A 115,343-nucleotide genomic window follows, 5' to 3' on the forward strand; every position below is an offset into this window, starting at 1 on the left:
ACTGACGTTCATTCTGCAGGCCATCCCGTGGCCCGACCTCGACGACTTTGACGTGTGTTGGAAAGCCGGCAGGGATGCGTGGGGAAGTGGAGCGTTGCATGGATACGCTACGTTATGGAAGCAGAGAGTTGCCCGGCGGAGTTCGTGCTCGCCGCCGAGGGGCTGATTTAAGCGGCCGCGAACCAGGACGGCTTGCGTTTTTCGAGGAAGGCGCTCACACCTTCGCGACCCTCTGTGCTGGAACGGACCGCTGCGATCAATTCCGCGGTTTCGTTGATGAGATTGAGGCTCATGGGCCGGCCAGCGATATTCTGGACCAGACGCTTGCTTTCGCGCACCGCGGCGGGGCTGTTTGCGGCCAGCGTCTTCGCGATCTCGGCAACCTTCGCATCCAGCGCATCAGGTGCGACCATCTCGTGCACGAATCCGAGTCGGAGCGCCTGCGACGCATCGAACCGCTCGGCAGTGACGAAGTATCGGCGCGCCGCCTGCTCGCCCATTGCACGGACCACATATGGCCCGATGGTGGCGGGTATCAGGCCGATTCGCGCTTCGGAAAGGCAGAAATTTGCATGATTCGCCGCAATCGCGATGTCGCAGGCGGCGACCAGCCCCATTCCGCCCGCATAGGTGTCACCCTGGACCGCCGCGATGACTGGCTTCTGGAAAGTCCAGATCGTATGGAGCATGCTGGCAAGTTTCTTGGCATCGTCGAAGTTCTCTTCGCGAGAGTAGCCTGCCATCTTCTTCATCCAGTTCAGGTCGGCGCCTGCGCAAAAGGCAGTGCCACTGGCAGCAAGCACAACGGCACGAATGTCCTCGGCTTCCGACAGGGCGTTGAACACGCTGGTCAGTTCGGAAATCAGGATGTCGTTGAAAGCATTGCGAACGTCGGGTCGATTTAACGTTACCCGTGCAATGTGCTCATCGCGGGCCAGGGAAAGGGTTGTATAGCTCATCGTTCTTTCAAGCCGAATGCCGCCATGCAGCTACGCCATCCATCGATGGATCGAATTAAAGAGGATCGCGTCGCGGGAGGTGCTGCGCCGAAGGTGTATGAGGATCGGAGATAGAGGGGGTAAGTCTTGCGCGCCATTTGGCAGGCGGGCGTTGCATCAGGTTGGAACGATCAAGGCTGAGCTCCGTGCGAGACAGAACCCAGCGCGCAGACGCTTCAGGCAAGACTTGAGGTCAGCTTACTTGCAGGCCCACTCAATTCACCCGGATCTTGGCTTGCTCCACCAGCTTGCCGAAGCGCACGTATTCGCTGCGCATCTTCTGCATGGTGGCATCACCATCCAGATAGCTGGCCTGCACGCCCAGGTTGGCGAACTGGCGCTTCACCTCCGGATCGTCCATCAGCTTGCGCACCGCGTTGCTCAGCACAGTGCGCGCGGCGGGCGGCGTGGCTGCCGGCGCGAACAGGCCTACCCAGGCCATCACGTCGGCCGACGGATAGCCCGCTTCGGTGATGCCGGGCACCTGTGGCAGGTCGGGCAGGCGGCTCGACGACGTGACCGCCAGCGCGCGCAGTTGGCCAGACTTCACGCGCTGCACCGAGCCGATGGCCGTGTCGAAGGCAAACGTGACTTCGCCGGACAGCAACGCCTGTACGCACTGAGCGCCGCTCTTGTAGGGCACTTCGACAATGTCAGTGCCGGCGGCGACCTTGATCGCCTCGCCGGACAGCTGTGCGGTGCTGCCCACCCCGAACGATGCGTAGCTGATCTTGCCCGGCGACTTGCGCGCGGCCTGCACCACATCGGCCACCGTCTTGTACGGCGACTGCGGGGCGACCAGGATCAGGTTCGGAAACGACGCCAGCGTGCCGATTGCCGCGAAGCTGCGCAGCGGGTCGTACTGCACGTTCGACATCACCTGCGGGCTAATGGTGAAGGCCGCATTAGAGCCGAGGAACAGCGTGTAGCCGTCGGCTTCGGCCCGCGCCACGGCAGTGGCGCCGATCGTGGTGCCGCCGCCGGGGCGGTTTTCCACCACCACCGGCTGGCCCAGTGCGGCGTGCAGCTTCGGTCCCAGCATGCGCGCCATCAGGTCGATGGTGCCGCCGGCGGCGTAGGGCACTACCAGCCGGATCGGCCGGCTCGGGTAGTCCGCGGCAAGGGCGGAGCCGGCGGCGCCGGCGAAAGATGCTGCAACAAGGACAGTGGCGAGCGTCTTAGTGGGTTGCATGGTTGTCTCCTTTCAATGTTCTAGTGAGGTCAGAACTGTTCGCCGCGGGCTGCCTTGTCCTTCAGCAGTCGTGGCGGCGCGAAGCGCTCGCCATAGTGTTCGGCCAGGTACGTGGCGCGTGCCACGGCCTTGTCCAGCCCGTACTGGTTGAGGAACTGGAACACGCCACCCGTCCAGCGCGGAAAGCCGATGCCAAGCACCGAGCCGATGTCGCCGTCGCCCGCACTGTCGAGCACGCCTTCCTCCAGGATGCGCACCGATTCCAGCGCCATGGAGAACAGAAGCCGGTCCTGCTTGTCATGCGGCGGGAACTGCTCGTCGGGGTGCAGGAAATGGCGCGCCAGTCCGCTCCAGAACACCTTGCCGCCCTCAACCGGGTAGTCGTAGAAGCCGCCGCCGGCCACGCGACCCTTGCGGCCGAATTCGTCGAGCATGCGCTCCATCACTGCGTCTGCCGGGTGCGCAGGAAGGGGCCGGCCTTCGGCTGCATGCGCTGCGAGCGTCTCAAGCCTGTTGTTGTAGGAGAGGCTCAGACTGACTTCGTCCAGCACCGCGAGCGGTCCCACGGGAAAACCGGCAAACGCGGCCGCTGCCTCGATTGCGGCCGGGTCCTGGCCTTCACCCAGCATTGCCACGCCCTCGCGCGTGAAGGTGCTGAACACACGGCTGGTGAAGAAGCCCCGGCTGTCGTTGACGACGATCGGGGTCTTGCCGAGCTGCATGACGAAGTCCAGCGCGTGGGCCAGCGTCTCCTTTGACGTGCGCTCGCCCTTGATCACCTCCACCAGCTGCATGCGGTGCACCGGCGAAAAGAAATGCAGGCCGATGAAGCGGTCCGGGCGCCCGGACGCCTCGGCCAGGCCCGTGATCGGCAGCGTGGACGTGTTCGATGCCCAGAACGCCTGGTCGGCCAACAGCGGCTCCGCAGACCGCGTGATCTCGGCCTTCAGCGCAGGGTTCTCGGGCACGGCTTCAATGACCAGGTCGACGTGGGACAGGTCTTCAAAGCGCTCCACCGGGCGGATGCGCTCCACGATCTCGCGGCGGCGGGCGGCATCGATCTCGCCCTTCTCTTCGCGCTTGGCGAGCAGCTTGTCGGCGGCATCGCGCGCGCCGGCGGCCTGCGCCAGGGTCGCGTCCTTGACCCACACGTCGATGCCGCGTGTTGCGGCCACGTAGGCAATGCCCTTACCCATCATGCCCGCGCCCAGCACGGCCAGCGTGCCAATCTTGCCCTTGGGGACGCCCTGCGGGCGCTGCGCGCCCGACTTGATCTCGTTGGCGCGGAACCAGAAGGTGCGCAGGATGTTCTTCGATACCTTTCCGGTAACGAGTTGGATGAAGTAGCGCGTCTCGATGCGGCTGGCGGTATCGAAGTCCACTTGCATGCCTTCGACCGAGGCGCACAGGATGGCTTCAGGCGCGGGGTAACAGCCCTTGGTCTTGGCTCGCACGGTGGCGGCGGCGGTAGAGATCCAGCGCTTCGTGCCGTCCGCATCCGTCCAGCCGCCCGGCGGCACATAACCCTTGGCGTCCCAGGGCTGGGCGCTCGCAGGATGGCCGATGATCCAGGCGCTCGCTGCGTCAAGCAGCGCTTGCCGCGAATCGGCCAGCGCGTGGACCAGGCCGGCCTTGACGGCCTCGGCGGGCGACATCAGCTTGCAGTCCTGGAGGTACGGCTGGCTCGCGGCCAGGCCGAGCAGGCGGGTGAGGCGCACCACGCCGCCGGCGCCCGGCATCAGGCCGAGCGTGGCTTCGGGCAGGCCGAACTGGACCTTGGGCTTGTTCAGCGCGATGCGATGGTGGCAGGCCAGCGCGATCTCGAAGCCACCGCCCAGCGCGGTGCCGTTGAGCGCGGCCACCACCGGCTTGCCTAGCGTTTCGAGCCGGCGCAGGGTGTTCTTGCCGCGCTCAGTCGCATCGAACAGCCCCTGCGCGTCGGCGGGCTGCATCTTGTAGAGGCGGTTCAGGTCGCCGCCGGCGAAGAAGGTTTCCTTGGCGGACGTCAGGATGACGCCGGCGATATCGTCTTTCTCCGCTTCCAGGCGGGTCACCATGTCGGCAAAGCATTGCCGCATGGCGTCGGACATGGTGTTGACGCTTTGTTCCGGCGCGTCGAAGGTTAGGGTGACGATGCCGTCGGCGGACTTGTGGTACTGGATTGGGGCTTGCATCTTGGGGTCTCCGGCAGGGCGGGCTGATAGCGCCGCGTGTGTGGTTCTGGATCTCTCAGGGGGGCTCAGAGGCGTTCAATGACCGTGGCCACGCCCATGCCACCGGCCACGCACAGCGTGGCCACGCCGTAGCGCTGCTGCCGGCGTTCCAGTTCATCGAGCAGGGTGCCGACGATGATCGCGCCGGTAGCGCCGATCGGATGGCCCATGGCGATGGAACCGCCATTGACGTTGATCTTCTGCAGCGGCACCCCGAGTGTCTTGACAAAATGCAGCGGCACCGCGGCAAAGGCTTCATTGACCTCGAACAGGTCGATCTGGTCGGCATGCAGGCCGGCCTTGGCCAGCGCCTTCTGCGTGGCCGGCACCGGGCCGGTCAGCATCAGCGTGGCTTCCACCGACGCCAGGCCCGTGCCCAGGATGCGCGCGCGCGGGCGCAGGCCAAGCTCCTGCCCGATGCGCTCGCTGCCGATCAGCACCAGGCCGGCACCATCGACGATCCCCGAGGAATTGCCGGCGGTGTGCACGGCATCGATATGGTCGAGTTCCGGATAGCGCTGGCGGGCCACCAGGGCGTTGGCTGCGCCAGCTGGGCCGCCAAAGGCCGGCTTGAGCGACGCCAGCGAGGCCGAGGTGGTTTCTTCGCGAATGTATTCGTCGTGGTCCAGCACCAACAGCCCGCTGGCATCGCGCATCGGTACCAGCGAGCGCGCAAAATGCCCCTCGCGCCGGGCCGCGGCGGCGAGCGCCTGCGAGCGCAGCGCGTACTCGTCCAGCTGTTTGCGGCAAAAGCCATGCAGCGCGGCGACCATGTCGGCGCTGAACCCCTGCGGCACATAGGCGATCCTCAGGCTGGTGGCCGGGTCGTAGATCCAGGCCCCGCCGGAGGCGCCGAGGCCCAGGCGCGACATCGACTCCACGCCGCCGGCGGCGATCAGGTCATGCCAGCCAGAGCGAATCTTCTCCGCGGCGATATTGATGGCTTCCAGGCCGGCGCCGCAGAAGCGCTGCAGTGCCATGCCGGGCACCTGGGTCCAGCCGCGCGGCGCGCTCAGGGCAGCGATGCGGGGCAGGCAGGAGCCCTGGTCGCCGACGGCCGAGCTGATGCCCATGATGAGATCATCCACGCGCGCTGGATCCAGATCGTGGCGCTGGCGCAGCGCCTCCAGCAATGTGACGACAAGATCAATCGGCTTAACCTCATACAGCGCGCCAGCGCCGGGCTTACCTTTCCCGCGCGGGGTGCGCACTGCGTCAAAGATGAATGCGTCGGTCATCATGTCTCCTAAAAAAGTGAGATGAGTGTCTCGAAAATAGTTGCGTAAGTCAAATCGTTTGCCCATAATTTATGTAACGGAGGTTAATAATGAAACGTGAATCTCAATTTCAAGAGCTCCAGTCCGAGTTGCAGGCCGAAAGTGGCGCAACTGCCGCAGGCAGTGCGCTGGCGCGCGGCATTCAGATCCTCCAGGCCTTCACCACCGCAACGCCGGAGCTGAACGCCCGCGACCTGATGGCTGCCACCGGCCTGCCGAGGCCGACGCTGTTCCGCCTGGCCTCTACGCTGTGCGAGGCCGGACTGCTGCGCTACGACGAACTGACCGGCCGTTTTCAGCCGGCGCCGGGGCTGGCGCGCCTGGCATCGCCGCTGCTGGCGCGGGTGCGTATCCGCCAGTTGGCTTTCGGCCCCATGCAGGCACTGGCCGACCGTGTGCGGGGCCAGGTCTCGCTGGGGCTGGGCGCGGGCCTGGACCTGGTCTTTATCGAACTGGCCCAGGCCAAGGAATGCGAGACCGTGCGGCCGGCGATGGGCAGCCATATCTCGCTGTCGCGCACGGCAAAGGGGCGTGCTTACCTTGCGGCACTGCCGCCGGAGCAACGGGAGCGCTATGTCGAGGCGATGCGCGCCAGCGATCCCGAGCACGGCGCTTGGCTGGCCGATCGCATGTCGGAAGCGCGCCAGAACCTGGCCGAACGCGGCTTCTGCATCAGCCACGGCGACCTGCATCACCAGCTCGATGCCGTCGCCGTGCCGGTGCGGTCCAACGTGCCGGACGAGATCTACGTGTTCGCCTGCACCGTGCCGAGCTTTGAATTGCGGCCGGGCCAGCTGGAGGAGGAGGTAGGTCCGCGCCTGGCCACGATGGTGCGCAGCATTGAGGCCGCGCTTGGCATTCCCGCCGCCAGCTATGGCTGAGCTGGCTGTGGCGGGTTGACGTAACGGAGATCCGGGCCCGCGCAGACGAGCAGGGCCGGACCAGAGGAGAGAGGAGACAATGGAGACACTACAGACCGTGGACCGGCTTGCCCATTGGGCGCAGGTCCAACCCGACCAGGCCGCCGTACGGCTGACCGACGGGCAGGCGACATTGACCCTGACCTACGGTGAACTCGATGCGCGCGCCAACCTGGTCGCGCAATGGCTGATCGGTGCTGGCTTGAAGGAGGGCGAGGGGATCGCGCTGCTGATGGAGAACCACCCGGCCATGTTCGCCCTGGCCTGGGGCGCACGGCGCGCGGGACTCTACTACACGCCAGTGAGCGTGCACCTGAACCCTTCGGAGGTGGAATACATCCTGCGCGACTGCGGTGCCAGGCTGCTGGTCGCCACGCGCAAGACGGCGGATCTGGCTGCCGCCACCGGCGAGGGCTGGACCGGCGACAAGTACCTGCTCGACGGCGAAGCGCCCGGCTTCCTGTCCTTTGCTCAAGCCCTTGCCGGCTATGACACCGGCACGCCCCTGCCCGAGCGTGCGGTGGGACGCGACTTCCTTTACTCCTCCGGCACCACCGGCAAGCCCAAGGGCATCCGGCGCCCGCTGGTGCCGTTCGCCGACCGCTTCGGCGACGCCTATGACGCCGTGGTCTGGCGCGAATTCTTCCAGTTTGGCCGTGACACCGTCTACCTGACCATGGCACCGCTCTATCACGCGGCGCCCATGCGCAGCGTGATGCGCAATATCGACTGGGGTGGCGAGAATATCGTGTCAAGCCGCTTCGACGCCGAACAGGCGTTGCGGCTGATCGTGCAGTACCGCGTCACGCACAGCCAGTGGGTGCCGACCATGATGATCCGCCTGCTGGCGCTGCCCGACGCAGTGAGGGAGCAGGCCGACCTGTCGAGCATGCGGGTGGCGATCCATGCCGCCGCGCCGTGCCCGCCCGACGTCAAGCAGCGCATGATCGACTGGTGGGGCAAGGTCTGGTACGAGTACTACGGCGGCTCCGAGGGCATCGGCCTGACCGGCGTCGACAGCGAGCAGTGGCTGCGCAGGCCGGGCACGGTCGGGCCCGCGCTGCTGGGCAATATCCACATCAAGGACGAAGCGGGCCAGCAGGTTCCGGTGGGGCAGCAGGGCCGCATCTGGTTCTCGGGCGCGCCGCGCTTTGCCTACCACAACGATCCGCAGAAAACCGCCGACGCCTACGATGCACAGGGCTGCGCGACCTTCGGCGATATCGGCCACGTCGATGAAGACGGCTATCTCTATCTCTCCGGGCGCCGCACTGACCTGATCCTGTCCGGCGGCGTCAACATCTACCCGCAGGAAATCGAAAACCTGCTTGCCACCTATCCCGGCGTGGCGGATGTCGCGGTCATCGGCGTGCCGCATCCGGAGTTCGGCGAAGCAGTCAAGGCGGTGGTCGAACTGCAGCCAGCACAGCAGCCCACGCCGGAGCTGGCCGCGGCGATCCTTGACTTCTGCCGCCAGCACATCTCGCACGTGAAATGCCCGCGCAGCGTGGATTTCGTCACGGCGCTGCCGCGGCTTGAGAACGGAAAGCTCTACAAGCGGCTGCTCATCAACCAGTACGCAGCTGCTGCCGCAAGCTCGGCAGCGGCAGCCAGCTGAGCCGCACGCCTGCCTATCTCGACAAGCACCATCCAAAGGAGACATCCCCATGCGAACAGCCCTCCGTGAAGATCACGAACAGTTCCGCGACCAGGTTCGCAAATTCGTCCAGCGCGAAATCGCACCCCACCACCACGAATGGGAAAAGGTCGGCTGCGTGCCCCGCGAGACCTGGCTCAAGGCTGGCCGCGAAGGCCTGCTGCTGTGCGCCATCCCGGAGCAGTACGGTGGCGGTGGCGGCGACTTCGGGCATTCCATTGTCGTTATCGAAGAACTGATGCGCGTGCTGGCCACCGGCCCGGGCTTTCCGCTGCACTCCGACATTGTGGCGCCGTACATCCTCGCTTACGGCACTGAGGCGCAGAAGGAGAGCTGGCTGCCGCCGATGGCCCGCGGCGAGAAGATCGGCGCGATCGCCATGACCGAGCCCGGCATCGGCAGCGACCTGAAATCGCTGCGCACCACCGCGCGGCGCGACGGCGACAGCTACGTCATCAACGGACAGAAGACCTTTATCACCAACGGCGCCAATTCGGACCTGGTGATCGTGGCGTGCAAGACTGATCCCGCCGCCGGCACGCGCGGCATCAGCCTTATCGTGGTGGAAGCCGGCACGCCCGGCTTCACCAAGGGCCCGCTGCTGGAGAAGATCGGCCTGAAGGCGCAGGACACGGCCGAGTTGTTCTTTGACGAGGTCCGCGTACCTGCCGCCAACCTGCTGGGCGAGGAAGGCAAGGGCTTCGGCTACCTGATGCATCAACTCGCGCAGGAGCGGTTGATGGTCTCGGTGCGCAGCCCGGTGGTAATGGAAACCATGCTGGACGAGACCATTGCCTACACCAAGAGCCGCAAGGCCTTCGGCCAGCCGGTGTTCGACCTGCAGAACACGCGCTTCAAGCTGGCAGAAATCAAGGCGAAGACCGTCGCCTGCCGCGTCTTCATCGATCACTGCATCGCGCTGCATTTCGAGAAGAAGCTCACCAGCGAAATGGCGGCCATGGCCAAGCTCTATTCCACGGAAGCGCAGGGGCAGGCAGTCGACGAACTGCTGCAGCTGCATGGCGGCTACGGTTTCATGCGCGAGTATGGCATCGCACGGGCATTCGTGGACAGCCGCGTGCAGCGGATCTATGGCGGCACGTCGGAGATCATGAAGGAGATCATCGGCCGCAGCCTGTGAACCGGCACAACCCAGTCGCCGGTCAGCTGGGATCGGCGGCGGCCGGCTCTGCGGATGGCAGAAGGCGGACCGCGCCGTAGCTTGTTGGGGAGGAGAAGGAATGCTGTCGGGATTGAGAATTGTGGAAATCTGCGGGATCGGGCCAGGACCGTTCTGTGCCATGCACCTTGCCGATCTGGGCGCAGATGTCATTGCGGTGGAGCGTCCGACGAGTACGGCGCCGGGCCTATCGGCAGCTGATCGCCATGTGTTGAACCGGGGCAAGCGCTCGATCGTTGCAGACCTGAAGACCCCGGAGGGCCGCGAACTAGTCTTGCGCCTGATCGAGGACGCCGATGCGCTGATCGAGGGAATGCGGCCCGGCGTCATGGAGCGCCTGGGCCTTGGCCCGGATGTGTGCATGGCGCGCAATCCGCGCCTGGTCTTCGGCCGCATGACCGGCTGGGGCCAGACCGGGCCCCTGGCCCAGGCTGCGGGGCATGACAACAACTACATCTCGCTGTCCGGGGCGCTGTACTACGCCGGCAGCGCAGCAGAGCCGCCGTCGTCACCCATCACCGTCATTGGCGATGTCGGCGGTGGCGCGCTCTATCTCGCGGTGGGAATTCTGTCGGGCGTGCTGAATGCACGCAGCACTGGCAAGGGCACCGTAGTCGACGCAGCCATCGTCGACGGCTCCGCTCATATGCTCCAGTTGCTCCTGGGCACGCGTCGCAAGGGCTTCATTGGCGGTGAGCGAGGCGCCAGCATGCATGACAGCTCGCACTTCTATTCGACCTATCGTTGCGCCGATGGTGCCTACATCACGGTTGGCGCGCTCGAGCCCCAGTTCTACGCATTGCTGCTGGAGCATCTCGGCCTCACCGCCGATCCGCGCTACAGCTCGCAGTGGGACCGCCAGCATTGGCCCGAATTGCACAGCCACCTGACCGGGATCTTTGCCAGCAAGACCCGTGCCGAATGGTGTGCGTTGCTGGAAAGTACCGATGTCTGCTTCGCCCCCGTGCTCAGTCCGGATGAGGCAGCCAGACATCCGCACAACGTCGCACGCGGCATTTACTTTGAGGAGGATGGCGAGCTCCAGGCAAGGCCGGCACCGCGGTTCGATGGAAAAGCTGTGGCACCCGGTCCGATTCCAACGCGCGGGCAGCATACCGTGGAGATAGAGCGTGCACTCGATGACCCGGCACAAGCTCGGCTCTGGCGCTCCTGAAACTGGCCCATTTTCCATTCCGGCACGAGCGCCTGTGGCAAACGACTCGGATTCCGGGTCGGAACACCTTTGATCGACATCCCGAACCAGCGGTGCAGCCATCCTGATCGAATCCCAGGGGCGGGCACGGCGTCGTTCACGATCTCAAACCTCAATCTGAGCAAGGATCAGAAATGAACTTCCAATTTTCCGAAGAGCAGAAGTCCATCGTGGAGGCAGTCCAGGCGGTCTGCTCGCAGTTCGACATGGAGTACTGGGACCGGCTCGACAAGTCCGGCACCTATCCGCATGAGTTCTACAAGGCGCTGTGCGAAGGCGGCTGGCTGGGCGTGGCGATGCCGGAAGCGTTTGGCGGCGCCGGCCTTGGCATTCTGGAGGCCGCGCTGGTGACGCAGACCATTTCGCAGTCGGGCGCGGGCATGACCGGCGCCTCGGCAGTGCACATGAACGTGTTCGGCCTGAATCCGGTGGTGGTATTCGCTACCGACGAACAGAAGCGCCGTTACCTGCCGCCCCTGATCGCCGGCCAGGAAAAAGCTTGTTTCGGCGTGACCGAGCCCGATGCGGGGCTCGACACCTCCAAGCTCAAGACCTTCGCCCGGAAGGTGCCGGGCGGCTATTCGGTGAGCGGCCGCAAGATCTGGATCTCGACCGCACAGGTGGCGGACCGCATGCTGCTGCTGGCGCGCACGCAGACGCTGGAATCGGTGAAGAAGCCCACCGACGGGCTGTCGCTGTTCTACACCAGGATTGACCGCAGCAAGATTGAGATCCGCGAGATCGACAAGATGGGCCGCGCCGCCGTCGACACCAACATGCTGTTCATCGACGACCTGTTCATTCCCGAGGAAGACCGCATTGGGGAGGAAGGACGCGGCTTTGAGTACATCCTGCATGGGCTTAACCCGGAGCGCATCCTGATCGCATCCGAGGCCGTCGGCCTGGGCCGCGCGGCGCTGGCCATCGCCACGCAATATGCCAAGGAGCGCGTCGTGTTCGGCCGTCCGATCGGCATGAACCAGGGGGTGCAGCATCCGCTGGCGCAGGCATGGATGCAGCTCGAGGCGGCCAATCTCATGATGCTCAAGGCTGCCGCGCTGTACGACGCCGGCGAGCCTTGCGGCGCCGAGGCCAACACCGCCAAATACCTGGCCGCGGAAGCGGGGCACAACGCTTGCCAGACCGCCATCCTGACGCTGGGCGGCATGGGCTACTCGCGCGAGTACCGGGTCGAGCGATTGTTGCGCGAGTCGTATATCCCGCGTATCGCGCCGGTCAGCCCGCAGCTGATCATGTGCTTTATCGCTGAGCGCGTGCTGGGCCTGCCGAAATCGTACTGAATCGACGCGCAAACGCTTCCCGCTGGCCGCCGCTGCTGGCGTCCGCTACGCGCCTGGGCGCATGACCAACGCCGCAATCGTTACGCGGCGTTGACCCGGATCGCGAAAGTCGATCCAGGGTGGATTACACCAAGAAGGATAGGAGAACCAAGATGAAGCTTGAAAACATGTCTGCCGTGGTTACCGGGGGCGCCTCTGGTCTGGGACTGGCCACCGCCCGCCGCTTGCTCGAACGAGGCGTCGCCGTGGTCATCGCCGACCTGTCGGCAGAGCGGGGTGCCGCCGCCATGCAGGTACTTGGCGACAAGGCGCGATTCGTGCAGGCGGACGTCTGCGATACGGAGCAGATGGGCCGCGTCTACGACACGGCCGAATCGCTTGGCCCGCTGCGCGCGCTGGTCCACTGCGCGGGACTGGGCGGTACCGTGCGGCTGGTCGAGAAGGACGGCACACCGGGATCGATCGAGAAATACGAATCGATCGTACGGATCAACCTGATCGGCACCTTCAACTCGCTGCGGCTGGCGGCGGCACGCATGGCAAAGAACGAGCCCGTCGACGGTGAGCGCGGTGCCTGCGTGCTCACCGCCTCGGTGGCTGCCTACGAGGGTCAGATTGGCCAGATCCCCTACGCTTCGGCCAAGGCCGGCGTGGTCGGCATGACGCTGGTGGCCGCGCGCGACCTGGCCCAGCGCCTGATCCGCGTCAGCACCATCGCGCCGGGCGTGTTCGATACCCCCATCCTGGATCGCTTGCCGGAGACTGTACGAGCCGCGCTCAGCGCTTCCGTTCCGCATCCGGCACGCCTGGGCAAGCCGGACGAGTTTGCTTCGACGGCGCTGCACATCCTTGAAAATCCGATGATCAACGGCGAAACCATTCGCCTTGACGGTGCCATCCGGATGGCCGCGCGCTAAAGACCGCGCTGGACGCACACAGATTCGCTCAGTGGGGCTGCAAGAGCCGGAATGATCCGGCCGGCCCACTGGCGACAACACCACTACATGGAGGAGAAGAACTATGCGTTTCAAGCTATTGATCAAGGCGGCGCTTGGGTTGTCGCTGGTGGCCACTGCCGCCGTCACGACGCCGGCGGCAGCGGCCTGGCCGGAGCGGGCGATCACCATCATCGTTCCGGGCGCGCCGGGGGGCACTATCGACATTCCAGCCCGCCTCATGGCACAGAAGCTCGCTGGCCTGCTGGGCCAGCCTGTCATCATCGACAACCGCCCCGGAAGCGGCGGCATCATCGGCGTGCAGGCACTGCTTCGGGCGCCGGCAGACGGCTACACCCTGGTGGCGGGCAATACCGGTTCCCACGCTATCAACTACAGCGCCTACAAGCAACTGCCCTATCGCCCCGCAGATTTTGTTCCACTAACCGATCTGATCGTGTTCCCGAATGTACTGGTGGTCAACGCGCAGTCCTCGATCAGGACGGTCGCGGACCTGATCGCGGAACTGAAGAGTCGGCCGGGGCAGCTTAGCTTCCCCTCCGCCGGCATCGGGCAAACCACGCACCTGAGCGGTGAAATGTTTGGGATGCGCACCGGCACCAAGGCCATTCATGTGCCTTACCGCGGCTCGGTTCCGGCGACCACCTCGCTGGTCTCCGGTGAAACCACCTTCATGTTCGACAACCTCACGCAAGCGCTGCCGCAGATACGCGCGGGGAAACTGCGTGCCCTGGCAGTTACCAGCGCCGAACGCGTTGCCAGCCTGCCGGAGGTGCCAACCATGGCGCAAGCAGGCGTCAATGACTTCGTGGTGACGGGCTGGGCCGGATTCTTCGTCTCGGCCAAGACCTCGCCGGCCATTGTCGCCAAGCTGCAGGACAGCCTGATCAAGGCCATGCACGATCCGGAAGTCGTGGCCAAGATCAGGGAGATGGGAAGCCTCCCGGGAGGGCAGCCGCAGGCAAAGTTCGCTGTCTTCGTCGACAGCGAGCAGCGACTGTGGGGCCAGATCGTCCGCCATTCGAATCTGAGTCTTGACTAGGCTGATCGAAGCGGCGCGCCGTGCAGCGCTGGGCAAGTCACTCGCTGGTTGCAAGGTGCCGCGAGTAGTCTGGCGCGGTTCGCGCTTCTATGGATGAAACCATGACTGCAATCGAGATTTCTATGACCGAAGCTTCTTGCGCTGATACGCCGGAAACTCATGCCGGCGTGCCGGAAGGCTTTGTCGCCTTTCGCAAGCGAGGCGGTTACATGGCAAACTTTGGCGAGCTCTACGTTCACGAGGAGCGTCGAACGCTTGCGGTGCGTATCGACGAAAGCCACTTGAACCCCCTTGGTATGCCCCATGGCGGAATGCTGGCGACTCTCGCAGATACAGCGATTGGCGCAATGATGTTGTTGGAATTGGGGCGGTCAGCGACCGCCGTCACAGTGAACCTGAGCCTGGACTATCTGGACTCGGCGCGCCTTGGCGACTGGGTGGAAGCACGGGTGGAGTTCGACAAGCTCGGCTCGCGCCTGCGTTACGGGACGTGCCGACTGGTTGCGGGCGACCGCTGCCTGGTGCGGGCCACCGCGATCTTTGCGGCGCTGGCGCCGCGGGTATAGCCCAAAAATCAGCAATGCGGTAAACCCGCAGCGCGTGATCGGAGTCCGCGCCAAAGCGGGGGCAATCGACCTTACCGCTTCTGAGAGGCCAATGAGCCACCTAGAATGGGCCCATGGCATCCGATCCTCAGCCGGCGATTGCCGTCCTGCAACTCCGAATGGCTCGGCGCGGCTTGAGCCCACCGGTGTGGCGACGTGTGCTCATTCCTGAGTACATCACGCTGGTGGCACAACTCAGTGACGGTGGTGGATGACTGGCATGGGCTTGGTCTTGCCAGCCGACTGTTGAGCGTATTGATCGACATTGCTCGCCGTCGCGGATATCGATGCATGGAAGGTAATGTTCTGTCATCGAATACCGCGATGCGGCGATTAGCCAGACGGCTGGGATTTGCCGACGTACCGTGTCCCGACGATGCCACGCTGCGCGTGGTAACCCTTGCGCTGTAAGGACGGATGTCAGTTCGGAAGCGAACAGAAGCGACGTTGAGGCTAATGCAGGCTGATTCACCCACTAGACCCTTGGGGACTTCTAATGCGCACCCAATTCTCCTTCCTTTTTGCATTCGCTGCGCTAATGCTTGCCGGGTGTAATACAGCACCGATCCCGCCTGGCAAGCCAGTTGATATCCCCACCGCCTTGCAGCAAGTCTCCGCCGGACTGTGCGCATTCAAGAAGGACGCGGAGGCAAGAGGACAGGGGTCCTTTGACTCGGTCAATGTGGAGCTCGACCTGACCATCGATGGCGCAAAGAATCCGCCGGTAGCTGTGGCACCCGACATTCAATTCATGCCCACTGTCAGCTACGGACAGACCATATCCGTCACCAAGGGAAGCAAGCTGACGCTGACGTTCAAGATGCCAGCGACATGCCCAGGTAGTTAGCCAATCCGGACTGGCCAGGCTCCCCGTGGCGCTACGGCGTTGGCGCCACTTCCGCGTGCTGGGTGGTGGTAGCTCCGCACAATGCAGCAAAGCGACTTGCTTCAGAGAGGGTTCATATTCGACTTGGCATGTAATGCAAAGTCGTTGGCATCCTTTGCATGGCGGGCACTGTGTTCCATGTTGCATCCTTCCGGGATGGGAAATTGCATAGTGTGCCCGCCTGCGTTTCCCGATTGGCCAGGATGGCGGGCCTGATATCGAGATGGCTGGCGACCTTCATCGATGCATTGGAGAGACATGGATGTCGGTAAGCTTCCTCAACCCGAGCTTGTTAAGTACCTTCCGGGCATATCTGCCCGGTTTGGTCATCAGCGCGATCGTGACAGTTGCCGCGATGTCGCTCGCCGCGCATTACCAGGCACCGGTGATGCTGTTCGCCTTGCTGTTGGGAATGGCGCTGAACTTTCTGTCACGGGAATCCTCCAGTGCTGCCGGCATCGACTTCAGCGCCAAGCAGGTGCTTCGCCTGGGTGTCGCCTTGCTGGGATTACGCATTACGGCCTCGCAGGTGGCGGCGCTGGGCTGGCACTCCGTTGCCATGGTCGTGCTGGCGGTCGCGCTGACCATCCTGTGCGGCATCGTGCTGGCTCGGATGATGGGGTTCCAGACGTTCTTCGGCTTGCTCACCGGGGGCGCCGTGGCCATCTGCGGGGCTTCCGCGGCGCTGGCCCTGTCCGCGGCCATGCCACAGCATCCGCTAAAGGAGCGCGCGACGCTGTTCACGGTGATCTCCGTCAGCACGCTATCCACGGTGGCGATGGTGCTATACCCGATGCTCACGCAGCTGCTGGCGCTGCCTTCATCACAGGCCGGAGCCTTTATCGGCGGGACCATCCATGACGTGGCCCAGGTAGTGGGGGCTGGCTACAGCATTTCGCACGAAGCGGGGGATGCGGCGACGCTGATCAAGCTGATGCGGGTGGCCATGCTGCTGCCGGTGATCGCGCTGGCTGCATGGTTGTCGCAGCGTCATCAGCGGGCACAAGGGGAAGCTGGACAGGGGCCGCGCCCGCCGCTGCTGCCGTGGTTTGCCGTGGCGTTTGCGGTGCTGGTGGCGATCAACAGCACCGGCTGGTTGCCCTTGGAACTGGTCAAGGCGGGGCAGTTCGCTTCGCAGTGGTGTCTGGTCATGGCGATGGTGGCTATCGGCATGAAGACTCACCTCAAGGATATCCTGTCCGTAGGCTGGAAGCCGGTGGCGCTGATGGTTCTGGAGACGCTTTTCCTCGCTGGGTTGTTCTACGGCATGCTGGTGCTGATGCGATTCTGACGATCGCTAAAATTTAGGGGAGCCTGCGGCTGCCGTAAGGTGCAATGAACCGGGCCCTATAAGTCGCGCTGGCTTGCGATGCAAGCCAGTGCTCCTACTCGGGCCGGAGTCCCGCGCGCCTGACGACAGCGGGCCATTTCTTCTGTTCGGCCTCGATCAGGCTGGCGAATGCCTCTGGCGTACTGCCGACCGGCTCGAAGCCCTGGCTTGTCAGGCGCTGGTGGACGGCCTCGACAAGAGGCGCTGGAACGCGAAGCACAATCGAAATGCGCGCCGGCATATACGGCGTTGCACGCCCAAACTTCTTCGCTTGCCTTATAGAACGTGACCCATTTGCCGTCGCTGACGCAGTGGGCGCCAGGAAAGACTTCGTCATGGCCGTTCGGACCCTCCAGCGGAGAGGGGGCGTGGGGTGTGGCCCAGTATTGGCCGCGCGGTAGGGGCGCGATCGTCTTTGGCATGCTCATCCGGCCCAGTGCGGTGTTACTGAAGGCCCCGGCCTCACCACGGCGAAACGGAGGCGGTGTCAATCGTGCAATGGCGTAGCCCCCCGACTCGTGGCAGCTTCGTGTAGTCTCGCTACCCCCCCTGCTATCCGGTAGGATTTCCATGGCACGATACCTTCCGACTTTGGCCCGGGCCTTCGGCGTCGGCGCCTTCATCGTGATCGCCGCCATCGTCTCCCGGCAAGTATATCTGCGCAGCGCCGCGGAGGCTGCCGACGCCGGCGCAGACGAGGCGCCGGCGACAATGATGTTGATACGCTGCGAGACGATGCACGAACGTCTACAGAATAGGGACAGGTCGACTGCGGAGGCTGACGAGCGGCCACGCGCTCGATGTAGAGAGTCCTGACTTTCCGAGAACGTCTGACTAGTACCGCTGCACAGAGGTTATGACAGTTTGGCTGGGTTGTAAGACAGGCAAGCAGTTGTGGTCAACGAGCAGTTCGATGGTGCGAGCGATGCCTGCTTGGCGGCGGATCAATCCATTGCGTTCGAGGTTGAGCACCATTTGATGGACGGAAGGAGCCGTGACGGCGAAAAAGCGCTGCATGTCGCGCTCGGCCGGAGAGCGGCCGTTTATCAAGCTGTAGGCCCATATGAAGGCGAGATACTGACCTTGCTTGTCGGTGAAGCTCGGACAGGCTGAGCGCTCGCCAGACAATGGAAGCGATTTCTGATTCATTCGGAACCCCCGCAGTCGAAGGAGGCCCCCCAGAAGGAGGCCATCCGAATGAATTTACGCTATCGAGTCGAGCTCGACCAATCCGAGCGTGAGGCGCTTGCTGCCATGCTAAGCGGCGGCAAGCATGCGGCACGCAAGCTCAAGCGAGCGCAAATCCTCCTTGCAGCGCATGCAGGCCAGGATGACGCGAGCATTGCAGCCACCGTGGCGGTTGGCGAATCCACGGTGTACCGCACCAAGCGCCGCTTCGTGGAGATGGGTCTGGAAGCGGCGCTGAACGAACAGCCTCGACCCGGGGCGCAGCGCAAGCTCAGCGGCAAGGAGGAGGCCCTGCTGATTGCCACCGCCTGCACCAACCCGCCACCGGGACGTGCGCGCTGGACGCTGGAATTGCTCGCCGACACGCTCGTCAAACTGACCGAGCACGAAGAGCTATCGCGCGAGACGGTACGCCGGCGCCTGGCCGAGAACGATCTGAAGCCCTGGCGCAAGGACATGTGGTGCATTCCCAAGATCGACGCGGAGTACGTTGCACGCATGGAAGACGTGCTCGACCTGTATGCCGAAACCCCGGACCCGCAACACCCGGTGGTGTGCTTCGATGAAAGCCCGACCCAGCTCATCGGCGAGGTACGCCAACCGATTCCGGCCGAGCCGGGTAAACCTTTGCGCTACGACTGCGAATACAAGCGCAACGGCACCGCTAATCTGTTCGTCTTCCTCGATGCGCACCGTAGCTGGCGCAAGGTCAAAGTCACTGAACGGAGAACGGCAGATGACTTCGCCCAGTGCATGCGCGACCTGGTCGATATCCACTACCCCCAGGCACCGCGCATCCGGGTCGTGCTGGACAATCTGTCGACCCACACGCCGGCTGCGCTCTACCAAGCCCTGCCACCAGCAGAGGCACGCCGCATCCTGCAGCGGATCGAATTCCACTACACCCCCAAGCACGCCAGTTGGCTCAACATGGTCGAGATCGAAATCGGCGTGCTGCGAAGCCAGTGCCTGGATCGCCGCATCGACTGCCGCGATCGGCTGATCACCGAGGTCGCGGCTTGGGAGCAACTGCGAAACGTCAGCGGCGCTCGCATCAACTGGATGTTCTCTACCGAAACGGCACGGGAGAAATTGGCCAAAGCCTACCCAGTACCGACCTCTGACAAACCGTCATAACCTCTGTGCAGTGGTACTAGTCGATCGGGAGCACAGGCAAAAGAATGCCCGCTGCTCGGGCGGGCATGAATCCCTTTCAGAGAAAGAGAGGAGACGAGGGTAAGTATAAACCCTTGAGAAGACTCTCGCAGAGCGCTTCACAGAGGCCCGGAGATCTAGGCTGCACGCCTGGCCGGCGACAGTTCGAAGCAGTGCCCAATCAATAATTTCATGATCACGAAATTATTGGGCTGTGACGAGGGACCCCGCGGACGGTCATGCTCGTCGTCTCTAGCCGACCCCTATGCGACATCCGATTGCTTCGAGGCGAACGCCCGGTTCTTGTATGACTTCGGTCAACCAAGATCGGTGCGTCGGACCAATCTTCCCGACCCTTTAAGGAAGAGGACCCTGGCCTTTGAGTCCGGAAGCGTTTAGAGCCTCGATCCTCACGCGCGGTGTCCGGGATGCAGTCCAGCCAACTACTGGTTCCGCTCTCAGACTCGACCGGCAAGGACCTGAATAGCTGATAAGCAATTGATAAGCAGGGCGGTGCAATCCAGTCATGTTGCTTTGTCACACGAAGCCTGGATGGCCGCTTATGTTGTGAGTTGGGTCGCCCATATTCAGTCGCGGCTTTGACCGCAACTGGCTACGGCCGTTGCGCCTCCGCCATCCCTGGCGAATCACGGTTTGCCGCAGCGCGCCGGGCAGGGATGGGACGTGACGCGCTGGCATTGCGGGATGCAGCGATAAGTCACGATAACGAGGCCTTGCCGCGCATCTCAGCAAGTTGGCCGACTGGGTCTCTACACGCCGGACACTGGGTCGTGACCCGATCCTCGACAACGTCTCGCTCTAATGGCTGACGAACACCGACGAGTCCAGCGCCCGGATCTACAGGGAGACCAGCGTGGCACCAGCAAAGACCAGCCGCGTTACCGTTCCGGCGGCATTGACCGTCTTTCCAGGCGAGGTTTACTGGCCACCGAAGGCTTGGCTGGCGCGGGCATATCCCAACCGGGTCTATTACAACCAGGTTGGCAAGGTCGGACACTTTGCCGCTTGCAAAGAGCTGGAGTTGCTTAGATCATCGATGCGATGAGGCCGTTGCGCCGCCTCGGGTTTTGGAATGCCGCGATAAGGTTGCGGTATGCGACCATGTCAACGTTCTCTACACCTTCCCAAATCTTGATGCGATCGAACATGTTGCTGCTAATATCGAATGCCGCTTCTTCGATCAGGAGAGATGCCCGTCCATCATTCTTGCAATTTGAGCCAGAAACATCTTCATGCACAATGACCCGGATTTGGTTGGACAAATTTTCTGCAAGTTTTCGGATTTCCCCTTCGTTCTTTTCGCCAAAGGGCAAATCGTAGATGATCGCAGGCTGCTTCTTGAACAATCCAAACATGATTAAGACTTCGTTTAGGTAAATTACAAACTCAAGGGCTACAAGCCGCTCCACCTGGCCGATGAGGAGATCCGACTCATTACCAGAGTAGGTGTTGCGGCAAGCCCCAACTTTGCATGGACTGCCGCAGACTTTGCATTTGATGCCATGTGGCGATAAGTGCGCCTTGGTATCCGCATTGGCTGAGTGCCGTGTAGTCACGAAGGGGCGGGCGCGCGTTGCGCCTGCGTCCCGCAGGTCATGCTGACTGCGCGGGAGGCGCGCGGGTGATGAGAAGGCAACTGCCCGTATAGGCAAGGGTGGCAGGCAATCAACGCGACCAGATGGGTGGCCGTAGGATCACGCCCAACCGTTTCACCCGCTCGGAATAAAAGACGCAGTAGAGTCGGGACTCGGCGGCGCGGTGGCTGCAATCACAAATGCGGTCGCGGGCGCGGTGGTGGAATACGTTCCGGCGCCAACTGCGCGTGTCATCGGCGCATTGAACGGACGTCGCGCATGATCCAGCCAGCTATTCAAGTTCCACCGACAGGCGGGGTAGCGCTAGGTTGTCCAGGACTCACCTTCGCCACCACCTTAGCCGTCGGCCGTTTGCTATTGCAACGCCGAGGTTAGCTGGGAGGACAGCCAAGATCGCCCGTCTGGCTTCGTCGAGCGGCCAACCCTCACCTACGCCTTCGCATCCCCGAGTGCTCCGAGGTGGAGCTCTCGGGCGCACTTGCAGAAAATGTGGTGCGTAGCGCAGGAAGGGGTTCCTTCTTCTCAGGGGGGGCCGAGACCAATGAGGCCGTGCCATCGTCCTCGCTGCTTACATTGAGTGAGACATAAAACGTGGAATTTGCGACGAGCAATTTGCCAAGTTGCGTGATGGTCTTCTCGAGGACCAGATCCGTCAAAGCTGCGCGCTCACCAGAAGCCAAGCACCTTCCACCAGACGCTCCCGACCACGGCAAAAATCAGCAACTCCACCACGCACATCACGAAACCGACGCGCCACCAGGTTCCCATCGTGACATAGCCGCTGCCGAAGATGATCGGCGAGGTGCCCGTCGCATAGTGGGTCAGCGTCATCATGATCGCCGAGCCGGCCGCCATCAGCAGCATGAACGGCACCACATACGCTGGCGGTATCAGATGGACTCCGACCGTCAGGAAGGCGAGCATCATCGCACTGATGTGCGCCGTCGTGCTGGCGAACAGGTAGTGCGAGAAAACGAAGACCGCCACGAGGATCGCGGCCGTGCCGCCCCAGCCAATGCCGCTGGCCACGATCGCGTCGCTCATGCCCTTCGAGAACCACCCGATCACACCTTGCTTGTTCAGTTGCTCAGCCAGCATGATCAGCGCACCGAACCATATCAGCGTGTCCCAGGCGCTTTTTTCGGACAGCACGTCGTCCCAGTCGATGGTGCCAGTAATGATCAGCACGAACAGGCCGACCAAGGCGACCACCGTCGGGTCCAGCGTTAGCGACGGACCGAACACCATCGCCGGAACGTTGGCCCACAGTAGCAGCAGCAGCGCAAAGGTGAAAATCATGACCATTTCCTTTGGCGACACAGGACCCATCTTCGCCATTTCGGCGTGCGCATATTCCACCGCATTGGGTGTGGCCTTGAGCTGCGGCGGCGACAACACATAGATCACGAGCGGCATCAGCAGCATGCATAGCAGGCCGGGCACCAACATGCAAAGCGCCCAGTCCGTCCAGCTCAGATGCAGATTCTGATTGGTCGCCTTGGCGATGTAGTCCACCACCAGCGGGTTCGGGGCGGTGGCGGTCACGAACATCGCCGAGGAGAGAGGGTTGGCGTGATAGTTGACCAACGCCAGGTAGGTGCCGACCTTGCCCTCAGTGCCCTTGGCCGGGTCCGAGTCGAATGCGTTGGCGATCGACTTCATGATCGGATGCACGATGCCGCCACCGCGCGCGGTATTGCTCGGTGTGAAGGGCGCCAGCACCAGTTCACAGGTGACCAGACCATAGCCGATGCCTATCGTTCGTTTCCCCATCAGGGAGATGAACATCAGGCCGATACGGGTGCCCAAGCCGGTCTTCTTCACGCCGCGGGAGATCAGGATGGCCACCACGATCAACCAGATTAGCGGACTGTCGAAGGCGGTCAGCGCATCGGCGATCGCCCCCTTGGACGAGGTCGAGGTCACCTGCGACAGCGAGAGGACCACGATCGCCATCATTGCCATCACCCCGATCGGCATGACCTTCAGGATGATCGCAACGATTGTTGTCAGAAAGATGGCAACCAGGCCCCAAGCCTTGGGCGTGAGCCCCTCTGGCACAGGCAGCAGCAGCAGGGTGACCAGCACGGCCGTCGTGATCAGGGCGGGGCCGAGTCGAAACGGGACCACGCTGTTGAAGTAGAGGAACGCCGCTTTCAGTCTTGTGAGCATTTTGCGATCCTTCTCAGAAGAGTTGGTGGAATTCTCGATAAACCCGTGGCTGCGCTCCGCCGCAATTGACCACCATCGGCAGCGACAGACATATCTCTGCCTTCGACTTCAGCATCACGATGCAGACTGTGAGAATGAGGTCGGTGTTGTGGACGATGGCCTGGAAATTTCGCGCGATGCACTGGCGATCCCACAGTGGATGGCACCCTTGCAGAGTCTGCCCAGACTTCACACCGACGCTGACGGGGATCACGATGATGTCCGCGTCCTGCGCGTTCTCGTAATCACCGGCATAGAGGGGCAGTGTCCCCAGAATTCAAACAGGACCGCCCACCCACCGACCACTGGAACGCGACCTACACCACTCCAAACGGGCATTGGTTCCCTAACGTCGTCCACCGCCACCTCGTCCGCCACCAAAGCCGCCCGCGCGTGCGCCACCGCCAAAGCCGCCGGCCCGGCCGGACCCTGAATGCAGGCTCTGGTTGCCGCGACTGACGTCGCGCTGCACGGCGCTGCCGCCACGGCCCACGCCCTGGAAGCCATTGTCCCGGCCGCCGGTTGCATGGCGCCCGCGGAATCCGGCGCGGCCCGACGCATCGGCCGTGCTCCTGCCGAATTTCTCGCGCGTGGCGTTGTCCCGATAGGCAACACCCTGCCGGTGCCGCGCATCATGCTGCCATCGGCCTTTTTCCAGCTTGCTGGCGTCAAAGTTGCGGTCGATATTGCGGGCCTTGTGGTGCTCCACATGGACGCCGCCGTTGTTCCAGTCGCAGTCGCCGAAGACGGCGATCGCCGCAGCCAGGCCGATGCCCCATGCGATGCCGCCGAGGAAGGCGTCGCCGGGATAGTAAGGCCCGTAGGGCGGCCAGTAGTAGTATGGATATCCGGCATAGCCCCAGCCGCCGTAGACAATGGCGGGGTCATACACCGGAACGTAGATCACCTCGGGATTCGCCGGTTCGATGCGCACGATCGTTTGCTGCGTGGCTTCGGTGGCCGTCGCGGGTTCCACGATCACGGTCTGCTGTGCGCCTGACTTGAGGTGACCGGCTTGCTGGGCGCGCACGCGCAGGCGTTGCACGGCAGCCAGCACATCCTTCTGCTGCGCCAGGAAGGCGTCTCCCAGCTTCTGGGTCCAGTCGAGCTTGTCACCCATTGGCCCAAGTATCTGCGGAAAGGCCACCAGCGATTTCACGCTGACGTCCCAGGACTCGTTCTGCACCGCCTTGACTGCGGCGTCGCCCTTCAGGTCCGGGTGTCCCTTGAGCCAGCGCGCGGCGAGGGCGACCTCCAGCGGATAGGTGGAAGCCATCAGCACCTGAGACAGCAGCGGATCGGGATAGAGCGCGATCGGGGCGACCAGCGCCTCGATTTCTTCCGCCTTGTAGGGAGCGGGTTCGCTCTGGGCCTGTGTCGTGCCGCCGCCAGGCAGCTCGGATGCCGGCTTCGCAGCTGGTGGGCTGGCGCTCTGGCATCCGCCCAGCGCCAGCACGCTGCAGCAAGCCATGGTCAGAATGCGATGCCTCATGGCGATACCCTCCGCCAGCCGGGCGCCGGGTCAAATGACTTCGTTGCCGCTGCCTTGGCCGCGCTGTTGGGTCCAAGGTCGCGTTCATACACTTGCCCTTTGTGGCTGACGATGAAGCTCATCACGCCGGTTTCGCCGTACCGCACCGGCCAGGCCATGACCGCAAAGCCGCCGAACAGCTTGCCGTCGACGACATAGTTCAGCGCACCGCCGTCGCCATGCGGCCCTTGCGCGGTCAGCAGCTTGTAGTGGTAGCCGTGGTAACCGTCCTTGCTTGCATTGCGCGTGCCGGCGTCACGGAAAGCCGGGCCCAGCGGGCTCGGTGAGTCATTCGAGGCGGTCGGCCAATAGAGCCCGTCGTGCTTGCCCGGGGAACTGGACAGCCTGTTTGCGTAGACCAGTCGCTTCTCGCCATCGTGCATCGTCTGGGCATACTCGGTTTGCGCATCGCAGATGGCCTGCATGGTCTGGATCACGGCAAGCTCGTTGCGGCCGATGCGGCGCACGCGCATTTCCTCGACGCCCGCCCGCGTGTCGAATTGCCAGCCGCTCGCCGATTTGACCAGCGGCACCGGCAGGGTCCAGCCATCGTCGCCGACAGCGATGAAGGCGTGCTTGTCCGTCTGCTGCAAGCGGTGCGACTGCGCCCAGGCACCGTTGAACCGGTTCCGCACTTCGGCACCGGCTGACGGAATGATGTCGCGGAAATTGGCGCCCAGCATGCGGCGCATGGCCGCTTCGTCGTCATTGCGCACCGCCTGCCCAAAGGCCGCCATCGCCGCATCGGGCGAGTCGAAGACCTGCCGCGCCAAGGCAAGCGCCGGGGTTAGCGCGAACAGGCAAAGGCAGGCCACCGCAGCGGCCGCGCCCGAGGAAACACCTCGAGGTCGCGCAATCGCCCGGTTCCGGGAAGAGGGGATCGTGTAGTGCAACATGGTCGAAGCTCCGTTTCAAAGCAGGAGCGGCACGCCGATCGCCAGGAACACGGCGATGTAGATCACGCCAAAAATGGCGCCAAGCCTCCAGTAGTCGCTGGCAGGGAGATGGCCGCTGCCGAAATAGACCGGGCTCGGACCGGTGCCGTAGGGTGTCAGGATGCCCATGAGGCCCAGCGTCAGGGCCAGCATCAGCGCAAAGGATTCCATCGGCATGCCGGGGATGGTCGAGCCGACGCTAAGCATGACCGGAAGCATCGCCGTCGTATGGGCGGTGACGCTGGCGAACAGGTAGTGCGTGAAATAGAAGACCAGCACCAGCGTCACCGCCGCCGTCATCGGCGAATGGCCGCTCATATGGCTTGCCATGGTGTCGGCAAACCATTTGACGAAGCCGGTCCGGCTCAGGCCGTCCGCCAGCGCGATCAGCGTCGCAAACCAGGCCAGGGTGTTCCAGGCCTGCTTGTTGGCGAGCATGTCGTCCCAGGTCACGACACCGGTCACCAGCATGAGGGCAATGACCATCAAAGCCGCAGTAGTCGCATTGACGTGCTTGTCCCCGAATATCCACAGCGCCAGCGCAATCAGCACCAGGACCGCGAGCAGCAGTTCGTGCCGGGTTGGCGGGCCCATCTTCTGGAGTTCCTGCGCCGCCCAGGCCGGCACCTCGCTGCCTTGCTTCACTTCCGGCGGATACAGCAAGTAAGCGAGGAGCGGTACGGCTAGCAACAGCAGGATCCCTACCGGCGCGAAGGCCATGAACCACTGCATCCAGCTCAAGTCGACCTGGACCGTCGTCCTGATCAGCTCGGCGGCGAGGAGGTTGGGCGCCAGTGCGGTGAGGAACATCGAACTCGTCACGCAGGTGGTGGCTATGGCGGTCCACATGATGTACGAGCCGATCCGCCGCGCCGACGGATCGTTTGGCTTCGAATCATAGAGCGGCGGCAGATTGCGGATGACGGGAAAGATCGTGCCGCCGCTGCGCGCCGTATTGGAGGGGGTGAACGGCGCCAGCAATGCATCGGCCATCATCACCGCATAGCCCAGCGTGAGCGTCCTGCGCCCGATCGCGCGGACGAGCAACAGTGCGATGCGCCTGCCCAGGCCCGTCTTCTCATATCCGAGGGCGAACATGAAGGCGCCAAAGATCAGCCACACCGTGCTGTTGGCGAACCCGGAAAGCGCCCAGGCGAGGGCCGCGTTCGCCGGGTTGAAGCCCGGTTTCGCGAGCTGCTCGGGGCTGTAGAACACCAATTCGCAGAACACGGTCACCAGCGTCACGGCGATCAGGCCGATCGCCGCGCCCGGAATGGGCTCAAGCATGAGCCCGACAATCACGCCGACAAAGATCGCGAAGTAATACCAAGTGTGCTGTGCCAGGCCCTCGGGGGCGGGAATGAGGGCGATCGCGATCACCGCAAGCAGCGGCGCGAGAGGTCTCCAGTAAGCCTGCATGCGACGCCCCCTTTGCAATGACCTCCCCTGTGCTAAGGTTTATATGACCTTTTCTGTGGAAACGCCAGTGTGGCGCTGACGACGCCGGGCGAAAGAGGCGACGCGATGGGACTGGTAGGCTTGAGTATCGAAGGACGCACGGTCGAAGCACCGGCAAACTGCTCCATCCTGCAGGCCTTCCTGCACGCGGGGGAAACGCTTGTCGAAGGCGTTGGCTGCATGGGCCAGGGGGTATGCGGTTCATGCCGCGTCATGGTGCGGCGCAGCGGCGAGCAGGATGTCAAGACCGCGCTCGCCTGCGAAACGCTGGTCGAAGAAGGCATGCAGGTGGCGTTCCTGGATTACTTCACGGCGTCGGAGCGGCACGTCTATCGCATCGAGGAGATCGGCGACAGCTGGGACGCCTTGGGGGCGATCGCTGAAGTATTCCCGGAGGCCGCCCATTGCCGTCACTGTAGCGGATGCGATCGGGCCTGTCCGAAGGGACTTGATGTTCAGGAGGGCGTGAAGTTCGCGGTGGAGGGCAAGCTGACAGCCTCGGGCCAGGTGTTCGACGAATGCGTCATGTGCAACCTCTGCACGCTGGCCTGCCCCGAGCATATCCGGCCCAACCATCTCGGCCTGTTCGTGCGGCGGATGATCGCGGCGCAGACGCTGCGGCCGGCCAATCTCATGCTGCGCCTGCAGCAGATCGAGAGCGGCGCGATGAAGATCGACTTCGACGCACCCGGCGCGCGGCCGCCGCGCTGACGGGACGAACAATCATGCCGGCTGGTATCCCCTACGAAGACGCGCGAAAGCGCTACCGTCCCGGCGTGGCGCCGGCGGTGCGCGGCGATGACATCTCCGCCGAAGAACTGCTCAAGGCCTATCACCCCGACCACGGGCCCAATGCGCGCGTGGCGCTGACCGTCGGCGTCAACCGCGGCGAGCCTTGTCAGCCGGATCTCGCCCGCTATCTGCAAGCCAACGCGCTGATCGACGACGTCGACATTGCCGGGGCGCAACTCGTCTCCACCGATGTGCTGATCATCGGCGGGGGCGGTGGTGGCTGCGCGGCGGCGCTGACCGCGGCCAGGCAAGGCGCGCAGGTGATTCTCGCCACCAAGCTGCGCCTCGGTGACAGCAACACCGTGATGGCCGAAGGCGGGATCCAGGCGGCCATTGGCGAGGACGACAGTCCCCAATTGCACTTTGAGGACACCTTGCGCGCCGGGCACTTCTGCGGCGAGCCCGAGTTGGTCGCGCAGATGGTGATGGATGGACCCGACGTGATCCGCTGGCTGATCCGGCTGGGCATGATGTTCGACCAGGAGGAAGACCGGCCCCTCGGCGGCAATCTTCTGCGCAAGAAGCCAGGGGGAGCATCGGCCGCGCGCATTCTCTCCTATCGGGACTACACTGGCCTGGAAATGATGCGCGTGTTGCGCGAGGCGGTGGACTTGGAACCCGGCATCGCGGTGTGGAACCGCTGCCCCGCAGTCGAGCTGCTGTCCGACGAGCGTGGCCAATGCGCTGGGGCGGTGATCTACAACCTCGAATGGCGCACCTTCGTGCTGGTACGCGCGCGCGCCGTGGTTCTCGCCACCGGCGGAGCGGGGCGCCTGCACCTGAATGCCTTCCCGACATCCAACCATTACGGGGCTACTGCAGATGGCCTGGTGCTGGCCTATCGGATCGGGGCGCGCCTGCGCGAGCTGGACTCGTTCCAGTACCATCCCACCGGCATCGCCTACCCGCCGCATCTGGCGGGCGGCCTGATCTCGGAAGCTGCCCGCTCGGCCGGCGCGAAGCTGATCAACGGCGAGGGCGAGCGTTTTGTCGATGAACTCAAGCCTCGGGACATCGTGGCCTCGGCAATCCTGCGCGAATGTGCGCAGGGGCGCGGCATCGAGCGGGGTGGCCAGGTCGGTGTCTTCCTCGACACGCCGACGCTGGAAATGGAGAACCCCGGCATCCTGGCCAAGCGGCTCGTGACGCTGCGCCATCTCGCCCACAAGTGCGGCCAGGATCCGTCCCAGGAGCCGTTCCTTGTCTACCCGACCTTGCACTACCAGAACGGCGGCGTGACCATCGACAAGGAGGGTGCGACCAGCGTGCCAGGGCTGTACTGCGTTGGCGAGGTCACGGGCGGCATTCATGGGCGCAACCGGCTGATGGGTAACGCGCTGCTCGATATCCTGAGCATGGGCCGGCGCGCCGGCGCCAGCGCGGCGCAAGCCGGGCGCAGCGTCATGGCCGCGCGCGCCGGAATCGGCCACGTGCACGCCTGGCAGCGGGAATTGACGCTTGCCGGGCTGCCCCTGCATGTCAAGGCACCGCAGCTCTTCCCTGGCTACGCGAATTTCGATCTGCGCGTCGACGCAGGGTTGCGCACCGGCGCGTGGGGCCGGGCGGTCGGCGGCACCCGGTAAGCGGGGCACGGAGCGCGCTGATGGAACAGCTCAATCAGGTTCTGCTCAACGAGGACATCCGGGTCGGCGCCGACCTGGATGCCTGGCTGGCCCGCGGCGGCGGCGAGGGGCTGGCACGGGCGCTGCGTGAGCCGACCGCGGTCATTGCCGAAATCGAGCAGGCGGACCTGCGCGGGATGGGTGGCGCCGGCTTCGCGACGCATCGCAAATGGGGACCGGTGGCCGCCGCAGCGGCTGGCGACAAGTACATCATCTGCAATGGCAACGAAGACGAGCCGGGGACGTTCAAGGACCGCTTCCTGCTTGAGCACACGCCGCACCAGGTGATCGAGGGCGCGCTGATCGCCGCGGCCGCCACCTGCGCCAACCATGTGGTGCTGTACGTCAATCCCCATCAGCCGCTGTCGCTGGCGAGGACGCGCGAGGCGGTGCAGCAATGGCAGGCACACCCGCAATTCGCCGAGCTGGCCGGGCTGGTCGGCGGACCGGTATCGCTTCGCGTACTACCCAGCTCAGGCTTGTATATCGGCGGCGAGGAAACCGCGGTCATCGCGAGCGTCGAGGGCGGGTTCCCGTTTCCGCGCCGCAAGCCGCCTTTTCCCGCCGAACACGGCGTGCATGGTGCACCGACCGTCGTCAACAATACCGAGACGCTGGCTCACGTACCAGGCATCTTGCGCAACGGTGCCCAGTGGTATCGCGGCCTCGGCATCGGCCATGCCGCGGGAACCAAGCTGTATTCGCTCTCGGGCGATGTCTTGCGGCCTGGCCTGTATGAGCTGCCGATGGGTACGAGCCTGGAGACGCTTGTGTTCGGGCATGGCGGCGGCATGCTCCAGGGCAAGGAATTCAAGGCCGTCTTTACCGGCGGGCCCTCCAATACCTTACTGACCAAGCGCGATCTCGACGTGGCGCTGGATTTCGATTCCGTACGGCAACGGCGTTCGCGGCTCGGGACCGGTGCGATGATCGTAGTCTCGGAAGGGACCAGCATCGTCCGCAAGGTCGCCGAGTACGTGAGCTTCTTCGCCCAGGGTTCGTGCGGTCAGTGCCCGCCGTGCAAGGGCGGAACCTTCCAACTGATGCGCCTGCTCAATCGGATCGATACGGGCCGCGGCGTGCGCGCGGACCTGGAATCGTTGGAAAACCTGTGCCGCATCCTTCCCGGTAGCGGTCGCTGCGGCCTGATCGATGGCGCCGTGACGGTGGTGGACAGTTCCCTCCATCAGTTCCGGGAAGAATACGAGGCGCTCCTGATGGCATAGGTCCAGCATCGAACGTCCGGTTTGCGAGGCGTCGCGCCATGCGAGCGCGCTGCCGTGCGCAGCGATGTCTTAGCGTCTTGTGGGTTCCCCGAACGACGGCCAAGCGGGTTTCCAATGGATGCGATGGGCGAGATCACGGAGCCAACCATGCACTACATTGCACCTTATTTGTTGTGCTTGTCGATGGCTTTAGTCGGGGCATGCGGCAACCCCGAGCAGCCGCCAGCCCCGGCAAGCGGTAAAGCACCCGTCGCCGCTGGCAGTGAAGCGGTTGCCATACCGCCGCCCCAGCGAGCCGATGACATGCCGCAGCAGGCTGGACCTGGCCGCTATCAGATCGTGAGTCATCCCCAGGTCCGCGCAGGCCCCTTCTTGCTCGACACGCAGACGGGTCGCATCTGGCAGTTGAGGGAATTCCCCGGACTCGAAGGCGCGCCGAGCGCGTGGCGCGAGATGACGATCATCGATGACAGGGGCGCAATGGGGATCACGACGGCACAGTTCCAGAAACTCTATCCGCCGCGGCATGCTGCGCCGCGGCGGCGGTAACGGGCGTGCCCTAATGCCAATGTCGCCGACGGCAGTCCTTTGAAGCATCGCGATGATCGTACGGCCGGCTCGTCCTTTGCCGCCGGCTTTGACCGGAGGAGGGTGTCACCATGATGCGCGTTCGCAATGCCCTTGGCTTCGCTGCCATGGTTGCGCTGGCGGGCTGCACCTACTATGGATATCCGGCCTTCGACCGCTCGTTCTACGCGGCTGCGGATGCCATGCGGGACCAGGGCCTGGCGATCACCACCCAGGAACCCGGCGCCGGCACGGTCGTTGGCACGAAAGACGGCGATGCCGTCACGGCCAGTGTCCGCCAGCAGGCCGACGGCAGCGTGCGGGTGGAATTCAATGCCGCCAGCCCGCGAGATCCCGGTCTGCTTGACCGTATTTCGCGCAGCTATGACCGTCGAATGGGCGCTGAAGCAGGCCGCGGCAGCTCTCGAGGCTTGCAGGGCACGGCAGGACTCTCGCGAAGCAGGTAAGGTTGCTTCGCGAGCTAGCGCGGCAGGAAGAAGAACGTGAGGGCGAGGGCAAAATAGACGACCAGGAGCTGCGTGCCCTTGAACCAGTCGGCGTGTCCGTCGCTCGCCATTTGCGCCGTGACCAGCACGGACAGGACCACCATCAGGACCAGGGCGGGACGAAAGGCCAGGTCCATCGGGGCCGGACCGAGAAAATGGCTCGTCAGTACCAGCACTGGCGCGACAAAAAGTGCCACCTGGACGCTCGAGCCGACCGCAATGGAAAACGACAGGTCCATGCGATTTCTCATGGCTGCGCTAATGGCCGATGCATGCTCGGCTGCATTTCCGAGGATCGCCACCACAAAGGCACCGACGAATATGTCGCTGAGGGCGTAGTCGCGCATCATGGGGCCGAGCGCACCCACCATGATCTCGCTCATCCACGCCGTCCCTACGGTGGCTGCTGCCAGTATTGCTATCGCCCGCGCTACGGATGAGGAGGGCTGGTTCTCCACGCCTTCCAGGGCAACGGGCTCTGCTTCGTATGCACTGCGGAACAGCGCAGGGTGAGTGACCAGCGAGAACACCAGGTACAGCGCATAGACGACCAGAAGCGCGACGGAAATCCAGGCGCTGAGCCGGTACAGCACCGCTGTCGTGCCCTCTACCGCTTCGAAGCTGGCCGGCAGGATCAGCGCGATCGCCGACAATATGAGCATGGTCGCCTGGGAACGCGCGCCGCGCGGGTTGAAGCTTTGCTCGGGATAGCGAATGCCGCCTGCGAGCATCGCGGCGCCAAACACCAGCAGCATATTTCCGACAATGGAACCGACGATGGAGGCTTCCACCACCTGATGGAGGCCGGCACGCAAGGCGACAAGTGCGATGATAAGTTCAGCCGCATTGCCGAATGTCGCATTGAGCAGTCCCCCGACCGCCTCGCCCATGCGCTCTGCGAGTTGCTCGGTGGCATGGCTCATCCGTCCCGCGAGCGGCAGGATGGCCAGGGAGGAAGCGATAAAGATCAGGAGGTGGTGATCGGAAGCAAGGAATTCCAGGGCGATTGCGATCGGAACAAAGATGAGAAGCAAATTCATCCACATGGCTTGCCTCCTTCGTCCAGTGATGACAGCTCGTCCTCAAAAGGTCTTCTTATCGCCTACTGGGGTTACAGGTAAGAGACAAAACAGCTTTGCAGAGCCGCGCCCAGTTTACACCGCGTCCGGCCAACGGCCAACGAAGTAGCGTGTCTGCGATCGTGAGATCAAGGACTGCCGACCTAGCTGCACCCCACGCCACGCATGATGCAGGGCACAGAAAGCGGGACGCAATGTTTCACTGCTAGCTTTGCTGTGTACCCAAATCTCGATGGGAAGTCTAGTCGGCTAGCCAGCCGCTCCATGGGACCGGCCATGGGTTGACAGCCCGCCAATGCAGCCATTACGACTTGTTTTCTGGGCCACGTTGGCAGACCGAAGTCTTCCCACGCATTCATGATTTGATTCGGCGCTACGCCTAATTTCGCCGTCGGCCCCCGCCCATAGGCAAGAATTCACGGTTCTCGAAAGCGTGTGCCCGAGCATGGGCACACCAGCAGAGATGCTCGAGAAGCGCCCCTCGTGGCGGTTCTCGTATTTTTGATTAATTCCGCGACCACTACCCGTCTTACGTGACTTCCCGCCCCCGGGGCGGATAAGTTCTGGGAGAACCTCTTGGCTGGACTAATCTTGTGTTATCCCGTCGATGGTGCCCGCCGGCGAGCGGACAGACCCGGCTTCGACGCCATGGGGCCGAGCCATGAATATTCAATCTAATGGGGTGAGCGATGACCGAGCACGTGAGAATGGAGCGCGACACATTCGGCGAGATCGCCGTGCCGGCCAGCCAGCTGTGGGGCGCGCAGACGCAGCGCTCGCTCCAGAATTTCCGCATCTCTTCAGAGAAGCAGGCGCCCGAGCTGATCAAGGCGCTTGCATGGATCAAGCGCGCGGCGGCCGAGGTCAACCTCGAACTCGGCGTGCTCGACGAGCAGAAGGCGCGGGCCATCATGGCGGCCGCAGACGAAATCGTCGCCGGACAACATCCGGATGAGTTTCCGCTCGCGGTCTGGCAGACCGGTTCCGGCACGCAGACCAACATGAACCTGAACGAGGTGATCGCGAACCGGGCAAGCGAACTGATCGGCGGCGAGCGCGGCGAGGCGCGCAAAACTCATCCTAACGACGACGTCAATCGCGGCCAGTCATCCAACGACGTGTTTCCGACCGCGATGCACGTCGCCGCAGGGCGCGCGGATGGGGTACTGGCCGCGGCGAAGGCGGTTGCCGCCGAGGCCCGGCAGCGCGCCGCCCAAGCCGTGAATTCCGAGCGCTACACACGGCTGATCCTGACACTGAGCCATTGGTTGGGCAGCGCGGACTGGCGTCATGGCCTTGACGAGGCGCAGCGCGCGGCACTCACCGAACCTGTCCGCGAGTTTCCCCTGACGACGTTACGCGAGCGGCAACGCAGGCTGCTCAAGCGGGGGCGAGGCATGGCAAAGATTGACGAGCAGCGGCGCCATCGTGCGCGTATCGCTGCAACGAAGCTGCGTTACGCGACCGAGTTTTTCGAATCTTTGTTGCCCGCGAACAAAGTGAGCCGCTATCGTCGGCAACTGTCGCGCCTGCAGGATGACCTGGGATGGCGCAATGATATGGCTGTTGCTGAGGGCTTGTTGCTCCGCCTGGGAGCGGAGCGCCAGCAACTGGCCATTGGCCTGGCTATGCGCGCGGCTATATCGCAAGATGTCTCAGCGCTGACGGGGAGCCGCTGCGCCGCCTCTGGAAACGATTCAAGGCGGCTAGCCTACCTGTTTAGCGCAGCAGATCGCCCGAACTCCGTCACGGGCGTTGTGGACATCTTGAGTTCGCGCGCCGCGACGGCTCCGACTTGGGGTGATCGTACTTTCCGTGTAAAAAGTGGCGGTAGCAGGGCTCGCAGCCGCCTGTGGCAAGGCTTCTCGCCGCAATGAGTCTCGCGCGATCTGTGTATGTGTAAGTCCTTGATGGATCGGCACTTTCCGGGACAAACTGCCAGAAAATGCACGGAAAGTACGATCACCCCATGTAGGGCTACGTGCACTCGGCAAGGTCTCATTTCCGAACAACTCGCGGGCACATAGATAGCCTTCCTTCCCATTGAAATGGACAAGGCGTTCGGCTTCTGACATTCCGAGGAGAAGCGTATGCGCAGCACTCAGCACCCAACAGCCAAGGACGCGGCGGCGCAAGGCTTCATCCAACGGTTGTTTTCTTGGCTCTGTTTCACTGTGCTTATGTTTCCCGGTGTTGCGCTAGGGATGGACTTCAAGATCTACTACCAACCCCAACTTAAGCTGAAAATGCTTATCGGGGATGGGAGGATTCAGGAAGGTGATGCAGAGAAGTTTCTGGCGTTCGCCAAAATGGCTAACCGTGATGACGAAGGACTCGTTACCCTTGTTTTAAATAGTCCAGGAGGAAATGTTGAGGCTGCTTTCCGAGTCGTCGATGCAATGGATAAAGTTCGCGTCTATACAACAGTTCCAGATAATGCCAGGTGCGCGTCCGCTTGCGCTTCCATCTTGTTCGCTTCAGGGGAACGCCGAAGTGTTGTTGGTACTGGGATGCTCGGTTTTCACAGTTGCTACCGGCGCGATGGGCGAACCTACGCCGAGGACTCGCTTTGCAACGAAATAATCGCGGCAAACGCAATGCAAAGAGGGGTCAGCCACGCGGGCATCAATCGTTTCGTTAAGCAATATGGTGCGCGAGACATGGCATGGGTCGGGCGCCACGTCGCTTGTAAGTCGCTGCAAGGTCTCTGTAAGCCAGGGCTACTGGAAACTCAATACGAGACGAAGACTGCGTTGATTCAAAGTTTTGATTGCAGCAAGCTCATATCTGTTCAAGCGCAGCTTATTTGTGGGGATGCGGAACTTGCCCGTGTCGATAAAACATTGGCAGAAATCTACAATCAAATGATAAAAACATCGACAAACAAGACACGGTTACGAGCGGATCAACGAGCATGGCTTCGCGATTCTCGCAACGCCTGTGGCGATAAAGCTTGTCTACTACGAAGCTATCATCTCCGCATCGATGAACTAAAGCGGATGCGGTCGTAATGACGTGTCGATTGACGTTTGCCATGCTTAACCGCCAGAGCGGGAGCGTCACCCGGCGCCGCAGCAAAACCGCGTTCCTGAGAGGCGCGCGCGACATGAGGTGATTCCGCCTGCTCACCGTACCCTCGCACCACGCCTCGCTGACACGCGTCTAGATGCGCTGGCGGTCGACCAGAATCGCCAGAAACCGTGCAGTGCCGTCAATCGCGGTCCAGGCATGGTTGGTACCGCGCTGATTTACCACATCTCCCGGCACGAGCTCCGTCTCCGCGATTTCGAGGATCGCCCGGCCTTTGAGCCGAGGACGATCTTGGGTTCCCGCATGGCATACCTCCGTCGTGCCTGGATAATCGAATACCTCAACCAGGCGCCGGTCCGTGCGCGGCCAACTTATAGGTGGGGCGAAACCCCTGTGGGCAGGCGGATAACCTTCCGTATGCTATGGCTTATATGACCTTTTCGGCAGAAACGCCAGTGTGGCGTCGGCGCCGCGACACGGCAGAGTGCGACGATGGTACTGGTACGCTTGAGCATCGAAGGACGCCAAGTCGAGGCGCCGGCCAACTGTTCTCCTGCAGGCCTTCGTGCATGCGGGCGAAACGCTTGTCGAGGTGAAGACTGCACTGGCTTGCGAGACGCTGATCGAAGATGGTATGGAGGTCGCCTTCCTCGATTACTTCACCGCCCCGGCACGCCACGTCTATCGCATCGGCCAGAGATTGATCATGGCCCGTCGCCCGTCTGCCTGGCTAATCGACACAGTGGCAATCCTGGGACGCAATGCCTCCGGACGCGCGGCGCGGGCGGGGGACGCGACAGCGGATTCCAGGGCGTAGGCAGCGGTGGCAGCGAATTGCAGTGCGACATCAGTTGCGGCAAAACGAGCCTCGGCTCAGGGTCGCGCGCGGCGAGCGGTGGCGCCCGGGGCGGCTTTGGCGGCCGAATCGGTGGAGGCTTTTGCGGCGGGCGCGGCGGTGGTGGCCGACGCTAGCGAATGAATACCTGACTCCGGAGGGAATCGATGGACTTGGCGACAAGGCGACATACCAAAGACCTGCATCCGGCTCCACACTCCCCGGCCCGGCACTTTCTCCTTCTACGCGGCCCGGCCCCTCCGTACAGGCAGGCTATCGCCGGCACGATCCTCGCGCTTGCCGCCCACGGCTCGCAGGCGCTGCCGGTGGACCTGCCGGGTGCTATCCCCAACTTTTTCGGCATCGGCATCGGGTCGACCACGCAGTACGCCGGCGGCAACGAACGGATGATCGGCGCAGTCCCGGGCCTGCGCTATACGACCGACGGCGGCAAGCTGCTCGAATGGTATGGCCCGTATGCGCAGTTCAACTTCGGCAGCCTGACGGGCTGGCAGTACGGGCCTGCCGTCGCGCTGCGTCTCGGGCGCAACAACGTCGACGACCCGGTGGTGGCGAAAATTCACGAGATCGACACCACCGTCGAGGCCGGCGGCTACTTCGGCTACGAGTACATCCACGCCGGGGGCATCCCCTTCCGTCTGCGCGGCAGCATCAACGTCATGACCAATGCCGGCATCGTCTACGGCGGCCCGCGTGTGATGACGAATGGCAGCCTCTGGGTGCCAGTACACCACCGCGTGCTGCTGGGCCTCGGGCTCGGACTGACGTGGACAAGCGGCAGCTTCAACCGGACCTACTACGGCGTGACGCCCGAGGACAGCGCGGCCAGCGGACTCCCCGTCTACACTCCGGGCGGCGGACTGCAGCAAGGCACCGGGTGGCTGGCAGCCGTCTACCAGATCGACAGGCACTGGTATGCCGGCGCAATGGTCTACATGCAGCGCATTGCCGGGAGCGCCGCTGACAGCCCGATCGTCAGCCAGCGCGGCACCCGCAATCAGATCACCTATGGCGCAGGTCTGGCTTATGCGTGGCAATAGATCAAGCGTCGGCATTGAACTTCGGCAAAGGCTGATATCCATCCCCGGATCGCCCCCGGACCGGGTCTGGGCGATCCGATACCGAGGCAGTCCCTAAGCCAAGCGAGCCGGGCGAGGCACATCAACGGCGCGCGTGCTGAGTGAGGCCGACCTGACCGGGCTTGCGGTTCGGCGCAAAGCCATTCTCCGCCAATGTCTCATCAGCGCTGTCGTAGAACGTGCCGATCTTGTAGATCTCACGCGCTTCCTTCGCGCTGGCGACGTCCCGGCCAAATTCACGCGAGATGCGCACGAGCTGCTCGATCTGTTCGACCGTGCCCATCTTGCGGTCCCGTCGCTGCGTCCAGATGTTGTCCTCGATACCACAACGCACGTGCAGGCCCATGGCGATCGCCATCATGTTGAGGGGCAGCACGTTGAGCATCGAGGTTTCCAGGGTCAGCACCGAGCCGTTCGGGCAGGCCCGCACGAAGTTTGCCAGGTTGTAGAGGTTAGGCGCCTCGAAGCCGCCGCCGATCGCCACCCAGGTCAGGATCAGGGGCACATTGCAGGTGCCCCGGCGTATCATCCGCTCCACCGTCTCCAATTGCGCGATGCTGGCGAGCTGGAAGTGCGTCTGGATGCCATTGCTGCTGAGCCGGCGGATATGTTCTTCCACCCATTCCGGTCCGGCGGGGATGGTCATCTCGCGATAGGCGCGGTAGTTCGCCGGCTCAGCGAGGGAGGTGCCGGCAACGTCGGCTGCGCACATCTGTTCGACCACGTTCATCTGGTTGGTGTTGATCGCGATCGTCACCTGGTCCGGCGTCGGCTTCAGTTCCGCCAGCATGTGGCGGGTATCGTCCGACAGCCACTTGGCCACATCCCCTTCGTTCTCCGGCGCGAACGAGATCGACCCGCCAACCTGCAGGATCATGTCCGGCACCCGGGCGCGGATGCCGGCAAGCAGTTCATTGAACTTGGACAGGCGCTTCGAGCCCTTTCCATCCGCTTCGCGCACGTGAACGTGCAGCACGGTAGCGCCGGCGTTGTAGCAGTCCACAGCCTTCTGGATCTGTTCCTCCATCGTCACCGGGATGTCGTCCGGAAAATCGGAGGGCTGCCATTCCGGACCATAAGGGGCTGCGGTAATGACAAGCTTCTGCTGATTTTCAGGAAACAGCGAACCGTCGATGAAATCCATGTCTCTCTCCTTGGGATGAATCTTTCAGGCCATGACCGGCTGGGCCATATGCGCCTTGACTTCGCCTTCGCCTTCGCCAATGCCGAAGGGCTTGTCGCCGATGATGCCGGCGCGCTCCATCTTGCGATGGCAGGGCGCGTAGTCCATCACTGCGTAATGCTGGGTGCTGCGGTTGTCCCAGATCGCCATACTGTTGGCCTTCCAGCGCCAGCGCACCTGGTATTCGGGAATGAAGGCCTGGGTCACCAGGTAACGCAGCAGGTCGGCCGCACCCGGGTTGTAATCCTGGCCGTAACGCACGTATGCGGGCGTATGGAAGTTGGTGAAGTGCGTGGTGAACGCGTTGACGAAGAGGATGTTCTCGCCGGTTTCCGGGTGAACCCGTACGACCGGATGCTCGGCATCCGGGTACTGTGCCTTCAGCGCCAGGCGCTTCTCGATCGGCATAGCTGCGCCAAAGCTCGCCTCGATGCTGTGCCGTGCCCGCAGGCCGGCAATGTCCGCCTTGACGTGCGCGGGCAGGTTCTCGTAAGCGAGAACCATGTTCGCCCACATCGTGTCGCCCCCGACCGCGGGCGTTTCCACACAGCGCAGGACACAACCCATCGGAGGTGCCTCACGCCAGGTCGCATCGGTGTGCCAGGCGTTCTCGTAACGGTCGATCGGCTGGTCCGGCCGCTTGTAGATCTGCACGAGCCCCGGGTGCTCCGGATGGCTGCCGGCTACCGGGTGATCTTCCAGCTTGCCAAAGCGCTCGGCAAATGCGACATGCTCGGCGCGGGAAATGTCCTGGTCCCGCAGGAAGAGGACCTTGTGCCGTAGCAAGGCGGCGCGGATCTCGTTGAACAGGCCGTCGTCATGAATAGCATCAGCGAGCTTCATGCCTACGAGTTCGGCGCCGATGCTGGCGGTCAGTTGTTCTACGCGCATCATTCAGCCTCCGAACGCACCAAGACTGAATCGGAACGTGCGATATTCGCAAGCCAGACCGCGACACCATGGTCCGTAATAAAGACTGGATGTATCCATTCTATGTCTCCTCTTGATATGGACTTCCAACGCACATCGCGTTGCCATCAATGTAGGAGTTGCGGGTCAATCCGGACTTTGCTTTCCGTGCCAGGAGCCTTGCATTTGGTGCCAGGGAACGGCGCCGGATCGCTCGGACTTGATCATGGTCAAACTCGACTCGTCAGCCGGCCAGTGGTCGGCGATGATGTGACTTAAATTCTTGGCCAGCGAAAGTCCGTTAGCTTGGCTGAAACCGACGTTCGAACGGCCGAGTGATCGTGCGGGCCAACGACGCTTCATGGCCGGTCTCGGCCGGCTGCCCACCGCCAGGCCACGGCTGTCTCTGTGCCCCCCTTCTGCCGTTCGGCACCGCGCGGCCCCAACGACTGCTTCCAAGGTAGTAGCGCCGTTCGCTCAAGTGGGTAGTCCAGTTCGTCGTCGCCCGTTGCGGAAGATCCGGATGATGGACCGCACGGCCGAGCGGCGATCGCACCAGAGCTGTGCGTAAGTAGAAGAATCTCTTATGCGCGTCCAACCTCGTCTGTAGTTGTGCCCGCCTGGCCAAGAATCCATCATTCGATCAAGGAATCGGACTCGCCGGACTGAGCGCGCTGCGCTCTTCGGTGAAGGTTCATTTCGATATTTCGCCCAGCGCAATATGCTTGAGCGCGCCTGGAGAACCCCTGTCTGATTTGATTGTTGCCGGGTAGAAAAGCACCACCACACAAACCGGATGCTGATCGCCCCCACTTACCGACATGACTTCCGCGACATCCCAAGAAACGACACTTGCCGAGGCTCGACTCAAATCGCCCCCCGCTTCTCGGCTGACGAAGCACTACGCCCTGCCGGGCCTCGAGCGCGAACGCAGGCAGTTTCATGAGTTCGTTGCCGTTGATCTCGCCCATACCACCATGCTCGTAGAAGAGGGCATCCTTTCGGTGGACACCGGTCGCGCCATCCTGGAGCAGTTGCTGACCATTCGGAACATGCAGCCTTCGGAGTTTCCAATTGATGCGCGCAAAGGTAGCTTCCTGTTGCAGATCGAGTCGTATCTCTTCGGCACCATTGGAGAGGATGTGGGCGGCCAGATGCACACCGGCCGCAGTCGGATTGATCAAGGCGCTACGGTACGCCGACTTTATAAGCGCAACCGCATTCTGGATGTGATGGACCGGCTGAACGAATTCCAAGGGGCGATCGCTGAGCAGGCGCGCCACCATGCTCATACGATCATGCCCGGCTATACGCATATGCAGCAAGCCCAGCCTTGGGTCTTTGGTCATTATCTCCTCAGCTTCAGCTCTCGTCTGCATGACAGCTTTGAGCGTCTGGCTCAAGCCTACGGGCGCGTCAACCGCAATCCACTGGGAACGGTTGGCCTTGCCGGCACGTCCTGGCCGCTAAACCGCGCGCGAACCACGGAACTGCTCGGGTTCGATGGTCAAGTTGAGAACTCCAAGCTTGGTCGTGAAGCTTTTGACTCTGCAGATGCCATTTGTGCTCTGTCTTTCATCATGGCCGATCTGAACGACCTGGCTACCGATCTGCACATCTGGTCCAGCACCGAATTCGGGTTCGTGGAATGCGATGACAGCTACTGTGGTACGAGCAGCATCTTCCCGCAAAAGAAGAACCCGGTAGCTCTGGAGACCATTAGGAAGGCGGCCGGTCCCGCAGTAATGTGGCTGAGCACCGCCTTGGCTACGTTCCGGGCGGAAGGAACGGGCGACCAGGCTATGCGCACCGTCTCTCATATCGATGAAGCCATGGCAACGACTGAGGGCATGCTCGATCTGTTCACCGGCGTCATCGAAACCCTAATCGTGCACCAAGACCGTATGGCCGATTCGCTCAAGGGTAGTTGGTGGACCGCGAGCAACCTTGCGGACGTTATTGTGCGCGAACGAGGCCTGTCCTTCCGCCAGGTGCACCACATCGTCGCCCGTGCCGTGCGAAACTGCGTGGGGCAAGAACTGCGCCCTGATCAACTGACTAGTGCTCGTCTCGACGAGGCTGCGCTCGAAACGGCTGGCATCGCACTGCACCTGGGCGACGCCGCCGTACGGGAAGCGCTCGATCCGCTTCGCTTTGTCGAGACCCGGATTACTGACGGAAGCGTCGGGCCCCACCAGGTCGCACGCCTGCTCGAGCGTGCAGCGCAGGAGCGCGCTGCAGATCAGCAATGGGCAAGCGAGGCACGCAGCCGATTGAAGCGTTCGCAACTGGCACTCGACGAGGCTGTTGGCAAGCTGGTCGCTTAAGGCGAGATGCTCAAGGAGAAGTTGATTATGTGGAAGTCTATTGCAGTGTTCATATCCATCGCCGCGCTCTCGCCGGGTGTTGGCGCGGAGACTTATCCCTCGAAGCCAATCATGCTGGTGGTGCCCTTTGCTGCTGGCGGCACGGTCAACATGATGGGTCGCCTGGTTGCCGAGCAAATGGGGGAAAAGCTCGGTCAGCCAGTTGTCGTCGACAACAAGGCCGGCGCGGGTGGTGCAATTGGTGCCGGATTCGTTGCCAAGGCCGCCCCGGATGGATATACCCTGTTGCTGGGCTCGATGGGACAGGCAGTTCAGCCTCTCCTTACCAAGAGGCTATCGTACGATCCCAAGAAGCTCATTCCGGTCGCGATGTTCTCGACAGTGTCGAATGTGCTGGCCGTATCCAACAATACTCCCGCGAAGAGCGTCTCGGAGCTGATTAGCTATTCGAAGGCGAATCCCGGCAGGCTGAATATGGCTTCGGCCGGCATGGGCTCGATCAATCACCTCATCGGTGAACTGTTCATGTCCAGGACAGGAGCCAACTTCGTACACGTGCCGTACAAGGGCGCTGCGCCTGCAAGTGTCGACTTGCTCTCGGGGCAGGTGCAAGTGATCTTCGCGAATCTGCCGAACGTGCTTCCCTATGCGAAGGCAGGTAAGGTCCGCTTGCTGGCTGTCGCTAGCGAAAAGCGCGACCCCGCTATCCCCAACGTACCTACCTTCGCTGAAGCAGGTGTCAAGGATGCGGTTGTCGAATCGTGGTATGGCCTGATGGCGCCTGCCGGTACCAAGCCGGAGATAGTGAAGAAGCTGCAGGATACTTTGCTTGTTGTGGCCAATGACAAGCGCTTCATTTCCCAACTGGCGGAGCAAGGCGCACGACCGTACTCTGGCTCCAGTGCAGACATGACTCAGCTCCAGGAAAAGGAAGGGAAACGTTGGGGTGAGGTGATTGACCATTCCAGGATTTCGCTGGACTGAATTGACACACTGCTGAGGCCGGTGCTGGCTGCGGAGCACCGAGCAGTACTGGCTCCTCCCATGCGGAGGGCCTTTTTGGTTCATCGCCGATTCCAGGCAGGCCGCTTCCGGTGAGGAAGAAGTAATGGTCATCACGGGAGCCGTAGGCCATGCGCTTGATCACCTTGATCCGATTGTTGATGCCTTCGACCAGATTGGTGCCCAATGGCCGGCGAGTGTGAGCCAGAATGCCTGGTAGATAGGGCTTGAGCCGCCTATGGCAAAGGCACGTTGGCTTTGAAGAGTTCCTTGACCACTTTGATGAAATCCTCAACAACCTTTGATCGAGGTTGATGGGTAGGCAGAACCATCGAAAAGTGAAACTTCACGGCGGGCAACAAAGGGCGCCAAACTACGCCGGAATCACGCACTCTGCGAGCGGTGAAGGGATCGACTACAGTTAGGCCAAGTCCGCCTGCCACCAGACTGCATGCCACGTGACCGAGCGACGTGACCACCGAGCGTTTGCATGTCACTCCGGCAGCTTCGAGTTCCATCTCCAATCGCATACGCACAGGGCTATTGCGGCTCAAGGAGATAAGCGGCTGATCTTGCAGGTCAGTAATTTTCAATGACTTCTTGCGGGCCAAGGCATGGCCGCGAGGGAGGACGCAGACTGCCGCGACGCTTGGTAGCGGGAAAACATCCACCCCTGGATACTCAGTGCCCGACATCTGAACAAAGCCGATATCGATTTGGTGCGCAGCGGCGAGCTCCAGCACGCCTAGAGAGTTTCGAACGTCCAGCGAGATCGCCAAATCGGGGCGAGAGAGCGAAAATTGCCTGACTCCTTCGGTGAGCAAGCTCAAACCCAAAGTATGCATTGACGCAACACGCAAGGTGCCGATGCGCGCTGACTTGAGGTCCAGCGCCACTCGCTCGATCTGCTCCATACCCTGGTAGAACTTGTCCACCTCACGGAACAGCCGCTGGGCTTCGGCTCCGGGAATGAGGCGATTTCCCTCACGCCTGAATAGACGAATTTCCAGTCTTTTCTCGAGATCCCTTATGAGCGCGCTCACTGCGGGCTGACTGATCTTCAGCAGTTCGGCCGCGACAGTCATGCTGCCGGACACCATGACACTACGGAAGGCTTCGAGTTGGCGGGGGTTCAATGGCATAGGTAGCTAGGCGAAGACATTCTGGCAAGCGTAATCAACGTCACAAGCTGATGCAAGCATGAGATCCCGAGTCACCTGTGGCCGCGCTCGCCATGGCAGCCTACTGGAGGTTCACTACTAGTCTACCCCTCGGGCCGCCTCGTACTATTCAAAGGAAATACCACATGCAAGACCGCGAAGTCATCGTTCCTCCCGCAATGCAATCAATCATGGACCGTGCTGGCTATGCACCGGCGGTCAGGGTTGGTGCGACTGTCTTCTGTGCCGGACAGGTTGGCCGGACGGCAGGCCTTCACGTAATTGCTGACCCTGAAGCGCAATTCTTCGCTTGCTGGGAAAACCTGCGAGTATTGCTGCAAACAGCCGGCTGCACGTTTGAGGACGTCCTTGACATGACGACATACCATGTTCATATGAGTCAGCATATGCCGACTTTCAGAGAGGTAAAGAATCGCGTGTTTCCGCGCGGTACGTGCGCATGGACTGCTATCGGCGTATCAGAGCTTGCTCATCCCGGCCTGCTAGTCGAGATTAAATGTATAGCAGTAAGACGGGATGCGGCAGTGGCATGAATCTCCCGTCGGAATTTCACCCGTGCTGCCAAAATTTGTACTTGACGCGCCAGTCGCCCCCTTAGACCATTTCCTTATACAGAAGTCATGACTCTTCCCGCAGTGCTTGAATGGTGAGCGCGGCGTCCATGGTTCGCTGCATGCCGATCCAGATCGTCTTAGCGCCGGGCTCGCCATCGCTCTTGCGCCCGAGGAACCCACCCAGGGAAGCAACCAACCGAATCATCTGATTGAGTGTGACTGGTGTCTTCGGGCGGGCCTTCTTGGCGAGCACATATGCCCCCCGAATCTCGTCGGCATCGAAGAACAGGGACGCATCCAGATCCGGGCAGGTTCTGCCCAACCGCATCAAGCGGGCAATGCGCCACGCCACCACCATGTACAACGCCAAGGCCCGCTCTACACGGTCCATGTGCGAGAGCTGTAGCGCTTCGACCTTGCAGCCGGTCTTCAGGACATGGAAGAACATCTCCACTTCCCATCGGGCTCGGTACCAGTCGACGAGCTCGATGACAGCATCGGCGTCCTGCGCTTCTCGGTTCGTCAACAGCCGCCAAACCACTGGCTTGACGCCTGCGGGCGCTCCGATCTCCCTGGCCTCTACACAGGTGAGCGCAGGGCCATCCAGACCGGGCAGCCTCATGCGTTTTGCGCGTAGCTCCTGTTTGACCTCGCGCGCCTTCTGGCCTGCACGCCCCGGCAAGATAAAGGTGATTTCCCCGAGTACCGGGCTGGCGTCGACGCTATCCCACAACTTGCCGCCCTCGGCAAGGTTGCGGTTGTGTTGGCTGCGGATCAGCCAGTCGGCCGGTTGGTCAAGTTCCTGGGCGCGCGCCATCAACTCGGCAATATCACCCTCGCGGTCCGTCACATACACCAGCCGTGTCTGGGGCAATAGCGCGGCTTGCTCCGCAACGCGTTCATACCCTTCAGTCCAGCGTACGCTTTCCTTGATCCCGCCGCGGTTGCCGTCGGCGTCCTTTGGTTCCCGAGCCCACATCCAGGCATCGATCACCCCCAGCGGTTCACGGTCAGGCGTCACCGCGTAGGTCGGATGCAAAAACATGCCCCGCTGGGCTTCGTAGCTCAGCGGCCCCAGCCCCTCCATTTCCTGGCCATTGAAGTTCAGCTCGGTCGTATCAGCGATGCACAGCACCACCGGAAACTGCGCGACTCTTTCCGCCGTGCGCTCCCAATGCGGCTGCATCACGTCCCGCCAATCGATCTGCTCATTGCCGAGAAACCGATACGCCGCAATGGTTTGCGACCAGTCATCGCACGCACCGGGAATGCTCGCCGTAGGCAGGGCCGCAAACCGCTTGAGCAATTCCTTGGCCCGCCGATCCCGCCGCGGATCGCCAAGATCCAGACTCTCAAATTCCTCGTCCACCCATGCCCCCGACTCGTTGCCCATTGCTGCCCAAAATCCGAGAGTAAACGCGAGTCTGGCGAAGTTAACAACCCCTTACCTCGAAATTTCCGCGGCCTCAGGCTCCATGCCCCGCTGCCGAGACGGTCCTACTTCTGTATAAGGGGATGCCCTTAGACCGCCGAGGGGAGCGCAACCCTAGATTGGGTGATCCTAACCCTCTCCGGGGAAGTCGGGCTCTCTGTGAATGTGAAACCAATCTCAGGGCTCGAGGCCCCAGTCGCCTCCACTTATCCAAGTGTCGATTTTTGCGAGGCAAACTGTCCCAATTAGGGCTGGCCGGACAACGACCGTTCCCAAGGCGAACCGGCCGATCCAATGTCTGGTTGTAGTGGTCTAATTTCCTCGGACAGGTCGATAGGAGGACAATCCGGAATCGACGAGGAAAGAGCTAGATGACAAGAAGGCGCCGACAATTTGACGCCAGCTTCAAGCTGGAAGTGGTACGGATGGTACGAGACCAGGGATTATCGGTCAGCGAAGTCTGCCGGTCGATGGAACTTGGTGAGACGGCCGTTCGCCGCTGGGTGGCGCAATACGACGCCGAGCGCGCCGGCGGCCCGGGCGAGGGCAAACCGCTGACGGCCGAACAGCAGCGCATTCGGCAGCTCGAAGCGGAGAACCGACAACTGCGCGAGGACAATGCGCTGTTAAAAAAAGCGTCGGCCTTCTTTGCACGAGAACTGAAGTGAGTTATCGCGTGGTAACTCACTTGCAACAGGAGGCCGTATCGGTCAGTAATGCCTGCCGGGTTTTGCAGGTGAGCCGCTCTGGCTACTATGCGCACCGGCGTGCCAAGCCGAGCGCAAAGAGCCTGCAGGAACAGACCCACGTCAAGGCAGCGTTTGCTGCCAGTGGTGCGAACTATGGCAGCCGGCGCGTGATGCATGCGCTGAGGGCACAAGGACTACGTATTGGCCGCTATCGGGTCCGCACGCTGATGCGCGAAACGGGATTGCGCGCGAGATGGAAGCGCAAGTTCGTCTCGACGACCGACAGCAGGCATACGCTACCTGTGGCAGAGAACGTGCTCGACCGGCAGTTTGACGTGGCCGAGCCCAATCGCGCGTGGGTTTCGGACATCACGTATATCCGCACGGCGCAGGGCTGGTTGTATCTGGCGGTCGTGCTGGACCTGTACTCGCGTCGTGTGGTTGGCTGGTCGATGGCTCCCACCATGCCGGCCGGACTGGTCATGTCGGCACTGACCATGGCGTTGCAGCAGCGCCGGCCAGAGCCGGGACTGGTCCTGCATTCCGACCGGGGCAGCCAGTACGCGAGCGATGAATACCAGGCGTTGCTCAAGCAGCATCACGTGGTTTGCAGCATGAGCCGCAAGGGAAATTGCTGGGACAATTCGGTGATGGAACGGTTCTTCCTGAACCTCAAGATGGAACGCGTGTGGCAGCGGCAGTACGCCAACCACGATGAGGCACGGCGCGACATCAACCAGTACATCATCGCTTTCTACAATCCGGTGCGCTTGCACTCCACTTTGGGCTATCTGTCGCCCGCCGCCTACGAGACGGAAACGACAGTGAAAGAACCTATCTGCCTGTCCGAAATAACTTGACCACTACAGGTTGCTGCGACGGGCGAGTGACGCTTCATGGCCGGCTACCGCCGTTGCGAATCCGCCAGCTTGAGGCAGTAAGCGACTCGTTGAAGCGAACGGAGCAGGGGAGGGCGTGCCAGGCCGCGGCGATAAGGCACGATAACGTTGTGCTTATCGCGTGGTCCCCACGCGAAGGGGGGCAGGCTTGGTGATCTTGTATCCGAGACAGCCACGTGCGGAAGGCAAGGAAGCGTAGCCGGAACCCGGAACTGCAGCCCTTGAAAGCGCAGTGAGCCGCGGTGGGCTAAAGTGCAATGAATTGGGCCGCAAAGGACGACTTGCGTCTACGATGCAAGCCATCGGTCGGTCGATGCCAAGGCTGCTAAGCTCCTCTGCTGAAGTCACAAGGTCTTTGGGGGCCAAAATTACGTCTTGCGGCCCAATTTGTTGCACCCTCAGGTCATTCCTGCGTAGCTGGCTTGTCTAGCCGCAAGATAGGAGACCAATATTCGTCTCTCCAACGCCTGGCTTGTGGCCAGGTTCCGGCTCAGTTCTGCGATCCCAGAGCGCTAGAGCGAGTCACAGAGCTTATACGAGCATGTCCTCGCCTTATGCCAAGATGACTGAAGTGCGGAGATGGCGAAACAAGTCCCGCCGGCGACCCCGAGGCTGCGCTAACGGACCTGTCCGGCGAGCGAGGGGAGAGGCCATGCGGGGACGTCGTCGGGCGGCCGCACGACGGTCTCAGCGTCCGTGTCGAGCACCGAATACGAGCCAATATGTGAACTCTTCTTGCTGGGGAACCTAGCGCTCCCCAACTTGCCTGGGGCGTTTGCAATCCAATACCCGCCCCAATTGTTCACGCGGCCTTGCCGAGAGCATCACACTGACTCTCATAGCGCTGGCGCCATTCCGCTTTGCGCTCACCGCGCTAATCGATAATGTGCTCGGAGTACGGCTTGATTCAGGTGGCATTACATCGATGTTTTTCCATTGGATTGTGCGCCCATAAGGATAGGGTGAAAAGAATTTTGCGTCTAAGCTTGATTAGCTTTAAACTATCTTCTCTCATCCCTCGCCTGGAAAGGAAACGCGCATGGCATCCTATAAGGAACTCATGTCCCAGAAGCAGGCCCTCGAAGCCCAACTGGAAGAGGTACGCGCTAATGAAGTAGCGGGCGTCATCGAGAAGATTCAGACCCTGATGGCGGAGTATGGCTTGACGGTCGAAGACATTGCCAAGCGCCGTCGCGGCCGTCCAGCGGGCAGCGGTGCAAGCAAGCCGAAGTCGGAACTGCCCCCTAAGTACCGTGACCCCAAGACCGGGAAGACTTGGTCCGGCCGTGGTCGCCAACCGGCCTGGCTCGGTAAGAACCCCAAGAGATTCCTGATTGCAGAAGACGCCTAAACCTCAGCTTCTGCCCCCCAGAATAGAATTCGCCCCTGCCCGCAATGCAGGGGTTTCGTTTTTTTGAGAGCAGCACCATGTCCTTTGAAGCGATTCACGCCGAGATCATGCTTGCCCGGCCATACCTGATTCCTCACGAACGCACAGAGAAAGGGATAAGGAATGGGTATTCTTATTGGCTGCGGGTTCCGCCCAGCAAGGAACTGCGAGTCATCCGTTTTTCGCAAGAAGGTGGTAGCTACGAGCTCGTGCGTTCAGCCAGCGAGCGCAAAACACGAGAGAAGGTACGACAGCATTTCTCCGGCTCAGTATCCGAGCTCTTGGCCATTATCGATGAGCAGGTTGAAATCATCCGAAAACAGTCGCGCTAGTCACATTTGCCGGCGGGGACCGACGCAGCGGTTCGGCCATGGGGCCATCCCTCAATCCACCCAAGATAAGCCGTCAAATAGAATCGCAATTTGCCACGCGCACGCTTGACAGATGACGAGGTTCGAGCGGCCGCCGCCCTGCTTGCGCTGGCTGTTTAGCGCAAGCAGGGCGGCGGCCAATAGAGGATCGTTTCTCGATCTTCGCTTGGCTCTCATGCCCCTGTCCGATCTGTTCGCTACGCTTACCCAATATCTGCACACCAAGGTCTTTCACGATCTTGCCCGTCATCCCGAATATCCAGCCGCATTCACCCGTCAGCGCAAGCTCACCCTGCCCACACTGATCGCGTTCATGCTTGGCAACTTGCGCATGGGCGTTCAAGCCGAACTCGATCAATTCTTCGCCGCGCTCGCCCGCCAAAACACCTTGTGCCGGCGAGTCAGTGAACAAGCCTTCGCCCAGGCTCGCAGCAAACTCAGCGGCGATGTCTTTGCTCACCTCAATGACTGGCTGCTTCAGCAGGTGTCCAACCATTTGCCGCGCTGGCATGGCTTTCGGCTGGTCGCAGCCGACGCCTCGCACCTGCGTTTTGCCATCCGCCACAGCCATCTGCCTCGAGCCGCCACCCGTGATCAACTCGCTTTCGGCCTGTACCTCCCCGGGGCCGAGATGATGCTCGCCGCCTCACTGCACAGCGTGCTCGAGAACGAACGCCAGATCCTGTTCGAGCATCTGGACCGCCTGCAATCCGACGACTTGCTGTTGCTCGACCGCGGCTACCCGGCCCGCTGGCTGGTAGCCGTACTCAACCAACGAAACATCCCTTTCTGCATGCGCGCCGACGGTAGCGGCTTTGCTGCCCTGCGGGACTTCGTCCGCTCCGGCCGCGCCGAGACCGTCGTCACGCTCCCGGCTCCAGCCCGCAATGACGCGCGCGACTATGAATGTGCGTCCGTCCCGCAGACCGTCCGGCTCATCCGGCAGATCTCGCCAGCCGCCAAGGTTCGCGTGCTCATCACCAATCTGCTCGACAGGCACCGCCATCCGGCTGCCACCTTCCGCGATCTCTATCACCAGCGCTGGCGTCTCGAGGAGGCCTTCAAACGCCTCAAACACCGCATGGCACTCGAACACCTGTCCGGCCTCTCACAGTTGGCCGCCAGGCAGGACTTCGGAGCCAAAGTCCTGTGCGATAACCTGCACGCCCTGTGCTGTCTTGCGGCCGCGCAGGAACATGACATTGACTCGGATCATCGGATCAACCGTGCCTACGCCATCACCGCCCTTAAACGTGTCCTGCCTGCACTGCTGCTCGGCCTGCGCTGGGCCAAGGCTGCCCTGAACGAGACCTTGACCTTGATCGCAACACGTCTCCAGCGCGTGCGACCAGATCGCGCCAAGCCCCGTCCACCACGCCACAAGCCTCATCGACATGCCGCTTATAAGGCTTGTTGATGCTGCTTATCTTGGGTGGATTGGGCCATCCCTCCGCATGTTCAGCCATTGCCGCATCGAGGTCCAGCGCCATGAGCGGCACGCTGATCGTGTACTGGCCGCTCCCGGCGGCGCAGCAATGCTGCCCAACTGCTCGGGGACTGGATGCGATGATTCGCATTGGCGTGCTGCGGCTGGCTGTCGAGCCCATCGACGTGCTTGCCGATACCGAGCGGCTGCTGGCGCGCGTGGTGCAGGTCTTCGGCACAGCCCAATCTCATCACGCTTACCTGTTTGCGAACGCCCGCCACACCCCCATCAAGCTATTGATACTTGACGGCCTCGGCGTCTGGTGCGCCGCTCTCCGCCTCAACGAAATCATAAACTGGTGCAGATGATCGTCCGTCCAGCCCATGGACGCCTGGATGATCTCGTGAAGCTGAGCCGACGTGATGTGCTCATGAATGAGCACGCACAGGTCGCCAAATCGGCGACTCGAGCCATACAGCGTAAATCGGAGGGACGAGCGTTCCTACATCGACGATGATCGCCGCGACCAAGGAATCAGTTTTTCCACCGATCTTTGGCACTGCAGCAATAGTTGCCCCGCCTATAGTGAAACTCTGGTACAGCCCCTGCACCCGCATAGGTATGGGGGCCGCAGACGAGATCCAGCGGTACGTCTGCCTCGACATCGCCCTCATCAAAGCGATCTGGACCGATGAGGTCTGGAGCTTGGATCGTGGCCGCCGGCCAGCCCGGTGTACTTTCTTGGAGGCCTCCATGCTCTACCGGTTCATGGAGTATCAGCGCGCAATGTTCGCGCCATTCGCTGTGTGGGCAGCGAACGCGGCAAGCGCGTTTTCCGATCATGAGAACCCGCTGTCGCAGATACCGGGCGCTCCCGCCTTTGCCACTGGTTACGAAATGCTGTCCCGTCTGGGACAAACCTACGACAAGCCGGGGTTCGGTATCGCAGCTGTTGAGCACAACGGCTGCGTCATCCCTGTGGTCGAGCAAGTCGTCCTGGAAAGGGCATTTTGCCGCCTTTTGCGCTTCGCACCTGATCCGGTCACACTTGGCGCCGCCGCTTCGCATACAAGACCTGCTGTGCTGGTCTGTGCGCCGCTGGCTGGGCATCACGCCGTCATGCTTCGCGAGGTCGTCGAAACCTTATTGCCCGAGCATATTGTCTATGTGACGGACTGGATTGATGCGCGCTGTGTTCCACTGGTGGACGGGCCGTTTCACCTGGATGACTACGTCACCGAACTGCAGGCGTTTATCCGTCAGATTGGCGCGGCGGAACCACTGCACGTGATTGCCATCTGCCAGGCCACCGTACCGGCCCTGGCGGCTGTTTCCCTGTTGGCCAGCGCGGACGAGCCGACTCCCAGGAGTCTGATCCTAATGGGCGGGCCGATCGATGCGCGTCGCAGCCCCACCGCAGTGGGAAGATTCGCCGCAGACCACTCCCTTATGTGGTTTCAACGGAATTTGATCTATACAGTGCCCGGTCGCTATGCCGGTGCCGGTCGCAAGGTGTACCCGAACTTCCTGCAGCTTGCCGGCTTGATGGCGGCACAGCCAGGTCTTTTGGCGACGTCGCACTGGGACTACTATTTGGAACGCGTGGTGGGTGACTACGAGCGTGCCGAAGCCCTCCGGCGCGTTTGCGATGCCTACCACGCGGTGCTCGACATGGCGGCCGAGTTCTACCTGGATACCATCCAGATCGTGTTCCAGGAATTCCGTCTGGCGCGCGGCAATTGGTTCGTGCAAGGGCAGCCCGTGCGTCCGCAAGACATCCGCGCCACTACGCTACTGACCATAGAAGGCGACCACGACGCCATTTCTGGCTGCGGGCAGACCCACGCAGCGCACGGTCTGTGCCGCGGCATTGCGGCACGGGACAAGCGGCACGTGACGGCGCGCCGGTGCGGCCACTATGATCTTTTCTCTGGCCCCCGGTGGCGCTCCGAGATATACCCTGGCATCCGCGCCCTGACTCGACAAAATACCTAGCCGCGGTGCCCGCGCCCATCATCCAAACACCACAGTTGGCCCTGCAAGTGGCAGTCGCAAGAATTCGATGTCGGCCGTCCACGATGACGTTGCTCACCACTGCGCCTAGCAATACCGCTTCTCCAACGAGGCAATGGTGATCCGCGACATTCGGCGTTAGCAATCCTTCGCGACAAATAGGTCACAACGTGATAGGGGCCTCTCGATACTTCATACAACTCATCTCGAGTCTCGGAGGTGGACACCATTCATGCCCGGTGCCAAGAACGAAGATCGCGCCGCCTGCGGCAGGAGCCGTGTTACGGAATGCGGCGCAGGGCTTCAAGCATAGAAGCCCCTTGACTCGTCAAGCGAGGGTGGGCATTTGGGCTGCCGTGGCCATGCTCCATCGTCACCAGTTTGTGGACCAGCAAGCCGTCTAACTGTTCCGGTTCGAGATCGTCGATGTCTTGCGCATCGCCAAGCAGTAGCAGCGCGGCAATTTCATGCGGACTGAGCATGTCAGGCTCCTTTGTCGGGGGGCGGAAAAGGAACTACGACTGCTGGTCCGTGGACGGAGTTCCACGGAGGATGACAGGACCAACATTGAGTGAACTCGGTGCGAGGACGCGCTGAGTATGCGCACACCAAGCATTGACACTAAACGCTCTTGTCCCCGGATTCAAGCTCTACGTGTGCTGCAATGCAGCGGAGCGAAGCTGAAACACATCGGATCGTTGGTTGATATTTCAGCCGTTTGGCAACCCCATGGTGAGCCCACGGATCACTGCAGATCGCGACAAAGGTTATACTCCGCGCTCCAACGAATAACGGATAATCAACATGGTCGCAGAAGCCAAAGCATCGACGCCGACGAGCGCGGTTACCAAAAGGAAGCCTGTCGCAAAGAAGTTGACGGCACCGACGAAGAAGGCGAGCGTGCTCGCACGTGAAGCCCAGGCAGCGAAAAAGCGCTTGCTGAAACTGCGCGCCGACACGAAGAAGGCCATTGAAGCCGCAAAGCGTGAGGTCGTGAAAGCCACTGAAGCCGCAAAGTCCGCAGCGCGTTTTGAGAAGCAAGCCGCAAAGGACAAGCTCGCGGCGAAAAAAGCGAAGGCTGTAGGCGTCAAGAAGACTTCCGGCAAAGCTGCCGCCACGAAGGTCGCCTCGAAAAAGGCTGCTGGTAGCAAAGCCGCCGCGACTGTTGTGCCGAAGAAGGCTGCGGTGACGTCCGCAACGAAGAAGCGAGCCCCGGCGAAAAAGGTGGCACAGACCGTCGTGACACCCGAAGCTTCGGCGTGATCTTTCGCCTCAACCGAGTTGGCCTTCGGCAACCGGTCGATTGAGGCAGGATGGGCGCTCACCGGCGCCCCGTTTTGATCGCCCCGGCCAGGCCGCACAGAGCGCGCCGTGGCAAGCAGCAACGTGCCGCGCCATGAGGTCAACTCCGCATGCCGAGCGCTAGACCCATGCCCATGACATCGGTCTGCGACTGTGCGTACCCATTTCTGCGAACCGTGAAGAGGGGCGTCTCCTGATAATGTGGGCCTTCGTGCCGCTGCGCGACGCGTGGAGCAGGCCATACATCAGTTCAGAGATTCTCTATTCCTTTTTGCGTTGCGAGGTTTGGCAAGCGACCCAAGCACTGTCTCGTTGAGCAAGAATGACCGACCGGTCGGTTGGCGCGCCAACATGATTACTGGTGGCGGGAGCAACTTCAGCGTGGTCATGTGACAACACGTGTTGGCTGCGCAGGCGCTTGAAATTGCCGATCACCGCCGTCCCCAGGACACGGATGTCAACGCAGCGCGCGCTCTCTTCCGCGAGGTGGAGAGCATTTTTTTGTGCCCTGCGAGTGCGTGCAAACGCGAAAAGCCCGAGACGTTACCGCGTACGGATGTAGGCCTCGAAGAGGCCCGCGTGCAGGCCGCGTAAGTCCTTTCGCCGTTCCAGCAAGTCATGCTGGCGACCCTGGCGCTCAAGGGTCAACAACTCCAGCATGATCCGCAATCCCTGTTCGGGTGATGTGCCCGTCGAGGGCTCGGACGCGCGTAAGAGGGCAGCAAGTCCGGGTTTTTCGGCCAAGGACCAGGCGGGAAACCAGCAAAGATCCTCGGGTGTGCCGTCACCGTCGAAATTCGCATCGAACCGCCGGCGCAGCGCCAGCAATGACGAATCCCCGAGCGTTTGTATGAGCGCGCCGAGCTTCTTCGGGGATAGCCAGGCAAGCTCGGCCAAGAGTGGCCATGCCGGGTCAAGCCCCTGGAGCCGGTAGACCGTCTCGGCCATCCAGGCGAGGGGAGCTGGAATTCGTCGCCATGACCCGATTCGCTTGATGCTGTTGCATGCCGCAGTCCATTCCCCAGCGCGCATCCATAGGGGTGCCGAATGCCATTCGGGCATCTCCCGGTGAAACGGCAATTGAGAGGCGGCCCGGGCGACGGCACGCCACAGCGGTAGGCACCAAGCCATGCCCGCTACGTCGCCGAATGCTCGGCGCGCTGCCGGCATGCTCGGCAAACACCACACTTCGCAGGTGTCGCGCAGCGCCGTGTGAGTCGCGAAGTGTTCGTGGACAGGAGCCTCCAACACACAGACAAGTGTCTCCAGGGTCGGCACAAGCGCGTCGTCTGGATATTCCGCGACCAGGCGCTGCAGTGCTTCACGCCCGGCGGCGGCATTGCGTTGCTCCAGCGCTGTGAGCACGTCGTTGCGAAGCATGACATCGCGGCCATCTTCAAATAGATCGAGCTGATTCGTCACGGCGTTCCCGTTGGTAGTCAGATTGCGCCCCTGCAGGACCGGCCCGACATCGCCGGGCACAACAAGTCTTCAGGGATGGTAGCTGCTGCCACGACGACGGGCAATCCGCAACCGGCCAACCATATCTCTACGAGATAAGCGCTACCCGAGGGCGGCCAGGCAAATCAAGGCGCGACTCGCGGCGCTGATTCTGTTTTGGACTTCAGGATGGCTGCATGGCAATGCTTTATTCCGTCCATACAGCATCGACATCCCTCGTTAGATGTCCAGCGAGGATGTAGTCTCCGAGCTTCTCCGCTTTTCCCTCCAGGCGCTCCAAGTCAGCCACTGGTAGCATGCTGAGGTCAAATTGGCAGTAAAGATTGCGCTGACGGAACGTGAGCTTTGGACGACTCAGTCCGGCAACGAGTGCAGCGGGCGAGCTGACGGCAATACTCTCATGGCCGCGATACTGGACACGTATGCCAAGCTTTTCGCCCAGCCTGCCCAGCCCAATCGCATCCTTCCATCCTGATTCGTAGTCCAAATCCACGACCGTGACGCCCTCTGTTTCCAGGAGCTTTAGTGCTTCGCCTTTGGTCGCAGCCAGAGCTGTCGCCATTGCCGCCTCCCCTGCTAGTAGGACCTGTGGCGATTCGCGCGCTTCTACGGCCCAGATTCATATTGCATAGCAACATTGTAAGCGGGGAACGGTCTACTTCGTTAGGTCTTGTCGTCCCGCGTACCGCTTTGACTTAAGAACCCGTACTGGTGGATGAAGTAACCTTGCGCGGGCGCAGTCGCGGTTACGCATTCGACAGACTGGTGATCAGGTAGATTGGTGATCATTCAGAGATAATCGGGTGACAGCGGACTGCCACTTTGCAAACGGAGCGCGCCCGATAGGCCATGCACAGGTGCACGAGGTCATACGGGGCGCGTTTACCCAGACCGTGGCCGAGACGCATGGCGGGCCTACACCCGCCGGCCGTTCAGGTTCACCGCCGTCGATTCCATCGAACCAAGTCACCTATCCGAGACCGATGTCTGAAGGCCACGTATTCATTTGCGGCGACCCCCATGGCGAGTTCGGCCCGCTGATTGAAAGCGTCCACCGTCACCGCCCCGAGGCGGTAGTGCTCGCTGGCGACATCCAGGCCAGGCGCCCACTGGATGAAGAGCTCGCCAGCATCCTTCCCCTGACGCAAGTTTGGTGGATTCCTGGCAATCACGACACCGACAGCGATGCCGACCACGACAACCTGTTCGGCTCGGGCCTGGCCGACCGGAACCTGGATGGGCGGGTGGTCACGATTGCAGGCCTTCGGATTGCCGGGTTGGGAGGGATTTTTCGCGGCCAGGTCTGGATGCCGCCCGAACCATCGCGCGTAGAGAGCGCCACTGACTATCTGGCCAAATGTGGGAAGGGGAATTACTGGCGGGGTGGTCTGCCGCGGCGCCATCGCAGCACGATCTTCCCGCAGACCTACAACGCGCTACTGAGTCAGCATGCGGATGTCCTGGTCAGTCACGAGGCTCCGGCTTGTCACCCACACGGGTTCGAGGCGATTGACACGCTCATCGAAGCGATGGGCGTGCAACGCGCTTTCCACGGCCATCACCACGAATCCACGGCTTATCCGAACACAGGACCGTGCCGCATCTTCGGTCTCGGTGCGTGCGCGGTAGCCACGATCGAGGGAGAGTTCTTGCCCAGCGTCCTGACTTGTCCAAATCAAGACGAAGGAGGCTAGACCGGCGGTTGAGGTTCACTGGCAACTCCGTTGGGCGCCAGCGGGCCGGGCAAACGACTGGCGCGCTTTCGGATTGTGCGCGCAGGCCAGGCCGCCCGCAGGTCGACATGACACCGGCAGATCCGGCGCTCGACCGCGCAGCTGCGGCTGCCGTCGGCAAGTTGGACGCGCCGCTTGCCAAATAGTGAGCGCGACCAAAAAAACAGCCCTCGCTCCGATGGAGGAGAGCCGCAGAACGTCCAAGAAGAAATCGGGTAACACCTTGCGGCGCCGCCCACATTCAGTATCCGCCAGGTTGCCGTTGACGGCAATCCAGCCTGCGCCGCGCAGTTCATCTGTTCGCGAAAAAAGAACCCGCGCTCATCAGGGGACGGGCGCGGGTGGTAGCAGGACCTACCGGAGCAGGATACGGCGATATAAACATCGCGCAACACAGGATTAGGAGCCATTTTTCCCGGCAGTTCTTTTGCCAGCGAAAAATGATCACGCAGCAGACCATTGCACGCTCGGTGGAGCATCCTCGACCTTGCAGGGCCGCCACAATTCGAGGCTGTTTGAGCGCTCGGCGTTGCGCCTTGAGTCGGATGCACTGCTCGCCGGAGAACTCACAAGCGCTGCGGACGATAAACGCGGGAGTAGGGCGTTGCAAGCGGGACGCAAGAGGCGAACTAATCACGCACGCCCACGGAGTTGAACCCGCGATCCGTTATGTGGCGCAATCGGTACATCGTTACTGGTGCGTCCGCCGTGAGGGATCGGTAGTGGTATCTTTTTGTGCCAGTCCGCCGTCTCGATGGCCGAAGCACAGTCCCGGCCCGCAGACCATGAGCGAGGTGAATCTGATTAGCCGGTGATGATCGACTACTACAACACTCTCGGCGTTTCGCCTCGCGCGACCGAGGCGGAGATCCGAGCGGCCTACAGGCGGCTCGCGATGAAATTTCATCCCGACCGACAGCACGGCAAGTCTGCCCTGGAAAAGAAGCAGGCCGAGGAGAAATTCAAGGAAATCGAGAGGGCTAACCGCATCCTTGGCGACGCCCAGAAGCGCGCGGAGTACGACCTGGGCAATGGCGCGGCCCGTAGCGGGAATCCCTGGTGGGCCGGGCCGGACAAAGACGACGCTAATTCCGAAGACCTCTTTCGCCAGCCGTTTCACCAGCGCCAGCGGAGACGCCGTCAATCCAGACCACCACCTGTACGAGGCGAGGACATTCGCTGCAAGACGTCGATTGACGCTGACACGGCGGTCCGTGGTGGCCAGGCAACCATTGAGGTCAAAGTTGAAGACACATGCCCGTCTTGCGGGGGCTCAGGGGAAACGGACGCTCCCGTAGCGTGTGAAAAGTGCGACGGCGACGGGTGGCATCCTTCCGCGGATGGTTGGGGGCAGCGTACCTGTAGCAAGTGCAAGGGGTCGGGGGTGGATTGGCGCTGCAGCCCGTGCAAAGGGAAAGGTACCCTCAAACAAGCCAGGCACTTCGACATCCAAGTGCCGCCGAACACCCCAGCCGGTCGTATCCTTCGTGCAGTCGGTGGCGGCATGCCAGGGGAGTTCGGTGGCGCGGCCGGGGACCTGCTCTGCGAAATCCGGGTGGTGAAGTCCGGGACTACGTACCTGAATGGTCTCGACATCCACTGCGAGGTGAAGATCGATTGCATCACGTCGTGGATCGGCGGGAAGACCACCATCGAGATCGTGGGACGAACCTTCGAGGTAGACGTCCCGCCAAATACGGGCAGCGGCAAGTCTTTGCGCTTTGCCGGCAAAGGCCTGCGTGACACCAAGACTGGCCGGACGGGCGACGCCATTGCGAAGGTGGTCTTGACCCTGCCGAAGGGGCCGTTCGCGGAAGAGCAGCTCGATCACCTGCGCCGGTTTGCCGGGCGCGAACCCGTGATCAAGCCGCGGCCGGCCGCGCCGGCGAAGCAGGCGGCAACGGAAGAGCGTCCGGCGAGTCCCGCTCCCGCGCCTGAACCGCCCCGCGAAGCGGCGCACGACTTTGCGAGTGCCACGAAGGCCCCAGCGCGAGCGACCGCCTCGTCTGGGCGTCGCAAATTCCAATGCGGCGGCTTTGAAGTCCGCCATCTGGAGCGCCTTGAGTTGGAGCAGTATGGCGTTGCATGTCAGCGCTTTGCGGAATGGGAGGCCGCCGTGCGCGCGGAGGCGTCGGGGGCGACCCGCCCAGGCCGCGCCGCGGCCAAGCGGCTGGAACTGACGCGAACCGAAAGCGAGATTTCCGCCTACGCGCCTGGCAATGCCCCACAGATTCTGGTTCAGTTGTTGGAGGCGTTTCGCCGCGCGGGTTTCGCGGAGACGATCTCGGTGATTGGGAACTACGCGATTCTTGCCTATGCGTCCGCCGCGGGCTGCCGCATCGACGATGCCGTCAGACTCGGGCTGTACAACAAGCGCGTGCAGTTCGTCACGGCGAAGCCCATCGCAGAGTCAGTCATCCTGCCCGCACTCCAGGCAGTGGATCCGACCTTCATGCTCGCCCCCAGGATGGGGTTCTGCGTGCGCGGGCGAAACGAAGTCGGCTTCGTGGTCGACATCGTTGGCGCCGTGCAAGCGAGCACGCCGGAAGCGACGCTGTCGACCACGATTGCGGATGACAGTGGGGCGGCCATGTCCTATGGGATGACCAAGCTCCTGCGTGGCGGTCGGGTAAGCACGATTGTCTTTACCAAAACGGGCGTCATGGAGCGCCTGACAGCGATCTCCCCCGAGTCCTTCTGCGCGTTCAAGGGATGGATCGCCGCCCAGCGGGGGGTGCCAGAGGAGAAGCGAAAATTCTGCCAGAACTTGACGGCGCTGGCGGCCAAGCTCGGCGACGGACTCGTGCTTAGCCCCTGAGTTCGGCAGTCACATCCAACGCGCGGCAACAATCTCAAAAAGGCAGTCGACGAGCTGCCGCGACGACCAGCGTCGAAGCCGGCGCGCCGTGTTTGCGCGTCCAGGACGACGACGCCAGGCAGCGCTAGTGCTTGGAGGTCTCAGGCGGTCTGTCACGCAAAAGGCTGGTGGCTTCGCCAAGGGCGAAGCCGAAGGCGCGTCGCGGCAGGGCGGCGCACCCATTTTTTGGTCAGTCCTCGCCTGGCTCAACCGGGCGACGGCCATTGCTGCGCGGCATGGAGTACCCGCAGGATCCGGATGGTGGTGGCATCCACGGCGTACACGACCAGGTAGTTGGCCGCCACGACCATCTCGCGCGTGCCCGCGACGCGGCCGGCTCGGTAGAGCTCGGGGTGTTCCGGCAGCCGTGCCGCTTTCGCTTCGAGGTCGTCCTTCAGGCTCTGGGCCGCATCCGGATTCTCATCCGAGATGTAGTCCACGATGGCGAGAAGATCGGCCCTGGCCCACCGCGTCCATTCAACCGCGCGCACGGCGTTTCCGGTCGATCAGCGCCTGAACGTCGTCCATGACCTGGTCATGCGGGAGCGGCGGGGCAGGGTCGGTCAGCGCTTGCTGGACCTTGGCGCGGAACCAAGCATCATAGGTCTCGGGATCCGTCGTCAGACCGGGCGGCAGCCCGCCCTCCTTGGCGATTCGTGTCAACAGGATGCGAACTGCGTCGGACACGGTTAGCCCGACGCTGGCGAGGTTTTGCGTGGCCCGGGCTTTGAGGTCGTCGTCCACGCGGATGTGCAGCATTGAGGTATGCGCCATGGAAATCTCCTATGCTTTGACCTACATTATGCATCTCAATTGAGATACAACCAAGGGTAAGCGCAGGGCCGTGGTACCCGCATGCGCCACTCCACGTTCAGCGAGTCGTTGTCCGGGTCGCCAACGGGTAGTTGACGTACAATGCCTGAATGTGCCTTAAACTTAACATAATGTTAATTATGCGAAAGTGACGTATACGCCGCTAATGGAAAGCTGACATCCGGCGAAAAAGCAAATAATACGTTCTGTTTTTAGCGATTTAGACTATTATTATTTGCATCATGCCTAGGAAAGCCAGCGCAGTTTCAACCCTACCAGGCCCGGTCAGCCGGTCGCTGATCCAGCTCGGTCTCAATCTGCAAGTTGCCCGCAAGCGGCGCAAAGAGACAATGGTGGCCTTCGCCGAGCGGATGCAGGTTTCAGTGCCGACGCTCCGGAAGATGGAGCAAGGCGATCCGTCGGTGTCAGTCGCCGTCTATGCAATGGCGCTCTGGCTGGTTGGACGCCTCAAATGGCTTCCAGAGATTGCGAATCCTGCCGCGGATGAGGTCGCGCTGGATCTGGAGATCTCCCGCGTTCAACGGCCTGCCGCCAAGTCGCAGTCCCAGTGGAAGAAACCATGAACGATCACCTGTACGTTTGGTTTTACCGACCGCACAGCCATGAACCTGTGCTCTGCGGCCGCCTGGATCTAATCGGTGGTCGGCAGTGCCTGTTCTCTTACGTGCCTGATTATCTGCAGCGTAAGGACGCCATCGCTCTCTCCCCAGACTTGCCGCTCCGTGATGGCAAGTATTCAGCGCCGTCCGGCCTAGAGCTACACCCTGTTTTCGAAGACGCTGGACCGGACCGCTGGGGCCGGCGCGTTATCGATCGGGCCTTCAATCCACGCAGGCGCGCGGCTATTGACTACCTGGCCTTGGCCGGCGAGGACCGGATCGGCGCGCTCGGCTTCGCCGGGGTGGCGGATCGGTATGAGGTCAATCATCCTCCCGTGTTCCATCGCGGGGATCTGCCAGGATTGCTCGAGGCCGCGCGCGCCGTCGAACTGCAGCTGCCAATCGACGATCGTCTTCGCCAGTTGCTGCGACCGGGCGGCACCGCTGGCGGCGCCCGTCCCAAGGCGATTGTCGATGATGAAGGAAGCTCCTGGATCGCCAAGTTCCCAGCAGAGGGCGACGAGGTGGATTTCTGCGCGATTGAGCATGCCTCACTCGTGCTGGCGCAAGCGTGCGGCATCGAGGCGCCCGAGTCCAGGCTCGTCCAGCTGGGCAGGAAAAACACGCTACTGGTCAAGCGGTTTGACCGGGAACCTGGCGGCGACCGCATCCACTTCGCGAGCGCGCGCACGCTGCTGCTTGCCGATGGCATCCCTGAGGAACAAATGTCCTATGCAGACATCGCGGAGGTGGCGCGCCGCTACTCACCCTGGCCTCTCGACGACTGTCTCCAGATGTTCCGACGCATGGTCCTGAACATCCTCATCGAAAACACGGACGACCACGCCAAGAATCACGCCTTCCTGCATCAAGGTGGGGAAGATTGGCGGCTGTCACCGGTCTATGACGTCCAGCCGCAATTGCAAGGCATTCCCTACCAGCAACTGATTGTCGGCGATCACGGCACGGACCCGACGCTGCAAAACGCCCTGACCCAGGCCACCCGCTTCATGCTCACGCCCGCGGAGGCGCATGCTGAAGCCGAGCAAATTCTGGAGATCGTTTCTGGATGGAGGAACACCTTTGCGGAAGCCGGAGTTTCCGACCAAGACATCGAGGCCTGCGCACGCTACATGATGCGTGACACCAACCTTCCCCCATTGCCAACGCGCCGTCGCACCCAGAGGAAGGCCTAGGCGCTACGCGCGCGAATGCGCCACCGAGGGATTTGTCCAAGGAGATCCGCCGGTGACCTCGAGAGATGAGGAATGTGAGCTACTGGAAAGGTGCACGGCTGCCGCGTGGTCGACTGGCCGTGGCCGGCAATCAGCGGGAGGCAAACGTTTTCCGGCTCGCCGCGATGGTTCTGAGTCCGAATCTGCCGGTCGAATCTCGCCGCCTCATGGCTGCGAGCGAGCGCTACTTCGCGGAGCACCCGGATCACCTGGTTCCGTCCGTGGATATCGTGCGCAATGGCTGGATCATCGGCTTGCCGCGCCTGCGGGACATGCTGACGGCGCAGCTCCGTCCTCAGGACCCGGTCCCAGTCAAGCTGCAACGCACGCCTAAGCAGTCATGACCGATCACCCCATAGGCCCGAGCGCGTAGCATTGAGGGTCTGTGCCAGGCGCCGCAGGTTTTTCCAGATCTCGGTAGTTTCGCGGTGCCGCTTGGCGGCAACTTCAGCCACCACCTTGCAGACAAGCTGAAGCGGCGCTTCGTCGAGTACGTGAGCCAGTTGAGCATGATGTTGGGCAGGGATTTCACCGGATGCCAGTGCCTGCTCCAACTCCTCTGGCGTTAGCTCGCCGCTGTAGCTGACGCTGGAGCTCTTGGCCGCGAGCCATAAAGGCCTGCGACCAAGATACGCCCAATCCGCTATCATAAGCCTCCCAGTTATGATGAATTCGCCTAACTGTGCATCTTCGATATAAGGCGAGCGCTCGAGGCGTACCAAAGGCTTTTCTGGTGCTCAGCCGGAATGGCTTGCAGGCAGCACAAGATGGACAGTCGGCTATTGCAGGCCGGTGCACCTATCGATGCAGCAAGCCTGTCACGCGTCGCCGGAAGGTCGGAGAAGTTCTAGTGGGCGCAGCGCGTGCACGGCGCGTTGGAGCATCCGTGTCAAGTCTTCCAGTTCCTCCACAATGGCCTCGGCCTGCTCGACCAAGGCTGGATTCGTTGCTCCCGAGACGAGACTGGCACCATTGAGAACCGTATGGGCCATGCCATGTAACTGGAGTAAATCGTCGCGAATGCCTGCTGGCTCGCTGACTCGGGTTCGTATCGTATCGACGAGGTCCACAATGCGCAGGATCTCGCTGGTGTCGAAACTGTCCTGCAGGCGATGCAAGGCATCGGTGTCAACCGGGCCAAAAGGGGTCTGGGTGTTAGGCATGGCGTGGTTTCCGAGCGGAGAATGCGGGGGCAGCGAAGAGACTGTCGCGGATCCAAGCCTCCGGAGTCCGCTCAAGGTTTAGCTTGTAGTCGCCAAAGCGCTTGATGTTGCTGGTGAGATAGGGGCTGAGGAAGCCGATGTCGTCTACGTCGACCTTGATACCATCCTTCTCCATGGCGCGAAGTGCCTGCATCATGTCGGCGGTGTTCTGAAGGATCACTGCGGAGGCGATCAAATCGTTGTAGCGCAATCGCTTTTGCTGCTCGTCGGGATCGTTCACTGGCAGCACATCGCCGCCGAACGAAAACCACTTGGCAAAGCCATTGTAGGACTCGATCTTGTTGGTAGTCGCAGTGATTTCCTGGCGCAGTTCGCGGCTGCCGATCCACTCCAGCAGAAACACGGTGCGAACAACCTTGCCCAGTTCCTGGGCGGCCAGCAGGAGGCGATTCTTGCGACTATCCGATCCCAAGCGGCGCAGCAGTAGGGGAGAGGATATGGTTCCGGCCTGGATCGACAAAGCGACCTGCATCAGGTCCTGCCAATGAAGGGCGATCAGGTCCCAGTCCACCGCGCCCGAGAAGAGACGGTCAATGTGACGATACTTGGAACTGGGGTCGGCTCGGTAAAGTTTCAGATCCTGCCAGTTGCGAATCCGCGGCATCAGGTTGATGCCAAGCAGGTAGGTAAAGGCAAAAACCGCAGCCGACTGGCCCTGGGTGTCGGCATGCACCGTGTCTGCCTCCACGCTCAAGCCTGCCTTGAGCAAGCCCTCGATGACGTAGACAGCCTCCCACACGCCGGGCGGGATGAAGTGTCGGAATACGGCAATGTAGTTGTCTGCAACATGCCGGTAGGCCACCGCGCCCTTCTTACGGTAGCGGAAGTGGTAGCCCGTGAGCAGGTTATTGTCGTAGAAGTCGTATTGCGTGCCGTCGGCCGCCACGGTCTTACCGTCCCCCCAATGCTTGGGCAGGTCGAGCTGAAGATACAACTCGATCAGTTCGCGCTGCGCGGTTTCAAGCCGTTCGAGACTCATATGCCGCCGATTGACGAACGACATCATGTGCGGCGTCACCCGTTCGCCCATGTGGCGAGCTGCTTGCGTGGGTCCGAGATTGCAGCCCATCGCGAAGATCGTCAGCAAGTAGCGCTCGGCGGCGTGGCGGATCTTGGGATCGCTGCCTGAAAGCGGGCCGAAGTGGCGCGTGAAGTGGGTCCAATGCTCGATGTTGGCCAGGACGTCCAGCAGGTTGCGGTTCGGCATGTGGCGGATCAGCGTCTGCTGAAGCGCAAGCGCGCTGGCGGGGATTTCCTTGGCGACGGTCCGACGGAATACCGGCTCGCCGTTGCGGCCAATGGTGACGTGCTGACGCTTATCCGGAAAACTATCGTCCAGGTTCTGTGCCGTCGCGGCCAACCACTGACGTAGGTGTGCAACGAAATCCTGCGCGTTGGTCGGCATCTCCAACTTGGCGCAGTAGTCAGGGAGGCGGCGCTCGCATTCACGCCAGCGCAACAGATGCAGCCGGTAGTCGGCAAACGCGTCCGAGCCGACGACACAGAGGTCGCCAGAGCGCAGTTCGCCAACCATATGCGAAAGCACGCAGAGCTCCAGATAGCGCCGATTGATGCCAGGCCCCAGAATGTCAGAGCGCTGTACGAGCTTACGCCAGCGCTCCGAGGCGAAGCTCAGATCGACGTCGGCGGCAAACCATTCGCGGTGCAGGGCCGCATTCTTCAACACTACTGCCAGTGCGGCCAGCAGGGTGCACGACTGGCTGGTTGACTGCCACTTCAGCACTTCGGCCAGGCGCAACATTACCGAGCGGTGCGGGCGAAAATGCCGCCACAAAAGGGGCAAGTAGTTGTTCCCGCTGAAGGCGCGGACCTCGGCGCAGCTCTCGCGTAGAGGCTCCAAATCGCCTGAGGGGGCAAGAAGGCGCCTTACCTCTACGCCGATCTGAGCATCATCCTCGCCCTCGGCAACGATCTCGACCACGCCGTCGAGCAGCGCGACGAGCTTTTCCATTTGCGCGCGGCGGCGGGACTGGATTTGCTCCAACTCCTCCCGTGCCCGCTTGTGGATGGCGCTCATGCGCCGGATAAACATTTCGGCGAGATCGTCCCGCACCCGTACCCGCATTTGATTGAGGAGCGCCACCATCAGCGCATAACGCTTTTCCGGCAAGATCTCCTTGAGATTGGCCGCGTCTAGGCTCATAGCCTGGCTCGCCAAGGACCGCAGCTTGGAAGCCGGCACGCCTGCCACGGTCTTGGAAAAGTCTCCAATGGTGTCCAGCCAGGTTAGATGCTCGATCAGCAGAGTCAGGTGCTTGCGCGAGGGACGCAGCGCGTGGCGCTTGATGTTGTGATAAGCGGTTTGACGGCTTGCTAGGTCTCGGGTCAGCAACCGGTCAAGCCGGTGCTGCTCGTCCTCGGACAGGCGTCGTCTGATGCGGCGAAACAGGGCAGTTTGCGTGCGAGCGTGGACCTGCTCGACGATGGCATCTAACGTGGAGAAGGATGGCAGTTCGATCTGACGCAGGACCAGGGCATCGATCGTCGCGTTGATGATGTCAACCGGCTGGTCCATCGTTTCGGCGGCGTCGCGCGCAGCACGGATAGTGACCTCGTTGGCATCGGTGCCGAGGTAGGCCTGGATGCCAAGGAACTCTCGCACGGCCGTGTAGTGCCGGAACAAGGTCGGCGACACCTTTCGGTCGTAGCCAAACTTCGTACCTGGGTTCAGGCCGGCACTGATGCGCACCAGTTCCGGCACGCTGGCAGGAATCGTGTCAAGGTTCGGGAAGTGGTGTAGCTGCTGAAAGACCTTCAGGAGCACCAGCAGACCAAGTCGCGATTCTTGCCCGCGTGTGGACCGCGTCGCCCAGTCCAACTCTTCCGCGCTTGGTGTGTAGCAGGCCCGCAATTCCTTGAGGGAAAAGACCTTTGGGAAACGCGGGTAGGCGGTACGCTCGACGGTGGCCATACAGGATCTCGACAATCGCTGAAAGGCCGGCCAGCGTAGCTGGGGCAGGTGACAGTTTCTTGCTTATTTCCTCAAGTTATTATCATTGCCATCTATATAACCAGAAGGCTTATGATAGCGGTTTGGGCGTATCTTGGTCAGGGGCCGTCAACCCGGCGGCCAAGACCGATCCCAAGTCGCCGATCGCGGGCATGCCGATCCTGGAGGCGTACAAGGCCAAGACCATCATCGTCAACAAGCGCTCGATGGCCGCCGGCTACGCCGGCCTGGACAACGAGCTGTTCTACATGGACAAGACCATGATGGTGTTCGGCGACGCCAAGAAGGTAGTCGAGGACATGTTCAAGGCAACGAACTGATTCCGGTGACGGCCTATGCCAGGGCTATTCGGCAACTTGTCCGATGCACCTGCTATTGGCCAAGGTCAACGAATAGGCCTGCGACCAAGATACGCTTTATGCTCTGCAGCACATAAACCTTTATCTTGGTCAGGGGCCAGGTATGGTTTGTCGAGGGACTAATCGAGGTGACGGCACATATAGTGAGTCCTTATGCCGAAGCGTCGGAGCGTCTCTCTGGATAAGTGCAGCTCATGCGTCACGCTGTCTGCAGGAGTTAAGGTGAAGCCGCATCGGGCAAAGAAGCCAGGTTGCTCGGGGTTGAGGACTGTTGCCTTTATGCAGCCATGGGCCCGTGCGCGCATCAGGAGTGTGCTGACCAGATAGGTTGCAACACGGTGCCCGCGGCACTCCGGAAGGACAGCCGCCGCGTGAATGGCGAAGGTGCGACCATGCTGTTCGCCGTAGGCACAGCCGACCACCTTTCCGCCCATGGTGGCGATATGAAATAGGCTGGATGGGTGTTCTATTTCGTCATAAGGCAAGCCGCAAGTCTGCAGGACTCGCGAGATGGCCTCTGACTCCGCTGACCCAGCAGCCCGTAGTCGGATATCTCTTATCATTGTTGACCCTTTTTTGCTGCGCTGCACGGGTGTTAGCGACCACCTCTGAAAGCAGCTTCCTCCAAAGCCCGACAATATGCATCGAAGTTGTTTTGAATGTCATCACCCGTCCGTGGGGTGTTGGCTCACAGTGTGATGGATTTTTAGTTGCAGTGATTTGTAATTCTCTTGCATTCCGTACTCCCCCAGGCGCGACCGCAGCGGCTTTGACCCCCGCAGTTACAACCAGTCGCCCCGAGCGCGCGGGGCCTTGCAGAACGTGAGACCGACGTTGCCTGGACGCGATAGGGGACGATAACGGGCCTTGCCGCGCATCTCAGCAAGTTGGCCGACTGGGTCTCTACACGCCGGACACTGGGTCGTGATCCGATCCTCGACAACGTCTCGCTCTAATGGCTGACGAACACCGACGAGTCCAGCGCCCGGATCTACAGGGAGACCAGCGTGGCGCCAGCAAAGACCAGCCGCGTTACCGTTCCGGCGGCATTGGCCGTCTTTCCAGGCGAGGTTTACTGGCCACCGAAGGCTTGGCTGGCGCGGGCATATCCCAACCGGGTCTATTACAACCAGGTTGGCAAGGTCGGACACTTTGCCGCTTGCAAAGAGCCGGAGTTGCTTAGATCATCGATGCGATGAGGCCGTTGCGCCGCCTCGGGTTTTGGAATGCCGCGATAAGGTTGCGGTATGCGACCATGTCAACGTTCTCTACACCTTCCCAAATCTTGATGCGATCGAACATGTTGCTGCTAATATCGAATGCCGCTTCTTCGATCAGGAGAGATGCCCGTCCATCATTCTTGCAATTTGAGCCAGAAACATCTTCATGCACAATGACCCGGATTTGGTTGGACAAATTTTCTGCAAGTTTTCGGATTTCCCCTTCGCTCTTTTCGCCAAAGGGCAAATCGTAGATGTTCGCAGGCTGCTTCTTGAACAATCCAAACATGATTAAGACTTCGTTTAGGTAAATTACAAGCTCAAGGGCTACAAGCCGCTTCACCTGGCCGATGAGGAGATCCGACTCATTACCAAAGTAGGTGTTGCGGCAAGCCCCAACTTTGCTTGGGCTGCCGCAGACTTTGCATTTGATGCCATGTGGCGATAAGTGCGCCTTGGTATCCGAATTGGCTGAGTGCCGTGTAGTCACGAAGGGGCGGGCGCGCGTTGCGCCTGCGTCCCGCAGGTCATACTGACTGCGCGGGAGGCGCGCGGGTGATGAGAAGGCAACTGCCCATATAGGCAAGGGTGGCAGGCAATCACCTCGACTAGATGGGTGGCCGTAGGATCACGCCCAACCCCTTTTACCCGCTCGGCATAAAAGGCGCAGGAGAGTCGGGACTCGGCGGCGCGGTGGCTGCAGTCACAAATGCGGTCGCGGGCGCGGTGGTGGAATACGTTCCGGCGCCAACTGCGGAGACCGTGCCAAACCGGGGGCTGACTAAGCGGCAAGGCGACGGGCTTCTTCTCCGGCGATGGAGGGATACCGTCGTTCAACGTAAGACCGGAGCTGGTCATTGAGCACAGCCGTCCGACAAAGAGCAAAGCCCTCGGCCGAGGAGGCCCGGAAGTTGGCAGGGCGGGTCGCGTCTGTCATTTCCTATACTTTCACAACGGAAAAAGCTACGTTCCGGGCACCCGCACCGACCGCCTTACCCGACTGGGAGGGGAGATCAACATGGCAAGCTTAAGACTCTTTGTACGTTCACTGGCTTTGTTGCCTCTGCTGGGGCTGGGCAGTTGCTTCTCATTTGAGCGCCATGTCATCGAGTCGCCTTCGCCTCCCCCGGCGAGCGGTCGTACGGTCATTGTGCCGCCAGGGTCTACCGTGACATGCACGCCCGGACCCTGCCAAGTGCGGTGAATGGCGTGAAGCGCAAGACAAAGCCCTCGGCCAAACAATGGTGAGGGCTTTAGGCAGTGGAGCCGTGCTCAGATCTCGGCCTCGGATATCAGTTATTTTTTTGATGCCAGCATCAGGGCGGTTCTGCACCCGCCCGATCAGTCTTTTCAAGTCCTCGCCCTCCCCGGCCGAGGGCTTTTCTCTTTTGTCGGACAGCGCCTGATAGGGGGTGATCGTCCTTTCTGCGCAGATTGATACGGTCGAAGGAATAATATTCCGATAACTCAACGACTCACGCGTGCCACGTGTTGTTTTTTCTTCCTGTCCCGTAAGTCGTTGATGGCATTGGAATTTCCGGATCTCAGCGTGACATTCTGCGCCCAAAGCACGATAACCCCGACATGGGGTGATCTTAAATTTTTAAACATTTTCAACTTAAAGAAAGTCAGATATAAACCCGATCTCCTTGTAATTCCAACGCGAGAAATCTAGGCTCATAAGCTTGAAGTACGTTCATGTTACTGCCAGCACGCATTCAACTGCGAGCATCTGTCGGGATGCGAACAGAGCGAATACGACGTGGCGGTACGCTAATGGTCAGTGTGCCGAGACCGCCCAAGCCGGATGCCTGGCGCGACTCCGATGCTTCGCCGCCTGCAACAAGAGAACAGAGGGAGAGCAGCATGACAAAATTTGTCGCCGCAGTGGTGCAGGCCGCGCCGGTTCCCGGGGATACGGCGGCCTCGGTGAACAAGGCTGCGGCTCTGATTGCAGAGGCACGCCAGCGCGGGGCCGAGGTCGCGCTCTTTCCGGAGGCGTTCATTGGCGGCTACCCCAAGGGAGCGGACTTCCACATTTTCATCGGCGCTCGCACGCCAGAGGGCCGGCAGGAATACGCCCGATATCAGGGTCGTGCGATTCGGTTGCCGGGCCCTGAGACCGATGCCTTGGGACAGGCCGCGCGCGATGCCTCGATGTATGTCGTGATAGGCGTGATCGAGCGGGAGGGCGGTACGCTGTACTGTACCGCGCTGTACTTCGGCCCCGACGGCGCACTACTTGGCAAGCACCGAAAACTGATGCCAACCGCGGCAGAACGCTTGTGCTGGGGATTTGGCGACGGATCTACCCTCGACGTCGTGGAAACGCCCTGGGGTCCGCTGGGGGCGGTCATCTGCTGGGAGAACTACATGCCGTTGCTCCGCACGGCAATGTATGGCAAAGGGATCGCGATCTACTGTACCCCGACTGCGGACGATCGGGATAGCTGGGTGGCAACAGCCAGGCATATTGCACTCGAGGGCCGGTGTTTTGTCTTGTCGGCATGTCAGTATCTGACGCGCGCAAGTTTTCCCGGCGACATGCATAACCGCCTCTCCGATGACGGGAATGCCGTGCTGATGCGTGGCGGAAGCATGATCATTGATCCGCTTGGCCGGGTTCTTGCAGGCCCGGACTACAACGGCGAAGTCACCCTGACTGCCGAGCTCGATACTGAGGAGATTGCGCGTGGCCAGTTTGACTTCGATCCTGTGGGCCACTACGCGCGTCCGGATATCTTCAAGCTGATCGTCAACGAAAGTCCGACGCCAGCGGTCATTTTTTCTCAAAGAGGCGTGGCTGGCGTGGATAAGTAGGCCGTGCGGAGGGTGCTATGTCCAATAGTTACGATCTGTCGGGGAAAGCGGGGTCGCTCTCAGCTAACGCGGTGCGGCAGCGGTCCAGCGCCGAGGCGCTACACGCTCGCGACAGGGAAACGGCTATCGACGCGTTGAACGAGCATTTGCGCCCAATCGAGCACAGTTCCTTCACTCGGCACCCATGAAAATTTACAGACAGTCGAGGAACGTGTGCGGCGCCTTGACTTGCCTTTGTCGTGTCCGACAATGAATTCTTTTGGTCCGCCGCGCCTTCGCTGGTTCCGACTCCACGGTGGCGCCTGGCTGCTGTCATCCACCTGCTGATGCTTTCAAATGTTGCAAGGAGGCGATCATGGCGATCGACACTCGGTTGACTGCACTCCTTGAGGTTGACCACCCTGTTTTGCTGGCGCCGATGGATCTGGTAGCCGGTGGGGCGCTTGCTGCCGCCGTGTCGACGGCAGGCGGATTCGGTCTGATCGGGGGCGGATATGGTGACGAAAGCTGGCTGGAACGGCAGTTCGCTGCCGCCGGAGATGCGCGAGTTGGCGTCGGCTTTATCACGTGGACCCTGGCACGCAATCCGCGCTGTCTCGATTTCGCGCTGGAGCGCAAGCCCGCGGCGGTCATGCTTTCGTTCGGCAACCCTGCGCCGCATGCCGAGACGATCAAGCGTAGCGGCGCTCTCCTGATCTGTGGTGTGCAGGCAGTCGACCAGGCACGAGAAGCCCTTGCATGTGGCGCAGATATTATCGTCACCCAGGGCACGGAGGGCGCAGGTCACGCTTGTTCGCGAACGACGTTCACTTTGGTTCCCGAGGTTGTCGATCTATGCGGCGAGGTGCCAGTAGTTGCGGCTGGAGGCATTGCGGACGGACGCGGATTGGCGGCGGCATTGATGCTCGGGGCGAGCGGCGTGTTGATGGGAACGCGCTTCTACGCGACGGTCGAATCCGCGGGCCATGCCGATGCCAAAGCGCGAATCGTGTCCGCCGTCGGAGATGAAACCATCCGCAGTATTCTGTTCGATATTGTGCGCTGCAACGTTTGGCCTGCACCTTACAACGGGCGCGTGTTGAGGAATAGCTTCTCGCAAGTATGGGAAGGACGCGAAACTGCACTGCTTCAACACCCGCAAGAGGCGGAGCGCTATCGCCAGGCCCGTGAGCGAGGAGATTTCAACGTCGCCGCAGTCATCGCGGGTGAGGTGGTTGGCCTGGTTCATGACATTCCGCCCGCCGCCGAGGTAGTTCGGAATATCGTCGCCGAGGCTGAAGGCAGGCTCAGGAGTTTCGCACACTAAAGATCTATGTGTCGAAACAGTGTTCGGGATAGAAGCCTAATCCAACAAGGCCCGGCACCCCATCGATCATTACCCGCCTTTACCTAGGTCCATTTAAGCTGAATCTCCATAGCGAGAACTATGACTGGTTCGTAGTTGCTGGCGCCCGCGCCCAATACAAGAGGACGGGCACTATCAACGGTACAGGCAACTACAAGTTCCTCCTGACGGCGATCGACGGAAATCTTGTGGCAAAGGGAACGCCGGATCGCTTCCGCATCAAGAACTGGCACTACGATGCTGATGCCGGGGCCGATGTGGTGGACTACGACAATCAGATGGATAGTAGCCCTGACGGCACGGTGAACGAAGGGACCGTGATCGGCGGCGCCAGTATCGTGGTTCAGAAGAACTAGTGTAGCGTTCTGTTCTTGATGGAACTTATATGAGTCCGGCGTCTCCAATGCGCTACTGCGACACAGCGTGGAGAGAGCGAGTGCGAGTTGCCCCCGAGATCATGTTGACCGACGAGGAGCGAACCAAGTTGACGAGGCTGGTTCGGTCGAAGCTCACGAGCGTTAGGCTGGCGCAGCGCGCGCGTATCGTGTTGCTGGCCGCCAACGGAATGCAGAACAAGGACATCGCCGAGCAGTTGGGAGTCGGACGCGTGCAGGTCTCGCGTTGGCGTGAGCGGTATGCGCAATCGGGGCTGGCCGGTATCGAACGCGACTTGCCGCGCGGTGCGCCGCCGGTGAAGGTGGACACGGCGCGGTTGGTGGAGCTGACCACTCAAGCCAAGCCCGTGGCGGCCACGCACTGGAGCACGCGCAAGATGGCCGCCGAGTTGGGCGTGAGCGCCAGCACCATCATGCGCCATTGGCACGCCCATGGGTTGAAGCCGCACATCGTGCGCGGCTTCAAGGTCTCGCGCGATCCGAAGTTCGTCGAGAAGCTTGAGGACATCGTGGGCCTGTACATGTCGCCACCCGAGCACGCGCTGGTGCTGTGCTGCGACAAGAAGAGCCAGGTGCAGGCGTTGGATCGCACACAGCCCGGGCTGCCGCTGAAGAAGGGGCGCGCGGCCACCATGACCCACGATTACAAGCGCAATGGCACGACCACGCTGTTTGCCGCGCTCAACGTGCTCGATGGCCAGGTCATTGCCCAGTGCCAGCAGCGCCACCGCCATACTGAGTGGTTGAAGTTCCTGCGCAAGATCGACCGCGAGACGCCCAAGGACAAAACGCTGCATCTGATCGCCGACAACTACGCCACGCACAAGCATCCTGCGGTGCAAGACTGGCTGGCCAAGCATCCGCGCTTCAACATGCACTTCACGCCCACCTCGGCGTCATGGCTGAACATGGTCGAGCGGTTCTTTCGCGACATCACGACCGAGCGACTTCGCCGCGGCGTATTCACCAGCGTGCCGGAGCTAGTCGCCGCCATCAGCGAATACATCGCTCACCACAACACCAACCCCAAGCCGTTCATCTGGACCAAGAGCGCTCGCGACATCTTGCAGAAAGTCATTCGCGCCAACCGCCGCTTAAGTTCCAAACAGAATGGAACACTGCACTAGCTCTCCGGCTCGATGCAAGGCCCTGGGGGAGACCTAGGGCCTTCCTCGAGGCGAACCTGCGGAAGGGCAATGACTCCATGCCGGCAACGACCAGCTCCACGCCCGCCACGCCAACATGTCGGGAACGGGAGACGTGTCCGATGGGATTCGACTGCGGGTTAGCCGCCGCCCATGTCCTGGCCGCTTCGGAAGAACTAGTGTAGCGTTCAGTTCTTGATGGAACTTATATGAATTCGGCGTCTCCAATGCCCTACTGCGATACAGCGTGGAGAGAGCGAGTGCGAGTTGCCCCCGAGATCATGTTGACCGACGAGGAGCGAACCAAGTTGACGAGGCTGGTTCGGTCGAAGCTCACGAGCGTGAGGCTGGCGCAGCGCGCGCGCATTGTGCTGCTGGCCGCCAACGGATTGCAGAACAAGGACATCGCCGAGCAGTTGGGAGTCGGACGCGTGCAGGTCTCGCGTTGGCGTGAGCGGTATGCGCAATCGGGGCTGGCCGGTATCGAACGCGACTTGCCGCGCGGTGCGCCGCCGGTGAAGGTGGACACGGCGCGGCTGGTGGAGCTGACCACTCAAACGAAGCCCGTGGCGGCCACGCACTGGAGCACGCGCAAGATGGCCGCCGAGTTGGGCGTGAGCGCCAGCACCGTCATGCGCCATTGGCACGCCCACGGCCTGAAGCCCCATGTCGTGCGCGGCTTCAAGGTCTCGCGCGATCCGCGGTTCGTCGAGAAGCTTGAAGACATCGTTGGCCTCTACATGTCGCCACCCGAGCACGCGCTGGTGCTGTGCTGCGATGAGAAGAGCCAGGTGCAGGCGCTGGATCGCACGCAGCCCGGCTTGCCGTTGAAGAAGGGACGTGCGGCCACCATGACGCACGACTACAAGCGCAACGGCACGACCACGCTGTTTGCCGCGCTCAACGTGCTCGATGGCCAGGTCATCGCCCAGTGCCAGCAGCGCCACCGCCATACCGAGTGGCTGAAGTTCCTGCGCAAGATCGACCGCGAGACGCCCAAGGACAAAACGCTGCATCTGATCGCCGACAACTACGCCACCCACAAGCATCCTGCGGTGCAAGACTGGCTGGCCAAGCATCCGCGCATCAACATGCACTTCACGCCCACCTCGGCGTCATGGCTGAACATGGTCGAGCGGTTCTTTCGCGACATCACGACCGAGCGACTTCGCCGCGGCGTATTCACCAGCGTGCCGGAACTGGTCGACGCCATCAACGAGTACATCGCTCACCACAACACCAACCCCAAGCCGTTCATCTGGACCAAGAGCGCTCGCGACATCCTACAGAAGGTCATTCGCGCCAACCGCCGCTTAAGTTCCAAACAGAATGGAACATTGCACTAGCAGCCAAAGATGGAAGCGGAATGGGTAGATCCGGCTGCCGGAGCACGGCTCCTTAAATCCCTCCCGAATGGGAGTGCCGCAGACAAAATCCATGATATGTAATGGAAGTGGATCGGCAGGCAACGCCAGGATCCATTAGCCGAACCTCCTTTGGCCAACCTCCCGATTCAGTGCCAACTAAGGCACTTGAAGACACCGCTTCTCACCATCAGCGGAGGTACACCATGACTCAAATGCACAAACCCACGGGGATGTGGCACTTCGCGAGCGCGGCTATCTGCGCGCTATTGCTGACAGGATGTGGTGGCGGTGAAGATGCAGCGAACGCGACCGTCGTTTCACTCCAAGCGGTCGCTCACGTGGCGATCTTCATGCGCTAGATGTCTTGCATCAGCAGTTTGGCAACTACGCCCCATCGGTGCGCTCAATCCGGCCCGGTGGGCAGAGCAACCCGCAGGACTTATCGCCTGCGGATTCTGGAGTTTTGCCATGAAAACACCAAGAATGAATACGGTCGCGGTTGCGGCCACCATGGCCACCCTATCAATCTTTGCATTTCAACCTGCATCAACTCAGGCACAAGTCAGCGGACCTGACAACCGACTGGGCTGCGTCGTCAAGATTGACGGCATGTTTCATTTCCTTGAGCAGACAGCAAGGGATCAACCTCCGCCTACGCTGCCTGATGGGGCACGCAAGGTCTTTGGATCTTGTGTGGCCGGTTCCCCTAACGGGATGCTTGCCATGGATTTTGCAGCCAAGGCATCGAGCCGACCCGACAAATTCGCGCCGCTCTCGCCGGCGCAGGTACGCCCAGCCAAGGCGCAATATACCGGTAACGGACGCTCGCCGACATACCAGTATGAGAGATACGCTAACGGGGGCTACACGTTTTCCCTCGTCGGTATTGATGACAAAGGTCTTGGTTATGGCGCTGCTTTTGACGCGAACTTCGTATCGTATGTCGCCGTTCTCGAAAATGGTCAAATAAGCATCACGCACAGTAACGCCGAGCCCTGGGTAGTCAATCGGCACGGTACTCAAGGTGGCATCGTCTGGATGGATCCGGTCAATTTTGTCTTTCAAGCAGCAATATTCCGTGGAAACGCCGTGGAATTGATACCGCCTCAGGCGGGAGAGGGCATGTCCTATGTTGCTGCCATCAACGACAAGGGCGAGGCGCTGGTCGTATCCGTCGATAGCGTGACCAGTGTTGGCACGCTATTCCTGTACGACCACGGGAAGAAGACGCAGATCAATCTGCCCGTCGACGTTAATGCAGTCAACTTCTTGGGATTGAACAATGCCAGGACCATGATCTACACGTACGAAAACATTGGGCATAAAGTGGACCTTTTGACGATGAAGGATACTGTGCTAGAACCTTTGCCAGGCAATAAAAGTTCATGGGCCGTGTCGATCAATGATCGTGGTGATGTGCTTGGGTACTCGTATGATCCTGGGGAGAATGTTGGTGTGTGGCACCCCAACAGCGAGTTCGAACTGTACTTCGCGGAGGGGAATCAACAGTACCCAACGGTTAGCTTTAACCTTGCCTTTAATGAAAGAGACGAGATCGTGATAAGCAATGTCAGAGCGCCGCTAGCGGAGCAGGGCAATGCCTACCTTCTCACTAAGCCCGGCGTACGCATCAACTTGGCGGACGTCACCGTTGGGCAGCCACCTGATGCCGGTACATTCTTCTTTATTTCTGGCATCAATAAGCGTGGCGACATAGCGGGCACCACAGATACCGCGGAAGCCTATATCCTGCGCGGGAAGAAAGGCGACCGGTAGCACCCTGCCGGATACGCAATGACGGCGAGCGCGCCCGCTCGCCGTCCTCTCCCAAGGTAGAGTCTGTTTTCCGTTCACGCGCTTGGCATGCTACCCCGTAGCAACAGCGACACGAGCTCTCCTTGCCGATGCGTCCCCGTCTTTGCCAGCACTTGCTTGAGGTAGCCGCGAGCCGTGCCAATCCCGATACCGAGTTGAGACGCCGCGTCATTCAAGCTCAATCCTGTCGCGAGCAGGGCAGCGACCTGCGACTCCCGCTGTGTGAGATTGAACACGATGCTGCGCGGTTCAGCGCAGGGTGGCATGTCGGGTGAGACGATAAAGAGAATTGCGCGTGTGCCGGCACTGGCTCCGCTTACCAGGCTAGGGTCGTGGACAGGGACGATTGTGACCGTGAGCGGGGGCCGTGGCGGCATGCGCGATAAATAGCAGCGTAGCATTGGCTGGTGGATAGCACTCTCGCTGGCATCGCGCGAGCGATGGTTGAAGGCTATCGCTCGTGCAACCAACCCCTGTAGCGTCCTTGTCTCCTCCGGGCTCGATGCTGATACAGCTCGACCACTCACCAGAAAACCGTCATCGGCGACGGCAATCGCCTCGGCCCGGGTGTTTACGAAGATCGGCCGGGCCCAGGCGTCGAGAAGGACGACGCCAATGTTCAACTGTCCCAAAGCCTCGTACGCCGCTCGCGCCTTCAAGTCAACGGCATCCGTGCGTCGTCTGATCTCAAGCGCCGTCAAGATATGGGGCAAAAGCATGCGGAAGGCGCCAACATCTTCCTCGGTGAAGTCGGCGGCGCCTAAATCTCGCCCCGCGGAGAGGTGAATCCGATGTTCGGGCGTCCGGGCCAGGGGGGCGATGATCCCATAGAACCCGCCAGCGGGTCCGACTACTTCTCTATAAATATCGGTGCCTCGGAAATCGGCGTCGGAAATCATGGACGTTTGCCGCGCGACCCCACCAACCGGAATGGCCGCGATCCAGCCAGGTAGCCTTGTCTCGAATTCTCGTTGGAGCCGCCACGCATGCTCGGCGGCCAATCCAGTGGAAGCTACCAGGCCAGGCCCATCGGTTGTCTGTGCAACCAGCATGCCACGATTAGCCCCAACTGTCGCCGCGATCGTCGTGATGGCGCCGGGCCAATCGTCAGGGGCGAGCGCAGCTTGGTAAAGCATTCGGATCGCTTGATGAATGGTCTCGGCTCGCGTCATCAACGTCTCCCGCTTGGCTCAGCCCTCCCAAATGGGAGTGGCGGAATCTCGCACCGCATCAATTCTATGTAAAGACAATCGGTTTCTCTAGGCGACAGGCGCCGTCGGGCACCACGGCGACCTTCAGCGAGTTCAGCAACGTGACGATCGATCTCGCGCATGTGTTGTTCGAAGCGTGGAGCACAGGGGCGTGCGCCCGTGCCCGGCCTTTACACAAACAAACGTGAGTCGGATTACGGCAGACGCGCGCCGGTCCAACGGTGGCGACGAGAGAAACCTCAACGTTTGGGTTCGACGGCGGGCCGGCCGGCGCGTTCGGAAACGCGGTGAACGTGCCGCTGCCGCCGGGACGGTGGAAGGTGTCGGCCAGCTTGCCCAATACGCCAAAGCACCGCGCGCAGATTCCCTGCTGTCCAGAGCCCAGCGCGCCCCGGAACGCGACCTTGCTCGCGCTGATGGACCGGCGGCCGGATCATAAATGCGGATCTGGAAATTGCCCGCGACGAGGTATAGCCTCAATGGCGAACCCCGCCTTCTGACCCACCAGCCGTGCGGCGGGCAAGACTCGAAGGGATACCGGCTCGAAGATGAACCAGGGCCGATGTGCTCGACACCTCCCGGGACGAATGAGTAAGCGAGAACCTCTCCATCGGGGCTTAGCCCCTTGCCCAGGTGTTGGTGTCTCCAATGAACGCCCGCGTAAGACCCTAGACTTCGATACCCCGGCTGAACGATTCCATCAATACGTTGCAACCACCGGTTGAATCCGCACCTCATCATGGCCATTCGGACCGTCCAGCGGAAAAGGCGCGTGCGGCGTGGCCCAGTAGCGGCCGCTCGGTAGGGGCGCGATTGTCTTTGGCATGCGCTTCAGGCCCAGTGCGTTGTTACACAAGGTGCGCTCCGGCCCCGCTATGAGGAAACGGGGGGCGTGTCATCCTGCAACGGCGTTACCCCCGGGCTTGGGCATCTTCGTGTAGCCTTCGCCACCAAATTACCTGCTTCCACCCGGTGCGATTTTGATGGAACGATACTTCCGTTTGTGGCCCGCGCCATCGGCGTCGGCGCCTTCATCGCGATCGTCTCCCGGCAAATATATCTGCGCAGCGCCGCGGAGGCTGAGGGTCTGGCAAGCGACAGCGGTGAACGAGCCATGCCTGACCAATAATTTCATCATCATGAAATTATTGGCTTGTGACCGCGGGCGGTCATGCTCGTCTAGCATCAGAGATGCGTTTTTTTCTATTGCTGACATGCGCGCGTCAGGCCGCCAGCGCAGCAACTGCGGGGCACGGATCAGCTTGGCCAGCGGTGCCTCAGTTCGCGGCCACATGTTGGGCGCACCCGCCGTGCGTGGTGACAATCCTCGTTCGATCAAGACGCAGGCTATTACGTCCTTATACGCCACGGTTTCCTTCATCGGGTGGCACTGGTAAATCGCGTGCAGATTTCCCTTGTTGGAAAAACCATCAAGCACGCGACTGTGCGCGAAGCCCCGTGATGCCGGTCCTTATCTCGGATTGCCAGCCTGCTGTCAGGCCATTTCACTGGCAGCTTCGCCAGTCAGCGCGACTTCCGTCTCGTCGGTCGCCGTGCTTTCCGCTATCGCGTTGTCGTCTCCAGAAACCATGTCGCCCAGACCGATGACGACAGTGATATTCGGCGTCCAGTTCTTGCGGTCGGTGCTGACCTCGGTAAACGTGGTCACCGTCGCGGTGTAGCCCTGCGCTCTGAGGTCGTCGGCTAGCCGTTGCGCGCGCGGTTCCAGCGCTGCTTGCGGATTGTCTTCGTCGATGTCGAGTACCAGTCTGGTCTCGAATTCTTCCTTGCCCCTCTGGATTGCCGTTTGCATTGCCTTGAGTTGCTTGTTCGCGAGCGCGACGAGCTTGCTGTACCTGGACTCTTCCTGGCTGGCGCGCAATGCCTTGGCGGCGTTGATGATTTCGGTGCGGTCCACGAACATGATTACCTTTCGAGGTGGGGAGAGAAAGCACAGGCGCCGCACGGGCTCGACTTCAGGAGCCAGCTTTTTCGGGATGCGACGACAACTGTATAAATATACAGTGTTTGCCGGTTAGCCGGCAAGGCATATCTAGAGGCAGATCGATTGCAGCTTCTGGTCGGTCTCAGCCCTCGGTCCGACCTGGGCAGGGGCATGCCGGCGCCAGAGGCGATTACCGACCCCTGTACTGCCCTTCGATCGGGGCAAGCTCTACGGGCTGCATCCGAAGTCAAACGGTCATTCGAATGATCGCGTCGATCGCGCCGAACTCCCGCTCGGTTTCGAGCGGAACAGTGTTCTTACGTGGGTCAACATTCGATGCCGTGCAATTTACGTCCGCCACCCACGCCGAGAGGAGACGTGGGCCCTTCGTGAGCAATACGCATAGCAACAAGCACCGTCACGCGCCAGATGACCCTACCTATCCAGTTCCCTGCCGGAGGGCCTAAGCTTTCAAGCTCGTCGATAGCGGCGGGTACTCCAAGTATGCAGTGCCGCGAGCGTGAGGTACCGCACGTATCTCCACGAACCATTGTTCGAGCAACCGAATCTGCCTACCAGTCAGAGACTGGCGTCGGAATGCGAACGGAACCATAAAGACAAGCGGCTTACCTTCTGTTTGCCGGCCTGGTGCTGCGCCACCGCGTCGGCGTCATGCCGAACTGCGCCGCGAACCAACGGACGAACGAGCCATAAGTGGAGTAGCCAAGCGATTCGGCAATGCGTCCGAGCGAGTAGCTTCTGTTGTCCAAATAGTGGATAACGAGATCGCGCCGTACTCCATTGACCATGTCTGAGAAGACCTTTCCGCCGCCTTCGAGTTGGCGCTGCAGGGTACGCACGTTCATCCCCAGGCCCTGCGCAACCTGCTCAATCGTCGCGCGTCCCGCGGGAAGCATCAGATAGATCGCCTTGCGCACCTCGAGCACAATTGACGGCTCGTTGGCTCCCGGCAGACCTGCAAGCAGGCGTTGTGCATGGCGTGCCATGACCGGGTCGGCAATAGGGTTGGGCAAGTCCAGGTCGGCTGCGCGGCAAATCAAGCCATTGAAAGAGCTTGCGAACTCCAGCTTCCCCCCGAAGATGCGGCGGTGCAGCCGCAGATCAGGGGGAGCGTCATGGGTGAAATGAACGCTGAGGGGCTGCCAGGACGTGCCCAGCAGTGTGCTGCACATGCGCGAGAGTGAGCCCAGTGCCAACTCGATTGACTGCATGGACGGCCCGGCGTCATCCGCGACGACGTCCTCCCGCACGATGACCTTCTTGCCGGTCTCCTCAATACGGATGACCAGAAATTCATTCATCAGGTGCCGATACTGAATCAAGGTTCCAAGAGCGTCGCGCAGGGTCTTTTGATGCGTGAGCAACACGCTGACGACACCGAGGTCAGACAGTTGCCACAGGTCGGCCATCCGCAGCCCAAATGTCGGGCATTGCGTGAGTCGCGCTGACTCTTCCAGCAAGGCAACGGCACCACTTCCGGATATCCAATGTTCCGGGTCCGCAAGCATCTCGCTGCTCAACCCCAACTTGCGCAGCACCGGCTTCGGTTCAAGGCCCAATTGCTGCGCAACCTTGAAGTAGTTGGTCAGCACGCCAGTGCGAATCAGTGTGCCCATTGTTTTCTCCTTCACCCGGTGTGCAGGCCGGATACGAGGCCTTCCGGGGAAACCCGGATACCCCGACATTCTGTCACGAAATGAGACATGAATGTCGTGAAATGAGAGACAACGGTCAACCCGGGATTACTAGACTAGTCCCGTAAATCGACGACAGACGGAACACCATGGCAGCCTCTCAGAACAAGGTCATAGTCACCTGCGCAGTAACGGGCGGCATTCACACGCCTACGATGTCCCCCTACCTGCCCATTACGGCAGAAGACATCGCAGGCGAGGCAATCGGTGCGGCCCGGGCCGGCGCCTCGATTGTCCATCTGCATGCGCGCGAGCCGGAGAATGGCCAGCCGTCCCAGGATCCTGCGCTCTTCCGGGAATTCCTACCCGAGATCGCCGCGCGTACCGACGTCATCATCAACCTCACCACCGGTGGCGCCCCCAACATGCTCGTCGAGGAACGACTGCAACCGGCGCTGCAACTCAAGCCCGAAGTCGCCTCTCTGAACATGGGGTCAATGAACTTCGGGTTGTACCCGATGCTCGGCAGGCACAAGGAGTTCAAGTACGACTGGGAACGTCCTTACCTCGAGGGCTCCGAAGACCGCGTCTTCCGCAACACGTTCAAGGAAATTCGCTACATCCTGGAATCGTGTGCCGGCAACGGGACTCGCTTCGAGATCGAATGCTACGACACCAGCCATCTCTACACGGCGGCGCATTTCATTGACCGTGGCATCCTCAAGCCGCCGTTCTTCATACAGTCCGTCTTCGGCCTGCTCGGCGGCATCGGCACGCATCCCGATGATGTCATGCATATGCGCCGCACCGCCGAACGGCTGTTTGGCAAGGACTACTACTGGTCCGTGCTGGGTGCGGGTCGCAGTCAGATGCCGATCGCTTCCATGGCGGCTGCGATGGGCGGAAATGTCCGCGTGGGTCTGGAGGATTCGCTTTGGGATGGTCCGGGCCGGCTCTCGACCAGCAACGCCGATCAAGTCAGGCGCGTCGTCGGGGTCCTGAAATCCCTGAATCTGGAGGTGGCCACGCCGGATGAGACGCGCGAGATGCTCCGACTGAAGGGCAAGCACGCTGTTGCCTTCTGAGAAGTTTATCGGCGACAAGCCATTTAAGTGAATTGATACCCGACCCGGCCTCCACAACCAGTTGCGGCGCCGATAACCAACGTCATTATCAAGGAGAACGAAATGCAATTTCTGGATGATTCGCTGCACCCGGAGACCATGGACAAGGTAGTAATCACCGTGGCCCCGTACGGCCCAGAGTGGATGCCGGAAGATTTCCCGGAAGACATCCCTGTGACCATGGAAGAGCAGATCCAGAAGGCGGTGGATTGCTATGAAGCCGGCGCCAGCGTGCTGCACCTGCACGTGCGTGAGCTGGATGGCAAGGGCTCCAAGCGCCTGTCCATGTTCAACGAACTGATCGCCGGCGTGCGCAAGGCGGTGCCGGACATGATCATTCAGGTCGGCGGCTCGATTTCCTTTGCACCGGAAGACGAAGGCCAGGCTGCCAAATGGCTGTCAGACGACACCCGTCATGCACTGGCCGACCTCGACCCGAAGCCGGATCAGGTGACGGTAGCACTCAACACCATCCAGATGAACATCATGGAGTTGATCTACCCGGAATACTACGAGAGCACGCACATGGCCAACCCGGCCGTCTACAACGCGTATCGGGAAATGATCGTTCCGGCCGGCCCGACCTGGGCAGAAGAGCACTTGCGCCGCCTGCAGGACGCCGGCATCCAGCCGCACTTTCAGTTGGTTGGCATGCATGCGCTCGAAACGCTGGACCGCATGGTGCGCAAGGGGATCTACAAGGGCCCGCTGAACCTGACCTGCATCGGCATCGGTGGCGGCCACCATGGACCGCATCCGTACAACCTGTTCGACTTCATCCAGCGTGCGCCGGATGGCTGCACCATTACCGCCGAGTCGCTGTTCAAGAACGTACTTCCGTGGAACACGATGGCGTTGGCAATGGGTATGCATGTGCGCTGCGGCATTGAGGACACCCTCATCGATCAGCACGGCAAGCGCTTTACCTCCGTGCAGCAGGTTCAACAGCTCGTGCGAATCACCAAGGAGTTGGGCCGTGAGATCGCCGACGGCAAGGAAGCGCGGGAAATTTACCGTATTGGCACCTGGTACGACGATGTCGATGAAACCCTGGCCGCCAACGGCATGACCCCGAACCGCAAGCCTGGTGTCAAGAACGTGCCGCTGCGCCGCGTAGCCTGAGTCGGCTACGGCACCGACTAAGAATCGGTCCGGTTGATGTGTGCACGCCAGCCTGAATGGCTGCAACTGGATCGATTCGATTTGTCTCAATTCAAATAAGGAGTTTCATGACTCATACCGTCGTCCTTGTTACGGGCGCCACGTCTGGAATTGGCCGCGCAACTGCGCTGGCTTTTGGCCGTGATGGGGCACATCTGGTTTGCTCCGGCCGCAATGCCACTGCAGGCGCCGCACTTGTGTCTCAACTTCGGGAACTGGGTGCCGAGGCCGAGTTCGTGCCCGCTGACGTAAGTCATGAGGATCAAGTCCGCCAACTCGTCGAGCATACCGTCACCCGCTTTGGACGGCTCGATGTCGCAGTGAACAGTGCAGGGACTGAAGGCACGCCAGGGTCGATCGTTGACCAGACCGTTGAATCCTATGCAGCGACCTTCGACGCGAATGTCCTTGGGACGTTCCTTAGCATGAAGTACGAGTTGCGCGTCATGCTGGAGCAGAAGGAGGGCGTTGTGATCAACCTTTCCTCCACCATGGGAAGCCGCGGCAACGCACAGAATCCAATGTATGTGGCGAGCAAGCACGCGATCGAGGGCTTGACCAAGGCTGCAGCACTCGAGGCAGCCAGATCGAATGTCCGAGTGAATGCGGTCGCGCCTGGCCCGATCGAGACCGGGATGCTGGACCGCATTGCGGGAGGCGCCAGGAACGTTGCGGCAGTTGCCGCGACTATCCCGGCGGGTCGCATTGGGACCCCGGAGGAGGTCGCCGACGCCATTGTGTTCCTCGCGTCCGCCCGGGCCAGGTACATAACGGGCCAGATTCTCGGAATCAATGGCGGCAAGACAGCGATGTAGTTGCCGACACGCTGGGCTTGCCCCAGGCGCGCTCAGACGCAATGAATAAACTGTTTCAGGAGACAAGTCATGGCAAAAGCAATTCGGTTCTACGAGACGGGCAGCGCTGATGTCCTCAAGCTCGAGACCGTGGAAGTCGGCGATCCAGGCCCCGGCCGGGCACGTGTGAGGCACAGCTACATCGCCGTCAACTTTATCGACATCTATTTCCGCACCGGCCACTATCCGCTGGACCTGCCCAACGGCCTGGGCTCTGACGCCGTGGGTGTGGTCGAGGCCGTTGGCCCCGGCGTAACTGACATCCGCGTGGGCGACCGCGTGGGCTACCTGCTCGGCCCGCAGGGTGCCTATTCGGACGTGCGCGTCATGCCTGCCGAGTGGCTGATCCCGCTGCCGGACGGCGTCTCCGACCGCGTCGCCTCCACGCTCATCATGAAGGGGATGACGGCGCAATACCTGTTCCGCCAGGTCTACCCGCTGAAGGGCGGCGAGACCATCCTCTATCACGCCGCGGCCGGCGGCGTAGGCCTGATCGCCTGCCAGTGGGCACGCTCGCTTGGCGTGAACATGATCGGGACGGTCAGCACCGACGAGAAGGCGGAACTTGCAAGGGCCAACGGCTGCTCGCACGTCATCGTCACCTCGCGCGAGAACATCGTCGACCGCGTGATGGAAATCACCGACGGCAAGAAGGTCCCCGTGGTGTTCGATTCGGTCGGCAAGTCGACGCTGGACGCCTCGCTGTCCTGCCTGCAGGTGCGCGGCACGCTGGTCAGCAATGGCACGACTTCGGGCCCCGTCGAGATCGACAGCCGCACGCTCGCGGCGAAGGGCTCGCTTTGGGTCACGCGTCCGGCCATGGTGCACTACGCCACGCCGCGCTCGCACATGCTCGCCATGGCCAACGAGGTGTTCGACATGGTGATGGCCGGAAGGATCACCAGCGAGCCGAAGCAGTCGTTCGCGCTGGAAGACGCCGCGCAGGCCCATCGCGCCTTGGAGAACAGGCAGACGAGCGGCGCGACGGTACTGGTGCCGTAAGGCGAGCCTGCTTTTCAATCGATTGCGGCAGTTTCGCAGTCCAGCCGGCAGTCGCTTCGCTCACCAGGCCTAGTCAGGTTGCCGGGCGGCGGCTGCTTCTAACAAGGCAAGTGCACATTGCCGGAAGTTCCAAAACGGAGACTATAGATGTCAAATCGACCTGCCGTCCTGCGCGTGCGCCGCGTCGTCGCCGCGACGCTCCTGGCGCTTGCCATGCCTGCCGCCATGGCGTGGACCAACAAACCGGTGCGGGTGCTGGTGCCCGCGCCTGCCGGCGGCACGATGGATGTGATGGCCCGCATGCTGTCCGAACAACTCACGGCAGACTTGGGGCAGCCGGTGGTCGTCGACAACAAGCCGGGAGCTGGCGGCGCCATCGCGGTCGGCGCGATGCTGGCGGCGCCGCCCGATGGGCAGACCATCCTGGTGTCGGCGACCAACGTGTTTGCGGAGATCCCGCACGTGATGAAGGTGCCCTACGATCCGATGAGGGACGTGAAGCCGGTTGCCGCCGTGGCCAGATCGACTCTGCTGCTCGTCGGCGCGCCCAGCCTGCCGGCGAAGGACCTGCCGGGGCTGATCAGCTATGTGAAGGCGCATCCGGGCACTCTGAGTTTCGCAACCTATGGGCCGGGCACGGCTTCGCAGTATGCCGGCATGATCATAAACCAGAAGGCCGGGATGGACCTCCAGAACGTCCCGTTCCCGGGGTCGCCGGCGGCATTGACGCAGGTGATGGGCGGGCAGATCGCCGTGATGTATGACGGCATGGTGACCTCGCTGCCTTATCTCAAGGCAGGCAAGCTGAAAGCCTTTGCCGTGGCCGCGAAGCAGCGCTCACCGATGCTCCCGCAGGTGCCGACGTTCGCGGAACAGGGATATCCGGAAGTTGACTTCAGCAACTGGACCGGTGTGTTCGTGTCGTCCAGGCTGCCGGCAGACCTGACCGAGAAAATCCAGGCGGCCGTCTACAAGGCTACCTCGAGAGCCGGCGTAAAGGAGCGGATTTCCGCCCTCGGGTTCGAGCCGCTGGGGCCACAAGGCCTTTCCCAGCTCAGCCACGACTTGCGAGCCGACTTCGATCGGAACGCCGGCATCGTGAAGACCTTCAACATCCAGGCGCAGTGAAACCCATCGACCATGCGAGTTGAACAACTTACCTGCGCAATCGGCGCAGAACTCATTGGGGTCAGCCTGGCCGATGCTATCCATGATGATGGCTTGTTCGCCGGAATCCGCGAAGCGCTGCTCAGGCACCGCGTCCTGTTCCTGCGCGACCAGGACGTCACGGCTGCCCAGCACGTGGCCTTTGCGCGCCGCTTCGGGGATCTGGAGGATCACCCCGTGACGGGTAGCGACCCAGAGAATCCGGGGTTGGTGCAGATCTACAAGACGCCCGCCAACCCGCCGGATCGTTACGAGAACGCCTGGCACACAGATGCAACCTGGCGCGATGTACCGCCGCTTGGCGCTGTCCTGCGGTGCTGGGAGTGCCCGACCGTCGGGGGCGACACCATGTGGGCCAACATGGTGCTGGCGTACGAAAACCTGCCCGCCCACGTCAAGGAGCAGATTGCCGACCTTCGGGCGCGTCACAGCATCGAGGCGAGCTTTGGCGCCGCCATGCCAATCGAGCGGCGCCTGGCGCTGAAGAGTCAGTTCCCTGACGCCGAGCATCCGGTGGTGCGGACCCACCCAGAGACTGGCGAGAAGGTGCTGTTCGTCAACGGGTTTACCACTCACTTCACCAACTTCCACACGCCGGGCCGCGTGCGCTTTGGGCAGGACCACAGCCCCGGCGGCGCCGACCTGCTGCGCTACCTGGTCACGCAGGCGTACATCCCCGAACACCAGGTCCGCTGGCGCTGGACGAAGAACAGCGTGGCTATTTGGGACAACCGGTCGACCCAACATTACGCCGTCATGGACTATCCGCCGTGCCACCGGAGGATGGACCGCGCTACGATCATCGGCGACCGTCCATTCTGATCAGATTGGGCTGACCCGCATACCGGGAGGTCCTGGCTCCAGGTCGTTGATCAAAAAGGGGGGGCGGATTGCAGAGTCCGCCCTTTGTAGTAGCGGCGCACTTGGCGCCGGAAGTCGTAGTGACTATGCCTGAAAACAATCAAATGAGAACGATGAACCATGGAGGATGGGAGTAGATGAAAAGAGCGTTTCTTGCCCTAGCCGCCGCAATGGCATGTGGTGCGGTCCAGGCGCAGTCCAGCGTAACGTTGTACGGCGTGATCGACGTCAACCTCGAATACGTCAACAAGGTCGGCGTCGTCCCGTCGGCGGCCAACGGCTACAATCCCGGTACGGGCCATTCGGTGTTCCGTGAGAACTCGGCGGCTACTCTGGCTCGCGTTGGGGCCTGCGCGGCACGGAAGACCTCGGTGGCGGGCTGAAGTCCATCTTCGTGCTGGAAAGCGGCTTCAACGCCGATACCGGTACCCAGCAGCAGGGCGGACGCATGTTCGGCCGCCAGGCCTTTGTCGGCCTCAAATCGGACTACGGGCAGGTCACCTTAGGCCGCCAGTACACGTCGCTGTTCGTGTCGTTGGCCAACTTCGTGCCGGCCCGCTTCGCCACGCAGTATGAACCGGCGGGCGTCATCGCCGGCGCGAACTTCCGCGAGGACAACGTGGCGCAGTACACGGGCACGTTCGGTCCCGTGACTGCCATGGCGCACTGGTCGTTCGGCGTCGGTACGACGCTATCGCAGATCAATCCCGGTATTCCCACGTTGGGCGGCAACGGCGAAGTGCCGGGCCAGTTCCGCCGAGATTCGGCCTACGGTGCGGGCGTGACCTACATGAACGGCCCGCTCGGCCTGGGCGTTGCCTACGATCAGTGGAACCCGACGATCGGCACGAGCAACGGCACGTTGAAGAAGGCGGCCGTCATGGCCAGCTATTCGATTGGCGCGGCCAAGGTGATGGGCGGCTACCGCTGGGGGCAGAACAAGGACCAGACGGGCAAGGAGTTCCTGCGCGACGACTTCTACTGGATCGGTGGCCAGTACCGCGTGTCGGCGGCGCTGGACTTCACCCTGGAGTATGACTACCAGAACCTGAAGAACGTCGGCGGCAACACGCACGCGGCCAATCCGTGGCAGATCGCTCTGATCACGGACTACTCGCTGTCGAAGCGGACCGACGTGTACCTGACCACGGCGTATACCCGGAACGCCGGCCTGACCATGGACTCGGCGGCGAGCGGTTTCGCCACCAGCCTGGCGCTGGGCAACAGCTACTCGCTGTCCAGTGGGCAGAAGTCCATGTTCGGTGCGGCTGTGGGCATCCGCCATATCTTCTGACCACCCGCGTGGTGGCGATGCCGCGGGCAGGCAGCAGCCCTGCGCTCACGGTATCTCGCCGCGCGACATGCCACGCTTCGCGCGGAAGGGAGCGTGGTAAGTTCAACCGGCGGGCGCAGAACGATCACGCTCCGGATTTCAAACGAGGAAATCGAATTCCATGACTTCTACCAACCTGCCGACTGTCGTCATTGTTCCCGGTCTTCGCGACCACATGCCGGAGCACTGGCAAACGCTGCTCGCCGAACAACTGCAAGCGCAGGGAAGGGCGGTGCTGATCGTGCCGCAGATCGACCATGACAAGGCGCTACGCAGCGCCAGGGTGGCGAACCTAGAGCGCGTCGTCAGCGGTATCCAAGGGCCGATCGTCCTGGTGGCCCATAGCATGGGATGCTGCATCACGGTTCACTGGGCGCAGCAGACGACGCGCGAGGTCCAGGGCGCGTTGCTCGCGGCCCCCGCCGACCTCGACACGCCCCTGCCCGCCGGCTACTCCGATCCGCAGACCCTGGCTGCCAGCGGCTGGACACCGCTGCCGAGGGCGCGCCTGCCGTTCCCGAGCATCATGATCGGCAGCCGCAACGATCCGATCGGGGAATTCGAGCAGGTCCACGCCCTTGCGCAGGCTTGGGGCAGCCGCTTCGTCGATGGGGGCGACATTGGCCACCTCTCGCCGTCCGACGGATATGGCCACTGGCCGAAGGCCGCGGAGTTGCTCCGCGAGCTGTGAGATTCACCATTCATTGCGTCTCCACTCCGGGTGCCGACCTCCGGTCTTGACGACACTTTCCACGGCAGCCGGTTTTCGGAGATTCCACACATCACGAGCGAGTCGAAGCAGACCTTTGCGCTGGAGGATGCTGCCCAGGCACAGGCAGGCGAGCGGCACTAGCGTACTGGTGCGAAAACGTTGGCAACCTGGCGCGAGGGGGTTAGTGCCCACGTGCCAAGTTACGAACGGCCGATCACACGGCCAATCTCATGCATGTCATATTTGAAGCCTCTGGAGGGAATCGAAAGCCATCTATCTCGAACAACCGGAGGGCTCCACCGCCTCGTCGCGGGGATGGCGGAAACCCGGCCGCCCGGCTTCGGTGAGATCACAGTTCGCATCCATGCGAGTTCGCTGAACTATCATGACTTTGGCGTCGTCAGTCTCGTGGCGGGATCTGTGCTGCGAATTCCGTTGTCAGATGGCGCGGGTGTTGTCGCCGAAATTGGAGCCGGGGTGAAGGAATTCTCGGCCGGAGACCATGTCGTCAGCACGTTCTTTCCGACGTGGCTGGATGGCGAGCCGAGCCTGTCAGACTTCGCAACAGTTCCCGGAGACGGCATCGATGGTTTTGCGACGGAGACCGTCACACTGCCTGTGACCGCCTTCACGAGTGCACCGGCGAACTACAGCCATGCAGAGGCCGCCACGCTGACGGCCTCTGGACTGACTGCGTGGCGCGCACTGTTTGTCAATGGCGCCCTGAAGCCCGGGGAGCGTGTTCTGGTGCTTGGCACTGGAGGTGTGTCGATATTCGCCCTCCAGTTTGCCAAGGCTGCGGGCGCCACCGTGATTGCGACTTCAGGCTCGAACGACAAGCTCGCACGCCTGCGCAGGCTGGGCGCGGACCATGTGATCAATTATCGCGACGACCCGCAGTGGGGCGATGCAGTACGGGCACTGACCGGGGGCGCTGGCGTGGATCACGTCATCGAAGTCGGCGGCGCGGCAACGCTGGAGCAGTCCATCAATTCCGTGCGCACGGGTGGCCATGTGGCAATCGTCGGTGCCTTGCCCGGCGCGGACTCGCCCTTCAACGTCAGACAGATCCTGCGCAAGCAATTGCGGATCACCGGTTTGCTCGTGGGCAGCCGGCGCCACCAACTCGACATGGTGCGCGCGTTGGATGCGACCGGCATCCGCCCCGTCATTGACCGGCACTTTCCGCTGCACGAGCTCGCCGATGCCTTCAGCTACCAGGCGGCGCAGCGGCACTTCGGCAAGATCGTGGTGGACATTCGATCCCAGGACGTGCGGACAGGCCGAAAGCCGGCAGCCGTCACGTTCAGGATTTCAGCACCAGCCGGGTCCCGGGAATCGCGCGCGAGCAGCGCATCATCACCCGGGGGTGGACTCACGCTCGCCACGCGTGAGGGGACACGTCCCGGTGGTCGACCGCGCCATCCAGCACGCGCACTTCTGCCTTGTGGACCGACATCGTCGCGAGGGCTTCGCGGGTGGCGCCTAATAGCCGTCGGAGAAGCCAATGGTCTGGCCAATGACTGCCTGTGAGTATCAGGTAGCCAACGTCCGCAGCGGGAGGTAAATCGGACGTCTCCATGAACGAGCACAGGTCTCAGCGAAGGACCGTTCATGGCGTGCGCCGTGCAAAGGCGGCGCTTTTCCAGTGGGTGAAAGCCCCACCCGGCAACCGCTCCAGCCGGAAGCAACCGGAGCAGCTATGGAGGTAACGAAGTGGCTGAAGCCTTCGGATAAGCGTGTCACGAAATACGGTGACAGCGCAAGTGTGCAGGCCGTAACGTGAGTGAACGCCGAGCAAGCCTCGAAAAGGACGATGCGCAGGCCGACCCGACAGCCATATCGGGGAAGGCTGACACGACTGGATGGATGAGCGAAGCAGGACCGCCAGTCGCTGCGCCGGGGTAGTGGCGACAGCATGCACACAAGGAAAGCGCACGCAACACGGGAAGCCCCACGGCGTGGCCAGGGATGGCCAACCGGACGCCCGCGAGGGACAGGCCGGGCGCCGTGGGGTGGCGGAGAGGCTCGTAGTACCGGGGAAGCCGGGTAATGCCGGTGGAGGGAAGGGGCCTCAGTTCAAGACAAACGCAAGACGTAGTGAGGGACAGGAGATTGGGCAACCTATCAACTCCGATTAGTGTTCAGAAGCTGCAGATGGCGTTACACGCGAAAGCGAAGGCAGAAGCCGGTTACCGCTTCTATGCCCTATATGACAAGATCAGCCGCGACGACATTCTGGCTCACGCCTACGCCCAGTGTCGCTCCAACAAGGGCGCGCCGGGTGTGGATGGTCAGGACTTCGCGGACATCGAGGCGTACGGGCTAGAGCGGTGGCTCGGCGAACTGGCGCTTGCGCTCAGGCAGGAGAGTTACCGACCGGACCCTATCAGAAGAGTGTTTATCCCGAAGGCCAACGGCAAGCTGCGGCCGCTGGGTATCTCGACTTTGCGTGACCGGGTCTGCATGACAGCAGCAATGCTCGTGCTTGATCCGATCTTCGAGGCCGACCTTCCACCCGAGCAGTACGCCTATCGCCCGGGCCGCAATGCCCAGCAGGCGGTGGTCGAAGTGGAAGAACGGCTCCACCGTGGTCATACCGACGTTGTTGACGCTGACCTCGCGGACTACTTTGGCAGCATCCCACATCCGGAACTTATGCTTTCGCTTGCGCGACGCATTGTTGATCGGGGTGTGCTGCATCTTATCAAGATGTGGTTGGAATGCGCTGTCGAGGAAACGGACCCGCGCGGACGGAAGAAGCGGACGACGGAGGCCAAGGACGCTGGTCGCGGCATCCCTCAGGGCTCGCCCATCTCGCCACTCCTGTCGAATCTGTATATGCGTCGATTCGTGCTGGCGTGGAGGGAGCTCGGCCTGGAGCACAGCCTTGGCAGTCGGATCGTGACGTACGCGGACGACCTCGTGATCCTGTGCAAACGCGGAAAGGCTGACGAAGCCCTGTCAGCGATGCGGGCGATCATGGGAAAGCTGAAGCTCACGGTCAACGAGGAGAAGACACGAATCTGTCGGGTCCCGGAAGGCGAGTTCGACTTCCTGGGATACACGTTTGGGCGGATGTACTCGGCGAAGACCGGCCAGCCCCGCATGGGCATGCGGCCGGCGAAGAAGAGTATCCGGCGCATGGTCGAGAAGATCCATGCGTTGACCGCCCTGAAAACGGGATGGCAAGAGACCACGGCGATGGTGGGCAAGTTGAACCGCATGCTGCGCGGCTGGGCGAACTACTTCAAGGTAGGGACGGTCAGTCGCGCATACCGTGCGCTCGACAGCTACGCCGCGACGCGGTTGCGCCGGTGGCTGCGCAACAAGCACAAGGTCAGACGACGCAGGGGCGGAAGCTATCCACTCTCGCACCTCTATGGGCACTTCGGGCTCGTACGTCTGAGCGCGCGCGGGGGTGCAGCCTGGCGTGGGTGAAGGCGTGGAGTCTTGTCCGAGAGCCGGATGCGGGAAATCTGCCTGTCCGGTTCGATGAGGGGGATGTGGAAACGGAGCCACGGTCCGGCTAATAGGGCACCGCCAAACGAAAGGGGCGGAAACATCGATGCCTGGACCTACCGTCACCGCGCCACATCTCTACTCTACCGGCTACTGCCGTTGCGTTCCGCCGGACTCGCAAACAAGGGGAGCTGCTGCGCGCGTGGTCAGGATGCTCGTGACGCCGGCGTTGCCAGGGTGCGGCGATAAGACACGATAACGTTGTGCTTATCGCGTCGCAACGGTCCGAATGCAGATGTATCCTCCGATCTATTCACTCCTGAAACATACCTTTGGCCGATATTGCGTCGATAGTTCGATCGCTACGATTCATTGCGATGTAATCAATTGCATTCTGATACCCGCATCGCATGAGTTGGTCGCGTGACATCGAGCTTAGCGTAGGGGCCCAAGCAAGTGACCAGCATGTAAAACACGGGGCACGTTGGGTAAGGAGGGAGAATCCCATGACCCAAGACATCTTCGAAGACGTGGTGATGATCCAGAATCGGTACCGCGAGTGGGTCCAAGGCGGCCGGAAGGATGAGGCTCTGGGAGACGCATTGCTCCGTGAGTTAAGGAAGCGCCTCACCATCTTGTTCCGCGTTCCTGGTGACCTGACTTCCCTAAAGCAAGCCAAAGGGGGCTCAGGCTTGGAGTTGACGGTGCTGCGGACGGACAAGATGACGTTAGATACGCCACCGTTCTACATCGAGTAGGACTGGTCGGATAGAAGCCAGGATCCTGGGAATTTAAGCCACGAGCCTTGACACAGTTATCGCGTACGGATGTAAGCGTCGAAGAGGCCCGCGTGCAGGCCGCGTAAAGTCTTTCGTCGTTCAACCAAATCATGCTGCCGGCCTTCGCGCTCAAGGAGCAATAACTCCAGCATGATTCGCATCCCCTGTTCGGGTAACGTGCGCGTCGAGGGCTCGGACCCGCGTAGGAGGGCGGCAAGCCCAGGTTTCTCTGTCAGTGCCCACGCCGGAAACCACGCAAGATCATCGATTGTGCCGTCACCGTCGAAATTCGCATCGAATACCCGGCGTAGCGCCAGCAAAGACGAATCACCGAGCGCTTGCATCAGCGCGCCAAGCTTCCTCGGCGACAACCAGGCAAGCTCGGCCAAGAGCGACCACGCCGGTTCAAGCCCCTGGAGCCGGTAGACCGTCTCGGCCATCCAAGCGAGCGTGATTGGAATACGTCGCCACGACCCGATCCGCTTTATGCTTTCGCGTGCCGCAGTCCACTCCGCTGCGCGCATCCATAGCGGCGCGGCATGCCATTCCGGCATCTCGCGCTCAAACGGCAATTGCGAAGCGGCTTGCGCAACGGCTCGCCACAGCGATATGCACCAGGCCATGCCAGCCGCGTCGCCGAATGCGCGGCGGGCCGCCAGCACGCTCGGCGAACACCATGCCTCGCAGGTGTCACGTAGTGCCGCGTGACTAGTGATGGGCTCTTGGACAGGATACTCAAGAACGCGTACCAGTATCTCGAGGGGCGGCACGAGCGCGTCGGCTGGATATTCCGCGGCCAGCCGACGCAGTGCTTCACGCCCGGCGGCGGCATTGCGTTGCTCAAGCGCGGCAAGCACGTCATTGCGAAGCATGACATCGCGGCTATGTTCGAAGAGATCGAGCTGATTCGTCACGGCGTTCAAGTTGATATGCCCGATTCCAGCCCTGTAGGGGGGCTCGGAATTACTGGGAGGCAACAAGTCTGCGAGGAATGGTAGCTCGTGCGGCCAAGACGGGCAATCGGCGACTGGCCTGCTTTAACTGCCGTGCAACATATGAGGGTGCGGTGCCTTCATACACATCAGGCGTACCTGTTTCTGCGAAGGGCACGTCCGGAGAAGGTTGGCCGCCGCGCTGCGACGAGCCGAGCGGGCCGAAGCGGAGGGGGCGCTGGCCAGCCAACTGCTGGCAGGTTGTTCGTACTGCGTTGCGCTGCTTGGGGCCGCCAGCCCTCGGACAACTGCGGATAGCGCCATGGCGTCAAACTTGCCCGTACAATCTCGCATCTTCGTTGGGGGCACAAGGCATAGAGGACGTTCTGATTCTCGCCGGCGGAGGCCTATTGCTCGTCACGCCCTATACTATTCCTGCCAAAAAAAGTGAACGATGCAGTGGCCTGTCGCTCGACTGCCAGCCCTGCGCAAAAATACCCTGCCGCCAGCACCCTGGCCATTGTCAAGCCGTAAACGCCATCTGCTCCCGGAGCCCGAACTCCGCTATATCAGCTCGTGGCCCGCATTAACGCACGCACGCCCTGACCGACGCCACCTTTTTATCTCAGCGGCCGGCGACGCTCATCGCCTACTGGAGTGGGGCGGTGCGGCAGCTCAATGAGCCGCTGGCCCTGCTAATCTACGAGAAGCTTCTGATCTACCCGACTTGCACTTCGGGGCGGGGTAGTCCATGTGAATCCAAACTTCCGTTTTTCTGCAGGGGGGCTCGACGTGACGATGTCGCGCAGCCCTGGCGGGCAGAGCCCTATCAAATGCTTCGCAGGGCTTCGAACATGGAATGTCCTTGGCTCGTCAAGCGGGGGTAAGCCTTGCCGCTATCGCTATCTAGTCGCCACGACAATCCTGGCTGTGCGCCAGGGCGACTACGTTCTGCCCCGCGCAGCCGCTTCCACCGAGTCTTATGAGCGGGCAGTCGTGGGGCTGATTGCGTAGCTGAAGCAGCAGCTGCCACATCGCAGTAGCGGAAGCCGCGGTGGCCACCGCCGACGCAATGGGCTGGATCCTTGGCCCGACCCGGCAACGGTCGCGGGAATGGACCTACAATGAATACTTAGGCAGGCGGGATGTGAACAGCACAGCACAATCCCGCGGATCCGGCCCGGAAATCGGAGTCGACACTTATCAAGCTGCTGATCGGCTTGTTATCGACAGTTGGACCGCAGCCAGAGGAGCCAAATGCCGAGTGACACGAGCGGGGCCGGTGGCGAACGGTCGACGCGGTTACAGGTCCGCCTTCTTGGTGCAGTCGAGATAATCTTGGACGGCCGGCCTCTTCGCGCCTTCAACTCTCTTCGCTTGCAACGGTTTCTGGGGTTGATCGCGTTACAGAGAAACCCGCAGCACCGCTCACGACTCGCGTTCGAGCTCTGGCCCGACTCCGACGAATGTCAGGCGCGCACGAACCTCAGAAAGCTGCTCCACGATTTTCGTCATTCCCTTCCCGACATCAGTGAGTTCGTCGAGATCGACAACGAGACTGTCCGGTGGATTCCGAGTGGGCCGAGCGAGGTCGACGTGCTCAGGTTCCAGGAGGCCATCGCGACCGGTGATTTCGAGCTCGCCGCACGCCTCTATTCGGGCGATCTCCTCCCGGCTTGTTATGACGAATGGGTCCTGGATGAGCGAGCGAAACTTCGAGCTGAGGCGTATGGGGCCCTGATGCGGCTGACTGAAGAGGCTGCGAGGCGCGACGACCACAAAGCCGCGATCAAGCATACCCAACGCATTATCGAACTGGAGCCGACCGACGAAGCGGCCGCTCGAATTCAGATAGAAGCACATCTCGCGCTTGGCGATAGAGCCGCGGCGCTGCGCTCCTACCACCGGTACGCGGAGGTGCTCGAGCGCGACCTCGCGGTGGCACCAGGCGAGGCGCTCCGAACCATGTACCAACAGCTCCGGGCTGGCACACTCAACCGCAACGAAGTGCAGGGCAAGGACCTACCTGTCGCCGAATCGTCTTTCGTCGGCCGCGAACTTGAATGGAACCAGCTCATCGAGGCTTGGAACACAGTACGGGAGAGGGGGGCACATCTCGTGTTGGTGACCGGGGAACCGGGGATCGGAAAATCCCGTCTCGCACTGGAACTCGGCCACCGTGTCCGAGCAGAGGGACACGTGGTGGCATCGGCTCGTGCATATGAGGCAGCGGGCAGATTGCCATGGGGTCCCGTCGTCGACCTACTCCGATCTGATGCTATTAGAAGCCACATCGACACGCTGGGCATGGTCTGGAGGGCTGAGCTTGCTCGTCTGCTGCCCGAACTCCGCCACGTTTCCCAGCCATCTGAACGGAGCCAGTCGGGCGACCTGGCCCAGCGGCATCGGCTGTTCGATGCTGTGAGCCGAGCCATTGTCGCGGACAATCGCCCGCGCTTGCTGATCATCGACGATCTCCAGTGGTGTGACGCCGAGACCATCGAGTTGATCGGTTTCGTTGTCCGTTCCGGACAGACGGCACCGGTCCTCATCGTCGGTACTGTCCGCTGGGAGGAGATCCCACAGCATCATCCCCTCGTTGGACTCGTCGACGCCTTGGGCCACGACCAGGCAGTGACCACCGTGCCACTCGACCGACTCGCCGAAGCCACCACTGCGACGCTCGCTGCTCGGCTACGCGCTGAGGATACGATTGATGCGAAACTGGCGGCACGTCTCTGGAGCGAGACCGAAGGCAATCCACTCTTTGTCATTGAGGCTCTTCGAGCAGGGATCTCCTCTGATGGAAGTCAAGCAGTGCTCACGCAGACGATGCGGGCGGTGCTGCGCGCCCGACTGGGCCAACTAACTGACGGCGCTCGACAACTAGCCGAAGTGGCGGCCGTTATCGGTCGGCCTTTCTCAGTCGGTCTGATGGTCTCGGCCACTGGGATCGACGAGCACGAGCTCATTGATCACGTCGATGAACTCTGGCGTCGACGGATCATCCGCGATCAGGGGTTCACATACGATTTCAGTCACGACAAGCTTCGGGCGGTCGCGCTGGAGATGGTCGGCCCAGCGCGTCGACGCCAACTCCACCGGGCTGTCGCCGAGGCGATTGCGGTCGAGCTTCACGGCGATATCGACGCGGCCAGCCCGCAACTGGCCGCACACTACGACCAGGCCGGCATGGTCGAACTGGCCATCGACGCCTACCGCGTGGCGGGGGGCCGAGCGGTGGCCGTGTCGGCCCTCGAAGAAGCGGTCACCATGTTTCAGCGAGCACTCGCACTGCTCGCCGACCTGCCACCGTCACGCGACCGCGATGCACTCGAACTCGAAATCCGGATCGCCCTCGGACCCCCGCTTGTTGCCCTCGACGGTTACGGCTCCAAGGGGGCGCACCAACTCTACGAGCGAGCCCTTTCGCTTTGCCGCAAACTTCACAGACCGGTGGTGCCGCCGATCCTCCGTGGTCTCGGCCTCGCCCGGCTGCAGGGCTGCCGCTTCGACGATTGCGATGAACTCGCTCGTGCCCTTCTCGAGCATGAGAGTCATGATCCGGTCGCCAGGACAGAGGGCCGGTATCTTCTCGGCGTGAGCGCGTTCTGGCGGGGCGATCTGGCCAGAGCACGTCACTATCTCGATGGCGCTATCGAAGCCTACGACGTATCCCATCGCGACGAGCATCTAGCGTTGTACGCCCAGGACCCGAAGGCGGTTTGCCTCGTACGGCTGGCCCTCGTCGAGCTGTGGGCCGGAGATGCCGGCAGAGCCGGCGACACAGCTCGATCTGCACTTGAGATCGCCGTGGCTCTCGATCATCTGATGACGTTGGCGTACGTCATCACTTACGCGGCAATTCTAGCGGGCGAATCCGAAGATCTCGCGCGCCTCGCCGAGCTCCTCGCGGCCGCCGACCTTTTATGGAAGCGTCTTTCGGAGCGCTACCTCATGGTCGTCGTGGAAGCCCTTCGGGGCTGGCAGGAGGTCTGCGCGGGATCGGCTGGCGGCATTGAGAAAATCGTGCGGTCGGTGGGGCGCTCGCGTACCGAAGGGGAGACCTTGCACCTGACCTACACACTCCTTCTTCTCGCCCGGGCTCGCGGCATGGTCGGCGAGTTCCGTCAGGGACGAGCCGCCACACGCGAGGGGCTCTCGTTGTCACACAGGTGGAACCAGCGCTATCTCGAGGCCGAGCTGTGGCGAGTCGACGGTGAGCTGGCTTATCGCAGCGGGGAAACCGAAGCCGCTGCCGCTTCTCTGCGCAGCGCCATTGAGACTGCCAGCGCGCAAGAGGCGGGCTGGCTAGAGCTTAGGGCGCTCCACGCCTTCGCCAGGCGATTTCCCGATCAGACACTGCGTGAGCGACTTGGGGACCTCATCAAGAATATCCCGTCGGGTCATGATCTCCCGGCGTTCCGGGCAGCCTCCAGCCTTCTGCGCGAGCCCGGTTGAGAGGGAACGCTTTTGGAACGCCCCAGGGCCTATCCTTCGCGCATCCTTGGTGACGCGGATGCAGAGGAGCGCCCCATGAGCGACACGATCAAGGCATTGACCGAAGCGGTACGGGGCCGCATCTCGACGACCGGGGTTGGTGGCCTGACGCTGGGCGGCGGCATCGGCTACCTGACCCGCGGCGTCAGTCTCTCCATCGACAACCTGCTGGCGGTCGATGTCGTTCTCGCCGATGGCCGGCAGGTCACCGCGAGCGATTACCAGAACGCCGCCGCTATTCATCCCCACTCGGGCGGCGATGGGGGCTACGTCAACTTCATGTCCAGCGACGACGATCACCGTGCGCCCGCAAACTATGGCGCCAACTACCAGCGGCTTGCGGCAGTGAAGGCGACGTATGATCCGGACAACCTCTTCCACCTGAATCAGAACATCGCTCCAGCAAATGGGCACTGAGAATCATGCCTTTCATCCAGTCAGGGGGGCAGACGAAATGAGTAATCGATGGCTTTTCAAGAGTGAAACTTATGACAACTGCAATTGCGCTGTGAATTGCGGTTGCCAGTTCAACTTGCCGAGCACCCACGGCTATTGTCAGTCTGCCTTCGTCGGTAAAATCATTGAAGGCCATTTCAACGACACGCCGCTGGCGGGGCTGAATTGGGCGGCGCTGTACAAGTGGCCTGGCGAGATCAAGGACGGAAACGGGAAACGCCAGATCGTTATCGACGAACGTGCAGATAAAGCTCAACGGGTAGCACTGGAAGCAATTATCTCGGGCGGCGCATGCGAACCATTGAGCAATCATTTCTCCGTATTCGCAACCACATGCTCAGAATTTTGCGAGACATTGTTCCTACCGATAGATCTCGAGGCAAACTTGGAACTCAGAACCGCAAAAGTTGATATACCAGGCATCATGAGGAGCAGCGGCAGACCAATAATCAACGAGTTTACTGGTCAACCGTTCCACATTGCGTTGGCACGGCCTAGCGGCAGTTTCGAGTTTACCTACGCGGAGATCGGGCAAGGGACGACCTCGGTGACAGGTGACATGGAGATGGCGTTCGAGGATTCATGGGCGCATTTTTGCGTTCACCACTTCAATCAGGATGGGCTGGTCCGCGAAAGATCAAGGCTCACGGCATGGCTTGATACCTGACGTTCCGGAAGGGACCGTTGTCGAGGTGGCGCAGACAAGCCATATTCGGAATTCGGCGAACATGATCGGGGGGCAAAGTGAGAACGGTACCCATCGACGCCACACTTGAGGCAGCGGTCAGGCGCGATCGCTTGGTCGTCGTTACCGCGCTTACTGCGGTTATCGCTCTGTCGTGGGCGTATCTGCTGGCCGGCGCCGGCATGGGCATGTCGCCGTTCGAGGTGACCCGCATGTCGCAGCGCGGGATAGCAACGGGCATGTGCGACGGGGGCATGTCCGGCATGGCGATGGTGGCGCCTGCAGTGTGGACGCCCGGCTATGCAGTCCTGATGTTCTTCATGTGGTGCGTTATGATGGTGGCGATGATGCTGCCCAGCGCGGCGCCGATGATCCTTTTGTTTGCTACGGTCAATCGCAAGCAGCGCGACACCAGGCGTCCCTATGTCCCGACAAGCATATTCGCAATGGGCTATCTTGCCGCCTGGGCTGGCTTCAGCTTGATCGCGGTGATCCTGCAGTGGGGGTTCCAGCGGACCGGTATCCTTTCACCGACGCTCGTCGCCACCAACACGATCTTCAGCGGTTTCCTGCTGCTCGCCGCCGGCGTTTACCAGCTCACCCCGATCAAGCATGCCTGTCTTCGCCACTGCCGATCGCCGCTTGCATTCCTTAGTACCCGTTGGCGGTGCGGCGCCCGCGGGGCGCTCCGCATGGGTCTTTTGCACGGCGCTTTCTGCGTCGGCTGCTGCTGGTTCCTGATGGGGCTAATGTTCTTCGGCGGCGTGATGAACCTCTATTGGATTGCGGGACTCGCGCTGTTCGTACTGTGCGAAAAGACTGTCCCTGCGGGGCACTGGCTCGGCTACGCAACGGGCGTCGCTTTGCTCGTCTGGGGTGCCGGGATGCTGGCGCTCGCGTTCTGAGGCGGCATGCAGGCATCACGCCGCCTGTCTAAGAGGAGACCGCGCCAAAACGGGGGCAAACGACCTTGAGGTTTCTGAGAGGACAATGAGCCACCTAGAATGGGCCAATGGCATCCGATCCTCGGCCGGCTATCGCCGTCCTGCAACTTCGAATTGCTCTGCGCGGCTTGAGGTCAAACCGCAGCAGGTGCGCTCCCTGAGTCTCGAAGGCGAGAAGGACATCGACTCGGTCAACCCGAAGGTCCTGTACTTCCACGTCGATGGCGGCTATCCGAGCGAAGTCACGCTGTATCTGCGCGCGCGCAGGTTCAGCTCGCTCTACTACACGGAACTGGGCAAGCACAGCCACACCGCCAGCGTGACGATCAACGACACCTCGATCGTGCTCACCCACAACCACACCGCTTCCGCCACCGAGACCGACCCGGCCGGCGGCCACGGCCACAACCTGCTGATCGACGTGAAGGTATCCGAAGGCGATCCGCGCGGCGTGGACATGCAGGACGTCAGCGACTGCGGCTGGCCGCCGGACCAGATCAGCACCGTGGCCGATCACACGCACAAGATCACCAAGCCGCAGATCGACAACTGGGTCAAGACCGATGTGCACCACCACTCCGGCAGCGTGGTGACCAACAGCAGTTTGAGGGCGGCCTTCACGGTTGGGATCATTATTGTTATTGTTGGTCGATGGGTCACCCGACGCCTCGGAAGACGTAGTACCGGCCGCGGAGGCGGCGACACGCGCATGTATTGCACGCGCTGCCATAACAGCGGTAGACGCGTCTGCGACCGTTGCGATGGTGCCGGCTTCGTCCGCGACTTCCAGGGGAATCCCGGCACTTGCCCACGGTGCGTCGGGGCTGGTCGGCTGAGCTGTGAATGTGGGCGCAGTTCTTACTGATGGCATGTTCCCCCAGCGCCTGGGTGAGGACCGGTCGAGAGCCGCCTGGAGAGCGCGCCTGCGAGCGTGCGTGCAACGCTGGACAGTGTCATGAAGAGTTCCGGGGCAACCGTCATGCGCGACGACGTACTATCGGCGCTGAACGCGGTCGCGCCGCTGTCTGTTCACTCGGCATCGAGCTGCATCAGAGCGCTGACATGAGCCATCGCACTCGTGGCCAATGCGTCAAGGCTATAGCCCCCTTCCAGGATTGATACGATGCGGCCGTCGCACGTCTCGTCGGCAATCTGCATCAGTTCCTTGGTGATCCAATGGAAGTCGCTGTCCTCCAGGTTCATGCCAGCGAGGGGATCCAGGCGGTGCGCGTCGAATCCCGCGGAGACAATGAGGATTTCGGGGGCGAACGCCCTTAGCGAGGGAAGCACGAGGGCGGAAATCGCGGCACGAAACTGCGCCGGCTCACAGCCGCGAGGCAACGGAACGTTGACGATATTGTGGTTCACCCCTGTCTCGGACCGGGCTCCGGTACCGGGATAGAAAGGCGACTGGTGGCTGGATGCATAGAACAGCTCCGGGCGGTCGAAGAATGCTGCCTGGGTTCCATTGCCGTGATGCACATCGAAATCCACCACAGCGACGCGCTCGAGTTTGTGGACCTCATAGGCGTAGGCTGCCGCGATCGCCGCCTGGTTGAAAATGCAAAAGCCCATCGCCTTCGCCGGTTCAGCGTGATGGCCGCACGGCCGCGTCGCGCAGAACACGTTACGCGCCTGGCCGTCCATCACCGCATCGACACCCGCGCAAGCAGCGCCGACGCAGCGCATGACGGCTTCCCACGAGCCCGGCGACATGACCGTATCGCCCGCGTCCAGCGGCACGTATCCCTGGGTGGGGGCGCTTTGCGCGATCTCGTCGATGTAGTACGAATCGTGGATCAATTGCAACTGCTCGACGGTGCCCATTGGCGCATTGCGCCATTCCAGCGAAGCGAACTCCGGCGTTCGCAACGCCCGCACGACGGCTCTCAGGCGTTCGGGCGACTCCGGATGGTGCGGCCCGGGGCGGTGCTCGAGACACGCGGTGTGGGTATAAATAATCGTAGTTGTCATGTTCGGCTGTACTCGGTTTCAACCGGCGACGTTCCCTGAATCGCTCACCGGTGGCCTACGTCGATCGTCACGCCAATCCTATCAGATATGTAATATATCAGGAGGGCCCGGTGTCGCCGGGGCGCACGAATACCAACTGTCCAGCCGGTTTTGAAGAGTCGCAGCGCCAGCCAAATAAATGTCGGTACGGCCGTGCGTTTTGTGCTGGGTATTGATCTTTTTGATGGGTGGTCCCGTCGGGCGGTGGCGCTGGCAGGAAGGGGCAGAGTCCCGCTCAGGGGGGCGGTTGAAGCCGCGATGGCCCGCTCCAGGTCCAGCCGGTTGAGAGCCGCTGCCGCTTTGTGCCCGGCGCCTTGGCCAGGGTTGCCTTGATCTTGTCGCATTCGGTCTTCGGCGGACTCTTTCCGCCGAACGCCCGGGTCAATCATGAACCGCCGATCATCCGCGAAGAAGGTCTCTAGCCGACCCTTGTCGGACACCTGGAGAACGTTGGACGAAGGGGGCAACATGCAGCGATGCGGTCATTTGTTCCTAGCTCGGGAGGAAGAAAAAGGTGAGGGCAAGGGCAAGATAGACGACCAGCAACTGCGCGCCCTTGAACCAGTCGGCGTGCCCATCGCTCGCCATTTGCGCCGTGACTGGCACTGACAAGATGACAATCAGCACAAGGGCCGGACGGAACGCGAGGTCCATCGGCGCCGGACCGAGGAAATGGCATGCCAGCACCGGCGAGACGAACAGCGCCCCCTGGACGCTCGAGCCGACCGCAATGGAAAGCGACAGGTCCATGCAAGGGCCGGCACGGCCCCAGCAACGCGGTATTGATCAAGGCACTGCATAGCGCAAAGTGGCACCTGTGGCACGGCTGCCCCTATCCGGCGTTGCGCCGATTGGAAAGCCTGGGCTGGGATCTGGACGCTGAGGCCAGCCCCGAAGAGGCCAAGCTCATCGGCAAGCTCGAGGAGTTCATCGTCTACCTGGACAACAACCGGCACTGCATCGTGAACTACGGTGACCGATATCGGCACGGGGAGCCCATTGCATCGGGGTTCGTTGAGTTGGCCATCAACCAGGTGGTGAGCAAGAGGTTCGTCAAACGGCAGCAGATGGCCTGGCGGCCTCGGCACGCGCAGAACTTGCTACAAATCCGGACGGTCGTGCTCAATGACCAGTTGCGATCGCACGTTGAGCGATGGCTTCGCGCTCTGCCTCGGGCCCGTTCGCCAACTGTTGGGCAGCGAGACCGCGCCAAATCGGGGGCTGACTAAGCAGCAAAGCGTTGGGGTGTAGTGGTCAAGTTATTTCGGACAGGCAGATAGGTTCTTTCACTGTCGTTTCCGTCTCGTAGGCGGCGGGCGACAGATAGCCCAAAGTGGAGTGCAAGCGCACCGGATTGTAGAAAGCGATGATGTACTGGTTGATGTCGCGCCGTGCCTCATCGTGGTTGGCGTACTGCCGCTGCCACACGCGTTCCATCTTGAGGTTCAGGAAGAACCGTTCCATCACCGAATTGTCCCAGCAATTTCCCTTGCGGCTCATGCTGCAAACCACGTGTGCTGCTTGAGCAACGCCTGGTATTCATCGCTCGCGTACTGGCTGCCCCGGTCGGAATGCAGGACCAGTCCCGGCTCTGGCCGGCGCTGCTGCAACGCCATGGTCAGTGCCGACATGACCAGTCCGGCCGGCATGGTGGGAGCCATCGACCAGCCAACCACACGACGCGAGTACAGGTCCAGCACGACCGCCAGATACAACCAGCCCTGCGCCGTGCGGAGTAGAGTAAGAGACAGGGCGTAGTCGGACTATTTCCCTGTCTCTCCTCTCCGAACCGGACTTGCGCCTCTCAGCGCATCCGGCTCTCCGTTCAAGTGTTGCTCATAGCAAAGGCGACATCGGGGTAGCGCGACTCGATGGTACGGCGTGTCTCATCGCGCAGGATAAACGGATTTTCTGTCAGGGTCCGCCAAGTAAAACGACCTTTGCGACTGGTAACGAGACGTCGAAGCGCCACCACCCCATACCACCCCCGACTGTTCTGGCCTTGTAACACCCATGTTGTAGCCTGTCCCGGTTCCGGCGCCCGGATGCAGTCGCGCATCAGCGACCTGAACCCGCGCCGGTACTTGCGCGCGAGCCAGTATCCGAGTTTCCAGAAGACCGTTCGGTCTATTTTCTTGAACATGGTGGCCGTATAGTCGGTGTATTGATAGAAGGCAGCCCAGCCAGCGATCTGCCGATTCAGGCTTTCCATCAGGTCCATCCTGTTCATGCCGTAGTTGCCCGACAATTGCTTTACGAGCCTCCCGGCAAAGCCTCGATACTTCTCCCACGGTATGGTCGTCACAGGCCGCATGCGGCCGCGTGGCCCACGCTTGCGAATAATCCGGTGACCGAGGAAGACAAAGCCGTCGTTCACATGCGTGATATGGGTTTTCTCCATATTTAGCGTGAGCTTCAGGTCGCCTTCAAGGAACCCACGGCACGCTTCGCGTACTGCCTCAGCATGTTCACGGGTTCCCTTGACCACGATCACAAAGTCGTCCGCGTATCGACAGTAGGACACTGCTGGCTTCCACTGCCGGCTTTCTCGAACAGCAATGGGTCGCTGTTTGAGAATTGCGAAGTTCCACGCCCACCGATCCTTCCGCACTTTCTTGTTCAGGTAGTTCCGTTCCATCCACGCATCGAACTCATGCAACATGATGTTGGATAAGAGAGGCGAGATGACACCGCCCTGAGGAACGCCTTCGCTTGCAGCACGAAACAGCTCGCGATCAACACAACCCGCCTTGATGAACTTCCAGAGCAGGGCAAGAAAGCGCTGATCGGCAATCCGCTTGCGAATCCCCTTCATGAGCAGCCGATGATGAACCGTATCAAAGTAGCTGGCGAGGTCGCCCTCGATAACCCAACGTCCCGCAGTACTTTGTTCACCGCTGTCTTGTAGCTGGAGCTTCACCGCGCGAATCGCGTGATGTACGCTACGGGCAGGCCTAAAGCCATATGAAGCCGGGTGGAAATCGCTCTCCCATATCGGCTCCATCGCCATCAACATTGCCCGTTGCACGATCCGATCCCGCAGGCTCGGGACGGTCAGCGCGAACTGCACAAGCGCTCAACGAGCATTTGGGATGGGCTGAGATCCGCCATCCGTTTCATCCGCTCCGGGGCCAGCGTTATCCGGTCCTGAAGACGCGCCGGGTGGCGGGCGTCGACACATTGCTGCTGGGTCATGTCGAGTGCGGCAGCTTCAGCATTGCCCGCGAATGGACCGACTGGGGCGCGCCTGCTGTCGAAGACGATTGCGAGATCCCTGTGTCTCGCTTCGATCTGGGAATGCTGCTGGAGCTGATCGCGTTGATCGATCAGCTTGCCGCTTCGTCCTCCAAGAAGTCATCAACCAAAGGAGCTTGATCAATGCATTTCATTGCCCTACTATCAGACCAGTTTTTAACGTGGTCCGCCAATGGAAGATATTCCGTCGTCAACATTACGCAGGCGTCGCGCGCAATTGCTCAAGCAAATGCCGGCGTTGGACACGCTCTTGCGGGGCTCGCTCATCGAACGCTACAAGCGCTGTGGCAAGCCTGGCTGCAAGTGCGCCGATGGCCCAGGTCATGGCCCCAAGTACTACTTGTCGGTGAGTTTTCCCGGGCGCCGACCACAAATGGACTACGTGCCACAAGCCGATTTCGCCGACGTCACCGAACGCCTGGCGAGCTATCACCGTGTCCGCGAGATCATCGAGGAGATCTGCGAGATCAATCGCGAACTATTACGCCGCCGCGAGGCGCTATAAGGGGCGTCGGTGAGCCAGTCGCCGCTGTCGCTCACCGACTCCATCGACCTGCAATCGGCCGGCGTACTCATCGCCAACATGCTCGAAGCCTGGCTCACCGCAGAGCCCGCGCTGGAGTTGACCGAGGAGGCCGTCGATGAACACCAAGATCACCCCCCAACATCAGAGCAAGCCGGCGTACATCTATATCCGCCAATCGACGCTGGCCCAAGTGCGACACCATCAGGAGAGCACGGAGCGCCAGTATGCGTTGCGCGACAAGGCGCTGGCATTGGGCTGGCCACAAACGTCGATCCGGATCCTGGATCGGGACCTCGGTCAGTCAGGCGCGCAGATGACGGGCCGCGAGGATTTCAAGACGCTGGTGGCGGATGTCTCGATGGGGCACGTGGGCGCCGTGTTTGCGCTGGAGGTCTCGCGCCTGGCGCGCTCGAATCTGGACTGGCATCGCCTGCTCGAGTTGTGCGCGCTCACCGGTACCTTGGTCGTCGACGCCGATGGGTGCTACGACCCGGGCGACTTCAACGACGGCCTGCTGCTGGGCCTCAAAGGCACGATGGCACAGGCCGAATTGCACTTTTTGCGCGGGCGCCTCCAAGGCGGCAAGCTCAACAAGGCGCAGAAGGGTGAGTTGCGCTTTCCACTGCCAGTCGGCTTGTGCTATGACGACGACGGCCGCATCGTCCTGGACCCCGATGACGAGGTACGCGGCGCCGTGCAGTTGGTGTTTCATCTCTTTCGAGAGACCGGCAGCGCATACGCGGTCGTCAAGCGCTTTGCCGAAGGTGGCTTGCGCTTTCCCAAGCGCGCCTATGGCGGCGCTTGGGCGGGCCGGCTCATCTGGGGGCGCCTGAGCCATGAGCGCGTGATCGGCCTGATCAAGAATCCTTCGTATGCGGGCATTTATGTCTTTGGACGGTACCAGTACCGGCAACGCATCACGCCACAGGGAGAGGTCCAAAAGCGCGTGCAGCCGGTACCCAAGGCGGACTGGCGTGTCCATCTGCCCGACCATCACGAAGGGTATATCACCCCGGAGCAATTCGAGCGCAACCAGGCACGCCTGGCGCGCAACCGAACCAACGGCGAAGGTACCGTGCTCAGCGGTGCGGCGCGTGAAGGATTGGCGCTGCTTCAGGGGCTGCTGCTATGTGGCTGCTGCGGTCGGGCGCTGACCGTGCGCTACCAGGGTAACGGTGGCATCTACCCAATGTACTTGTGCAATGCGCAGCGCCGCCAGGGTTTAGCGACCAGAGATTGCATGAGCGTGCGCAGCGACCTGCTCGACAACGCGATCGGCGAAGCAATGCTCGCGGCCCTGCGGCCAGCCGAATTCGAACTCGCCGTGACCGCCCTGAACGAACTCGAGCAGCGGGATCACGCCATCATGCGTCAGTGGCATATGCGCATCGAACGCGCCGAGTATGAAGTCGCTCTTGCCGAGCGTCGCTATCAGGAATGCGATCCCGCCAACCGTCTGGTCACGGGCACCCTCGAGCGGCGCTGGAATGACGCGATGCTTCGCCTCGAAGCGATCAAGACGGAAGCCGCCCAGTTCCAGAGCCAGAAGGCGCGCGTTGCCACACCCGAACAGAAGGCCCAGATCCTCGCACTGGCGCACAATCTGCCGCGCCTCTGGCGTGCTCCGGCGACCCCGGCGAAGGATCGCAAGCGCATGCTGCGACTGCTCATCCGGGACATTACGGTCGAGAAACTGCCCGCAACCAGACAGGTGGTCCTACACGTGCGTTGGCAGGGAGGCACCTGTACCGACACCACCGTGACTTTGCCCAAGCCGGTCGCCGACGCGGTGCGCTATCCCACTGCAACCGTCGAGCACGTGCGCAAACTGTCGCAACATTTGTCCGAGCCACAAATCGTTGCGCACCTTAATCAGGAAGGCCTGCGCAGCCCAACTGGCAAATCGTTCACGCTCTCCATGGTCAAATGGATCCGCTACCGGTACGGGATTGCGGCGACCAACTTCATGCGGCCCGACGAACTCACGGTCCAGCAACTCGCTCACCGACTAGGCATCAGTCCACACGTCGTGTATTACTGGATTGAGCGCCAGGTGGTCCACGCTCGTAAGCTCGACGGGCGGGGCCCATGGTGGATCACGCTGGATCCCGTCAAGGAACAGCAACTGCGGGACTGGGTGCGCACTTCAGGGCATCTTCGGGGGCAACATTCCCACACTCAACTGTGAGAGGTGCATTATGAGATCACCGTCGGCACGCCCAGTACACGCACACCACCAGACTTCTTTGGAATCGGCACCCCTTTGACCGGCGGCGGGAAATAGCTGCCGGAACAGAGTCGATTCCATAGCCTGTAGAGGTTATCGCCTAAGCGACTCTCGAATTGCTCGATCGATTCACGGTCAACGCCTGCGGCGCCGCCGTTTGCCTTCACACATTGGAATGCTTTCCAGATTAATGCTTTCGGAATGTCAAACGGTTTGGTCATGTGGCCGTGCTCCTCCTGCTCACGCAGTTGACACGACTTCTGACCGGGATGACGCAGCCCCTTCGCTCCACCACCATTACAGCGGCTTCAACGCTACTACGAGCTGCTCCGCCCCTTGGTGGCGCATCGCTACTTTCGGCCTCGCCTTTCGGGCTTGTGCCTTTCGCTTGGCATCGCCACCGAAGGTTCCCGCAGTTCAACGTAAGAGCCCGAATCAGGCTGACGCTGCCTCTATGCCGGACACCGCCTGGCCCGTAAGCAGGTAACGGCCAGACTAATCGCGGGGCAACATCACTCCCCGGTTTTGATGTCATCTGAGTACTTTCGACACTTGAACGGCAGTTCACGGTTGTTCGTCTTCCTGATTCATACCTGACGCCTTCACGACGCCTTTTCCATGACGCTCACGACCAGGGCTTTTGACCCAAGCCGCTCATGGTGGTTTGCCACCCGCTCCTGCAAGCCGATGACGAGGGGCCATACCCTCATCTCCTACGCCGCTTGCTGCGGCACACTGATGTCCGAAACCCACGCGCGATTGGGCTCGGCCACGTCAAACTGCCGGTCGAGCACGTTCTCTGCCACAGGTAGCGTATGCCTGCTGTCGGTCGTCGAGACGAACTTGCGCTTCCATCTCGCGCGCAATCCCGTTTCGCGCATCAGCGTGCGGACCCGATAGCGGCCAATACGTAGTCCTTGTGCCCTCAGCGCATGCATCACGCGCCGGCTGCCGTAGTTCGCACCACTGGCAGCAAACGCTGCCTTGACGTGGGTCTGTTCCTGCAGGCTCTTTGCGCTCGGCTTGGCACGCCGGTGCGCATAGTAGCCAGAGCGGCTCACCTGCAAAACCCGGCAGGCATTACTGACCGATACGGCCTCCTGTTGCAAGTGAGTTACCACGCGATAACTCACTTCAGTTCTCGTGCAAAGAAGGCCGACGCTTTTTTTAACAGCGCATTGTCCTCGCGCAGTTGTCGGTTCTCCGCTTCGAGCTGCCGAATGCGCTGCTGTTCGGCCGTCAGCGGTTTGCCCTCGCCCGGGCCGCCGGCGCGCTCGGCGTCGTATTGCGCCACCCAGCGGCGAACGGCCGTCTCACCAAGTTCCATCGACCGGCAGACTTCGCTGACCGATAATCCCTGGTCTCGTACCATCCGTACCACTTCCAGCTTGAAGCTGGCGTCAAATTGTCGGCGCCTTCTTGTCATCTAGCTCTTTCCTCGTCGATTCCGGATTGTCCTCCTATCGACCTGTCCGAGGAAATTAGACCACTACAGGGTTCTCCTCCGGAGATGGATGGTCTGCCCCTCGCGGGCGAAGAGCACCCGGGTCTTCCCATAAGGAGAGCCTCTGGACATAGCAAAAACTGGATCTCGTCAGTGCACTCCCAATGAACTACTTTGTTAGAAAAACAATGTGCGGAGGCGTCATGGCGAAAATTGGCATTCCGGTTCAGTCTTTAGAATTGTTCAGACTGGACGCTGCTGCGAAATATGTCACTGAATTCGAACCAAGGCAAAATCAGAAACTATTTTGTGTTATCAACGTCGTTGTTTGCGTATTTGATTCCAGCGGACGCGCAGTGTCCGGAATTCGATATAGAGAGTTCAAGGCTTCTCGATTTGCCGATATGGTTGGTATGTGGACAAATGTCGACCTGCAAACCGTGGACGAACTATCAAGGCCAGGAACATATTTCCTTAAATTTTTCCCTTATCGGTCGACGCGTCCCGATCCAAATGATCTCATCCCGGATGCGCTGGCTTCGGAGATCTATCTGATTTAATTCCGACGTTTGCTGGCTCCCAGACCTATTGGAACGGGCATTGGGCAAGCGATTGTCCAGGTATCGAGAGTAGCGATTCGTGAAAGCCAGTTGGTGGACGACCCTTGGAAAGAAATTTAGGTAGTGGCACTAGTGAGGGCTTCTTTCTGGTGTCGGCACCGCTTGCAACTTTCTTCTATCAAGGGGATCATTCCTCCATGTCACTGAGGAAACAGATACCGTTGACTTCTCAACCCTGTTGAGGGATTTCCTAACCAAGTTCTTCAAAATATCGAGGCTCTTGTGGCTGCATCAGGGCGAGGTTGAAGAATAGACGGGTGAGTATTCCGCGAGTCCATTTGTCGCCGCTGACACAGTGGGCGCCTGGGAGCGGAAAGGACGGAGCAACAATCATCACGCGATGGATGACTGCTCATGTTGTGGGTTTCCGCCATTCGATGCTGGCGGCTTCTGCGTCCGTAAGTGAGAGCTGCCCCTGTCAGCAGTTACAACCAGTCGCCCCAAACGCGCTGGGCCTGGAAGGACGTGAGACCGATGTTGCCTGGACGCGATAAGGCACGAGAACGGTGCCTTATCGCGTCCCTCTCGCTGGCTTGATCACGTGCGTTATCCGCAATTCGGCATCGGCCCAGCGTACAAGCTGCTGCGCCCCTTTTGCGCCGAATGCCCAATATCGTCGGGGCCCAAACGACACGGCGAAACCGGTTTGGCCCGGCTTGTCTCGGTGCAGCAAAAACTATGAGGCATGATAGCCAGTAAGTTTCCCCTCTATGTGAACGACCTCCAGGCGGGGATCTTTACTGATGTCGCCGGGATTGGAACCCGGTTCGCCATCCGGCACTTCCATCCCAAACTGCTGATAGTAATGGGTCCACGCTTCCAAAATCTCACCGGTGACCTTGTCCCTAAAACTCATCGGTCGCTCAACAAAGAACGGTTCTCCCCCGTTTGCTGCTTTGAACATGTCGACAACGAGTTCGCTGCAGTACAAGGCTTTTTCGTCTGTCAGGTAGAACTGATCGTACGGAAGGTCGCGTAGCTGAAGCCCGTAGTCAATGGCCAAGGGCACAAGTGATGAAAAACTAGAGTTCAGTCGGCCAACCAAATAGCGCGGCTTCTTTTCCGCATCATTTGACCGCCGTAGAAAAACATCAATATTGGTCACTCTCACTTCCGGCGGGAACGCCTCGAGAACAAAGGTTCCTTTGTTGTTCTTTAATGCGACCCCAACGTGGTTGACGTGAGCACCCCGATAGCCTTCGGTTACTGCGGAAATTGCATTTTGACTTGAACCTATTTGCGTGAATATGATATCGCCATGCTTGATCACGAAATTCTCCTCCCAAAAATTTTTTTCTATGGCCACACGGTAGCTTTTCGCCTGAAAAAACGCGTCGCGGCGGTGAATTATGGCAGAACCGCCACAACCCATGCGAATCGCGGCTCTCTGCATAAGCGCCTGCAGCGTGTGGAAGACATAGCGCAGCTACGTCAACGCCAGCAGTGCGTGTCAGGATGCACGCACACCAGCGCTGGAAGTGGCGTGCCGGCCATCAGATGCGCCGCGACGTCGGCCCCGACCAAACTAGCCAGCGCGAGCGCCGACGCGTGGAGCTGGCGGTACGCCGCGAAGCCCCGAGCGTAAGTAGTCGTTCTCGATTCCGACAGATATTTGTCGTTTGTAGCCAGTCAAAAGGCAGGTTTGAAGTAGGGTTGTCGGTCCCTGATCTGGAGTCGCTCGAATGACGTCGCCGAGGTTGTCGAGTACGCTATTTATGCTTGGGTGTGAGAGAAACAGACAATGAGGCTCATTAAGCATTCTGCTGGGTTGGTTGTGCTCCGACCTACTGCTGGTCAGTGGCTCTGCCTGATCCTACGTGCATATCGAAATTGGGACATGCCCAAAGGCATGCCAGAGTCTAACGAACAGCCGTTATCGGCCGCGATGCGGGAATCCAGGGAGGAAACCGGCTTGTCAATGCTTGAGCTTCGTTGGGGGGAGGACTATCGCGAAACGGAACCTTATGCGAACGGCAAGATTGCGCGCTTCTATCTTGCGGTGTCCCCCAACGGGGAGGTGAGCTTACCAATTAGCTCTGAACTAGGGCGCCCAGAGCACCACGAGTTTCGCTGGGTGACATTTGCGGAGGCCCAGCAACTGCTGCCATCTCGGTTCGAGCCGATACTGGAATGGGCTCAGAGCATGGCCGGAGCGCCGAGTTAAGGTCAGCGGATGCCCTTCGTCCCTCGCTGCCCAATCGCTAGTCCTTGTCCTGCGTTGACCCATATTGCTGCTGCAAGCATGCAGGAGAAAAAAATATTTCTACTCGAGATCGGCGTTGTTGCATAAATCGGACTTGAAGACACGGTGGCTCCTGTGATCCGAAAATCAGGCGACGCGGACGGACTGCGGGCGTGCGAGAGCGGCCATGCGGTTAAGCACGCCTACGCGGATCGCCACTTCTGTTGCTTGCGAGCCGATGCCACGCGCCCACAGGCGATTGCCCGTGAGCGTCTTGAGCCGGTACATCAGGTTCTCCACCAGCGAGCGGCGGTGGTAGCCGCAGCCCTTCTTCCATTCCTCTCGCCCGTTTTGCGCAATGGCGCTGATGGCCTCGTTGCGCCACTGCGCGCCGGGCGTTCTCTCAGACCAAGGCGCAGCACCTTCGCGCGGTGGGATCGACGGTTGCGCCCCGCGGGCTTCGATTTGAGCGTGGCATTGCCTCGTGTCATACGCGCCGTCACCACCGACGGTTCCGATCGGCACGTCTGCAGGAATCTGATCGAGCAGATCGGACAACACGTCGGCATCGGCGATGTCTTGATGCGTCATCAGTGCCGCGCATACCTGGCCGCT

At 61.4% G+C, this 115,343-nt stretch carries 98 protein-coding genes and 12 pseudogenes (2 of these 110 running past the window's edge); 66 read left to right on the plus strand and 44 right to left on the minus strand.

The window, feature by feature from the left end:
• From ABNX08_RS37330 to ABNX08_RS37350, 5 genes are all read right to left on the minus strand, one after another.
• Positions 1-100: the start of a hydroxymethylglutaryl-CoA lyase gene (locus ABNX08_RS37330; protein WP_022540116.1), read on the minus strand. 857 nt of this gene lie to the left of the window's left edge; the window shows 100 of its 957 coding nt (coding positions 1-100); its start codon is at positions 98-100; the stop codon falls past the left edge of the window.
• 67 nt (positions 101-167) lie between these two features.
• Complete coding sequence (locus ABNX08_RS37335) at positions 168-959, minus strand: enoyl-CoA hydratase/isomerase family protein (RefSeq protein ID WP_022540117.1); 792 nt, start codon at positions 957-959, stop codon at positions 168-170.
• 253 nt (positions 960-1,212) lie between these two features.
• Positions 1,213-2,190, minus strand: coding sequence for a tripartite tricarboxylate transporter substrate binding protein (locus ABNX08_RS37340; RefSeq protein WP_022540118.1), 978 nt, complete (start codon positions 2,188-2,190; stop codon positions 1,213-1,215).
• 29 nt (positions 2,191-2,219) lie between these two features.
• Positions 2,220-4,364, minus strand: a complete 2,145-nt coding sequence (locus tag ABNX08_RS37345) for a 3-hydroxyacyl-CoA dehydrogenase NAD-binding domain-containing protein (RefSeq protein ID WP_349608291.1) — start codon at positions 4,362-4,364, stop codon at positions 2,220-2,222.
• A 65-nt stretch (positions 4,365-4,429) separates the two neighbouring features.
• A complete protein-coding gene (locus ABNX08_RS37350) occupies positions 4,430-5,641 on the minus strand; it encodes an acetyl-CoA C-acetyltransferase (RefSeq protein ID WP_022540120.1) in 1,212 nt (403 codons plus the stop codon).
• An 89-nt stretch (positions 5,642-5,730) separates the two neighbouring features.
• Here ABNX08_RS37350 and ABNX08_RS37355 point away from each other — a divergent pair, with 89 nt between their 5' ends.
• The 11 genes and pseudogenes from ABNX08_RS37355 (at position 5,731) to ABNX08_RS37405 (ending at position 16,731) form a co-directional block, all read left to right on the plus strand.
• Positions 5,731-6,561: an IclR family transcriptional regulator gene (locus ABNX08_RS37355; protein ID WP_022540121.1), complete on the plus strand. Its 831-nt coding sequence runs from the start codon at positions 5,731-5,733 to the stop codon at positions 6,559-6,561.
• 79 nt (positions 6,562-6,640) lie between these two features.
• Positions 6,641-8,218 carry an AMP-binding protein gene (locus ABNX08_RS37360; RefSeq protein WP_022540122.1) on the plus strand — a complete coding sequence of 526 codons (1,578 nt, stop codon included), beginning with the start codon at positions 6,641-6,643 and terminating at the stop codon, positions 8,216-8,218.
• Between the two features lie 49 nt (positions 8,219-8,267).
• The gene (locus tag ABNX08_RS37365) at positions 8,268-9,398 is read left to right on the plus strand and encodes an acyl-CoA dehydrogenase family protein (protein WP_022540123.1); all 1,131 of its coding nucleotides are present in this window, start codon (positions 8,268-8,270) and stop codon (positions 9,396-9,398) included.
• A gap of 100 nt (positions 9,399-9,498) precedes the next feature.
• A complete protein-coding gene (locus ABNX08_RS37370; protein ID WP_022540124.1) occupies positions 9,499-10,611 on the plus strand; it encodes a CaiB/BaiF CoA-transferase family protein in 1,113 nt (370 codons plus the stop codon).
• Between the two features lie 173 nt (positions 10,612-10,784).
• Entirely contained in the window at positions 10,785-11,951 is a 1,167-nt protein-coding gene (locus ABNX08_RS37375; RefSeq protein WP_022540125.1) for an acyl-CoA dehydrogenase family protein, read from the plus strand.
• A gap of 152 nt (positions 11,952-12,103) precedes the next feature.
• On the plus strand, positions 12,104-12,868 hold the full coding sequence (locus tag ABNX08_RS37380; RefSeq protein WP_022540126.1) for an SDR family NAD(P)-dependent oxidoreductase: 765 nt from the start codon (positions 12,104-12,106) through the stop codon (positions 12,866-12,868).
• A 103-nt stretch (positions 12,869-12,971) separates the two neighbouring features.
• Positions 12,972-13,949, plus strand: coding sequence for a tripartite tricarboxylate transporter substrate binding protein (locus ABNX08_RS37385; protein WP_022540127.1), 978 nt, complete (start codon positions 12,972-12,974; stop codon positions 13,947-13,949).
• A gap of 101 nt (positions 13,950-14,050) precedes the next feature.
• Positions 14,051-14,515 (plus strand): PaaI family thioesterase, encoded by a 465-nt coding sequence (locus ABNX08_RS37390; RefSeq protein ID WP_022540128.1) that lies wholly within the window; start codon positions 14,051-14,053, stop codon positions 14,513-14,515.
• A gap of 192 nt (positions 14,516-14,707) precedes the next feature.
• A pseudogene (locus ABNX08_RS37395) lies at positions 14,708-14,965 on the plus strand (N-acetyltransferase family protein); the annotation flags it as partial.
• Positions 14,966-15,050: 85 nt separating this feature from the next.
• The gene (locus ABNX08_RS37400) at positions 15,051-15,401 is read left to right on the plus strand and encodes a hypothetical protein (protein ID WP_022540129.1); all 351 of its coding nucleotides are present in this window, start codon (positions 15,051-15,053) and stop codon (positions 15,399-15,401) included.
• 262 nt (positions 15,402-15,663) lie between these two features.
• Positions 15,664-16,731: a putative sulfate exporter family transporter gene (locus tag ABNX08_RS37405; RefSeq protein ID WP_349608296.1), complete on the plus strand. Its 1,068-nt coding sequence runs from the start codon at positions 15,664-15,666 to the stop codon at positions 16,729-16,731.
• 873 nt (positions 16,732-17,604) lie between these two features.
• Here ABNX08_RS37405 and ABNX08_RS37410 read toward each other — a convergent pair.
• On the minus strand, positions 17,605-17,919 hold the full coding sequence (locus ABNX08_RS37410; protein WP_022540044.1) for a LexA family transcriptional regulator: 315 nt from the start codon (positions 17,917-17,919) through the stop codon (positions 17,605-17,607).
• Between the two features lie 48 nt (positions 17,920-17,967).
• On the opposite strand from ABNX08_RS37410, the gene ABNX08_RS37415 reads away from it, so the two are divergent.
• A complete protein-coding gene (locus ABNX08_RS37415; RefSeq protein WP_022540133.1) occupies positions 17,968-19,095 on the plus strand; it encodes an IS630 family transposase in 1,128 nt (375 codons plus the stop codon).
• A gap of 1,064 nt (positions 19,096-20,159) precedes the next feature.
• Here the strand turns inward: ABNX08_RS37415 and ABNX08_RS37420 are convergent.
• The 6 genes from ABNX08_RS37420 to ABNX08_RS37445 all read right to left on the minus strand — a co-directional run bounded on the left by ABNX08_RS37420 (position 20,160) and on the right by ABNX08_RS37445 (position 26,825).
• Positions 20,160-20,489, minus strand: coding sequence for a hypothetical protein (locus ABNX08_RS37420; protein WP_022540134.1), 330 nt, complete (start codon positions 20,487-20,489; stop codon positions 20,160-20,162).
• A 906-nt stretch (positions 20,490-21,395) separates the two neighbouring features.
• Complete coding sequence (locus ABNX08_RS37425) at positions 21,396-22,901, minus strand: DASS family sodium-coupled anion symporter (protein WP_022540135.1); 1,506 nt, start codon at positions 22,899-22,901, stop codon at positions 21,396-21,398.
• A 13-nt stretch (positions 22,902-22,914) separates the two neighbouring features.
• On the minus strand, positions 22,915-23,154 hold the full coding sequence (locus ABNX08_RS37430; protein WP_349607528.1) for a hypothetical protein: 240 nt from the start codon (positions 23,152-23,154) through the stop codon (positions 22,915-22,917).
• Positions 23,155-23,286: 132 nt separating this feature from the next.
• Entirely contained in the window at positions 23,287-24,432 is a 1,146-nt protein-coding gene (locus tag ABNX08_RS37435; RefSeq protein ID WP_022540137.1) for a DUF3300 domain-containing protein, read from the minus strand.
• Positions 24,429-25,367, minus strand: a complete 939-nt coding sequence (locus ABNX08_RS37440; protein ID WP_022540138.1) for a DUF2950 domain-containing protein — start codon at positions 25,365-25,367, stop codon at positions 24,429-24,431. Before ABNX08_RS37440 ends, ABNX08_RS37435 begins: the two co-directional genes overlap by 4 nt.
• Positions 25,368-25,382: 15 nt before the next feature.
• A complete protein-coding gene (locus tag ABNX08_RS37445; RefSeq protein ID WP_041682294.1) occupies positions 25,383-26,825 on the minus strand; it encodes an anion permease in 1,443 nt (480 codons plus the stop codon).
• 111 nt (positions 26,826-26,936) lie between these two features.
• Between ABNX08_RS37445 and ABNX08_RS37450 the strand changes: the two genes are divergently transcribed.
• From ABNX08_RS37450 to ABNX08_RS37470, 5 genes are all read left to right on the plus strand, one after another.
• A complete protein-coding gene (locus tag ABNX08_RS37450; protein ID WP_041682372.1) occupies positions 26,937-27,575 on the plus strand; it encodes a 4Fe-4S dicluster domain-containing protein in 639 nt (212 codons plus the stop codon).
• Positions 27,576-27,589: 14 nt separating this feature from the next.
• Complete coding sequence (locus ABNX08_RS37455) at positions 27,590-29,239, plus strand: FAD-binding protein (RefSeq protein ID WP_022540141.1); 1,650 nt, start codon at positions 27,590-27,592, stop codon at positions 29,237-29,239.
• Positions 29,240-29,259: 20 nt separating this feature from the next.
• Positions 29,260-30,504: an NADH-ubiquinone oxidoreductase-F iron-sulfur binding region domain-containing protein gene (locus ABNX08_RS37460; RefSeq protein ID WP_349607525.1), complete on the plus strand. Its 1,245-nt coding sequence runs from the start codon at positions 29,260-29,262 to the stop codon at positions 30,502-30,504.
• A gap of 147 nt (positions 30,505-30,651) precedes the next feature.
• Positions 30,652-31,053 (plus strand): hypothetical protein, encoded by a 402-nt coding sequence (locus ABNX08_RS37465; RefSeq protein ID WP_041682373.1) that lies wholly within the window; start codon positions 30,652-30,654, stop codon positions 31,051-31,053.
• A gap of 110 nt (positions 31,054-31,163) precedes the next feature.
• A complete protein-coding gene (locus tag ABNX08_RS37470) occupies positions 31,164-31,538 on the plus strand; it encodes a hypothetical protein (protein WP_349607522.1) in 375 nt (124 codons plus the stop codon).
• Positions 31,539-31,552: 14 nt separating this feature from the next.
• Here ABNX08_RS37470 and cax read toward each other — a convergent pair whose 3' ends face one another.
• Entirely contained in the window at positions 31,553-32,623 is a 1,071-nt protein-coding gene (gene cax, locus ABNX08_RS37475; RefSeq protein ID WP_022540145.1) for a calcium/proton exchanger, read from the minus strand.
• A 722-nt stretch (positions 32,624-33,345) separates the two neighbouring features.
• On the opposite strand from cax, the pseudogene ABNX08_RS37480 reads away from it, so the two are divergent.
• The 5 genes and pseudogenes from ABNX08_RS37480 to ABNX08_RS37500 all read left to right on the plus strand — a co-directional run.
• Positions 33,346-33,870: pseudogene (locus ABNX08_RS37480) on the plus strand (lyase family protein); the annotation flags it as partial.
• A 3-nt stretch (positions 33,871-33,873) separates the two neighbouring features.
• Positions 33,874-34,533: pseudogene (locus tag ABNX08_RS37485) on the plus strand (CHAD domain-containing protein); the annotation flags it as partial.
• A 213-nt stretch (positions 34,534-34,746) separates the two neighbouring features.
• The gene (locus ABNX08_RS37490) at positions 34,747-35,667 is read left to right on the plus strand and encodes a lysozyme inhibitor LprI family protein (RefSeq protein ID WP_349607520.1); all 921 of its coding nucleotides are present in this window, start codon (positions 34,747-34,749) and stop codon (positions 35,665-35,667) included.
• Between the two features lie 517 nt (positions 35,668-36,184).
• Positions 36,185-36,377 (plus strand): annotated as a pseudogene (locus ABNX08_RS37495) (ferredoxin); the annotation flags it as partial.
• A 311-nt stretch (positions 36,378-36,688) separates the two neighbouring features.
• A complete protein-coding gene (locus ABNX08_RS37500; protein WP_022540151.1) occupies positions 36,689-37,582 on the plus strand; it encodes a MipA/OmpV family protein in 894 nt (297 codons plus the stop codon).
• Between the two features lie 121 nt (positions 37,583-37,703).
• Here the strand turns inward: ABNX08_RS37500 and ABNX08_RS37505 are convergent, their stop codons facing one another.
• The 3 genes from ABNX08_RS37505 to ABNX08_RS37515 form a co-directional block, all read right to left on the minus strand.
• Positions 37,704-38,765, minus strand: a complete 1,062-nt coding sequence (locus ABNX08_RS37505) for a 3-keto-5-aminohexanoate cleavage protein (protein WP_349607518.1) — start codon at positions 38,763-38,765, stop codon at positions 37,704-37,706.
• A 24-nt stretch (positions 38,766-38,789) separates the two neighbouring features.
• Complete coding sequence (locus ABNX08_RS37510) at positions 38,790-39,695, minus strand: TauD/TfdA family dioxygenase (RefSeq protein ID WP_041682377.1); 906 nt, start codon at positions 39,693-39,695, stop codon at positions 38,790-38,792.
• 165 nt (positions 39,696-39,860) lie between these two features.
• Complete coding sequence (locus ABNX08_RS37515; RefSeq protein WP_349607516.1) at positions 39,861-40,076, minus strand: hypothetical protein; 216 nt, start codon at positions 40,074-40,076, stop codon at positions 39,861-39,863.
• A 458-nt stretch (positions 40,077-40,534) separates the two neighbouring features.
• Here ABNX08_RS37515 and argH point away from each other — a divergent pair, with 458 nt between their 5' ends.
• Together argH and ABNX08_RS37525 are read left to right on the plus strand one after the other, a co-directional pair.
• Positions 40,535-42,040: an argininosuccinate lyase gene (gene argH / locus ABNX08_RS37520; protein WP_349607514.1), complete on the plus strand. Its 1,506-nt coding sequence runs from the start codon at positions 40,535-40,537 to the stop codon at positions 42,038-42,040.
• A 27-nt stretch (positions 42,041-42,067) separates the two neighbouring features.
• The gene (locus tag ABNX08_RS37525) at positions 42,068-43,024 is read left to right on the plus strand and encodes a tripartite tricarboxylate transporter substrate binding protein (protein ID WP_349607512.1); all 957 of its coding nucleotides are present in this window, start codon (positions 42,068-42,070) and stop codon (positions 43,022-43,024) included.
• An 88-nt stretch (positions 43,025-43,112) separates the two neighbouring features.
• On the opposite strand, the pseudogene ABNX08_RS37530 reads toward ABNX08_RS37525, so the two are convergent.
• Both ABNX08_RS37530 and ABNX08_RS37535 read right to left on the minus strand, forming a co-directional pair.
• A pseudogene (locus tag ABNX08_RS37530) lies at positions 43,113-43,280 on the minus strand (transposase); the annotation flags it as partial.
• Positions 43,279-44,184 carry a LysR substrate-binding domain-containing protein gene (locus tag ABNX08_RS37535; protein ID WP_022540157.1) on the minus strand — a complete coding sequence of 302 codons (906 nt, stop codon included), beginning with the start codon at positions 44,182-44,184 and terminating at the stop codon, positions 43,279-43,281. The pseudogene ABNX08_RS37530 and the gene ABNX08_RS37535, both read right to left, overlap by 2 nt.
• A gap of 164 nt (positions 44,185-44,348) precedes the next feature.
• Here ABNX08_RS37535 and ABNX08_RS37540 point away from each other — a divergent pair, with 164 nt between their 5' ends.
• Positions 44,349-44,756: a RidA family protein gene (locus ABNX08_RS37540; protein ID WP_349607509.1), complete on the plus strand. Its 408-nt coding sequence runs from the start codon at positions 44,349-44,351 to the stop codon at positions 44,754-44,756.
• A gap of 85 nt (positions 44,757-44,841) precedes the next feature.
• Here ABNX08_RS37540 and ABNX08_RS37545 read toward each other — a convergent pair whose 3' ends face one another.
• Positions 44,842-46,170, minus strand: a complete 1,329-nt coding sequence (locus ABNX08_RS37545; protein WP_374063801.1) for an IS4 family transposase — start codon at positions 46,168-46,170, stop codon at positions 44,842-44,844.
• Between the two features lie 410 nt (positions 46,171-46,580).
• Here ABNX08_RS37545 and ABNX08_RS37550 point away from each other — a divergent pair.
• From ABNX08_RS37550 to tnpB, 5 genes are all read left to right on the plus strand, one after another.
• Positions 46,581-47,758, plus strand: a protein-coding gene (locus ABNX08_RS37550) for an IS3 family transposase (RefSeq protein ID WP_374063754.1) whose coding sequence is annotated in 2 segments (ribosomal slippage) — positions 46,581-46,848 and positions 46,848-47,758 — 1,179 coding nt in all. Because the reading frame shifts where the segments join, the coding sequence is not laid out codon by codon here.
• A 1,078-nt stretch (positions 47,759-48,836) separates the two neighbouring features.
• The gene (locus tag ABNX08_RS37555) at positions 48,837-49,148 is read left to right on the plus strand and encodes an H-NS family nucleoid-associated regulatory protein (RefSeq protein WP_022540159.1); all 312 of its coding nucleotides are present in this window, start codon (positions 48,837-48,839) and stop codon (positions 49,146-49,148) included.
• Positions 49,149-49,225: 77 nt separating this feature from the next.
• Positions 49,226-49,519 carry a hypothetical protein gene (locus tag ABNX08_RS37560; RefSeq protein WP_022540160.1) on the plus strand — a complete coding sequence of 98 codons (294 nt, stop codon included), beginning with the start codon at positions 49,226-49,228 and terminating at the stop codon, positions 49,517-49,519.
• Between the two features lie 214 nt (positions 49,520-49,733).
• Complete coding sequence (locus ABNX08_RS37565) at positions 49,734-50,975, plus strand: IS4 family transposase (RefSeq protein ID WP_051370080.1); 1,242 nt, start codon at positions 49,734-49,736, stop codon at positions 50,973-50,975.
• 71 nt (positions 50,976-51,046) lie between these two features.
• A complete protein-coding gene (gene tnpB / locus ABNX08_RS37570; protein WP_349608988.1) occupies positions 51,047-51,352 on the plus strand; it encodes an IS66 family insertion sequence element accessory protein TnpB in 306 nt (101 codons plus the stop codon).
• Between the two features lie 11 nt (positions 51,353-51,363).
• Here the strand turns inward: tnpB and ABNX08_RS37575 are convergent.
• Positions 51,364-51,426: pseudogene (locus ABNX08_RS37575) on the minus strand (hypothetical protein); the annotation flags it as partial.
• 311 nt (positions 51,427-51,737) lie between these two features.
• Here ABNX08_RS37575 and phaZ point away from each other — a divergent pair.
• The gene (gene phaZ / locus ABNX08_RS37580; RefSeq protein ID WP_022540163.1) at positions 51,738-52,979 is read left to right on the plus strand and encodes a polyhydroxyalkanoate depolymerase; all 1,242 of its coding nucleotides are present in this window, start codon (positions 51,738-51,740) and stop codon (positions 52,977-52,979) included.
• 299 nt (positions 52,980-53,278) lie between these two features.
• On the opposite strand, the gene ABNX08_RS37585 is transcribed toward phaZ, so the two are convergent.
• Entirely contained in the window at positions 53,279-53,479 is a 201-nt protein-coding gene (locus tag ABNX08_RS37585) for a hypothetical protein (protein WP_022540164.1), read from the minus strand.
• 322 nt (positions 53,480-53,801) lie between these two features.
• Here ABNX08_RS37585 and ABNX08_RS37590 point away from each other — a divergent pair, with 322 nt between their 5' ends.
• Entirely contained in the window at positions 53,802-54,260 is a 459-nt protein-coding gene (locus ABNX08_RS37590; protein ID WP_022540165.1) for a hypothetical protein, read from the plus strand.
• Positions 54,261-54,842: 582 nt separating this feature from the next.
• Here the strand turns inward: ABNX08_RS37590 and ABNX08_RS37595 are convergent.
• Both ABNX08_RS37595 and ABNX08_RS37600 read right to left on the minus strand, forming a co-directional pair.
• Complete coding sequence (locus ABNX08_RS37595) at positions 54,843-55,721, minus strand: hypothetical protein (protein ID WP_041682383.1); 879 nt, start codon at positions 55,719-55,721, stop codon at positions 54,843-54,845.
• A gap of 226 nt (positions 55,722-55,947) precedes the next feature.
• Positions 55,948-56,322, minus strand: a complete 375-nt coding sequence (locus ABNX08_RS37600) for a hypothetical protein (protein ID WP_022540167.1) — start codon at positions 56,320-56,322, stop codon at positions 55,948-55,950.
• A gap of 421 nt (positions 56,323-56,743) precedes the next feature.
• Here ABNX08_RS37600 and ABNX08_RS37605 point away from each other — a divergent pair, with 421 nt between their 5' ends.
• Positions 56,744-57,454, plus strand: coding sequence for a metallophosphoesterase (locus ABNX08_RS37605; RefSeq protein ID WP_022540168.1), 711 nt, complete (start codon positions 56,744-56,746; stop codon positions 57,452-57,454).
• Positions 57,455-58,307: 853 nt separating this feature from the next.
• Positions 58,308-60,311, plus strand: coding sequence for a GSU2403 family nucleotidyltransferase fold protein (locus tag ABNX08_RS37610; protein ID WP_022540169.1), 2,004 nt, complete (start codon positions 58,308-58,310; stop codon positions 60,309-60,311).
• A gap of 245 nt (positions 60,312-60,556) precedes the next feature.
• Here ABNX08_RS37610 and ABNX08_RS37615 read toward each other — a convergent pair whose 3' ends face one another.
• On the minus strand, positions 60,557-60,841 hold the full coding sequence (locus tag ABNX08_RS37615; protein WP_022540170.1) for a type II toxin-antitoxin system mRNA interferase toxin, RelE/StbE family: 285 nt from the start codon (positions 60,839-60,841) through the stop codon (positions 60,557-60,559).
• Positions 60,828-61,124 carry a type II toxin-antitoxin system RelB/DinJ family antitoxin gene (locus ABNX08_RS37620; RefSeq protein WP_022540171.1) on the minus strand — a complete coding sequence of 99 codons (297 nt, stop codon included), beginning with the start codon at positions 61,122-61,124 and terminating at the stop codon, positions 60,828-60,830. Before ABNX08_RS37620 ends, ABNX08_RS37615 begins: the two co-directional genes overlap by 14 nt.
• Positions 61,125-61,405: 281 nt before the next feature.
• Between ABNX08_RS37620 and ABNX08_RS37625 the strand changes: the two genes are divergently transcribed.
• From ABNX08_RS37625 to ABNX08_RS37635, 3 genes are all read left to right on the plus strand, one after another.
• Positions 61,406-61,747 carry a helix-turn-helix domain-containing protein gene (locus tag ABNX08_RS37625; RefSeq protein WP_022540172.1) on the plus strand — a complete coding sequence of 114 codons (342 nt, stop codon included), beginning with the start codon at positions 61,406-61,408 and terminating at the stop codon, positions 61,745-61,747.
• Positions 61,744-62,979 carry a type II toxin-antitoxin system HipA family toxin gene (locus ABNX08_RS37630; RefSeq protein ID WP_022540173.1) on the plus strand — a complete coding sequence of 412 codons (1,236 nt, stop codon included), beginning with the start codon at positions 61,744-61,746 and terminating at the stop codon, positions 62,977-62,979. The genes ABNX08_RS37625 and ABNX08_RS37630 overlap by 4 nt, the downstream gene beginning before the upstream one ends.
• A 74-nt stretch (positions 62,980-63,053) precedes the next feature.
• Positions 63,054-63,362: a hypothetical protein gene (locus tag ABNX08_RS37635; protein WP_022540174.1), complete on the plus strand. Its 309-nt coding sequence runs from the start codon at positions 63,054-63,056 to the stop codon at positions 63,360-63,362.
• On the opposite strand, the gene ABNX08_RS37640 is transcribed toward ABNX08_RS37635, so the two are convergent.
• The 3 genes from ABNX08_RS37640 to ABNX08_RS37650 all read right to left on the minus strand — a co-directional run bounded on the left by ABNX08_RS37640 (position 63,357) and on the right by ABNX08_RS37650 (position 67,173).
• The gene (locus ABNX08_RS37640) at positions 63,357-63,740 is read right to left on the minus strand and encodes a hypothetical protein (protein ID WP_349608983.1); all 384 of its coding nucleotides are present in this window, start codon (positions 63,738-63,740) and stop codon (positions 63,357-63,359) included. The genes ABNX08_RS37635 and ABNX08_RS37640 overlap by 6 nt on opposite strands.
• A gap of 96 nt (positions 63,741-63,836) precedes the next feature.
• On the minus strand, positions 63,837-64,181 hold the full coding sequence (tnpC, locus tag ABNX08_RS37645; RefSeq protein ID WP_022540176.1) for a Tn3 family transposase post-transcriptional regulator TnpC: 345 nt from the start codon (positions 64,179-64,181) through the stop codon (positions 63,837-63,839).
• Positions 64,174-67,173: a Tn3 family transposase gene (locus ABNX08_RS37650; RefSeq protein WP_349608981.1), complete on the minus strand. Its 3,000-nt coding sequence runs from the start codon at positions 67,171-67,173 to the stop codon at positions 64,174-64,176. The genes tnpC and ABNX08_RS37650 overlap by 8 nt, the downstream gene beginning before the upstream one ends.
• A 146-nt stretch (positions 67,174-67,319) precedes the next feature.
• Here ABNX08_RS37650 and ABNX08_RS37655 point away from each other — a divergent pair.
• Positions 67,320-67,532, plus strand: a pseudogene (locus tag ABNX08_RS37655) (NAD(P)(+) transhydrogenase (Re/Si-specific) subunit beta); the annotation flags it as partial.
• Positions 67,533-67,690: 158 nt separating this feature from the next.
• Here ABNX08_RS37655 and ABNX08_RS37660 read toward each other — a convergent pair.
• Together ABNX08_RS37660 and ABNX08_RS37665 are read right to left on the minus strand one after the other, a co-directional pair.
• Entirely contained in the window at positions 67,691-68,056 is a 366-nt protein-coding gene (locus ABNX08_RS37660) for a GNAT family N-acetyltransferase (RefSeq protein ID WP_349608979.1), read from the minus strand.
• Positions 68,057-68,750: 694 nt separating this feature from the next.
• On the minus strand, positions 68,751-69,281 hold the full coding sequence (locus ABNX08_RS37665) for a hypothetical protein (protein WP_349608977.1): 531 nt from the start codon (positions 69,279-69,281) through the stop codon (positions 68,751-68,753).
• A gap of 1,376 nt (positions 69,282-70,657) precedes the next feature.
• Here ABNX08_RS37665 and ABNX08_RS37670 point away from each other — a divergent pair.
• The 6 genes from ABNX08_RS37670 to ABNX08_RS37695 all read left to right on the plus strand — a co-directional run bounded on the left by ABNX08_RS37670 (position 70,658) and on the right by ABNX08_RS37695 (position 77,639).
• Complete coding sequence (locus ABNX08_RS37670) at positions 70,658-71,611, plus strand: carbon-nitrogen hydrolase family protein (RefSeq protein WP_022540181.1); 954 nt, start codon at positions 70,658-70,660, stop codon at positions 71,609-71,611.
• 355 nt (positions 71,612-71,966) lie between these two features.
• Positions 71,967-72,917, plus strand: a complete 951-nt coding sequence (locus ABNX08_RS37675) for a nitronate monooxygenase family protein (protein ID WP_022540182.1) — start codon at positions 71,967-71,969, stop codon at positions 72,915-72,917.
• 227 nt (positions 72,918-73,144) lie between these two features.
• Positions 73,145-73,312 carry a hypothetical protein gene (locus ABNX08_RS37680; protein ID WP_022540183.1) on the plus strand — a complete coding sequence of 56 codons (168 nt, stop codon included), beginning with the start codon at positions 73,145-73,147 and terminating at the stop codon, positions 73,310-73,312.
• A 101-nt stretch (positions 73,313-73,413) separates the two neighbouring features.
• Positions 73,414-74,478 carry an IS630 family transposase gene (locus ABNX08_RS37685; RefSeq protein WP_349608975.1) on the plus strand — a complete coding sequence of 355 codons (1,065 nt, stop codon included), beginning with the start codon at positions 73,414-73,416 and terminating at the stop codon, positions 74,476-74,478.
• Between the two features lie 245 nt (positions 74,479-74,723).
• Positions 74,724-75,842 carry an IS630 family transposase gene (locus tag ABNX08_RS37690; protein WP_374063802.1) on the plus strand — a complete coding sequence of 373 codons (1,119 nt, stop codon included), beginning with the start codon at positions 74,724-74,726 and terminating at the stop codon, positions 75,840-75,842.
• 489 nt (positions 75,843-76,331) lie between these two features.
• Entirely contained in the window at positions 76,332-77,639 is a 1,308-nt protein-coding gene (locus tag ABNX08_RS37695) for a hypothetical protein (protein ID WP_349608764.1), read from the plus strand.
• A gap of 74 nt (positions 77,640-77,713) precedes the next feature.
• On the opposite strand, the gene ABNX08_RS37700 is transcribed toward ABNX08_RS37695, so the two are convergent.
• The 4 genes from ABNX08_RS37700 to ABNX08_RS37715 all read right to left on the minus strand — a co-directional run bounded on the left by ABNX08_RS37700 (position 77,714) and on the right by ABNX08_RS37715 (position 82,471).
• Positions 77,714-78,850: a helix-turn-helix transcriptional regulator gene (locus ABNX08_RS37700; RefSeq protein ID WP_022540187.1), complete on the minus strand. Its 1,137-nt coding sequence runs from the start codon at positions 78,848-78,850 to the stop codon at positions 77,714-77,716.
• A gap of 994 nt (positions 78,851-79,844) precedes the next feature.
• The gene (locus tag ABNX08_RS37705) at positions 79,845-80,327 is read right to left on the minus strand and encodes a hypothetical protein (RefSeq protein ID WP_349608762.1); all 483 of its coding nucleotides are present in this window, start codon (positions 80,325-80,327) and stop codon (positions 79,845-79,847) included.
• Between the two features lie 57 nt (positions 80,328-80,384).
• Complete coding sequence (locus tag ABNX08_RS37710; protein WP_022540189.1) at positions 80,385-80,813, minus strand: hypothetical protein; 429 nt, start codon at positions 80,811-80,813, stop codon at positions 80,385-80,387.
• Between the two features lie 647 nt (positions 80,814-81,460).
• The gene (locus tag ABNX08_RS37715; protein ID WP_349608760.1) at positions 81,461-82,471 is read right to left on the minus strand and encodes an AraC family transcriptional regulator; all 1,011 of its coding nucleotides are present in this window, start codon (positions 82,469-82,471) and stop codon (positions 81,461-81,463) included.
• A 167-nt stretch (positions 82,472-82,638) separates the two neighbouring features.
• Between ABNX08_RS37715 and ABNX08_RS37720 the strand changes: the two genes are divergently transcribed.
• The 11 genes and pseudogenes from ABNX08_RS37720 (at position 82,639) to ABNX08_RS37770 (ending at position 94,923) form a co-directional block, all read left to right on the plus strand.
• Positions 82,639-83,574, plus strand: coding sequence for a 3-keto-5-aminohexanoate cleavage protein (locus tag ABNX08_RS37720; RefSeq protein WP_022540191.1), 936 nt, complete (start codon positions 82,639-82,641; stop codon positions 83,572-83,574).
• A gap of 102 nt (positions 83,575-83,676) precedes the next feature.
• Entirely contained in the window at positions 83,677-84,735 is a 1,059-nt protein-coding gene (locus ABNX08_RS37725; RefSeq protein ID WP_022540192.1) for a 3-keto-5-aminohexanoate cleavage protein, read from the plus strand.
• A 107-nt stretch (positions 84,736-84,842) separates the two neighbouring features.
• Positions 84,843-85,589 (plus strand): glucose 1-dehydrogenase, encoded by a 747-nt coding sequence (locus tag ABNX08_RS37730; RefSeq protein WP_349608758.1) that lies wholly within the window; start codon positions 84,843-84,845, stop codon positions 85,587-85,589.
• A 69-nt stretch (positions 85,590-85,658) separates the two neighbouring features.
• Positions 85,659-86,630 (plus strand): quinone oxidoreductase, encoded by a 972-nt coding sequence (locus ABNX08_RS37735; protein WP_022540194.1) that lies wholly within the window; start codon positions 85,659-85,661, stop codon positions 86,628-86,630.
• 147 nt (positions 86,631-86,777) lie between these two features.
• A complete protein-coding gene (locus tag ABNX08_RS37740) occupies positions 86,778-87,758 on the plus strand; it encodes a tripartite tricarboxylate transporter substrate binding protein (protein ID WP_022540195.1) in 981 nt (326 codons plus the stop codon).
• 12 nt (positions 87,759-87,770) lie between these two features.
• On the plus strand, positions 87,771-88,619 hold the full coding sequence (locus ABNX08_RS37745) for a TauD/TfdA family dioxygenase (RefSeq protein WP_022540196.1): 849 nt from the start codon (positions 87,771-87,773) through the stop codon (positions 88,617-88,619).
• A gap of 176 nt (positions 88,620-88,795) precedes the next feature.
• Positions 88,796-89,952 (plus strand): annotated as a pseudogene (locus ABNX08_RS37750) (porin).
• A 160-nt stretch (positions 89,953-90,112) separates the two neighbouring features.
• A complete protein-coding gene (locus tag ABNX08_RS37755; RefSeq protein WP_022540198.1) occupies positions 90,113-90,682 on the plus strand; it encodes an alpha/beta hydrolase in 570 nt (189 codons plus the stop codon).
• Between the two features lie 336 nt (positions 90,683-91,018).
• Positions 91,019-91,963 (plus strand): annotated as a pseudogene (locus ABNX08_RS37760) (NAD(P)-dependent alcohol dehydrogenase); the annotation flags it as partial.
• Positions 91,964-92,860: 897 nt separating this feature from the next.
• Positions 92,861-94,144, plus strand: a complete 1,284-nt coding sequence (ltrA, locus tag ABNX08_RS37765; RefSeq protein WP_374063803.1) for a group II intron reverse transcriptase/maturase — start codon at positions 92,861-92,863, stop codon at positions 94,142-94,144.
• Between the two features lie 527 nt (positions 94,145-94,671).
• Positions 94,672-94,923 (plus strand): hypothetical protein, encoded by a 252-nt coding sequence (locus ABNX08_RS37770; protein ID WP_022540207.1) that lies wholly within the window; start codon positions 94,672-94,674, stop codon positions 94,921-94,923.
• Positions 94,924-94,979: 56 nt separating this feature from the next.
• Here ABNX08_RS37770 and ABNX08_RS37775 read toward each other — a convergent pair whose 3' ends face one another.
• Positions 94,980-95,867, minus strand: coding sequence for a hypothetical protein (locus tag ABNX08_RS37775; RefSeq protein WP_374063804.1), 888 nt, complete (start codon positions 95,865-95,867; stop codon positions 94,980-94,982).
• Between the two features lie 1,347 nt (positions 95,868-97,214).
• Between ABNX08_RS37775 and ABNX08_RS37780 the strand changes: the two genes are divergently transcribed.
• From ABNX08_RS37780 to ABNX08_RS37800, 5 genes are all read left to right on the plus strand, one after another.
• A complete protein-coding gene (locus ABNX08_RS37780) occupies positions 97,215-100,337 on the plus strand; it encodes an AAA family ATPase (RefSeq protein WP_349608303.1) in 3,123 nt (1,040 codons plus the stop codon).
• Positions 100,338-100,412: 75 nt separating this feature from the next.
• Complete coding sequence (locus ABNX08_RS37785; protein ID WP_022540214.1) at positions 100,413-100,793, plus strand: BBE domain-containing protein; 381 nt, start codon at positions 100,413-100,415, stop codon at positions 100,791-100,793.
• Between the two features lie 37 nt (positions 100,794-100,830).
• On the plus strand, positions 100,831-101,499 hold the full coding sequence (locus ABNX08_RS37790; protein ID WP_349608305.1) for a DUF1326 domain-containing protein: 669 nt from the start codon (positions 100,831-100,833) through the stop codon (positions 101,497-101,499).
• Between the two features lie 131 nt (positions 101,500-101,630).
• Positions 101,631-102,422: a DUF2182 domain-containing protein gene (locus tag ABNX08_RS37795; RefSeq protein ID WP_349608307.1), complete on the plus strand. Its 792-nt coding sequence runs from the start codon at positions 101,631-101,633 to the stop codon at positions 102,420-102,422.
• Positions 102,423-102,507: 85 nt separating this feature from the next.
• Positions 102,508-103,326, plus strand: a complete 819-nt coding sequence (locus ABNX08_RS37800; RefSeq protein ID WP_022540217.1) for a hypothetical protein — start codon at positions 102,508-102,510, stop codon at positions 103,324-103,326.
• A 164-nt stretch (positions 103,327-103,490) separates the two neighbouring features.
• On the opposite strand, the gene ABNX08_RS37805 is transcribed toward ABNX08_RS37800, so the two are convergent.
• Positions 103,491-104,435 (minus strand): histone deacetylase family protein, encoded by a 945-nt coding sequence (locus ABNX08_RS37805; RefSeq protein WP_022540218.1) that lies wholly within the window; start codon positions 104,433-104,435, stop codon positions 103,491-103,493.
• Between the two features lie 531 nt (positions 104,436-104,966).
• A complete protein-coding gene (locus tag ABNX08_RS37810) occupies positions 104,967-105,224 on the minus strand; it encodes a hypothetical protein (protein WP_022540220.1) in 258 nt (85 codons plus the stop codon).
• Positions 105,225-105,253: 29 nt separating this feature from the next.
• Between ABNX08_RS37810 and ABNX08_RS37815 the strand changes: the two are divergent.
• Positions 105,254-105,703: pseudogene (locus ABNX08_RS37815) on the plus strand (ISKra4 family transposase); the annotation flags it as partial.
• 25 nt (positions 105,704-105,728) lie between these two features.
• Here the strand turns inward: ABNX08_RS37815 and ABNX08_RS37820 are convergent.
• Both ABNX08_RS37820 and ABNX08_RS37825 read right to left on the minus strand, forming a co-directional pair.
• Positions 105,729-106,231, minus strand: a pseudogene (locus ABNX08_RS37820) (IS3 family transposase); the annotation flags it as partial.
• Between the two features lie 68 nt (positions 106,232-106,299).
• Positions 106,300-107,532 (minus strand): annotated as a pseudogene (locus tag ABNX08_RS37825) (reverse transcriptase domain-containing protein); the annotation flags it as partial.
• A 29-nt stretch (positions 107,533-107,561) separates the two neighbouring features.
• Between ABNX08_RS37825 and ABNX08_RS37830 the strand changes: the two are divergent.
• The 3 genes from ABNX08_RS37830 (at position 107,562) to ABNX08_RS37840 (ending at position 110,443) form a co-directional block, all read left to right on the plus strand.
• Entirely contained in the window at positions 107,562-107,849 is a 288-nt protein-coding gene (locus ABNX08_RS37830) for a DUF5372 family protein (RefSeq protein ID WP_374063771.1), read from the plus strand.
• 52 nt (positions 107,850-107,901) lie between these two features.
• A complete protein-coding gene (locus tag ABNX08_RS37835; protein WP_349609875.1) occupies positions 107,902-108,234 on the plus strand; it encodes a DUF6788 family protein in 333 nt (110 codons plus the stop codon).
• Between the two features lie 136 nt (positions 108,235-108,370).
• On the plus strand, positions 108,371-110,443 hold the full coding sequence (locus tag ABNX08_RS37840) for a recombinase family protein (RefSeq protein ID WP_374063770.1): 2,073 nt from the start codon (positions 108,371-108,373) through the stop codon (positions 110,441-110,443).
• An 8-nt stretch (positions 110,444-110,451) separates the two neighbouring features.
• On the opposite strand, the gene ABNX08_RS37845 is transcribed toward ABNX08_RS37840, so the two are convergent.
• The 3 genes from ABNX08_RS37845 to ABNX08_RS37855 all read right to left on the minus strand — a co-directional run bounded on the left by ABNX08_RS37845 (position 110,452) and on the right by ABNX08_RS37855 (position 111,908).
• Positions 110,452-110,703, minus strand: a complete 252-nt coding sequence (locus ABNX08_RS37845; protein ID WP_349606848.1) for a hypothetical protein — start codon at positions 110,701-110,703, stop codon at positions 110,452-110,454.
• A 492-nt stretch (positions 110,704-111,195) separates the two neighbouring features.
• On the minus strand, positions 111,196-111,543 hold the full coding sequence (locus tag ABNX08_RS37850; protein WP_374063805.1) for an IS3 family transposase: 348 nt from the start codon (positions 111,541-111,543) through the stop codon (positions 111,196-111,198).
• 68 nt (positions 111,544-111,611) lie between these two features.
• Entirely contained in the window at positions 111,612-111,908 is a 297-nt protein-coding gene (locus tag ABNX08_RS37855) for an IS3 family transposase (RefSeq protein WP_022538307.1), read from the minus strand.
• 221 nt (positions 111,909-112,129) lie between these two features.
• On the opposite strand from ABNX08_RS37855, the gene ABNX08_RS37860 reads away from it, so the two are divergent.
• Positions 112,130-112,486: a hypothetical protein gene (locus ABNX08_RS37860; RefSeq protein ID WP_349605038.1), complete on the plus strand. Its 357-nt coding sequence runs from the start codon at positions 112,130-112,132 to the stop codon at positions 112,484-112,486.
• Between the two features lie 736 nt (positions 112,487-113,222).
• Here the strand turns inward: ABNX08_RS37860 and ABNX08_RS37865 are convergent.
• Entirely contained in the window at positions 113,223-113,939 is a 717-nt protein-coding gene (locus ABNX08_RS37865; RefSeq protein ID WP_349605039.1) for a YiiX/YebB-like N1pC/P60 family cysteine hydrolase, read from the minus strand.
• Positions 113,940-114,287: 348 nt separating this feature from the next.
• Here ABNX08_RS37865 and ABNX08_RS37870 point away from each other — a divergent pair, with 348 nt between their 5' ends.
• On the plus strand, positions 114,288-114,710 hold the full coding sequence (locus tag ABNX08_RS37870) for an NUDIX domain-containing protein (protein ID WP_022540223.1): 423 nt from the start codon (positions 114,288-114,290) through the stop codon (positions 114,708-114,710).
• 165 nt (positions 114,711-114,875) lie between these two features.
• Here the strand turns inward: ABNX08_RS37870 and ABNX08_RS37875 are convergent, their stop codons facing one another.
• Positions 114,876-115,343, minus strand: partial view of an IS5 family transposase gene (locus tag ABNX08_RS37875; protein ID WP_022538159.1) — the 3' end only. The gene runs 492 nt beyond the window's last position; only the last 468 of its 960 coding nucleotides appear in the window; the start codon falls outside the window, past its right edge; it ends in the stop codon at positions 114,876-114,878.

Origin of the sequence: Cupriavidus sp. DF5525 (genome assembly GCF_040149425.2) — a bacterium.
GTDB lineage: Bacteria > Pseudomonadota > Gammaproteobacteria > Burkholderiales > Burkholderiaceae > Cupriavidus > Cupriavidus pickettii_A.

Excerpts from the sequence above, each read along its gene's own strand:
- ABNX08_RS37335 (WP_022540117.1), bottom strand. The coding sequence starts at position 959 with ATGAGCTATACAACCCTTTCCCTGGCCCGCGATGAGCACATTGCACGG.
- ABNX08_RS37340 (WP_022540118.1), bottom strand. The coding sequence starts at position 2,190 with ATGCAACCCACTAAGACGCTCGCCACTGTCCTTGTTGCAGCATCTTTC.
- ABNX08_RS37345 (WP_349608291.1), bottom strand. The coding sequence starts at position 4,364 with ATGCAAGCCCCAATCCAGTACCACAAGTCCGCCGACGGCATCGTCACC.
- ABNX08_RS37350 (WP_022540120.1), bottom strand. The coding sequence starts at position 5,641 with ATGACCGACGCATTCATCTTTGACGCAGTGCGCACCCCGCGCGGGAAA.
- ABNX08_RS37355 (WP_022540121.1), top strand. The coding sequence starts at position 5,731 with ATGAAACGTGAATCTCAATTTCAAGAGCTCCAGTCCGAGTTGCAGGCC.
- ABNX08_RS37360 (WP_022540122.1), top strand. The coding sequence starts at position 6,641 with ATGGAGACACTACAGACCGTGGACCGGCTTGCCCATTGGGCGCAGGTC.
- ABNX08_RS37365 (WP_022540123.1), top strand. The coding sequence starts at position 8,268 with ATGCGAACAGCCCTCCGTGAAGATCACGAACAGTTCCGCGACCAGGTT.
- ABNX08_RS37370 (WP_022540124.1), top strand. The coding sequence starts at position 9,499 with ATGCTGTCGGGATTGAGAATTGTGGAAATCTGCGGGATCGGGCCAGGA.
- ABNX08_RS37375 (WP_022540125.1), top strand. The coding sequence starts at position 10,785 with ATGAACTTCCAATTTTCCGAAGAGCAGAAGTCCATCGTGGAGGCAGTC.
- ABNX08_RS37380 (WP_022540126.1), top strand. The coding sequence starts at position 12,104 with ATGAAGCTTGAAAACATGTCTGCCGTGGTTACCGGGGGCGCCTCTGGT.
- ABNX08_RS37385 (WP_022540127.1), top strand. The coding sequence starts at position 12,972 with ATGCGTTTCAAGCTATTGATCAAGGCGGCGCTTGGGTTGTCGCTGGTG.
- ABNX08_RS37390 (WP_022540128.1), top strand. The coding sequence starts at position 14,051 with ATGACTGCAATCGAGATTTCTATGACCGAAGCTTCTTGCGCTGATACG.
- ABNX08_RS37400 (WP_022540129.1), top strand. The coding sequence starts at position 15,051 with ATGCGCACCCAATTCTCCTTCCTTTTTGCATTCGCTGCGCTAATGCTT.
- ABNX08_RS37405 (WP_349608296.1), top strand. The coding sequence starts at position 15,664 with ATGGCTGGCGACCTTCATCGATGCATTGGAGAGACATGGATGTCGGTA.
- ABNX08_RS37410 (WP_022540044.1), bottom strand. The coding sequence starts at position 17,919 with ATGAATCAGAAATCGCTTCCATTGTCTGGCGAGCGCTCAGCCTGTCCG.
- ABNX08_RS37415 (WP_022540133.1), top strand. The coding sequence starts at position 17,968 with ATGAATTTACGCTATCGAGTCGAGCTCGACCAATCCGAGCGTGAGGCG.
- ABNX08_RS37420 (WP_022540134.1), bottom strand. The coding sequence starts at position 20,489 with ATGTTTGGATTGTTCAAGAAGCAGCCTGCGATCATCTACGATTTGCCC.
- ABNX08_RS37425 (WP_022540135.1), bottom strand. The coding sequence starts at position 22,901 with ATGCTCACAAGACTGAAAGCGGCGTTCCTCTACTTCAACAGCGTGGTC.
- ABNX08_RS37435 (WP_022540137.1), bottom strand. The coding sequence starts at position 24,432 with ATGAGGCATCGCATTCTGACCATGGCTTGCTGCAGCGTGCTGGCGCTG.
- ABNX08_RS37440 (WP_022540138.1), bottom strand. The coding sequence starts at position 25,367 with ATGTTGCACTACACGATCCCCTCTTCCCGGAACCGGGCGATTGCGCGA.
- ABNX08_RS37445 (WP_041682294.1), bottom strand. The coding sequence starts at position 26,825 with ATGCAGGCTTACTGGAGACCTCTCGCGCCGCTGCTTGCGGTGATCGCG.
- ABNX08_RS37455 (WP_022540141.1), top strand. The coding sequence starts at position 27,590 with ATGCCGGCTGGTATCCCCTACGAAGACGCGCGAAAGCGCTACCGTCCC.
- ABNX08_RS37460 (WP_349607525.1), top strand. The coding sequence starts at position 29,260 with ATGGAACAGCTCAATCAGGTTCTGCTCAACGAGGACATCCGGGTCGGC.
- ABNX08_RS37465 (WP_041682373.1), top strand. The coding sequence starts at position 30,652 with ATGCACTACATTGCACCTTATTTGTTGTGCTTGTCGATGGCTTTAGTC.
- ABNX08_RS37470 (WP_349607522.1), top strand. The coding sequence starts at position 31,164 with ATGATGCGCGTTCGCAATGCCCTTGGCTTCGCTGCCATGGTTGCGCTG.
- cax (WP_022540145.1), bottom strand. The coding sequence starts at position 32,623 with ATGTGGATGAATTTGCTTCTCATCTTTGTTCCGATCGCAATCGCCCTG.
- ABNX08_RS37490 (WP_349607520.1), top strand. The coding sequence starts at position 34,747 with ATGCGCAGCACTCAGCACCCAACAGCCAAGGACGCGGCGGCGCAAGGC.
- ABNX08_RS37500 (WP_022540151.1), top strand. The coding sequence starts at position 36,689 with ATGGACTTGGCGACAAGGCGACATACCAAAGACCTGCATCCGGCTCCA.
- ABNX08_RS37505 (WP_349607518.1), bottom strand. The coding sequence starts at position 38,765 with ATGGATTTCATCGACGGTTCGCTGTTTCCTGAAAATCAGCAGAAGCTT.
- ABNX08_RS37510 (WP_041682377.1), bottom strand. The coding sequence starts at position 39,695 with ATGCGCGTAGAACAACTGACCGCCAGCATCGGCGCCGAACTCGTAGGC.
- ABNX08_RS37515 (WP_349607516.1), bottom strand. The coding sequence starts at position 40,076 with ATGAAGCGTCGTTGGCCCGCACGATCACTCGGCCGTTCGAACGTCGGT.
- argH (WP_349607514.1), top strand. The coding sequence starts at position 40,535 with ATGACTTCCGCGACATCCCAAGAAACGACACTTGCCGAGGCTCGACTC.
- ABNX08_RS37525 (WP_349607512.1), top strand. The coding sequence starts at position 42,068 with ATGTGGAAGTCTATTGCAGTGTTCATATCCATCGCCGCGCTCTCGCCG.
- ABNX08_RS37535 (WP_022540157.1), bottom strand. The coding sequence starts at position 44,184 with ATGCCATTGAACCCCCGCCAACTCGAAGCCTTCCGTAGTGTCATGGTG.
- ABNX08_RS37540 (WP_349607509.1), top strand. The coding sequence starts at position 44,349 with ATGCAAGACCGCGAAGTCATCGTTCCTCCCGCAATGCAATCAATCATG.
- ABNX08_RS37545 (WP_374063801.1), bottom strand. The coding sequence starts at position 46,170 with ATGGGCAACGAGTCGGGGGCATGGGTGGACGAGGAATTTGAGAGTCTG.
- ABNX08_RS37555 (WP_022540159.1), top strand. The coding sequence starts at position 48,837 with ATGGCATCCTATAAGGAACTCATGTCCCAGAAGCAGGCCCTCGAAGCC.
- ABNX08_RS37560 (WP_022540160.1), top strand. The coding sequence starts at position 49,226 with ATGTCCTTTGAAGCGATTCACGCCGAGATCATGCTTGCCCGGCCATAC.
- ABNX08_RS37565 (WP_051370080.1), top strand. The coding sequence starts at position 49,734 with ATGCCCCTGTCCGATCTGTTCGCTACGCTTACCCAATATCTGCACACC.
- tnpB (WP_349608988.1), top strand. The coding sequence starts at position 51,047 with ATGAGCGGCACGCTGATCGTGTACTGGCCGCTCCCGGCGGCGCAGCAA.
- phaZ (WP_022540163.1), top strand. The coding sequence starts at position 51,738 with ATGCTCTACCGGTTCATGGAGTATCAGCGCGCAATGTTCGCGCCATTC.
- ABNX08_RS37585 (WP_022540164.1), bottom strand. The coding sequence starts at position 53,479 with ATGCTCAGTCCGCATGAAATTGCCGCGCTGCTACTGCTTGGCGATGCG.
- ABNX08_RS37590 (WP_022540165.1), top strand. The coding sequence starts at position 53,802 with ATGGTCGCAGAAGCCAAAGCATCGACGCCGACGAGCGCGGTTACCAAA.
- ABNX08_RS37600 (WP_022540167.1), bottom strand. The coding sequence starts at position 56,322 with ATGGCGACAGCTCTGGCTGCGACCAAAGGCGAAGCACTAAAGCTCCTG.
- ABNX08_RS37605 (WP_022540168.1), top strand. The coding sequence starts at position 56,744 with ATGTCTGAAGGCCACGTATTCATTTGCGGCGACCCCCATGGCGAGTTC.
- ABNX08_RS37610 (WP_022540169.1), top strand. The coding sequence starts at position 58,308 with ATGATCGACTACTACAACACTCTCGGCGTTTCGCCTCGCGCGACCGAG.
- ABNX08_RS37620 (WP_022540171.1), bottom strand. The coding sequence starts at position 61,124 with ATGGCGCATACCTCAATGCTGCACATCCGCGTGGACGACGACCTCAAA.
- ABNX08_RS37625 (WP_022540172.1), top strand. The coding sequence starts at position 61,406 with ATGCCTAGGAAAGCCAGCGCAGTTTCAACCCTACCAGGCCCGGTCAGC.
- ABNX08_RS37630 (WP_022540173.1), top strand. The coding sequence starts at position 61,744 with ATGAACGATCACCTGTACGTTTGGTTTTACCGACCGCACAGCCATGAA.
- tnpC (WP_022540176.1), bottom strand. The coding sequence starts at position 64,181 with ATGCCTAACACCCAGACCCCTTTTGGCCCGGTTGACACCGATGCCTTG.
- ABNX08_RS37650 (WP_349608981.1), bottom strand. The coding sequence starts at position 67,173 with ATGGCCACCGTCGAGCGTACCGCCTACCCGCGTTTCCCAAAGGTCTTT.
- ABNX08_RS37670 (WP_022540181.1), top strand. The coding sequence starts at position 70,658 with ATGACAAAATTTGTCGCCGCAGTGGTGCAGGCCGCGCCGGTTCCCGGG.
- ABNX08_RS37675 (WP_022540182.1), top strand. The coding sequence starts at position 71,967 with ATGGCGATCGACACTCGGTTGACTGCACTCCTTGAGGTTGACCACCCT.
- ABNX08_RS37685 (WP_349608975.1), top strand. The coding sequence starts at position 73,414 with ATGTTGACCGACGAGGAGCGAACCAAGTTGACGAGGCTGGTTCGGTCG.
- ABNX08_RS37690 (WP_374063802.1), top strand. The coding sequence starts at position 74,724 with ATGCCCTACTGCGATACAGCGTGGAGAGAGCGAGTGCGAGTTGCCCCC.
- ABNX08_RS37695 (WP_349608764.1), top strand. The coding sequence starts at position 76,332 with ATGAAAACACCAAGAATGAATACGGTCGCGGTTGCGGCCACCATGGCC.
- ABNX08_RS37700 (WP_022540187.1), bottom strand. The coding sequence starts at position 78,850 with ATGACGCGAGCCGAGACCATTCATCAAGCGATCCGAATGCTTTACCAA.
- ABNX08_RS37710 (WP_022540189.1), bottom strand. The coding sequence starts at position 80,813 with ATGTTCGTGGACCGCACCGAAATCATCAACGCCGCCAAGGCATTGCGC.
- ABNX08_RS37715 (WP_349608760.1), bottom strand. The coding sequence starts at position 82,471 with ATGGGCACACTGATTCGCACTGGCGTGCTGACCAACTACTTCAAGGTT.
- ABNX08_RS37720 (WP_022540191.1), top strand. The coding sequence starts at position 82,639 with ATGGCAGCCTCTCAGAACAAGGTCATAGTCACCTGCGCAGTAACGGGC.
- ABNX08_RS37725 (WP_022540192.1), top strand. The coding sequence starts at position 83,677 with ATGCAATTTCTGGATGATTCGCTGCACCCGGAGACCATGGACAAGGTA.
- ABNX08_RS37730 (WP_349608758.1), top strand. The coding sequence starts at position 84,843 with ATGACTCATACCGTCGTCCTTGTTACGGGCGCCACGTCTGGAATTGGC.
- ABNX08_RS37735 (WP_022540194.1), top strand. The coding sequence starts at position 85,659 with ATGGCAAAAGCAATTCGGTTCTACGAGACGGGCAGCGCTGATGTCCTC.
- ABNX08_RS37740 (WP_022540195.1), top strand. The coding sequence starts at position 86,778 with ATGTCAAATCGACCTGCCGTCCTGCGCGTGCGCCGCGTCGTCGCCGCG.
- ABNX08_RS37745 (WP_022540196.1), top strand. The coding sequence starts at position 87,771 with ATGCGAGTTGAACAACTTACCTGCGCAATCGGCGCAGAACTCATTGGG.
- ABNX08_RS37755 (WP_022540198.1), top strand. The coding sequence starts at position 90,113 with ATGACTTCTACCAACCTGCCGACTGTCGTCATTGTTCCCGGTCTTCGC.
- ltrA (WP_374063803.1), top strand. The coding sequence starts at position 92,861 with ATGGCGTTACACGCGAAAGCGAAGGCAGAAGCCGGTTACCGCTTCTAT.
- ABNX08_RS37770 (WP_022540207.1), top strand. The coding sequence starts at position 94,672 with ATGACCCAAGACATCTTCGAAGACGTGGTGATGATCCAGAATCGGTAC.
- ABNX08_RS37785 (WP_022540214.1), top strand. The coding sequence starts at position 100,413 with ATGAGCGACACGATCAAGGCATTGACCGAAGCGGTACGGGGCCGCATC.
- ABNX08_RS37790 (WP_349608305.1), top strand. The coding sequence starts at position 100,831 with ATGAGTAATCGATGGCTTTTCAAGAGTGAAACTTATGACAACTGCAAT.
- ABNX08_RS37800 (WP_022540217.1), top strand. The coding sequence starts at position 102,508 with ATGAGCCACCTAGAATGGGCCAATGGCATCCGATCCTCGGCCGGCTAT.
- ABNX08_RS37805 (WP_022540218.1), bottom strand. The coding sequence starts at position 104,435 with ATGACAACTACGATTATTTATACCCACACCGCGTGTCTCGAGCACCGC.
- ABNX08_RS37810 (WP_022540220.1), bottom strand. The coding sequence starts at position 105,224 with ATGGACCTGTCGCTTTCCATTGCGGTCGGCTCGAGCGTCCAGGGGGCG.
- ABNX08_RS37835 (WP_349609875.1), top strand. The coding sequence starts at position 107,902 with ATGGAAGATATTCCGTCGTCAACATTACGCAGGCGTCGCGCGCAATTG.
- ABNX08_RS37840 (WP_374063770.1), top strand. The coding sequence starts at position 108,371 with ATGAACACCAAGATCACCCCCCAACATCAGAGCAAGCCGGCGTACATC.
- ABNX08_RS37845 (WP_349606848.1), bottom strand. The coding sequence starts at position 110,703 with ATGACCAAACCGTTTGACATTCCGAAAGCATTAATCTGGAAAGCATTC.
- ABNX08_RS37855 (WP_022538307.1), bottom strand. The coding sequence starts at position 111,908 with ATGACAAGAAGGCGCCGACAATTTGACGCCAGCTTCAAGCTGGAAGTG.
- ABNX08_RS37860 (WP_349605038.1), top strand. The coding sequence starts at position 112,130 with ATGGCGAAAATTGGCATTCCGGTTCAGTCTTTAGAATTGTTCAGACTG.
- ABNX08_RS37865 (WP_349605039.1), bottom strand. The coding sequence starts at position 113,939 with ATGCAGAGAGCCGCGATTCGCATGGGTTGTGGCGGTTCTGCCATAATT.
- ABNX08_RS37870 (WP_022540223.1), top strand. The coding sequence starts at position 114,288 with ATGAGGCTCATTAAGCATTCTGCTGGGTTGGTTGTGCTCCGACCTACT.